Source organism: Candidatus Omnitrophota bacterium, from assembly GCA_003598025.1.
Taxonomy (GTDB): Bacteria; Omnitrophota; Gorgyraeia; order Gygaellales; family Profunditerraquicolaceae; genus Profunditerraquicola.
On record QZKH01000003.1, the window covers coordinates 1 to 115,343 of the forward strand.

At 41.2% G+C, this 115,343-nt stretch carries 113 protein-coding genes, 9 tRNA genes, 1 other RNA gene, 1 pseudogene and 1 riboswitch (1 of these 125 running past the window's edge); of the genes and pseudogenes, 121 read left to right on the top strand and 3 right to left on the bottom strand.

Features of this window, described 5'->3' with window-relative positions; all coding sequences use genetic code 11:
* Nucleotides 1-173 precede the first annotated feature (173 nt).
* The 24 genes from C4533_02295 (at nt 174) to C4533_02410 (ending at nt 19,700) form a co-directional block, all read left to right on the top strand.
* Nucleotides 174-245, top strand: a tRNA-Met gene (locus tag C4533_02295).
* A gap of 8 nt (nt 246-253) precedes the next feature.
* Nucleotides 254-327 (top strand) — tRNA-Val (locus tag C4533_02300).
* Nucleotides 328-393: 66 nt separating this feature from the next.
* Nucleotides 394-463 (top strand) — tRNA-Val (locus tag C4533_02305).
* A gap of 45 nt (nt 464-508) precedes the next feature.
* A complete protein-coding gene (locus tag C4533_02310) occupies nt 509-1,228 on the top strand; it encodes a hypothetical protein (protein RJP28648.1) in 720 nt (239 codons plus the stop codon).
* A gap of 12 nt (nt 1,229-1,240) precedes the next feature.
* Nucleotides 1,241-1,663 carry a reverse transcriptase-like protein gene (locus C4533_02315; protein RJP29208.1) on the top strand — a complete coding sequence of 141 codons (423 nt, stop codon included), beginning with the start codon at nt 1,241-1,243 and terminating at the stop codon, nt 1,661-1,663.
* A gap of 6 nt (nt 1,664-1,669) precedes the next feature.
* Nucleotides 1,670-2,051, top strand: an RNA gene (gene rnpB, locus C4533_02320) — RNase P RNA component class A.
* 62 nt (nt 2,052-2,113) lie between these two features.
* The gene (locus C4533_02325) at nt 2,114-2,863 is read left to right on the top strand and encodes a YebC/PmpR family DNA-binding transcriptional regulator (GenBank protein ID RJP28649.1); all 750 of its coding nucleotides are present in this window, start codon (nt 2,114-2,116) and stop codon (nt 2,861-2,863) included.
* A gap of 4 nt (nt 2,864-2,867) precedes the next feature.
* On the top strand, nt 2,868-3,350 hold the full coding sequence (ruvC, locus tag C4533_02330; protein RJP28650.1) for a crossover junction endodeoxyribonuclease RuvC: 483 nt from the start codon (nt 2,868-2,870) through the stop codon (nt 3,348-3,350).
* On the top strand, nt 3,347-3,982 hold the full coding sequence (locus tag C4533_02335; protein ID RJP28651.1) for a Holliday junction DNA helicase RuvA: 636 nt from the start codon (nt 3,347-3,349) through the stop codon (nt 3,980-3,982). Before ruvC ends, C4533_02335 begins: the two co-directional genes overlap by 4 nt.
* 5 nt (nt 3,983-3,987) lie before the next feature.
* On the top strand, nt 3,988-4,605 hold the full coding sequence (scpB, locus tag C4533_02340; GenBank protein ID RJP28652.1) for an SMC-Scp complex subunit ScpB: 618 nt from the start codon (nt 3,988-3,990) through the stop codon (nt 4,603-4,605).
* Nucleotides 4,574-5,635 carry a prephenate dehydratase gene (pheA, locus tag C4533_02345; GenBank protein RJP28653.1) on the top strand — a complete coding sequence of 354 codons (1,062 nt, stop codon included), beginning with the start codon at nt 4,574-4,576 and terminating at the stop codon, nt 5,633-5,635. Before scpB ends, pheA begins: the two co-directional genes overlap by 32 nt.
* Nucleotides 5,590-6,720, top strand: a complete 1,131-nt coding sequence (locus C4533_02350; GenBank protein RJP28654.1) for a histidinol-phosphate transaminase — start codon at nt 5,590-5,592, stop codon at nt 6,718-6,720. The genes pheA and C4533_02350 overlap by 46 nt, the downstream gene beginning before the upstream one ends.
* A 12-nt stretch (nt 6,721-6,732) precedes the next feature.
* The gene (aroF, locus tag C4533_02355; protein RJP28655.1) at nt 6,733-7,749 is read left to right on the top strand and encodes a 3-deoxy-7-phosphoheptulonate synthase; all 1,017 of its coding nucleotides are present in this window, start codon (nt 6,733-6,735) and stop codon (nt 7,747-7,749) included.
* Nucleotide 7,750: 1 nt separating this feature from the next.
* Complete coding sequence (locus tag C4533_02360; GenBank protein ID RJP28656.1) at nt 7,751-8,593, top strand: prephenate dehydrogenase; 843 nt, start codon at nt 7,751-7,753, stop codon at nt 8,591-8,593.
* Complete coding sequence (locus C4533_02365) at nt 8,590-9,255, top strand: (d)CMP kinase (GenBank protein ID RJP28657.1); 666 nt, start codon at nt 8,590-8,592, stop codon at nt 9,253-9,255. Before C4533_02360 ends, C4533_02365 begins: the two co-directional genes overlap by 4 nt.
* Complete coding sequence (gene lepA, locus C4533_02370; GenBank protein ID RJP28658.1) at nt 9,248-11,044, top strand: elongation factor 4; 1,797 nt, start codon at nt 9,248-9,250, stop codon at nt 11,042-11,044. The genes C4533_02365 and lepA overlap by 8 nt, the downstream gene beginning before the upstream one ends.
* Entirely contained in the window at nt 11,041-11,637 is a 597-nt protein-coding gene (lepB, locus tag C4533_02375) for a signal peptidase I (GenBank protein RJP28659.1), read from the top strand. The genes lepA and lepB overlap by 4 nt, the downstream gene beginning before the upstream one ends.
* On the top strand, nt 11,634-12,203 hold the full coding sequence (locus tag C4533_02380) for a CDP-alcohol phosphatidyltransferase family protein (protein ID RJP28660.1): 570 nt from the start codon (nt 11,634-11,636) through the stop codon (nt 12,201-12,203). The genes lepB and C4533_02380 overlap by 4 nt, the downstream gene beginning before the upstream one ends.
* Nucleotides 12,172-12,804, top strand: coding sequence for a glycerol-3-phosphate 1-O-acyltransferase (gene plsY / locus C4533_02385; protein ID RJP28661.1), 633 nt, complete (start codon nt 12,172-12,174; stop codon nt 12,802-12,804). Before C4533_02380 ends, plsY begins: the two co-directional genes overlap by 32 nt.
* A gap of 239 nt (nt 12,805-13,043) precedes the next feature.
* Nucleotides 13,044-13,394 (top strand): hypothetical protein, encoded by a 351-nt coding sequence (locus tag C4533_02390; GenBank protein RJP28662.1) that lies wholly within the window; start codon nt 13,044-13,046, stop codon nt 13,392-13,394.
* A 243-nt stretch (nt 13,395-13,637) separates the two neighbouring features.
* Entirely contained in the window at nt 13,638-15,038 is a 1,401-nt protein-coding gene (locus C4533_02395) for a hypothetical protein (protein ID RJP28663.1), read from the top strand.
* 14 nt (nt 15,039-15,052) lie between these two features.
* Nucleotides 15,053-15,796, top strand: coding sequence for a hypothetical protein (locus C4533_02400; GenBank protein ID RJP28664.1), 744 nt, complete (start codon nt 15,053-15,055; stop codon nt 15,794-15,796).
* A gap of 136 nt (nt 15,797-15,932) precedes the next feature.
* Complete coding sequence (locus tag C4533_02405; protein ID RJP28665.1) at nt 15,933-16,820, top strand: hypothetical protein; 888 nt, start codon at nt 15,933-15,935, stop codon at nt 16,818-16,820.
* A gap of 84 nt (nt 16,821-16,904) precedes the next feature.
* Nucleotides 16,905-19,700: a tetratricopeptide repeat protein gene (locus C4533_02410; protein ID RJP28666.1), complete on the top strand. Its 2,796-nt coding sequence runs from the start codon at nt 16,905-16,907 to the stop codon at nt 19,698-19,700.
* 8 nt (nt 19,701-19,708) lie between these two features.
* Here the strand turns inward: C4533_02410 and C4533_02415 are convergent, their stop codons facing one another.
* From C4533_02415 to C4533_02425, 3 genes are all read right to left on the bottom strand, one after another.
* Nucleotides 19,709-20,008: a hypothetical protein gene (locus C4533_02415; GenBank protein ID RJP28667.1), complete on the bottom strand. Its 300-nt coding sequence runs from the start codon at nt 20,006-20,008 to the stop codon at nt 19,709-19,711.
* Entirely contained in the window at nt 20,005-20,298 is a 294-nt protein-coding gene (locus C4533_02420; protein RJP28668.1) for a hypothetical protein, read from the bottom strand. Before C4533_02420 ends, C4533_02415 begins: the two co-directional genes overlap by 4 nt.
* Nucleotides 20,299-20,390: 92 nt before the next feature.
* Nucleotides 20,391-20,472: riboswitch (cyclic di-GMP riboswitch) on the bottom strand.
* Between the two features lie 101 nt (nt 20,473-20,573).
* Nucleotides 20,574-23,813: a cellobiose phosphorylase gene (locus C4533_02425; GenBank protein RJP28669.1), complete on the bottom strand. Its 3,240-nt coding sequence runs from the start codon at nt 23,811-23,813 to the stop codon at nt 20,574-20,576.
* Between the two features lie 198 nt (nt 23,814-24,011).
* Between C4533_02425 and gatC the strand changes: the two genes are divergently transcribed.
* From gatC to C4533_02910, 97 genes and pseudogenes are all read left to right on the top strand, one after another.
* Nucleotides 24,012-24,311 carry an Asp-tRNA(Asn)/Glu-tRNA(Gln) amidotransferase subunit GatC gene (gene gatC / locus C4533_02430; protein RJP28670.1) on the top strand — a complete coding sequence of 100 codons (300 nt, stop codon included), beginning with the start codon at nt 24,012-24,014 and terminating at the stop codon, nt 24,309-24,311.
* 8 nt (nt 24,312-24,319) lie between these two features.
* A complete protein-coding gene (gatA, locus tag C4533_02435; GenBank protein RJP28671.1) occupies nt 24,320-25,774 on the top strand; it encodes an Asp-tRNA(Asn)/Glu-tRNA(Gln) amidotransferase subunit GatA in 1,455 nt (484 codons plus the stop codon).
* 1 nt (nt 25,775) lies between these two features.
* Nucleotides 25,776-27,215, top strand: coding sequence for an Asp-tRNA(Asn)/Glu-tRNA(Gln) amidotransferase subunit GatB (gene gatB, locus C4533_02440; protein ID RJP28672.1), 1,440 nt, complete (start codon nt 25,776-25,778; stop codon nt 27,213-27,215).
* A complete protein-coding gene (locus C4533_02445) occupies nt 27,208-28,479 on the top strand; it encodes a S41 family peptidase (GenBank protein ID RJP28673.1) in 1,272 nt (423 codons plus the stop codon). The genes gatB and C4533_02445 overlap by 8 nt, the downstream gene beginning before the upstream one ends.
* Nucleotides 28,460-29,275 (top strand): divergent polysaccharide deacetylase family protein, encoded by an 816-nt coding sequence (locus C4533_02450; GenBank protein ID RJP28674.1) that lies wholly within the window; start codon nt 28,460-28,462, stop codon nt 29,273-29,275. The genes C4533_02445 and C4533_02450 overlap by 20 nt, the downstream gene beginning before the upstream one ends.
* The gene (gene tsaD / locus C4533_02455; protein RJP28675.1) at nt 29,256-30,233 is read left to right on the top strand and encodes a tRNA (adenosine(37)-N6)-threonylcarbamoyltransferase complex transferase subunit TsaD; all 978 of its coding nucleotides are present in this window, start codon (nt 29,256-29,258) and stop codon (nt 30,231-30,233) included. Before C4533_02450 ends, tsaD begins: the two co-directional genes overlap by 20 nt.
* Nucleotides 30,230-30,658, top strand: coding sequence for an MgtC/SapB family protein (locus tag C4533_02460; protein RJP28676.1), 429 nt, complete (start codon nt 30,230-30,232; stop codon nt 30,656-30,658). Before tsaD ends, C4533_02460 begins: the two co-directional genes overlap by 4 nt.
* A gap of 12 nt (nt 30,659-30,670) precedes the next feature.
* Entirely contained in the window at nt 30,671-31,180 is a 510-nt protein-coding gene (locus C4533_02465; protein ID RJP28677.1) for a helix-turn-helix domain-containing protein, read from the top strand.
* A gap of 35 nt (nt 31,181-31,215) precedes the next feature.
* Entirely contained in the window at nt 31,216-31,527 is a 312-nt protein-coding gene (locus C4533_02470; protein RJP28678.1) for a DNA-binding protein, read from the top strand.
* 5 nt (nt 31,528-31,532) lie between these two features.
* A pseudogene (gene larB, locus C4533_02475) lies at nt 31,533-32,220 on the top strand (nickel pincer cofactor biosynthesis protein LarB).
* 3 nt (nt 32,221-32,223) lie between these two features.
* A complete protein-coding gene (locus C4533_02480) occupies nt 32,224-32,634 on the top strand; it encodes a hypothetical protein (protein ID RJP28679.1) in 411 nt (136 codons plus the stop codon).
* 21 nt (nt 32,635-32,655) lie between these two features.
* The gene (locus C4533_02485; protein RJP28680.1) at nt 32,656-33,984 is read left to right on the top strand and encodes an acetyl-CoA decarbonylase/synthase complex subunit gamma; all 1,329 of its coding nucleotides are present in this window, start codon (nt 32,656-32,658) and stop codon (nt 33,982-33,984) included.
* 6 nt (nt 33,985-33,990) lie between these two features.
* Entirely contained in the window at nt 33,991-35,934 is a 1,944-nt protein-coding gene (locus tag C4533_02490) for a DUF4445 domain-containing protein (protein RJP28681.1), read from the top strand.
* Nucleotides 35,935-35,936: 2 nt separating this feature from the next.
* Complete coding sequence (locus C4533_02495; protein ID RJP28682.1) at nt 35,937-36,686, top strand: hypothetical protein; 750 nt, start codon at nt 35,937-35,939, stop codon at nt 36,684-36,686.
* On the top strand, nt 36,671-37,639 hold the full coding sequence (locus C4533_02500) for an acetyl-CoA decarbonylase/synthase complex subunit delta (protein ID RJP28683.1): 969 nt from the start codon (nt 36,671-36,673) through the stop codon (nt 37,637-37,639). The genes C4533_02495 and C4533_02500 overlap by 16 nt, the downstream gene beginning before the upstream one ends.
* Before the next feature lie 12 nt (nt 37,640-37,651).
* Nucleotides 37,652-38,440: a methyltetrahydrofolate--corrinoid methyltransferase gene (locus C4533_02505; protein ID RJP28684.1), complete on the top strand. Its 789-nt coding sequence runs from the start codon at nt 37,652-37,654 to the stop codon at nt 38,438-38,440.
* Between the two features lie 3 nt (nt 38,441-38,443).
* Entirely contained in the window at nt 38,444-38,830 is a 387-nt protein-coding gene (locus C4533_02510; protein RJP28685.1) for a diacylglycerol kinase family protein, read from the top strand.
* A gap of 4 nt (nt 38,831-38,834) precedes the next feature.
* Nucleotides 38,835-39,200, top strand: coding sequence for a response regulator (locus C4533_02515; protein ID RJP28686.1), 366 nt, complete (start codon nt 38,835-38,837; stop codon nt 39,198-39,200).
* Between the two features lie 63 nt (nt 39,201-39,263).
* Nucleotides 39,264-39,337: transfer RNA gene (locus tag C4533_02520), tRNA-Met, on the top strand.
* 394 nt (nt 39,338-39,731) lie between these two features.
* Entirely contained in the window at nt 39,732-40,550 is an 819-nt protein-coding gene (locus C4533_02525; protein RJP28687.1) for a 4Fe-4S ferredoxin, read from the top strand.
* A 14-nt stretch (nt 40,551-40,564) separates the two neighbouring features.
* Nucleotides 40,565-40,843 carry a DUF4190 domain-containing protein gene (locus C4533_02530; protein RJP28688.1) on the top strand — a complete coding sequence of 93 codons (279 nt, stop codon included), beginning with the start codon at nt 40,565-40,567 and terminating at the stop codon, nt 40,841-40,843.
* A gap of 66 nt (nt 40,844-40,909) precedes the next feature.
* Entirely contained in the window at nt 40,910-41,878 is a 969-nt protein-coding gene (gene tilS / locus C4533_02535) for a tRNA lysidine(34) synthetase TilS (GenBank protein RJP28689.1), read from the top strand.
* A gap of 176 nt (nt 41,879-42,054) precedes the next feature.
* Entirely contained in the window at nt 42,055-43,806 is a 1,752-nt protein-coding gene (gene hflB, locus C4533_02540; GenBank protein ID RJP29209.1) for an ATP-dependent zinc metalloprotease FtsH, read from the top strand.
* A gap of 6 nt (nt 43,807-43,812) precedes the next feature.
* Nucleotides 43,813-45,021: a dihydropteroate synthase gene (gene folP, locus C4533_02545; GenBank protein ID RJP28690.1), complete on the top strand. Its 1,209-nt coding sequence runs from the start codon at nt 43,813-43,815 to the stop codon at nt 45,019-45,021.
* 1 nt (nt 45,022) lies between these two features.
* Nucleotides 45,023-45,829 carry a TIGR00159 family protein gene (locus tag C4533_02550; protein RJP28691.1) on the top strand — a complete coding sequence of 269 codons (807 nt, stop codon included), beginning with the start codon at nt 45,023-45,025 and terminating at the stop codon, nt 45,827-45,829.
* A 111-nt stretch (nt 45,830-45,940) separates the two neighbouring features.
* Complete coding sequence (locus tag C4533_02555; GenBank protein ID RJP28692.1) at nt 45,941-46,657, top strand: pyridoxine 5'-phosphate synthase; 717 nt, start codon at nt 45,941-45,943, stop codon at nt 46,655-46,657.
* Nucleotides 46,657-47,010 carry a holo-[acyl-carrier-protein] synthase gene (acpS, locus tag C4533_02560; protein ID RJP28693.1) on the top strand — a complete coding sequence of 118 codons (354 nt, stop codon included), beginning with the start codon at nt 46,657-46,659 and terminating at the stop codon, nt 47,008-47,010. The genes C4533_02555 and acpS overlap by 1 nt, the downstream gene beginning before the upstream one ends.
* A complete protein-coding gene (locus tag C4533_02565; protein ID RJP28694.1) occupies nt 46,973-47,836 on the top strand; it encodes an NAD(P)H-hydrate dehydratase in 864 nt (287 codons plus the stop codon). Before acpS ends, C4533_02565 begins: the two co-directional genes overlap by 38 nt.
* 38 nt (nt 47,837-47,874) lie before the next feature.
* Nucleotides 47,875-47,947: transfer RNA gene (locus C4533_02570), tRNA-Thr, on the top strand.
* A gap of 459 nt (nt 47,948-48,406) precedes the next feature.
* Nucleotides 48,407-48,492, top strand: a tRNA-Tyr gene (locus C4533_02575).
* A 22-nt stretch (nt 48,493-48,514) separates the two neighbouring features.
* A tRNA-Gly gene (locus C4533_02580) sits at nt 48,515-48,585 on the top strand.
* An 82-nt stretch (nt 48,586-48,667) separates the two neighbouring features.
* Nucleotides 48,668-50,164: a PAS domain S-box protein gene (locus tag C4533_02585; GenBank protein RJP28695.1), complete on the top strand. Its 1,497-nt coding sequence runs from the start codon at nt 48,668-48,670 to the stop codon at nt 50,162-50,164.
* Between the two features lie 14 nt (nt 50,165-50,178).
* Nucleotides 50,179-50,571 carry a response regulator gene (locus C4533_02590; protein ID RJP28696.1) on the top strand — a complete coding sequence of 131 codons (393 nt, stop codon included), beginning with the start codon at nt 50,179-50,181 and terminating at the stop codon, nt 50,569-50,571.
* Between the two features lie 27 nt (nt 50,572-50,598).
* Nucleotides 50,599-51,333 carry a thymidylate synthase gene (locus tag C4533_02595; protein RJP29210.1) on the top strand — a complete coding sequence of 245 codons (735 nt, stop codon included), beginning with the start codon at nt 50,599-50,601 and terminating at the stop codon, nt 51,331-51,333.
* Between the two features lies 1 nt (nt 51,334).
* On the top strand, nt 51,335-51,754 hold the full coding sequence (locus tag C4533_02600; protein RJP28697.1) for a PilZ domain-containing protein: 420 nt from the start codon (nt 51,335-51,337) through the stop codon (nt 51,752-51,754).
* Nucleotides 51,747-52,742 (top strand): NAD(P)-dependent glycerol-3-phosphate dehydrogenase, encoded by a 996-nt coding sequence (locus C4533_02605; GenBank protein RJP28698.1) that lies wholly within the window; start codon nt 51,747-51,749, stop codon nt 52,740-52,742. The genes C4533_02600 and C4533_02605 overlap by 8 nt, the downstream gene beginning before the upstream one ends.
* 181 nt (nt 52,743-52,923) lie before the next feature.
* Nucleotides 52,924-53,001 (top strand) — tRNA-Pro (locus C4533_02610).
* A gap of 122 nt (nt 53,002-53,123) precedes the next feature.
* The gene (locus tag C4533_02615; protein RJP28699.1) at nt 53,124-53,477 is read left to right on the top strand and encodes a PilZ domain-containing protein; all 354 of its coding nucleotides are present in this window, start codon (nt 53,124-53,126) and stop codon (nt 53,475-53,477) included.
* Between the two features lie 2 nt (nt 53,478-53,479).
* Nucleotides 53,480-54,775, top strand: coding sequence for a homoserine dehydrogenase (locus tag C4533_02620; GenBank protein ID RJP28700.1), 1,296 nt, complete (start codon nt 53,480-53,482; stop codon nt 54,773-54,775).
* Nucleotides 54,772-55,866 (top strand): threonine synthase, encoded by a 1,095-nt coding sequence (locus tag C4533_02625; protein RJP28701.1) that lies wholly within the window; start codon nt 54,772-54,774, stop codon nt 55,864-55,866. The genes C4533_02620 and C4533_02625 overlap by 4 nt, the downstream gene beginning before the upstream one ends.
* Nucleotides 55,856-56,539 (top strand): hypothetical protein, encoded by a 684-nt coding sequence (locus C4533_02630; GenBank protein RJP28702.1) that lies wholly within the window; start codon nt 55,856-55,858, stop codon nt 56,537-56,539. The genes C4533_02625 and C4533_02630 overlap by 11 nt, the downstream gene beginning before the upstream one ends.
* On the top strand, nt 56,536-57,741 hold the full coding sequence (locus C4533_02635; GenBank protein ID RJP28703.1) for a cofactor-independent phosphoglycerate mutase: 1,206 nt from the start codon (nt 56,536-56,538) through the stop codon (nt 57,739-57,741). The genes C4533_02630 and C4533_02635 overlap by 4 nt, the downstream gene beginning before the upstream one ends.
* Nucleotides 57,738-59,327 carry a carbon starvation protein A gene (locus C4533_02640; protein ID RJP28704.1) on the top strand — a complete coding sequence of 530 codons (1,590 nt, stop codon included), beginning with the start codon at nt 57,738-57,740 and terminating at the stop codon, nt 59,325-59,327. The genes C4533_02635 and C4533_02640 overlap by 4 nt, the downstream gene beginning before the upstream one ends.
* Nucleotides 59,320-60,540, top strand: a complete 1,221-nt coding sequence (locus C4533_02645; protein RJP28705.1) for an aspartate kinase — start codon at nt 59,320-59,322, stop codon at nt 60,538-60,540. The genes C4533_02640 and C4533_02645 overlap by 8 nt, the downstream gene beginning before the upstream one ends.
* 7 nt (nt 60,541-60,547) lie before the next feature.
* Nucleotides 60,548-62,122 (top strand): citramalate synthase, encoded by a 1,575-nt coding sequence (locus C4533_02650; protein ID RJP28706.1) that lies wholly within the window; start codon nt 60,548-60,550, stop codon nt 62,120-62,122.
* 68 nt (nt 62,123-62,190) lie between these two features.
* On the top strand, nt 62,191-64,992 hold the full coding sequence (locus C4533_02655; GenBank protein RJP28707.1) for a valine--tRNA ligase: 2,802 nt from the start codon (nt 62,191-62,193) through the stop codon (nt 64,990-64,992).
* The gene (gene nadC, locus C4533_02660; GenBank protein RJP28708.1) at nt 64,979-65,860 is read left to right on the top strand and encodes a carboxylating nicotinate-nucleotide diphosphorylase; all 882 of its coding nucleotides are present in this window, start codon (nt 64,979-64,981) and stop codon (nt 65,858-65,860) included. The genes C4533_02655 and nadC overlap by 14 nt, the downstream gene beginning before the upstream one ends.
* Nucleotides 65,857-66,678: a DUF3108 domain-containing protein gene (locus tag C4533_02665; GenBank protein RJP28709.1), complete on the top strand. Its 822-nt coding sequence runs from the start codon at nt 65,857-65,859 to the stop codon at nt 66,676-66,678. The genes nadC and C4533_02665 overlap by 4 nt, the downstream gene beginning before the upstream one ends.
* On the top strand, nt 66,660-68,627 hold the full coding sequence (uvrB, locus tag C4533_02670; protein RJP28710.1) for an excinuclease ABC subunit UvrB: 1,968 nt from the start codon (nt 66,660-66,662) through the stop codon (nt 68,625-68,627). Before C4533_02665 ends, uvrB begins: the two co-directional genes overlap by 19 nt.
* Nucleotides 68,628-68,632: 5 nt before the next feature.
* The gene (locus C4533_02675; protein ID RJP28711.1) at nt 68,633-69,427 is read left to right on the top strand and encodes a type III pantothenate kinase; all 795 of its coding nucleotides are present in this window, start codon (nt 68,633-68,635) and stop codon (nt 69,425-69,427) included.
* Between the two features lie 199 nt (nt 69,428-69,626).
* Nucleotides 69,627-69,917 (top strand): co-chaperone GroES, encoded by a 291-nt coding sequence (locus C4533_02680; protein RJP28712.1) that lies wholly within the window; start codon nt 69,627-69,629, stop codon nt 69,915-69,917.
* Nucleotides 69,918-69,934: 17 nt separating this feature from the next.
* A complete protein-coding gene (gene groL, locus C4533_02685) occupies nt 69,935-71,572 on the top strand; it encodes a chaperonin GroEL (GenBank protein ID RJP28713.1) in 1,638 nt (545 codons plus the stop codon).
* 260 nt (nt 71,573-71,832) lie between these two features.
* Nucleotides 71,833-72,993 carry a GuaB3 family IMP dehydrogenase-related protein gene (locus C4533_02690; GenBank protein RJP28714.1) on the top strand — a complete coding sequence of 387 codons (1,161 nt, stop codon included), beginning with the start codon at nt 71,833-71,835 and terminating at the stop codon, nt 72,991-72,993.
* Entirely contained in the window at nt 72,990-74,531 is a 1,542-nt protein-coding gene (locus tag C4533_02695; protein RJP28715.1) for a glutamine-hydrolyzing GMP synthase, read from the top strand. The genes C4533_02690 and C4533_02695 overlap by 4 nt, the downstream gene beginning before the upstream one ends.
* Nucleotides 74,532-74,698: 167 nt before the next feature.
* Entirely contained in the window at nt 74,699-78,133 is a 3,435-nt protein-coding gene (locus C4533_02700) for a DNA polymerase III subunit alpha (protein RJP28716.1), read from the top strand.
* 422 nt (nt 78,134-78,555) lie between these two features.
* Complete coding sequence (locus C4533_02705; GenBank protein ID RJP28717.1) at nt 78,556-78,828, top strand: integration host factor subunit beta; 273 nt, start codon at nt 78,556-78,558, stop codon at nt 78,826-78,828.
* 21 nt (nt 78,829-78,849) lie between these two features.
* Complete coding sequence (locus C4533_02710; protein ID RJP28718.1) at nt 78,850-80,097, top strand: histidine--tRNA ligase; 1,248 nt, start codon at nt 78,850-78,852, stop codon at nt 80,095-80,097.
* A gap of 2 nt (nt 80,098-80,099) precedes the next feature.
* The gene (gene aspS / locus C4533_02715) at nt 80,100-81,500 is read left to right on the top strand and encodes an aspartate--tRNA ligase (protein RJP28719.1); all 1,401 of its coding nucleotides are present in this window, start codon (nt 80,100-80,102) and stop codon (nt 81,498-81,500) included.
* Nucleotides 81,493-82,020, top strand: a complete 528-nt coding sequence (locus C4533_02720) for a LysM peptidoglycan-binding domain-containing protein (GenBank protein RJP28720.1) — start codon at nt 81,493-81,495, stop codon at nt 82,018-82,020. Before aspS ends, C4533_02720 begins: the two co-directional genes overlap by 8 nt.
* 2 nt (nt 82,021-82,022) lie before the next feature.
* Nucleotides 82,023-82,979 (top strand): PhoH family protein, encoded by a 957-nt coding sequence (locus C4533_02725; protein ID RJP28721.1) that lies wholly within the window; start codon nt 82,023-82,025, stop codon nt 82,977-82,979.
* Nucleotides 82,954-84,348, top strand: coding sequence for an HDIG domain-containing protein (locus C4533_02730; protein RJP28722.1), 1,395 nt, complete (start codon nt 82,954-82,956; stop codon nt 84,346-84,348). The genes C4533_02725 and C4533_02730 overlap by 26 nt, the downstream gene beginning before the upstream one ends.
* Nucleotides 84,191-84,703 carry an rRNA maturation RNase YbeY gene (ybeY, locus tag C4533_02735; protein ID RJP28723.1) on the top strand — a complete coding sequence of 171 codons (513 nt, stop codon included), beginning with the start codon at nt 84,191-84,193 and terminating at the stop codon, nt 84,701-84,703. The genes C4533_02730 and ybeY overlap by 158 nt, the downstream gene beginning before the upstream one ends.
* Nucleotides 84,700-85,488, top strand: coding sequence for a DNA repair protein RecO (recO, locus tag C4533_02740; protein ID RJP28724.1), 789 nt, complete (start codon nt 84,700-84,702; stop codon nt 85,486-85,488). Before ybeY ends, recO begins: the two co-directional genes overlap by 4 nt.
* Nucleotides 85,489-85,513: 25 nt before the next feature.
* Nucleotides 85,514-86,455, top strand: coding sequence for a 2-dehydropantoate 2-reductase (locus C4533_02745; protein RJP28725.1), 942 nt, complete (start codon nt 85,514-85,516; stop codon nt 86,453-86,455).
* A gap of 24 nt (nt 86,456-86,479) precedes the next feature.
* Nucleotides 86,480-87,280 carry a hypothetical protein gene (locus C4533_02750; protein RJP28726.1) on the top strand — a complete coding sequence of 267 codons (801 nt, stop codon included), beginning with the start codon at nt 86,480-86,482 and terminating at the stop codon, nt 87,278-87,280.
* Nucleotides 87,281-87,312: 32 nt separating this feature from the next.
* Nucleotides 87,313-89,022, top strand: coding sequence for a DNA polymerase/3'-5' exonuclease PolX (polX, locus tag C4533_02755; protein RJP28727.1), 1,710 nt, complete (start codon nt 87,313-87,315; stop codon nt 89,020-89,022).
* A gap of 129 nt (nt 89,023-89,151) precedes the next feature.
* Nucleotides 89,152-90,204, top strand: coding sequence for an FAD:protein FMN transferase (locus C4533_02760; GenBank protein ID RJP28728.1), 1,053 nt, complete (start codon nt 89,152-89,154; stop codon nt 90,202-90,204).
* Nucleotides 90,197-91,021 (top strand): sulfide/dihydroorotate dehydrogenase-like FAD/NAD-binding protein, encoded by an 825-nt coding sequence (locus C4533_02765; GenBank protein RJP28729.1) that lies wholly within the window; start codon nt 90,197-90,199, stop codon nt 91,019-91,021. Before C4533_02760 ends, C4533_02765 begins: the two co-directional genes overlap by 8 nt.
* Entirely contained in the window at nt 91,011-92,417 is a 1,407-nt protein-coding gene (mgtE, locus tag C4533_02770) for a magnesium transporter (protein RJP28730.1), read from the top strand. Before C4533_02765 ends, mgtE begins: the two co-directional genes overlap by 11 nt.
* On the top strand, nt 92,418-93,785 hold the full coding sequence (gene gltA / locus C4533_02775; protein RJP28731.1) for an NADPH-dependent glutamate synthase: 1,368 nt from the start codon (nt 92,418-92,420) through the stop codon (nt 93,783-93,785). It begins immediately after the preceding gene.
* A 123-nt stretch (nt 93,786-93,908) separates the two neighbouring features.
* Entirely contained in the window at nt 93,909-94,736 is an 828-nt protein-coding gene (gene panB / locus C4533_02780; GenBank protein RJP28732.1) for a 3-methyl-2-oxobutanoate hydroxymethyltransferase, read from the top strand.
* On the top strand, nt 94,714-95,466 hold the full coding sequence (locus C4533_02785; GenBank protein ID RJP28733.1) for a hypothetical protein: 753 nt from the start codon (nt 94,714-94,716) through the stop codon (nt 95,464-95,466). Before panB ends, C4533_02785 begins: the two co-directional genes overlap by 23 nt.
* Nucleotides 95,467-95,635: 169 nt before the next feature.
* Nucleotides 95,636-96,943 carry a glycine--tRNA ligase gene (locus tag C4533_02790; protein RJP28734.1) on the top strand — a complete coding sequence of 436 codons (1,308 nt, stop codon included), beginning with the start codon at nt 95,636-95,638 and terminating at the stop codon, nt 96,941-96,943.
* A gap of 120 nt (nt 96,944-97,063) precedes the next feature.
* Nucleotides 97,064-99,820 carry a pyruvate, phosphate dikinase gene (locus C4533_02795; GenBank protein ID RJP28735.1) on the top strand — a complete coding sequence of 919 codons (2,757 nt, stop codon included), beginning with the start codon at nt 97,064-97,066 and terminating at the stop codon, nt 99,818-99,820.
* A gap of 84 nt (nt 99,821-99,904) precedes the next feature.
* A tRNA-Arg gene (locus C4533_02800) sits at nt 99,905-99,978 on the top strand.
* 99 nt (nt 99,979-100,077) lie between these two features.
* On the top strand, nt 100,078-100,896 hold the full coding sequence (locus C4533_02805) for an RNA polymerase sigma factor RpoD/SigA (GenBank protein RJP29211.1): 819 nt from the start codon (nt 100,078-100,080) through the stop codon (nt 100,894-100,896).
* Nucleotides 100,893-101,417, top strand: a complete 525-nt coding sequence (locus C4533_02810; GenBank protein RJP28736.1) for an adenine phosphoribosyltransferase — start codon at nt 100,893-100,895, stop codon at nt 101,415-101,417. Before C4533_02805 ends, C4533_02810 begins: the two co-directional genes overlap by 4 nt.
* A gap of 113 nt (nt 101,418-101,530) precedes the next feature.
* Entirely contained in the window at nt 101,531-102,187 is a 657-nt protein-coding gene (locus C4533_02815) for a histidinol phosphate phosphatase domain-containing protein (protein RJP28737.1), read from the top strand.
* The gene (locus C4533_02820; protein ID RJP28738.1) at nt 102,187-102,645 is read left to right on the top strand and encodes a hypothetical protein; all 459 of its coding nucleotides are present in this window, start codon (nt 102,187-102,189) and stop codon (nt 102,643-102,645) included. The genes C4533_02815 and C4533_02820 overlap by 1 nt, the downstream gene beginning before the upstream one ends.
* Before the next feature lie 219 nt (nt 102,646-102,864).
* Nucleotides 102,865-104,310 carry a hypothetical protein gene (locus tag C4533_02825; protein RJP28739.1) on the top strand — a complete coding sequence of 482 codons (1,446 nt, stop codon included), beginning with the start codon at nt 102,865-102,867 and terminating at the stop codon, nt 104,308-104,310.
* 94 nt (nt 104,311-104,404) lie between these two features.
* Nucleotides 104,405-104,758: a four helix bundle protein gene (locus C4533_02830; protein ID RJP28740.1), complete on the top strand. Its 354-nt coding sequence runs from the start codon at nt 104,405-104,407 to the stop codon at nt 104,756-104,758.
* Nucleotides 104,759-104,875: 117 nt separating this feature from the next.
* A complete protein-coding gene (locus C4533_02835) occupies nt 104,876-106,429 on the top strand; it encodes a hypothetical protein (GenBank protein ID RJP28741.1) in 1,554 nt (517 codons plus the stop codon).
* 128 nt (nt 106,430-106,557) lie between these two features.
* Complete coding sequence (locus tag C4533_02840; GenBank protein RJP28742.1) at nt 106,558-107,118, top strand: hypothetical protein; 561 nt, start codon at nt 106,558-106,560, stop codon at nt 107,116-107,118.
* A gap of 24 nt (nt 107,119-107,142) precedes the next feature.
* Nucleotides 107,143-108,225, top strand: coding sequence for a ParA family protein (locus C4533_02845; protein ID RJP28743.1), 1,083 nt, complete (start codon nt 107,143-107,145; stop codon nt 108,223-108,225).
* A gap of 1 nt (nt 108,226) precedes the next feature.
* On the top strand, nt 108,227-108,544 hold the full coding sequence (locus tag C4533_02850) for a hypothetical protein (GenBank protein ID RJP28744.1): 318 nt from the start codon (nt 108,227-108,229) through the stop codon (nt 108,542-108,544).
* Nucleotides 108,545-108,551: 7 nt separating this feature from the next.
* Nucleotides 108,552-109,046: a nitroreductase family protein gene (locus tag C4533_02855; protein RJP28745.1), complete on the top strand. Its 495-nt coding sequence runs from the start codon at nt 108,552-108,554 to the stop codon at nt 109,044-109,046.
* Between the two features lie 189 nt (nt 109,047-109,235).
* Nucleotides 109,236-109,472: a translation elongation factor-like protein gene (locus C4533_02860; protein ID RJP29212.1), complete on the top strand. Its 237-nt coding sequence runs from the start codon at nt 109,236-109,238 to the stop codon at nt 109,470-109,472.
* A gap of 17 nt (nt 109,473-109,489) precedes the next feature.
* Nucleotides 109,490-109,681 (top strand): SAP domain-containing protein, encoded by a 192-nt coding sequence (locus C4533_02865; GenBank protein RJP28746.1) that lies wholly within the window; start codon nt 109,490-109,492, stop codon nt 109,679-109,681.
* Nucleotides 109,682-109,697: 16 nt separating this feature from the next.
* Nucleotides 109,698-109,883, top strand: coding sequence for a hypothetical protein (locus tag C4533_02870; GenBank protein RJP28747.1), 186 nt, complete (start codon nt 109,698-109,700; stop codon nt 109,881-109,883).
* An 18-nt stretch (nt 109,884-109,901) separates the two neighbouring features.
* The gene (locus tag C4533_02875) at nt 109,902-110,186 is read left to right on the top strand and encodes a hypothetical protein (GenBank protein ID RJP28748.1); all 285 of its coding nucleotides are present in this window, start codon (nt 109,902-109,904) and stop codon (nt 110,184-110,186) included.
* Between the two features lie 416 nt (nt 110,187-110,602).
* Nucleotides 110,603-110,800: a MerR family transcriptional regulator gene (locus C4533_02880; protein ID RJP28749.1), complete on the top strand. Its 198-nt coding sequence runs from the start codon at nt 110,603-110,605 to the stop codon at nt 110,798-110,800.
* Nucleotides 110,718-111,578, top strand: a complete 861-nt coding sequence (locus tag C4533_02885; GenBank protein RJP28750.1) for a polysaccharide export protein — start codon at nt 110,718-110,720, stop codon at nt 111,576-111,578. Before C4533_02880 ends, C4533_02885 begins: the two co-directional genes overlap by 83 nt.
* 18 nt (nt 111,579-111,596) lie before the next feature.
* Nucleotides 111,597-112,910, top strand: a complete 1,314-nt coding sequence (locus C4533_02890; GenBank protein RJP28751.1) for a hypothetical protein — start codon at nt 111,597-111,599, stop codon at nt 112,908-112,910.
* Nucleotides 112,911-112,934: 24 nt separating this feature from the next.
* On the top strand, nt 112,935-113,744 hold the full coding sequence (locus C4533_02895) for an AAA family ATPase (GenBank protein ID RJP28752.1): 810 nt from the start codon (nt 112,935-112,937) through the stop codon (nt 113,742-113,744).
* Nucleotides 113,745-113,910: 166 nt separating this feature from the next.
* A complete protein-coding gene (locus C4533_02900) occupies nt 113,911-114,699 on the top strand; it encodes a polysaccharide biosynthesis tyrosine autokinase (GenBank protein ID RJP28753.1) in 789 nt (262 codons plus the stop codon).
* A gap of 66 nt (nt 114,700-114,765) precedes the next feature.
* Entirely contained in the window at nt 114,766-115,113 is a 348-nt protein-coding gene (locus C4533_02905) for a four helix bundle protein (protein ID RJP29213.1), read from the top strand.
* A 110-nt stretch (nt 115,114-115,223) separates the two neighbouring features.
* A protein-coding gene (locus C4533_02910) for an SDR family oxidoreductase (protein RJP28754.1) crosses the window boundary here: on the top strand, nt 115,224-115,343 show its start. It continues 870 nt past the right edge of the window; 120 of the gene's 990 nt are visible here — the first part of the coding sequence; it begins with the start codon at nt 115,224-115,226; its stop codon lies beyond the right edge, outside the window.

A 115,343-nucleotide genomic window follows, 5' to 3' on the forward strand; every position in this document is an offset into this window, starting at 1 on the left:
ATAGCTCAGCGGTAGAGCAGCTCCGACGCTCACTTCCGGTTCGGTCGGAGCCCCGACTTCTGACGTTCACTAAGATTCTGTCGGAACGTCGGGGGTGACTCATTAAAAGGGTATTTATGGGCAGGCATGCCGTCAAATTAAGATTACAATAACGTCAAAAATAATTCAGATTCGGGCCCATAGCTCAGCGGTAGAGCAGGTGACTCATAATCACTTGGTCGGAGGTTCGATCCCTTCTGGGCCCAGCGTTAGAGGGCATTTAGCTCAGTTGGTTAGAGCGCTACATTCACATTGTAGAGGCCAGAGGTTCAAGTCCTCTAATGCCCATTGATAAAAGCTCAGCCCCGACGCACTCATTACATTCGTAGTCGGGGTCCCGACCGAGCTAAAAGCGAGCGTCGGGATTGGTTAGAGCGCTACATTCACATTGTAGAGGTCATAGGTTCGAGCCCTATTACGCCCAGGTAGAGTTTTTATATTAAATAGATTTTCAATAAAAGGATAGTAATTGGAAAGTGTAGACTTAAAAACCCAGATAGAAGGATTAGTAAAACTTCAAGAAATAGACTCTGAAATACATGCTTTGATGCTGGAAAAAGAGCTTAAGCCTGCAAAGATAAGGGAGTTGGAGGCGGATTTTGAAGCAAAAAAGCAAGCCCTGGCTGTTTTAGATAAGAAAGTGCTGGATTTACAAAAGCAGAGAAAAGATTTTGAGCTTGAGCTCGGCTCGAAAGAGGAATCAGCAAAAAAACTGCAGACACAGATATTTTCCCTTAAGACCAATAAAGAATATCAGGCGATGCTTCAGCAGATACAGGATATTAAAGCAGATTCGTCTGTTGTTGAAGATAAAATTTTACAGACCCTAGAGCAGCAGGATAAAGTCTCTCAGGAAATATCCGCTGAAAAAATAAAGGTCAAAGAACAGGAAAATATATTCAACCAGGAGAAAAATAAGGTTGAGGCCCGTATCAAAGAAATTGATGGCAGCCTGGACCAGTTAAATAGCCGTCGTAAACAGGCAAGCGAGATCATTAAGCCTAAAATTTTAGCACAGTATGAAAAGATACTATCGAGCCGTGACGGATTGGCTATTGTAAGCGTAGAAAATAATTCCTGTAAAGGCTGCAATATGCATGTGCCTCCACAGGTAATAAATCTTATCAGAATGTACGAACGTATAATTACTTGCGAAGTCTGCAATAGAATACTTTATATTAAAGAGTAGCCATTGGTTACCGTGAAGAAGCTGGAAATATTTATAGATGGGGCATCAAAGGGCAATCCCGGTCCGAGCGGTATAGGCATTGTTGTCTGTGATGGTAGCAATGTTATAAGGAATATTTCTGTTTTTATAGGCGATTCCACTAATAATATTGCGGAATATACTGCTTTAATCTATGGCCTGCAGGAATGTTTGATAATCAGGGCCGATAGCGTTAAGATAAATTCCGACAGCCAGTTGCTTTGCCGGCAATTAAATGGCCAGTACAAAGTTAAGGATCCTGGTATAAAGAGGCTCTATGATCAGGCTATGCATTTATTCACCGGGTTTAAGGAAGTTGTCATTGTAAATATTCCGCGCACGGAAAACAAAGGTGCCGATAAATTGGCTAATGAGGCAGTGAAAAGCCAAGACAAAGTTGATCTTTTTAACTTATAGATATGCAGGCAGATAGGACGTGGCTGCTCCCACTGCTTCGTTTTACGAAGCAAAACAATGGGGGAGGAAAGTCCGGGCTCCTGAAGGTAGCGTAGTGGGTAATGCCCACCCTCTGGTTTATGCCGGAGAGGATCAGAGCTACAGAGACGAGTAGCCGTGCGGAGCACGGCAAGGTGCAACGAAGCAATCTCTACGCGGAGCAAGGCCAAATAGGAGACGAGGGAAACCTTCTCCCGTCATCAGTCTCGGGTAGGCTGCAAGATTCTGCTGGTAACAGCAGAACTTAGAGGAATTGCCACAGGCAAGCGCCTAGATTCTTTACCTGTTAATGACAGTTAAATTCCTAAGCGCTTACATACAGAACTCGGCTTATTCTATCTGCCTGCTTTAATCAAGTTTATTGGAGTTTAATTATTGAAACTTTATTAATAATGAATAGGGAGGATAATCATGTCAGGTCACTCAAAATGGAAGACTAACAAAGGCAAGAAAATGGCAGCTGATGCCAAAAAGGGGGCGGTGTACACAAAAGTAATAAAAGAGATCACTGTCGCTGCCCGTGAAGGCGGAGGAAATCCGGATACGAATACGCGTTTGCGTGCGGCTATGGCTAAGGCAAAAGAGGCAAATATGCCCTCTGATAACGTTAAGATGGCGATAAAGCGCGGCACCGGAGAGCTCCCGGGTGTAATCTATGAGAATGCAATATATGAGGCTTACGGCCCCGGTGGCGTAGCTATCCTGATAGATGCGCTTACTGATAATAAAAACCGTACCAGCGCGGAATTGCGTAATATTTTTTCCAAAAAAGGCGGGAGTTTTGCAGGTGCAGGTTCAGTTAGCTGGATGTTTTCAAAAAAAGGCTATTTTTTGATTGATAAATCCCAGGTAAAGGAAGATGAATTAATGAATATAGTCTTGGAATCAGGCGCAGAAGATATGAAATCTGACGATAAGAACTTTGAAATTACCACTGATCCTTCGAATTTTGAAAAGGTAAAAGAGGCTATTCAGGCAAAAGGTATAACTCCGCTTGATGCTGAAGTAACGATGGTACCTTCTTCCAGTGTAAAATTATCAGGTAACGAAGCTAAGCAAGTGTTGTCTTTAGTTGAGGCCCTTGAGGAACATGATGATGTGCAGCAGGTGTATGCAAATTTTGATATACCTGATGAGATATTAGAAGAAGCTTCTTCTTAAATAAATGGTAATACTTGGGATTGACCCGGCTTTGACAATAACAGGTTATGGTGCAGTCGATTACAGAAGAAATGGTTTATTATTAATTGAAGCCGGGATTATTAAGACTTCTTCCAAAGACAGTCTGGCATACAGGTTGTCTCGTTTGTATAAAGCGGTTTCCGGATTAATATCCGATATTAAACCGCAGGTCGTCGTTCTTGAGAAATTATACGTGCATTACCGGCATCCTGCTACTGCATATATTCTGGGGCAAGCAAGGGGTGTAATATGTCTTGCTTGCGCAGTGAAGAATGTAACCTTGGTTGAGTATGCTGCTACAAGAGTAAAAAAGGCAATAGTAGGTAAAGGCCTTGCTTCAAAGCAGCAGATACAAAAGATGATCATCAGCACGCTTAGGCTGTCAAAAGTCCCGAAGTATATGGATGTTACTGACGCCCTGGCTTTGGCTATTGCACACGGAAATATAATCAGGACTAAATTATGATCGTAAGCATAACCGGAAAGCTTATTGAAAAAGGCAGGAACCATGTAGTCGTGCAAGCCGAGAACAGCTTGTCTTATGAGGTGCTTCTGCCTGCTACAGTTATTGAGAGGCTTGATGAGCACGCTAAAGAAGGTGAATGCATTACTTTTATTACTTACCATTATCTCCAGGTGGAGCCTTCCAGAAGTTTGCCTGTGCTAATAGGTTTTCTTAATGAAATAGAAAAAGAGTTCTTTGAGGTTTTTATAACTGTTTCTGGCATAGGCCCAAGGGCAGCGTTGAGGGCATTGAATCAGCCAATTTCTTTGATAGCCAGGGCAATCGATGAAGGGGATATTGATTTCTTAAAGTCTCTGCCCGGCATAGGCCAGCAGAGGGCAAGGGAGATCATAGCTAAGCTTCAGAATAAAGTCGGTAAATTTGGTTTAATCCAGGATAAAACATCGAAAGATTCCGGTCCCCGGGGGGCAGTAGCTTCTAATATTGAAGATGACGCTTTAGCAGTTTTAATGCAGCTGCAATACAGGAGGCAGGAAGCTGTACAGATGATAAAAAGAGCCCTGCAGAATAACCCGGATATAAATAGTGCAGAAGGATTATTGAACGAGGTTTATCGCCAAACAAAGGGTTAGTTGTTATGACAGAGGATAATGCTAAATCGGTATTAGAGGCTTTGATTTTTTCAAGTGACAGGCCAGTGACTTTGGAGCAAATGAAAAAATGCCTGGAACACTTAAGTATTGAAGACATTCGTGCCAAGCTCAAAGACCTTGCCGCAGAATATGAGGCTTTGAGCAGGGGAATAAGGTTGGTTGAAGTTGCAGGCGGTTACCAGATGGTTACAGCTACTTCTTTTTCGCCTTTCCTGAAGAAATTATATAAAGAAAGAAGAGTGGAAAGATTATCTAAACCTGCTTTAGAGACTTTAGCCATAATCGCCTATAAACAGCCTTTGACTAAGCTCGAGATAGAATCTTTACGCAGCGTCAACGTTGACGGAGTTATGAAGAGCCTGCTGGATAAAGATTTGATTCGAATTTCGGGAAGAAAACAGGCTCCGGGAAGGCCGTTTGTTTTTGGCACTACTAAGCAGTTTTTGATTTATTTCGGTTTAAATTCATTAAATGATCTTCCTAAGATGGAAGATTTTTCTTCCATGGCTAAGGCCAAGGAAGATGAGCTGATTGCCGCAGGCGCTCAGCAGATAGTAACGGAGGAGAAAAATGGATCTGAAGGCCCTACGCAGACAAATTGATAAGATAGATTCAAGGATAGTCAGCTTATTGAATGAGCGGGCAAAAATGGCTTTGGGTATAGCAGATGTAAAGAAAAAGAATGGGTTGGGTATTTATTCCCCCCAAAGAGAAATCGAAGTATTCAGGAAAATATCCGGTTTAAATAAAGGGCCCCTGAAGACAGAATCACTTGAATCTATTTACAGGGAGATAATGTCATCGGGGCTGGCAATTGAAAAATCATTAAAGATAGCATATCTTGGCCCTGAAGCAAGTTTTTCTCATCTTGCTGCTTTGAAAAGATTCGGCTCTCAGGTATCTTTTACTCCTTGTAACAGTATCGGAGATGCATTTTTAGAAGTAGAGAGAGGCAATGCGGATTACGGAGTTATCCCCGTCGAGAACTCTATTGAAGGTGCTGTAAGCCACAGCCTGGATATGTTTGTTGATTCGGATTTGAAAATCTGCGCCCAGGTTATGCTTGATGTCTCCCATAACCTGCTGGCGAATTGCCCTAAAAATAAAATAAAGAGGATATATTCTAATCCTCAGGTCTTTGGCCAGTGCAGGCTATGGCTTAAGGAAAATCTTCCCGGAGCTGAAACTATTGAAGTCTCAAGTACAACCCGCGCAGCACAGATAGCGCGCAGGGAGATTGGCAGCGCCTGTATTGCTTCGCTTTTGGCATCCAAACTGTATAGGTTAAAGGTCCTGGCCAGAGATATAGAAGATTCTCCACATAATGTGACCAGGTTCTTAGTCATTGGTAAGGATGAAGTCCCGCCTACGGGTAACGACAGGACTTCAATTGTTTTTTCCATCAAAGATAAGGTAGGTGCGTTATATGAAATGTTGCTGCCTTTTAAGAAATACAATATAAATCTTACAAAAATAGAATCTCGTCCGTCTAAGAAAAAGGCGTGGGACTATTATTTCTTTGTTGATTTAAACGGGCATTGTAATACTCCCAAAGTAAAGAAAGCCCTTGGCGAACTAGAACGTAAATGCAGGTTCTTAAAGGTGCTTGGTTCTTACCCTGTAGGAAGATAAGCCAAATGAATTTAGCTAGGAAAAATATATTAAAAATTGAACCATATGAAGCTGGCAGGCCTATTGAAGAAGTAAAGAGGCAGTTAGGCTTAAAGAACATTATTAAACTTGCCTCTAACGAAAATCCTTTTGGCCCTTCCCCTAAAGCTGTTTCGGCGATCAAAGCCAGCCTTAATAAGCTTAATCGTTACCCCGACAGCGGATCGTTTTACTTAAAGAGAAAGCTGGCAAAGTCTTATAATCTTGATTCTGCCTGTTTTGCCGTCGGTAACGGTTCCGATGAGCTTATAGACATAATTATAAAGTCTTTTGTTGAGGACGACGAAAATATAATTACTGCGGATTTTACCTTTCTTGAATATAAGATTGTATCAGGTGTCAACGGAAGGATTGTTAAGACCGTTCCTCTGAAATATTTTAAATATGATCTCAATGCGATAAAGAAGAGGATCGACGCTAAGACTAAAGTAGTATTTGTCGCTAATCCCAACAATCCAACAGGTACTTATGTCAGCAGGCTGGAGATCGAGGAATTCTTAGGGGATTTACCTGACAACGTGATTCTGGTCCTGGATGAGGCTTACGATGCCTTTATTGACGTCGATGATTTCCCAAACAGCCTTAAATATATCCGTAATAAAAACGTTATAGTCTTAAAGACTCTGTCTAAAGCCTATGGATTGGCGGGTATAAGGATTGGTTATGCTATCGCTCAACCGGATATCATTAAGTACATGGAAACAGCCAGGCAGCCTTTTAATGTTAATTCTTTAGCCCAGGCAGCAGCCTTGGCTGCGCTTGATGATGAGGGTTTTATACGCAAGACCAGAAAAGCGATATTGGAAGGGAAAAACTATATTTACGATTCATTAAAGAAGCAGGGCGTGCCTTATGTTTCAAGCGTGGCAAATTTTATCCTTATAGATGTCGGCAGGGATGGAGTAGGAGTATTTAAAGAGATGCTGAAATTTGGGGTTATCGTCAGGGATATGAAGCAATACGGATTAAGAAATTTTATCAGGGTTACTATCGGTACAAAAAAAGAAAACGAAAGATTTATAAAAGTCTTAAAGAAAATATTATAAGAGGGGGATTAGATGATAATAGTGCTGAAACCAGAAGCAACACAGGCGCAGATTGACCATATTGTTGAAAAAGTGAAGAAATTAGGCTTGAGCCCGCATATTTCAAAAGGGACCGAAAGATCCATAATCGGAGTTATAGGCCCAGAGGATATTCTGCGCGTCACTCCTCTGGAAGCCTTCCCCGGAGTTGAGAAGGTTATGTCCGTGCTTGCCCCCTATAAATTGGTTTCGCGGGAATTTAAAAAAGAAGATTCAGTTATAGAGCTTGGTAAGGGCGTAAAGATCGGCGGTAAAAAGATTATTGTTATGGCAGGGCCGTGCGCCATAGAGAATTTTGAAGTATTGCATGATGTGGCCGTTGAAATAAAAAAATGCGGTGTATCTGTGCTTAGAGGCGGTGCTTTTAAGCCAAGGACATCCCCTTACAGTTTTCAGGGGCTAGGGGAGGAGGGTTTAAGGTTCTTAAAGCAAGTCGGTGATGAGCTGGGATTAGTTACCGTAAGCGAAGTAATGGATACCCGCGATGTTGAACTTGTTGCCAGGTACGTTGATGTTTTGCAAATCGGCGCAAGGAACATGCAGAATTTTAATTTATTAAAGGAAATCGGTCAGACAAAAAAACCTGTTTTGCTGAAGAGAGGCCTGTCTTCCACCGTTAAAGAGATGTTAATGTCTGCAGAATACATACTTTCAGGCGGAAATTTTAATGTCGTACTTTGCGAAAGAGGGATACGTACTTTTGAAGAGTCTACGCGTAATACCCTTGATATAAGCGCAGTGCCGGTATCAAAGCAACTTTCGCATCTACCGATCATTGTTGATCCTAGCCATGCTTCTGGAAAATGGGGTTTAGTAGCTCCGTTATCTAAGGCGGCTGTCGCCGCCGGTACGGACGGCCTGATTATAGAGGTTCACACTAAACCGGAAGAGGCTCTTTCGGATGGAGTGCAATCATTGCTGCCTGTTAACTTCAAACAGCTTATGGCAGAGCTCAAGAATATAAGCAAGGCAGTAGGAAGAGAAATTTAACATGCCGGCTAATAAAATTATGTTTGATAAAGTAGGGGTGATAGGCGTAGGTTTGATTGGCGGCTCGATTGCGCTGGCTATAAAGAAGCGTAGATTAGCCAGGGAGATCATTGGACTAAGCCGTCATAAAAACAGTGCTTTTGTTGCAAGAAGGCTAAAAATAATCGATTCTATAGCTAAAAATCTCGATGATTTTTCTGATTGCGATTTAGTAATATTAGCCACCCCGGTTGATTCTATTATAGATACCTCAATGTTATTATCTAAAAAAATAAAAGGGGATACGATAGTAATTGATGTAGGCAGCACAAAAGAAAAAATAGTAACCAGGCTTTCCGGTCTTTTCGCAAATTTTGTTGGGTGCCATCCTTTGGCCGGTTCTGAGGCCAGAGGCGCGGTGAATGCAAGGCCGGATATATTTTCTGATTCTATCTGTATATTGACGCCGGTTAAAAGCACCAGGCCTGCAGTATATAATAAGATAAAGAAGCTTTGGGAATGTGTAGGGGCCAGGGTTATAATTATGCCACCTGATAAGCATGATCAGATCCTGTCATTTATCAGCCATCTGCCGCATGTAGTTGCTTTTTCTTTGATAAGATGTGTCCCGGATGATTTCTTGAAGTTTGCGCCTACCAGCCTTAAAGATGTCACCAGGATCGCTGCTTCAGATCCGAAATTATGGCAGGAGATATTTCTCAGCAATAAGAGAAATATAAGAATTGCTATAAGCGGATTCAAGAAAGCAGTACTCGCCTTAGAGTCTGCAATAACCAATTCTGAGAGTAAAAAGATATTTGATTTCCTCAACAAAGCAAAAACAAAAAGAGAAAAAATGAAATGATTATAGCTATTGACGGTCCAGCTGGTGCAGGCAAGAGTACTGTTGCCAAGCTGTTGGCTAAGAAGCTCAACTTCGTCTATATAGATACGGGTGCGATGTACAGGGCGCTCACTCTGAAAGTTATTGATAATGGGATCGATGTAGGCGACACAGGTTCTATCATAGGCATTGCCCAGAATACGACGATTGACCTGGTAAACATGCATGATGGTTCGCTTAAGGTGTTACTTGATTCTAAAGATGTAAGCGTTCAAATAAGGCAGCCGCGAATAACTAAATTTGTTTCCGATATTGCTAAAATTAAGTCAGTAAGGCAGATAATGGTTTCCTTGCAAAGAAAGTTGGGCAAAGCCAAAGATTCAGTCCTTGATGGCAGAGATATAGGGACGGTCGTTTTCCCGGAAGCAGATAATAAATTTTATGTGGATGCTGATTTTAATGAAAGGGTAATGAGGAGGTTTAAGGAATTAAAGGCTGCCGGGACAGACGTAACCATTGGGCAGGTAGAAGATGATCTGCGCAACCGTGATAATATTGATTCTAGCAGGGAATTTGCGCCTTTGAAGAAGGCAGATGATGCCGTTTATATAGATACGACCAAATTAAGCATAGAAGAAGTAGTAGATAAATTATTTAGTTTTATTAAAAGTAAAAATGAATAAATCGTTAATCAGGAATTTCTCTATAATTGCCCATATTGACCATGGCAAATCCACTCTTTCTGACAGGATATTGGAATTAACCGGAGCCGTAGACAGGAAACATGCCGGCCAGCAGCTTCTTGATGATATGGACCTGGAAAAAGAAAGAGGCATTACTATAAAGGCTTCCATGGTTAGGCTCTCTTATAAGGCCAAAGATAATAAAGAATATGTTTTAAATTTGATCGATACCCCGGGCCATGTAGATTTTACTTATGAGGTTTCAAAATCTTTGGCTGCTTGCGAGGGGGCAGTTTTACTTATTGATGCCGGACAGGGGATAGAGGCCCAGACAGTAGCAAATTATTACTTGGCAAAAGATAATAAACTTGCGGTTATCCCGGTAATAAATAAGATCGACCTTAATACCGTTGATATCCCACGTGTAAAAAGACAGATAGTAGATATATTGGGTTTTAAGGAAGATGAAATAATATTGGCCTCTGCCAAAGAAGGTATCGGAATTAATGATATTTTAGAAAGGGTTGTATCTGTCGTACCTTATCCATCCGGCGATGTCCATCATCCCTTGAAGGCTCTTGTTTTTGATTGCAGGTTCGATTCTTTTAAAGGGGTCGTAGTTTACGTAAGGGTGGTAGACGGTAAAATCACAAAAGACACGCAATTAAGACTTATGCATTCAGGTAAAACATATAAAATAGAAGAATTGGGCACCCTCAAGAACCTGAAATACGAGAAAGTCGATACTCTCTCCTGCGGAGAAGTAGGTTATTTGATGGCTAATATACGCAACCCGAAAGAGATAATAATCGGGGATACTATAACTGATGAACGCAATCCTTGCGCTATGCCCTTGCCTGGATACAAGACAATAAAACCTTTGGTTTTTTGCGGTATCTATCCGGTTAATCCAGCGGATTTTCCTTATTTGCGTGACGCAATGGACAAGCTGAAGCTCTCTGATGCCTCTTTTGTTTTCGAACCGGAGACCTCACAGTCGTTTGGCTCCGGGTTTCGTTGCGGATTTTTAGGGCTGCTTCATATGGAGATAGTGCAGGAGCGCCTTGAAAGAGAATACAACCTGAATTTAATTCTGACCGTGCCTAATGTTGTTTATAGGATCAGGACTAAAGAGGGCGCACTTATCGAAGTGGATACGCCTCTTAAGTTGCCTGAACCGCAGGATATACAGGAGATGTTCGAGCCGTATGCGCTTCTTCTGATGATAGTACCGGTTGATGCAATTGATTCTGTCTGTGAACTTGCTAAGTCAAGGCGCGGAATTTTTCAGGCAACTGATTATCTGGGAGAAGACAGGGTAAAAATTATTTTTGAGATGCCTCTTTCTGAGATTATTGTCGATTTTTATGATAAAATAAAGTCATTAACGAAAGGTTACGGCTCACTCGATTATGAGTTTAGCACTTATAAACCCACTAAAATTGTTAAACTTGAGATAATGCTTAATGGGGTTATATGTGATGCATTTTCTTCTTTAGTCTATAAAGATAAGGCAATATTTAAGGCAAGGGCTTTGGTTTCAAAGCTTAAAGAACTGATACCCAGGCATCTGTTTGAGGTGAGCATACAGGCTAGTATCGGAAGCCAGATAATCGCTTCTGAGAAAATAAAGTCCGTGGGTAAGAATGTGACCAGTAAATGTTATGGCGGTGATATTACGCGCAAGCGTAAATTATGGGAGGGCCAGAAAAAAGGCAAAAAACGGCTTAAGCAATTCGGGAAGGTTGAAATCCCTCAGGAGGCTTTTTTGCAGGCATTAAAGATATGAAAAAAGAAAGTAAATCCCAGCTTAGGGAATGGACAGAAGCGTTGGTGTTCGCGGCTATTATTGCCTTTGCTCTAATAAGGCCTTTTATAATACAGGCTTTTAAGATACCTACGGGTTCGATGCGCCCAACTCTTGTTGAAGGGGATATTATTCTTGTAAATAAGTTTATTTACGGGGCGAAGGTCCCTTTTACAAAGCTTAATTTACCAAAGTTAACCGATCCTAAGAGGGGCGATATAATTGTTTTTATTTATCCTGAAAATCCTAAAAAGGATTTCATAAAAAGGCTCATAGCTTTTGAAGGAGAGACAGTTGAAATAAAAGACGGTACGATATATATTGATGGTAAGCCTCTGCTTGATAAACTGTTTACCAGAAATATCGACGGCACTATTAGGTATTATTACAACCGCGGTGATTTTGAAGAAGATGGTTTTAAAATCATTGTGCCTAAAGGAAGTTATTTTGTGCTCGGGGATAACTCTGCAGCATCTCTTGACAGCCGGTTCTGGGGTTTTGTCCCCCGGTCCAATCTTTTAGGCAAAGCCATGCTTATTTATTGGCCTTTTAACCGCACAAGAATGTTGAAATGAATTTTGCCAACAAGATTTCTACTTTCAGGATACTTACCGTACCATTTTTCATCGCCAGCCTAATCTATTATACTCCTAGCCGGGACTATCTAAGATTAATAGCTTTATTTATTTTTATTCTGGCAGTGGTTTCTGATGCAGTAGACGGTTATATTGCCCGTAAAGCAAAACAACAATCGAAGGCAGGTTTGGTTTTAGACCCCTTAGGTGATAAGATACTTTTAATCAGTTCGTTTGTCTGTTTACACATGATCGACAGCTTCCCCGGGGGCATCAATTTCCCTTTATGGGTTACTCTAATTGTGATAAGCAGGGATGTATTGATCTTATTGGGAGCAGTTGTTATTTATATGGTCAAGCAGGGTATTTATGTTTACCCAACCAGATGGGGAAAGTTGACAACCACATTTCAAATGGCAGCAGTAATTTCTGTGATATTACAATTTTGGTTTTCTTTCATGATATGGTGGCTTGCTGTCGTATTTACAATTATTTCGGGAGCAGATTATATAAAGAGAGGATTTAAGGTATTGTATGTTTTGGATAATAACAGGAATAACGGTTAGTTATTTAATCGGCTGTATCCCTACAGCTTTTATTTTTGGTAAGATCAAAGGCATAGATATCAGAAGGTCAGGGTCCGGGAATATCGGGGCAACCAATGCATTAAGGGTATTAGGCAAGGGGGCCGGGATTTCCGTGTTGGTTATAGATATCCTTAAAGGGTTCATCGCGGTCGCTTTTATCGGGGATATTTTTATAACTAGATCCGGCTTCGCGCCAGGTTTTATAAGAATTATATTTGCTTTGGCAGTTATAGCCGGGCACAATTGGACTGTTTTTCTTAATTTTAAAGGCGGTAAAGGAGTGGCTACAACTTTAGGAGCTTTGTTTGGGCTGGCCAGTGGTTTGCCGGGCTTAAATCTTGTATTAATTCTTGCAATAGCTACATGGGTTATCGTATTTTTGATTTCCAGAATTGTGTCATTAGCTTCGATTATATCTGGTCTAAGCCTGCCTGTTTATATGGCAATATTTATTCAGGATAAAGCCATTATTATTTTGGGCGGGGTATTATCCTTCCTTGTTATTAGTAGGCATAAATCGAATATTAAGAGGATTTTCCAAGGTACAGAAAAACGCATCAATTTCCGCAAGCATTCCTAACTTTCTAGGGTATATTCTTTCACCAAAAAATAAGTATCTATAATTTGAAAGCGCTTTCCTGATAACAGCTTTATCATATTGATTCTTCAGGAGTTATGATGTTATACTTTCTTTGCAAAAGTATTTATCAGGTTTGTGGGTGTTTAAGGAATCCCCACCAGCCACGAAATTATTTTTGTGGGGATAACCGCCGGGTTGCTCAAATATTGTGCAGCCCGGCAACCTAAACAGAGGGATAGATGAGAGATCTTCTTTATAAAAATCTGACTTCAAACGACAGAAAAAGAAGGATAATAGCAAGTTCAGAAATTGTTGATAAACAAGGTGTGCATAGCGTTATCCGCAGGCATTTTATTTGCCTTTTAAGGGAAGTAGAAGGAAGCCCAGTTGATAGACCGAAGCCGTATTTATATGTATTAAAGGAGAGGAATACTAACAATAGAAGAGAGAAATTTTTTTGCAAGATCAAGGGGAGCATATATGCTGTTTCTGGCGGCAAGCTATATCTGATCCTTTTTATGCATACTCTTTGTATCAGCCTTAATTCAATAAGCAAGACGGCAGTTATGGGAGATAGCGATAAGTGTTGATTAATGAACGATAAAAGCTTGACTTTGGAATAGAAGTAGTGTATACTTATTAAAAAGTTTATAAAAGTAGTTATTATCCGGTTCTTCTCGATTACTGGAGATAATTGAGAAAGCCACGGAATAGATTCAAGCCGGATTGACTAAGGGTCAATCCGGCTTTTTCTTTTATATGGTCATGGCCATATTTCGATTGACATTTGCTATTATCAGCGATATACTACCCTAAAAAAGGGGGGGTGTGATTTGGAAAACACGGTAAGCAAAAAAGCATTATCCATATTTATTCTGTGTATTCTTTTATCCATATTTACCCTGCCGGTTTTTTTATTAGCTGATACTTTTGATTTAAGCCTTTCGTTGGTTGAAGGCGGCACAAGATTAGAGCTTAATCAGGCAAATCAGTATAAAGGTGTTAAGCTCCAGGTAAATTCCGATGTCTCTACCAGGTATGAAATAATCCAGAGGATACAACAGCAATTTGTCAATAGGGATAACCCCGGTGTTATTTTACGCGATAATCTGGTAGTCAGAGGATTACGCGGAACAAACAGGTTCGGCACGTTTCGTATTCCTACCAATGATATAGCAGTCAGGGATAATGAATTAATATATACCTCCAGTTCTAGCGGCCAGGCAGATACCTTGACGCTGGTATATGGCTTAAAGGACTTAGACAGTATACAGCCCGGTTTTTACCAGGGGCAGATCAGTTTTACTTTAAGGCCAATCGGGTCAACCCGGCAGGAAGTCACAAAATATTTGTATATTTACATAAGTATTAGTGAAACAGGCACCGTTAGCCAGAAAATAGAGATAATTACACCTACCGGTTCAAAAAGAATAAATCTGAATCCTTCCAAAGACCAGATGATAGCGGTAGATATTTTGGTTAAAATTGACAGCGATTTTAACGAACCTTTCAGCATTGTCCAGTATTTAGCGCGGCCTTTAGAATCTAAAACCGGTGATAGAATAGACAGCAATATCATAAATTTCAGGGTGGCTGAAGCTAAAAAAGGCGTCGGAGCCGCAAAGACCGATCTTTCAAATAATCCTCAGATAATTTATACGTCTTCGCCTACAGGGCAAGCTGACAGGGAATTTATAATCAGTTATTATATAAAGGATTTATCTGACGAGAAATCTGGGACCTATAATTCAAGGCTGCAGTTTTATTTAAGAAAAAAGGGCATTGATAAGAAAATAGATGATTTGGACCTGGCAGTAGAGAATGAAAAGATATTTGAGCTTAGCCTTGAACCTCAGGATCCAAAAGGGAGGATTGAATTTTCAAATTTGAAGCCAAAATCTTTGCCGCAACAGAGCGAGGTAATTGTTGACATCAAAAGTAATACCGGAAAGAAATACCAGGTAAGCCAGAAGGTCTTTTCTGACTTGACCAATAAGGAGGGTAATGTTATCAGCCCTGAGTATTTTACTTTAAAGACGGAGAATATTGATCTTGAAGGAGACCTGAAGTTTCTCAGTAAGGCAAATGTGCAGAAAGGCGAAACGGTGCTTTACGTATCAGATGCTAAAGGCTCTGCCGGAAGTTTTAAGGTAATATATGAACTTACCTGCCCTGCGGATATCGTTGCCGGTGATTATTCTACGCGGATTACTTATTCTTTAGTCGAACTTTGAAAAGGAGGATTCTTATGGTAATTGATTTGAATAAAAATAAATTTAAGAAAGGAGGTGTTAAAATGAGAAAAACGATTGGTATTTTGTTAATTCTGGCGATAGCAATAGTTCTTCCTCAACTTGCTTATGCTGATATATCTTTGACTGCCAGCGCAACTGTAACCAGCGGTACTGCTTTAGGCGCGCATGCTTTGTTAAGATGTGTTGGTTATAGCTACAACCCTTCGGGGGATCCGTTTGCCCAGTGCACTAGCTTAGGTACCAGCACCAGCTTGAATTTCGGGACATTGAGCACTAGGTTACGTAATTCCAGCGGCCAAGATATCGGCGGTGCGGGTTGCTTCTACGGTGAGAATTTCTATATTGTTTACCTGTATCCTGATGCTTGGGGTGGAAAAGGTTATGAGCTTAAGCAGAGCGCAGCCACATTCTCTCCTGCTATTCAGAATTCAGTTGTCCGCACTCCGGTCTATTCTGAAAGTGATATGTATTCTGGACAAACAACCGGACAGGGTGCTTTGACTGCAACTGAAGAAAGCAATAATCCGCAGCTTACTCCCAGCGTTTCAGCATTGGCAAAGAATGCGGGTTTGATCCTGAAGGCTAAGAGAGCAAGGATAATACGCGCTGAATATGGGATACCGCCTTTCCCGGGAACTGGTGATTCGCGTCCAACTGGATGGGAAGCTGTATCTTTAGAGACTGCTGCAGGAACGTATTCAGGCACTGTAACTCTTACTATGACTGAGTGGCTATAATAAGCACTCTACGTTTTTTTAGTTGAGTAGGAAGTATTGTTAAGGTTCTATAGGTTACATATTTGGGGTGGTAAGGGGAAGGGTCTACCATTGTCATCCCAAAGGCTTTATCTTATAAATTAGGAAGGAGTTTTTATTGCCTAGATTCTTAATATTCGTTGTATCTATATCTTTACTGTTATGTAGTAATATAAATGTATCTTTGGCAGCAGACCTGTCTTTCAGGTTGGAACAGTCCAAGATCAAATTAAGTATTCCCGATGGCGCATCAAAATCCGGAGAGATAAAGATCTATAGCCAGTCAGGCAGCCCGATAAGCCTTAAAGTTTATTTGGAAGATTGGGTATATACCGATATTAATGACGGCTCAAAAGATTTCTATCCTCCCGGAAGCACCCCTTTTTCTTGCGCGAAATGGATCAATTACAGCCCATCAGAGCTGTTAATCCCTCCTTACGGTATAGGTAAGGTGAATTACACCGTAAATGTCCCTAAGGATGCTGAGGGCGGCCATTATGCAGTCATGTTTTTTGAGAGCGCTCCCATTCCTCCTGAATTCGGAGGCCCGGAGCAGGGCATTAAATCCGGGGTCGGCCTTGCAATAAGATTAGGTTCCCTGATCTATATCGAGGTAAAAGATAAATTCAAACGGTCTGTTGAATTTAATAATTTCCAAGTTTCTAATGATATCAAGAATAATTACCTTTTGATTTCTGCTGATTTAAAAAACACCGGGAACACCGATATCACCACCGCTTCTTCTTACCATATAATTGATTTTAAAGGGGTAGTGCATGCCAGAGGAGAATTTAATAATGTTTTTATGTTCCCCGGTGATACCGGTATGATAGAAGCTTCCTGGAAGAAGCCTCTTAGTGAAGGTAAATATGATTTAGTCATCACTACCGATTTAGGTAAATCTCAGGAAGAGGGCGGGGTAAGCAGGGGGCCTGTTATAGTTAAGGAGACCGAGCTTTATTTAGGACAGGGAGGAGAGGTATTAAAAGTTGGCCAGCTGCGATAATATTCTTTCGCTGTCATCTTTCTAGGATTAAATAAACATAAAAGGGATTGAAGGCTGATCCCTTTTATTGTTATATAAGGTATTATGAAAAATCACCTGACTAAGAAAATAATTATATTTTACATTATTCTTTTCTCGGCATTCTTAATGCCCGTAGCCTCTTTTGCATATTCGCAGATGCCTGAGTTTCTTTGCGAATTAGGAGTTAATTTTTATAACCAGGGAAGGTATTCCGAGGCTATGCATGAATTCAAGAAGGCCCTGATCATCGACCCTACTTATGAGCCCGCCTTAAGATATATCCAGATGATCGAGCAGATGAATATCAAGGATGTAGAATATATCCCGCCAAGCTATGAAAGCCTTGCTACTTCTCATTCCGGTTCTATAAGAGAGATCCTTGATTTGGTAGAGCTGCAGAGAGATATGATAGAATCTATTGAGTCGGTCAGCAAAAAGACAGAGCCGCTAAGTCCTCAAACCTTAGATAGCGTTTTAGAGGAAAGGGTGCTTCCTCCTAAAGTAATTTATCTTGATAATGATTTCAGCAATATCCGCCAGCCTGTTGAGATTATACAGGGCAATAAAGTTATTATATACGGAAATAATATACAAAGGTTCCTGGTTACCGAACCTGAAATAATTGATGTAGAAAGGGTCAATGCTGACCAGATCATTGTGACAGGAAAAGGTATCGGGCATACTTATCTGCATATTTGGGATAGTAATGGCAGGTGGACCACGGAGTTCATCGGAGGTTTTCCTCAGCCAAAAGGCGCTTCTTATGAAGAGATGTTACGCAAAGAAGAAGAAAGCGCAAGAAATTTTAAGCTGCGTTATACTTTAGACTGGTCATCATTTGAATCAGGCAGAAGATTAGATAATTTAAACCGTGGTTCTTATTCTTGGGTACATGGCCTTGGTTTTTACGGACCCACGCCATATGGTGATTTTGATTCTTCTGCGGATGTTCGCAGCCTTAAAAAGAATAGCGATTTAAGCTATGCCACAATCGGTTTAACTAATGGGCAATTCGGCCAATTTAAGGGCTTTAGCATCAGGTTGCTTGATTATATGCCATATTTTTCTAATTTAGCGTTTTCAGGGTCTACCCTCAGAGGAGGCTTCTTCAGCTCTCCTGCATTTAACAATAAGTTGAGTTATAGTATTTTCTGGGGCAGGGAAGGCGGAGGCAGGTACGGTAATCTCTCTCCCTCTTTAACCAAGACAAAGCACTCGTTTATAGACGGCGTTTATGTTGATTATTCTCCGAGCAAAAGGCAGAATTATAAAGTTACTGCCGTGCACGGCTGGGGTAGGGACAGGGAAGATTATCTTAACAGATATAATTATGATTTATCCAGCACCTGGAATTTTGATAAGTGGAATCTTAACTATGAAATAGCCAATGATACAGAAAGATTTGCGCATTTATTAAAATGGAGATTCAGCCAGCAGAAGATAAGCGTTTCGGCAGAAGCAAGGAATGTCGATGAACGGTATAATAGCATAACCGAAACCGGATGGCACCAGGGTGAGATCGGAGGCCTATTAAATTTAAGCTATTCGCCGACCGATAAGCTTTCAATGTCATCTTCCCTTGATGTTTACCGGGACAGGCTTTTCCCCTCAGAGGACAATAACAACAGATGGAATGAAGACTTCAGCTGGGGCGCAAACTATCAGCTTGATGACGATTCTGCGCTTAATTTAAATTATGATTTGCAAAATCAGCTTGGCCGGCTTTCGCAATACCGCTATCAAAGTTCGGGAGTGGGCTATACTAACAAAATCCATTTTATAAAAGATATATCTACATATATGAATTATTATCATCAGGATAATAAGAATTATTCTGCGCCCAGCTCGGATTATATCAACGACAGGTTCTTCGCAGGCATGAGATTCAATGTGGTTGGTGAGCTTTATTATTATTTGAATAAGGAAATAAATTTATTACAGGAAAAGTATTATGGTACCGAAGCCCATCCTCATGCGCTTGAAATGGGGCTGGACTGGTCTAAGCAGATAGGAGCCACTCCTTTTTATGGAATTTTCCGTTTTACTTATAGGGATGAAGAGGATACTGTATCGAACTTAGGGTTTTTATCAGGAGAGGATTATATAGAAGGCTATAGCGAGTTGAGTTTCAGGCCCGGTGACGGCGGTAAGGAGCTTTATGGTTCATGCCGCGTACGTAACGTTTGGGCTGATAAGGATGGTATCGAGAAACGTATAGAAGCTGATTTTAATGCCGGCATGCGTTATTTGTGGGATACTGGCAGGCGCTGGGATTCTGTGGGCAGTGTCGATGGCTATGTGTTCAAGGATTATAATTCCGATGGCCTGAGGCAGAGGGATGAGCCTCCTGTTGAGGGGGTAAAAGTATGGGTGGGTAAAGACCGTACGGAAACAACGGATATATTCGGTTATTTTAAGTTTACCGGCGTCAAAGGCAGAAAAGTATTCATCAATTTGGATACGACTACAATACAGCCGGGTTTTGTAATAACTGTTCCCGTTACTCAGGACGTCCCGGTAATCCATCATGGAGTAAGCCGTGTGTATTTCGGGATAGTTTCCAGGTCAGAAATCAGCGGGATTGTATTTGAAGATTCTAATGGCAATGGCCTTTTTGATGTAAAAGAGAAAGGAGTAGAAGGGGTTGTCATAACGCTGGAAGATGGCAAGAAATCTGTTACCGATAATATCGGAAGGTATTCTTTCCCTAATGCTTCAGCAGGAGAGCATATAGTGGAACTCCATTTGGATAGCCTTCCGGTCCAATATTTGCCTAAAACATCATTATCTCAGAAGCTATACCTTTTTGAAGGGGTAACTTATCATTATGATATACCGCTGGATAGAATAGAAGGATAGCCGAATGTTTATCTGTTGTATACTGTTTTTAAGCTCACCATAGCAGCATTATCTGCCATAATAAGCCTCTCGGATACTTGTTGTATAATCTCAGGCTTCAATTCAGCTTTAACTTCTTTTACATCCGTTTTTACATCCGCATGCTGACTGGGTGTTTGGTTGTTTGTTGAGGTGTTGTCAGCCGGCGCATTAACGCCCGGGATTGCCGGTATGGTGCAAGAAACTGAAAATGATATTGCCTCGGCAGATGCTTGAGCAATAAAAAAAGCAAGTAATAATATGGCAGTTAAGAGTGTTATTTTTTTCATTTCGCGCCTCCTTGATTTGTTCTCCCGTGGCAGGTGAGGACTGACCCCTCTTGCTTCTTGAAAGCATTCAAAATTCTATTTTCAAAATCTTTTTCAGATTTTATCCCCTGGCCGCTTATGTCCAGATGCTCTACTAAGTCTACCAGCCAGGAAATAAGCCTGGCCCTGGACAGCTTAGCACCCGTAGAGAAGAGAGCATCTTTGCCGACTTTATCAAGGAAATCTACTTCCTGACGGTTCAAGAATGTTACGACTCTCTGAATTTTTTCTTCCTGGCTCATCGTTTTCATTATCCACCTCAAAAAAATAACCCTGGTTTCTGTTACAGGCAAACCAGGGTTAAAAAAAAGCCCTAAAGGCCATCTTTAGGGTTTCTACGCCTTTTGGTAACCCCGCTATCCCGAGTTATATCAGGACCGGAAGCTTTGCGTCCCAGCATTACTGCTAGTTTGCCTTTATCACTAGGTACTCCTAATTGTCAATTAAAGTATAACATAAAATTAGCAAATTTCAAGGGGGTAAATTTACATTTTTATAAATTTACCATTTTGTGAAATGGGGATATTTATGTTAAAAATGCTTCTATTTTGTCAATTTTATTGGAGCGGATTTGAGAAGCAAAAGGAGAGGTTATAATATTCGAGCGGATTTCAACGATTTTTTTCCCGTTAGAGTAAAGGATGATACTTTTTACTTGCGCGCCTCCTTTACCAAAAGTATCTTTTTTATTTTTATTATAGTAAGTGATATTTGTTTTGCTTAGGAAATTGAAAACATAATAACCGTTCTTATCAAAAAGCCAGCCAGGTAGTATGGGCTCAAGGCGCAGGTTTAAATTCTTATTATTGTCTAAGAAGAAAGGCTCCTTACCGATACTCATTATTAACCAAATATTGATAAGCTCAACTGTGGAACCTGAAAGCCTGGCGACAAAGCCATTCCCATGCAATCTTTTATCCGGAAAGGCGCTGCTTACGATGAATGAAGAGTTTTCCAGTACGCTTCTGCCATATCGTTCCGGGTCCTGAAAGGGTATAAATACATTCTTAAAATCCCGGTAGAATTCATCATAAAAACCATTTTTCATCATTTCAAGCAGATATTTATATTCCATATGCAGCCAAATAGACTCATTTTCAAGCCAACCGGGATTAAAAACCCTGCATCTGCCGATTTCTTCAGGCATAGATTCAAGGGATGCAGTTACTTTATACATCTTTAGTTTTTTGTCAAACAACCCGCTTTTTTTAACTGACTCGATAAGAGCTAAAGCATCGTTTCTATTCTCGGCTAATCTTAGTGCGTGCATCTGGCCTTCAAGAAACAAAGGTAACGGCTTCTGTGTGAATTTTATTGGTTTAAAGCCGTTATCTTTTAAAGGGGTAAAATTAACAACTTCGTTTATAAAGTAGGAATTTATTAATTTTGATTTCTTATCTTTTGCTTTTAAACAAGCATCATTGATTTTCTTCAGGAAGTTTTCGATTATCTCCAGGATCTTTTGTCTCTCGATCTCCACTTCTTTCCCGCTGAATCCGAGCTTAGTAAGCTCTCTGTAACTTTCTTTGGCAGTAGTTGCCATATCCCAATAGCTATAATCCTTGTCAGCTGAGTTATCTTGGAAGTAAGCAGATATGAGGCCGTTTATCGTTGAAATAAATTCCCAGATTTCTTGAGTCAGGGCCAGTCTGTCTACAGAGCTCTTATTAAGTACGGTTATTATAAATAAAGCCAATCTTTTTACTTCAAAAGTTTCGCATGAAGATGAGCCAAACAGCGCAGGCAGGCCGTTCAGCGAGTCGAACCAATTCGGTTTATCAGCTTCCATTTCGATGCCTACGCCGAAAGGATCAAGAGAGGATGTTTTGTTCACTAAGAGGCATAATAATTTATTTATGAGTGTAGTCTTGTGGATCTCTCCTTTACCATAGTTGTTTCTTGCTAGATTCGGAAATTCGCCCCTTTTACGTATGAGTTCCTTTTTGTATGTATCTGCAGCTATAGAATGCAGCTGTTTGCAAAGCCCGTTTCTTAATATGTATTTTTCGGACCTGGGCTTGACGACTTCAGTATTATCAAAATATGTAAATATTCTTTTCTTAAAAATCAACTCTTCGAGGTTTTCAGGGAACACGCCGAGATAGTTTTCTAAAAGGTCAAGATTATAATGCCAATGGTCTATCCAGAAACCTTCTCCGTGTTCGGCTTCCTGGAGTTTAGTACAGTAAGATAATAAATTAGCCAAGAATTCGTCGTAAGAGACTCTTAATTTGATATTATTCTCATGTAAATACAAAATTATATCTCCGGGAGAAAAATTTGAGCTTAATAATTGAAGTATCTGGCTGGTTTTATTGCTTTCGGTTATGTTTTGTAAATAAGATTTTAATCCGTCTTTAGAGTCAAGGCAGAAAACAGAGCCTTTTACTACCAGGGGATTGAAGCCGTCTGTTTGGATCAAATTCAAGAAAGTAGTAATATTTTCTTCTCCGATACCCGGATAAAGCCAGCTGTCACACCTGCGGTTTTGATTTACATCTCTGTAATTACCGTTTCCTTGGGAAAAATATGTAGGATGCAAATGAAACCTGTTATAGTCCCTTTCAAGGTCGCCGTGCTTTCTTGAGTAGATATAAAAAAGCGAGTCAGTTTTCTTGGATTTAAATAACGCAGGGTACCCGCCGCGGAGGATATTATCAAGATATGTTTGTTTCACGTAGAGATTAAATTCCCTGGATGAACTTTTAGTGTTAACGTTGTCTTGCAGTTCATTTATTATCTTCTGGTTTTCTTCCTTTTTTGCCTCGAGATATCCGGGTTTTGTCATTCTGGATATGTTTGCGTTTAGGATATCCTTGCTGCGCATGTATCCAAAGACGCTATAGAAAGATTTTTCCTTGCCCCCGGCTAATTCGATTTTGGCCGTAAATAATGCTGAAGGAGTTTTACTGTATACTTCGTTATTATTTATTTTTTCTGGCTTATCATTTTTCAGGAATCCGGCAGGATAAGAAAAGTCGGTATTATCGTTGAAAATAACAGCCGGGTCTACGATTGTGTCTAAAAGAGTTGCTTTAGTTTTACTATTTTCATAATGGAATGAAACGCAGAAATTACCTTCTTTTATATGAATTACCTCAGGCCTGTCTGTCGGATCTACTGTCAGCCTGTAAAAAGGAGCTTTGTTTTCAGTGTTTTCAGCCCTCATCCAGGCTTCAATCGTGCGGCCCAGCTTTTTCAGGAAAAAATTGTTCGTGCCATAAGGTATGATTTGGGGAAGGCCGTCTGCGATGTGTAGCGATTGTTTTTTTCCGGTGGTGTTTCTGACTGTAATAATCCTGGCCAGTCCTGCAAAGCTATCTTGCGGAATGGTAAAATAATCGATCATTATATGCAACCCAAGTGTTTTGTTGACTTCTTCGAGCCTTAAGCCGGAGCTTGATATAAGCATTTTATTTGAAAGATCAAAGCCTATATTTGCCGCACCGTTATGGAAAGGTTCATAGAATACTGTTTTGCCGGACTTGCTGGTTTTTAAAAAAGTGCGAAACCCGCAGGATGAGACAAACTGCCAGCTTTTGTTGGCAGGGAAGAATTCAAGGATTGCGTTATCTTTGTCTTTAGTGCCGAAACTGCTTATGCATTGGCCCCTGTTTACATAAAAAACCCACATCGGGATGCCATACTTTCCGGCAATTCCGGGGAAGAAATTGGCAAAAGGACGCGAAAAGTTATAGTTCTCTATGACGAATTCGCCATTTTCGGTAAGTTGGTATTTTGGTTTTCTTGCGGTGTTTTTCTTCATTTCCGGCTCCGGGATACTGTTTTATTATTTTACAGTTTTTTGCCGAATTGTCCATAGAAAAATATATTGGTTCATGGTTCATAGTTCATAGTTCATAGAAGTATTCATATGTCTCTGAACCGTCAACCATGAACAATGAACCAATGCCCCTTTTTGTTTGACTTTTCCGATAAAGGATGTTATTATTAATCTCTATTTATGGCAAAATCAAACCAGATTACAAAAGATACAGTCGCTTATTTAGCCCATCTTGCCCGAATCGAGCTGAAAAATGATGAATTAGATAAGCTGTCCGGACAGTTGGAAGATATCCTTGAATTTATCAATAAGCTGAAGAATTTAAATACAAGGGATGTCAGCCCGACCAGCCATATCTTGCCTATCAGCAATGTATTACGCAAAGATACAGTAGTTCCTTCTTTGCCGGCCAAAAAAGCATTAACAAATGCTCCGGCAGAGCAAGAGGGTTTCTTCTCTGTTCCTAAAATTATCGAATAAATCTATATATGGGATTAAGCCAGCATACCGCAAATTCATTATTAAATCAGATAAAAAGCAGTAAAATTAGCTCTGAGGATATTATCTCAGATCTAATTAATAAGATTGCAGATACCGATGGCAAGGTCAAAGCTTATGTCAGGACGCATGATTTAAAGGCAGTTGATTTAGCTGGTTGTGTTAGTGAAACTGTAATTAAGGGAGTCCCTGTTTCTATCAAGGATAATATTTGTACCGAAGGCCAGCTTACTGAATGTTGTTCAGCAATACTAAAAAATTTCAAGCCTCCGTATGATGCCACGGTAGTTAAGAAACTGAAAGCCGCAGGTGTCCCTGTATTGAACTTTAAGACAAACATGGATGAATTTGCTTTTGGTTCCTCTACAGAGAATTCGTGTTTCGGCCCAACATCAAACCCGTGGGATTTGAAGTCTGTTCCTGGAGGTTCCTCCGGGGGGTCAGCTGCTGCTGTAGCCGCTGATGAGGCTATATGGGCTTTAGGGTCTGATACAGGAGGTTCTATCAGACAGCCGGCTTCTTTCTGCGGAGTAGTAGGCCTTAAACCTACCTATGGGAGGGTTTCTCGATACGGCCTGATTGCTTTTGCTTCCAGCCTTGACCAGATCGGGCCGATTACCAAGGATGTTACTGACTCGGCTATCCTGGCCAATATAATATCCGGTTATGATCCCAATGATTCAACTTCTGTTGATGCCCCTGTGCCTGATTTTACCAAAGCACTTGTAAAAGACGTAAAAGGCATGAAGGTAGGGATACCTAAAGAATATTTTGTCGAGGGCCTTGATATTGAAGTCAAGAAAGCAGTTGAAGAAGCAATTAAAAAGCTGGATTCTCTTGGAGTGGAATGCAGCCAGGTCTCCTTACCGCACACAGAATATGCTGTTCCCGTATATTATATAATTGCTACCGCAGAGGCCAGTTCAAATTTAGCGCGTTTTGACGGAGTGCAGTATGGGCTTCGGGCAAGGGCCGAAGATATCAAAGAATCAGGCATTATCAGCATGTATAAGAATACCAGGGGTCTTGGATTTGGACAGGAGGCTAAACGCAGGGTTATCCTCGGGACATTTGTTTTATCTCACGGTTACTATGATGCTTATTATCTCGGGGCATTAAAAGTAAGGACGCTTATAAAACTTGACTTTGACAAGGTTTTCAAAGATTTTGATTGTATAGTTACTCCGACATCGCCGACAACAGCTTTTAAAATAGGAGAAAAAATAGAGGATCCTTTAAAAATGTATCTTAGCGATATATATACAATATCGGCTAACCTGGCCGGCATACCCGCCATATCAGTTCCTTGTGGTTTTAGTAAAAGCGGTATGCCTATTGGCATGCAAATATTGAGCAGGCATTTTAACGAAGAAGCTTTATTCAGGCTGGCATTTGCTTATGAACAGAGCAGTCAATGGCACACGATGAAGCCAAAAATAAAATAATATGGAATATGAAACAGTAATAGGGTTAGAAGTTCACCTGCATTTAAACACCAGGACAAAGGCTTTTTGCGGGTGCAGCACAGAGTTTGGTAAAGAGCCGAATTCTCAGACATGTCCTGTATGTTTGGGGCTGCCCGGTTCCTTGCCCGTATTTAATGAAACAGTCCTGGATTATGCTATCAAGGTGGCTTTAGCTTTGAATTGCAGTATACAGGAGTATACCAAGTTCGACCGTAAAAACTATTTTTATCCCGATCTGCCTAAGAATTACCAGATTTCACAATATGATTTGCCTTTAGCAAAAGAGGGGTATTTGGAAGTTGACGTAGATGGGAAGGTAAAGAAAATACGGATAATAAGGGTGCATATGGAAGAGGATGCCGGTAAACTTGTCCATCGCCAAGAAACAAGCCTTGTTGATTATAACAGGGGCGGAGTCCCTTTGCTTGAGATTGTAAGCTATCCGGATATCTCAAGCCCTGACGAAGCTTATGAATATTTGAGTTCGCTAAAAAGCACGATAGAATATTTGAATGTTTCTGATTGCGATATGGAGAAAGGTTCTCTGCGTTGCGATGCCAATATTTCCATCAGGAAAAAAGGCCAGGAGAAATTAGGGGTTAAGGCAGAATTAAAAAACATGAATTCTTTTAAAGCGGTAAGAGAAGCTCTCGCATATGAAATTCAGCGGCAGGCAGGCTGCCTCGATAGCGGCAAATCCGTAATACAAGAAACAAGGCTTTGGGATGCCAAGTTATCAAAAACCATATCTATGAGGACTAAGGAGGAAGCCCAGGATTACAGGTATTTTCCTGAGCCTGATTTACCTCCTTTTATAATATCTTCATCCAAAATAAAAGAGGTTGCAAAATCAATACCCGAACTTCCGCCTCAGAGGATGGTTAGGATGATGCATGAGTATGGTTTATCTGAATATGATGCCAGGATAATCGTTTCTTCAAAAGAATTCGCTGACCTGTCCGAGGATATGATTAAGGAATATCCCGGCAAAGATAAAAAACCTATTGTCAACTGGATAACAGGGCCTATTCTGGCTGGAGCAAATAGTTTGGGTATCCAGCCGCATAGATTGGATATCCCCGGAGGTATCCCGGAATTAATAGGTCTTGTTAAATCGGTGGAAGAAGCCAAAATATCAAATCTTACCGCAAAAGCAGTTTTCAACGAATCTTTAAGCAATGGAAAGGCTTGTTCTAGGATAATCGCTGAAAAGAATTTATTCCAGATCTCTGATTCTTCTGTTCTTGATAAGGCAATTGATGAAGTCATTGTTTCAAATGAGAAATCCGTTAGTGATTATAAAAACGGTAAATCTAATGCTGTAATGTTCCTGGTCGGGCAAGTCATGAGAAAGACCCAGGGTAAAGCTAATCCTAAAGTCGTTCAGGAGATGCTTAAGCGGAGGTTAGAAAATGCATAAAAAGATAGTTGTATTTATATTCCTGGTGGCCGCAGTCCTTACGGCTGTAAGTTTGGTTTGCTCCGGGACCGTTAGAAATAAGAAACCGGATTTATTTAAACAGGTTCAGCTTTTTTCGGATGCACTGGTGCTAGTCCAGACCGATTATGTGGATGAAACAAACCCCAAGGACATTATTTACGGAGCAATTTCAGGGATGATCTCTTCTCTTGATACGCACAGCCAATTTCTCGACCCGGATACTTATAATGAACTGAAAGTTGAAACAGAGGGGAAGTTCGGCGGCCTTGGCATTGAGCTGACTATAAAAGACGGATTACTGACAATAGTAACCCCCATTGAAGATACTCCTGCCTGGAAAGCGGGGATTAAGCCTCAGGATAAAATAGTCAAGATTAACGATGAAATAACCAGGGATATGAATTTGACAGATGCCGTTAAGAAATTACGGGGCAACCCGGGAGAAGCGGTTAAAATATCAGTATTGAGGGAATCAGAGAAAAAGATATTAGATTTCAATATCGTAAGGGGGATAATAAAAATCAAGGATATAAAGGATGCCAAAATAATAGATAACGGTATCGGCTATATCAGGGTGGTAGAATTCAGGGAAAATACTGCCAGGGATTTTAAATCGGCGCTGGACAAGTTATCTAAAGAGGGGATGAATGCGCTTATACTTGATTTAAGAAACAATCCCGGCGGGCTTTTGGACGTGGCCGTAGACGTAGCTGATAATTTTCTAGAGAAGGGCAAGATGATTGTATATACTAAAGGCCGTAAGCCTTCCCAAAATCTTGAATTTACTTCCCAGAATGCAAATGCGTTAAAAGATCTTCCGATTGTGGTCATAATAAATGAAGGCTCTGCCTCCGGAAGCGAAATAGTTGCTGCGGCGTTTCAGGATAATAAAAGAGCAATAATTCTGGGTACTAAGTCTTTCGGGAAAGGCTCGGTCCAGACTGTCATACCTTTAGGCGAAAACTGCGCCTTAAGGTTAACCACCAGCCGTTATTTTACGCCTTCAGGCAAACAGATACACGGTGAAGGTGTAATACCGGATATTATAGTAGAGAACGGCCGTAAGGTGGATGTGCAAGAGCCCGGAGTAGAAGGCGTAAAAGCCGAGGAAATATTTGAGAAGATAGAAAAGAAAGAAGGCGTTAAAAAAGATCCCGCAGGAGAATATAAAGACGATACTCAACTTATGCGTGCCATAGATATTCTTAAGGCACTTAAAATTTATGAGAAGAAGCAGCTCTAGAGCCGATTCAAGATACAGAGTTATAATAATTATTTTGGTTTTGATTATTTTAGGCCAGTTTTTCGCCTTCTGGATATTGCCAAAGGCTAAGAAGGAGAAACCCAAAGTAAAATTAGCCAAAAAAGGCGAGATTGCCATTGTGCTGGATGATTGGGGTTATAATACCAGCAACCTTGAATTACTCCGCTCGATAGATATGCCGATTACTCTGGCTGTGCTGCCAAACCTTCCTTATTCAAAGCAAGTTGCAAGTTTCGCTAATGAGCATGGTCTTGAAGTCATACTGCACCTGCCTTTAGAACCTAAGGAAAAATTCAGGTTGGAGGATAATACACTGATGGTTTCTATGAGCCAGAAGCAGGCTATTGATATATTGGATTCCGGCCTTAAAGATCTTGTTTATGCTAAAGGTGTTTCAAATCATATGGGTTCCAGGGCTACTGAAGATAGGAGATTGGTAAAAATAATATTCAGCCATTTAAAAGAAAATAATCTTTATTTCTTTGACAGTTTTGTTTCCTCTGAATCTGTTTGTGCAGAGTTAGCCGGCCAGCTTAATTTGCGTTTTGCAAAAAGGGATATATTCCTTGATAATTCAAGCAATCCGGCATATATAAGAGGCCAGATAAACAAGCTTAAGGCAATAGCAAATAAAAGAGGCTATGCAATAGGTATTGGCCATGATAGGAAAAATACTTTGATGGTACTGAAGGAGATCATGCCTGTTATCGAAAAAGAAGGCTTTAAATTTGTTTTACTTTCACAACTGATAAGAAATGAACGTTCTCGGTATTGAAACTTCTTGTGATGAAACCGCTGCTTCTGTAGTCAGGGATGGCGCTAAGATATTATCTAATGTAGTCAGTTCGAGCTTAGAGTTCCATAAGAAATACGGCGGGATAATCCCTGAAATAGCTTTTCGTAAACAGCTTGAGACGATCCAACAGGTCTCTGATACCGCTGTTAATAAAGCAAAGATGAAGCTGCGGGATATTGGACTAATAAGCGTTACTTCCTGCCCTGGCTTATTCGGATCTTTGATAGTCGGGAACATGTTTGCTAAAACATTAAGCTATAGTTTAAATATTCCGTTGATAGAGGTCGATCATTTATATGGCCATGTTTATGCAAGTTTTTTGAATGAACCTGCGCCTAAATTCCCATTAGTCGCCCTGGTGGTTTCGGGAGGGCATACAAGCCTGTTCTTAGCCAAAGATTTCGATAATTTTAAACTTTTAGGTGCGACTTTAGATGATGCTTCAGGGGAAGCTTTTGACAAAGTAGCCAAGATACTTGGCTTGGGATATCCGGGCGGGCCGGTCATTGAAAAAATTGCTCACGGGGGTAATGGTTCAAAGATAAGGTTCAAATGTTGTGATACAAAGCGTCCATTAGATTTTAGTTTCAGCGGGATAAAAACAGCTGTTTTGTATTATGTCAGGAAAAATAAAAAATTAAGCCGTAATGACGTAAAAGACATCGCTGCTTCTTTTCAGGAATCGGTTGTTAATGCGCTGGCTCAAAAAGCTTTTTTATGCTGTAATATAAACAGGGTAAAGAACCTTGTAGTGGCTGGCGGGGTCGCTGCTAATGGTAAACTCAGGGAAACTTTTTTACGTTCAGCCAAAGTAAATAATATTAATATTTATTTTCCTCCTAAGTCGCTTTGTACCGATAATGCTTCCATGATTGCAGGTTTAGGCTATCAGCTTTACAGAAAAAGAAAGAATAGAAAGAAAGGGGATGTTTTATGATCTCGGATAATGAAGTCATGGTCCGTTTGTTTTTATCTATGCTTTTAGGCGGCCTCATAGGGTTAGAGCGGCAGGCGCATCGCCGTTCAGCAGGGTTACGTACTCATATAATGGTCTCCCTGGGGTCATGCCTTATAATGTTGACATCTATCTATGTTTTTGATATATATATGACTAAAGCAAATGTTGACCCCGGCCGGATTGCCGCGGGAGTAATCACCGGTATAGGATTCTTAGGCGCAGGAGCTATTTTACGGGAAAGAGAAGGAGTAAAGGGGCTTACTACTGCTGCCAGCCTTTGGGTGGTTGCGGCCATAGGCTTGGCCACGGGATGCGGATTTTTGGTTGCCAGCCTTTTCACAACGGCGTTAAGTTTGATAGTTTTGCTGATTCTGAGATATTTAGAACAAAAGATAATCGATTAAAAGGAGGTACAAATGGCATTTAGTAATAAGAAGAAAATTGAAGAAAAAATATTAGATGTCGATGCCTCTATGCAAGGCAGCCTCACTTTTAAGGACCCGGTTAATTTGCGTATCAATGGCAGGTTTGAGGGCAACCTCGATGTAAGGGGAAGCTTAACTATCGGTCAGACAGCCGGCATAATCGGCGATATAATCGGGGATAATATTATCGTCGGAGGCAAAATTAAAGGCAGGATTACCGCCAGGGAAAGGCTTACGCTTTTGCCGACTGCAATGGTTGAAGGCGATGTTTTTCCGGCAAAATTAAATATTGCTGAAGGTGCGATACTTGAAGGCCGGTGCGCGATGCTGCATGATTTTCTTAATGCCGAAGAGCTGGCTAGGTATCTTGAGGTGGATTTAAACTCTATTATGGAATGGGCAAATTCCGGCAAGGTCCCGGCGCTTAAAGAAGGCGAAGGGTGGAAGTTTGAAAGAAAAGAAATTGATTCCTGGATAGCTTCCGGTAAGGTTGGCAGGTAACCGCATTTTTAATAGAAAGGTATTCTAATAAATCAATGGCTCAGGAAAAACTATTAACAGTCAGGGATGTTTCGCAGCTTCTAGGCATATCAGAAAAAGAGGTTATTGATTTGGCAGAATCAGGCAGTATCCCTGCCTATAAAGTGGCCGGCGTGTACCTGCGTTTTAAAAAAGAGCAGGTAGACGATTTTAGGAAAAATTTTAAATATAGCAACACGATTAAAAAGAGCGAGGAAGCCAGGTATTCTTTAAAAGACAGGCTGGCTGATTTCTTTTATTTCAATGATTTTTATATATTTTCCTTCTTGGCGATTGTCTTGATTCTATTCTTTATTTTCTCGACATAGGCCAGATGAGTTACTCCCAGTTAACCCTGAATGAGATCAAAAGGTTTTTGCGAATTAGGCTTTGCCAAAATTGATTTAGACAGAGAATGCAGGAGAGGTTTCTCTGAAGCAGTTTACTGCGCCGGCAAAACAAAAGAACAGATCCTCCAGATATCTAGAAAGCTCCTCCAAAACAAACAAGACGTAATTCTCACAAAATTAGGAAAGAATAAATTTGATTATCTGAAGAAAAGGCTGCCGCGTTTAAAATATAATGCTGATGCCGGGTTGGCTTTTTTTGTAAGTAAACCCAAGGCTTTAAAAGGATACGTAGCTGTTCTTACTGCCGGCACTTCCGATATCCCTGTAGCTGAAGAAGCTGTTGCCGTTCTTGAGGCGATGGGCAATGCCGTAGATAAGATTTATGATGTTGGCGTCGCCGGGGTGCACAGGTTATCAAGTTTTATTTCCCGCATCAGAAAGGCCAATGTTATTGTGGTAGTTGCCGGCATGGAAGGGGCTTTAGCCAGCTTAGTAAGCGGATTAGTAAACAGGCCTGTTATAGCTGTGCCTACAAGCTGCGGTTACGGTGCAAGTTTTAAAGGTTTGGCTGCGCTTTTAGGGATGCTCAATAGCTGTTCTGCGGGAGTAGTAGTAGTAAATATTGATAACGGGTTTGGCGCAGGATATTTTGCCAGCTTAATTAACAGGTAATCAATGGATAAAAAAGAGCTGTTAAAAGCAGGAATAAGATTTCACGGCCATCTCGGGCCTTATTTGGTATTGGGGCTTTTAGCAGGCGGTATTGCACTTAAGAAATTAAACTGCAAGAAGCATTTCGGGGTAAAGGTAAAAGTATATGGGGCTACTGAGAAACCGAAATCCTGCCTGATAGACGGCTTACAATTATCTACGGGCGCGACTTTCGGCAAAGGCAATATTCTAAAAGTACCTGCAAAAAAGATAAAGATAGCAGTTTCAAATACCATGAATAATAAGAAATTAGAAGTAAGTTTGAAGGCCGGCCTTGTAGAAAGGTTATCTGCGGCTAAAACCCATAGAGATTCGGAAGAGCTCGCTTTGGATTTATATAAAAGCGAACCTTCTGTATTGTTTAAATTAACATAAACCCAACATAGGAGTTTTGCGATGGCTCTTTCAGGACTGGATATATACAAATTATTACCGAAGACTAACTGCAAAGAATGCGGTTTTGCAACTTGCCTGGCTTTTGCTATGCAGCTTGCTAAAAAAGCCGTCACTATTGATAAATGCCCTTTTATCAGCAGTGAATCGAAAAAGATACTTGAAGAATCAGGCCAGCCGCCGATTAAGCTCGTATCTATAGGATCCGGAGAAAATAAGCTGGATATAGGCAATGAAACGGTGTTATTCCGCCATGAGGAGAAATTCCATCATCCGGCCGGATTAGGTTTTATAATTGAAGACAGCCTTAAGAATGAAGAGATACTTAAAAAACTAAAAAAAGTCAACTCGTTGACTTTTGAACGTGTAGGCCAGGTTTTATGCCCTAATCTGGTAGCGATAAAACAAAAAGGTGATGCAGCCAGATTTTCTGATGTTGTTAAACTGGTTTCAGGTAATACGAAGCTTGCTTTGGTATTGATATGCAACGATCTCGGATCGCTTAAATCTGCTTTAGAAGTTTCTTCCGGAAATAAGCCTTTGGTCTATTACACCGGTAGCACAGGATTAGATGAGGTATGTCCTTTAATTAAGAATTCTGATGCATCTATTGTCGCCAGCGCGCCGGATCTGGAAAGGTTGTCTGATCTTACAAAAAAAATAAGCTCTTACGACATCCAGCAAATTGTTTTGGATACCGGTAAGAAAGATATAAACGATAAGATCTGGGATTTAACGCAGATACGAAGGCTCGCGCTTAAAAAATCAGACAGGAGCCTGGGTTATCCTGTTTTATGCGTTGTTGATGAGGCTGACCCGTATGAGGAAATCCAGCAGGCATCCACATTTATTGCTAAATATGCAGCTATAGTTTTGATTAAAGGCATAGAGCAGTGGCAGGCGCTGGCTATGCTGACTTTAAGGCAGAATATATATACCGACCCTCAAAAACCTTTACAGATAGAGCCAAAGGTTTATCCGATAGGAAATGTAAATAATAAATCGCCGGTTTTGCTTACCACCAATTTTTCCCTCTCTTATTATACTGTGCTTGGCGAAGTTGAAGCAAGTAAGGTCCCTTCTTACATAGTAAGCATAGATACAGAAGGCATGTCCGTATTGACTGCATGGGCTGCGGAAAAATTCACCCCCGATAAGATAACGGATTCTATTTCCAAGCTCGGGGTTAAGGGTTTAGTCTCGCATAATAATCTTGTCATCCCAGGTTATGTTGCAGTAATGAGCGGGGAACTGGAAGATAAATCAGGCTGGAAGGTCATTGTCGGGCCCAAAGAGGCAGCCGGGATTCCGTCTTTCCTGAAGAACATATAATCATTAATGGAAAAATTTAAAATAAAATTTTATCCTGCTGGCAAAGCAATTGAAGTACCCAAGGATGCTAATTTGCTTTCTTCGGCTATATCCGCAGGCGTTTATATTAATGCCAGTTGTGGAGGCGACGGGGTATGCGGGAAATGCAGGGTTATTGTCAGAAAGGGGAAAGTCAATACACAGCCGACAGGAATGATAAGCTCAGAGGAGATGAATAAAAATATATATCTGGCTTGTTTGACTACCGTGCAAAGCGACCTGGAGGTTGAGGTTCCCAGAGAATCAACTATAGGCCTGGAAGGATTGACTCCCGAAGATATACATAGCAGGTTCAAAGGATTCTACTCAGCTTCGGAGAAAATAGACTCTTCATTATCTGAGTTGGCCAAAAGAAAATTTGTTTTTAAGCCGCAGGTGATCAAGAAATATCTGGAGCTTGAGGAGCCTACAATCACAAACCCATCCAGCGATTTGGAAAGATTAACTAAGCACCTAAGGTCAATTCCGGATTTTTACCCGGATAAGAAGGGGCCGATAATACCTTCGGGGCTGGTTAACATCAGGCAGTTAAGCGGCTTATTGCGTTCTTCTGGCTGGAAGATAACAGTAGTTATCGGAGAAAAGGATGATACATGGGAATTACTTTTTGTTGAGCCCGGAGATACAGCCATAAAAAACTATGGTTTTTGTTTTGATATCGGGACAACCACTATCAGTGGGCAGCTGGTTGACCTTAACAGCGAAAAGATCCTTGGTACCAAGATAACCTATAATAAACAGGTTGTTTTTGGCAGCGATGTCATTACCAGGATAATATATGCCGGCAAGAAGGAAGGGTTGGAAAAATTGCATCTTGCTGTGATAGATTGCATTGACCAGATTATTAAGGAGCTTTGCCAGGAGCATAATATAAGCATTAATGATGTCACCTGTATTACTTGCGCCGGCAATACGACAATGATCCATTTATTGTTGTGCATAGACCCGACTTTTATAAGGAAAGAGCCGTATGTTGCCACTTCTAATTTTATGCCTGCTATCCGCGCATCAGAAGTTGGCATTAGGATAAACCACAGGGGATATTTAAATTGCATCCCCGGTGTCTCTTCTTATGTCGGCGGGGATATTACGGCGGGAGTCTTAGCCTGCGGCTTAAATTTACTTGAAAAACCGTCTCTGCTTATTGATATTGGCACAAACGGAGAAATTGTTTTGGGTAATAGAGAATTCCTTATTTCATGTTCTGCTTCCGCAGGCCCGGCTTTTGAAGGCAGCGGCCTAAAATGCGGGATGCGGGCAAGCAGAGGCGCTATACAGAAAGTAGGCATCAGCAAAGACGGTATAGTTTCGTTTGAAACGATAGATTCTGACGCTCCAAGAGGTATATGTGGTTCAGGGTATATTGACGCTATCGCCCAGATGCTTAAAGCTGGTTTGCTTGACAAAGACGGCAAAATCAAAGACGCCAAGTATGAGCGTGTACGTAATTCAGAATTCGGCAAGGAATTTGTGCTTGTTTTTAAGGAGGATTCAGGGATAAAGAAAGATATAGTTATTACCGAAGTAGACATAGATAATATTAAACGCTCAAAGGCAGCTATTTATTCTGCGGCGGAAACTTTACTCAAGCATGTGGATCTTAGTTTTGATCAAATTTCAAGGATATTTATTGCCGGGGGTTTTGGCACAAACATCAATATCGAAAGCGCTATAAGAATAGGATTATTACCCGATCTTGAAACCAAAAAATTTATTTTCGTCGGTAATACGTCGCTGGCCGGTGCGCGTTACGCTATTTTTTCTAGAGAGGCAAGGGATGAAGCAGGAGAGATAGCAAGGAAAATGGCATATTTTGAATTATCCGTCGACCCAAAATACATGGATGAATATATGGCTGCTCTGTTTTTCCCTCACACCGATCTTAATAAATTCCCGAGCGCAAAGGATTAAATATGTCTTATGTAATTGCTGTTGCAGGGAAGGGTGGTACAGGAAAAACTACTTTAGCCGGGTTAATTATAAGGATTTTATCTGAGAAGAAATCCGGATCTATACTGGCTGTGGATGCTGACCCTAATAACAATTTAGGTGAGGCTCTCGGAGTAAGCATTGATGAGACCATTGGTTCGATTTTAGATGAAATAGCAGCGCATCCCGAGAAGATACCGGCAGGTTTTACAAAAGACAGGTATGTAGAATATAGGGTAGAACAGGCGATAAAAGAGGATGACCGTTTTGACATAATATCCATGGGAAGGCCTGAGGGGCCCGGCTGCTACTGTTTTGTTAATAATGTATTAAGGAACGTTATAAGCAAGCTGATCTCAAGCTATGATTTTGTAGTTATTGATAATGAGGCCGGCCTAGAACACTTTTCAAGGCGCACGACCCGTAAAGCAGATTGCCTGCTTGTAGTTTCTGACCCGACAAGAGTAGGATTGCTTTCTGCAAAAAGGATAAGAGCGCTTTCAGAAGAATTAGGCATAAAGCTTGAAAAGAAATTATTGGTGGTAAACCGTTCCAGGGGAGAAATCAGCGATGCTGTTAATGATGCAGGGTTAGATTTTATTGGCAGCCTTCCTTATGATAATGAAATTGAAAAGGCGGCTGTAAAAGGAGATTCGCTTTTTAATATTGACAAAAACTCGAATATTCTTGATAATTTAGGTAAAATTGGAGACAAGATATGGCAAAGGAAATGATGATTGAAAAATGGCAGGGCCAGGTTTGTACCGTTTCTATAGGAGCAACTAAACAAGATGGCGGAAGCCGTTCACATGTTATAAAAGTCGGGGGACAGAACACATTGCCTTTTTTGTTTAAAGAAGGCGATAACCCGAATAAGCCTGTAGTAGCTATGGAAGTATGGGATACTGCCCCCTCTGATTGGCCGGAAGAATTGCTAAAATATTATAAGGATGTTGCAGGAGATCCGGTTAGCTGGGCGCAGAAATGCATAAAAGAATACCACGCCAATTTATTATGCTTAAAACTGCAGGGAGCGCATCCCGATTTTGGCAATAAATCTCCTGATCAGGAAGCTAAGCTTGTAGGCAAGCTCCTTAGGGAAGTGCCTGTTCCGTTGATAATTCTAGGATGCGGGGATGATGCTAAAGATAATATTATGCTTCCTTTATGTTGTGAGGCATCAAAGGGAGAGCGATGTTTAATCGGCGATGCGGTGCAGGATAATTATAAGACCCTTGCTGCAGCTGTTTTGGCCGACGGCCATAATATAATAGCCGAGTCTCCTATTGACATTAATATAGCAAAACAGCTTAACATACTGATTTCAGATATGGGTTTGCCTTTAGATAGGATAGTGATAAATCCTACTATAGGGGCTTTGGGCTATGGCCTGGAATACGCTTATTCTATTATGGAAAGGTCAAGGCTTGCAGCTTTGGCCGGGGATAAAACAGTTGCTTCTCCTTTTATCTGCCTGGTTGGCCAGGAGTCCTGGAAAGCCAAGGAGGTAAAAGCGCAAGAAGCTGAATTCCCGAATTGGGGAGGGGCTTCTGAAAGAGGCATAGCCTGGGAGATGGTTACGGCTACTGCATTGTTGCAGGCCGGAGCTGATATACTGGTCATGCGCCATCCCAAGGCAGTTGAGAAAATAGAAAAATACATAAGTAAATTGGTCAAAACAGCGTAAAAGAGGTAGATAATGTTTATTATAGGCGAATTAATAAATGGAATGTATAAAAATGTAGCTAATGCTATACGGCAAAGGGATGAAAAGGCTATTATAGAAATTGCGCTGCGCCAGATTGATTCCGGAGCAGATGCTTTGGACGTAAATTGCGGCCCGGCATCTAAAGAGCCTGTTTCTGATATACAATGGCTGGTTAAAACAATACAGGGGGTCACTGATAAGCCTCTTTGCCTGGATTCTAGCAAGCCTAAAGTCATAGAGTCAGGGTTGAAAATATTAAAAAATAAGGCTATAATTAATTCTACTACCGCTGATAATGATAAGCTGGAAGCATTGATCCCGCTTGCCATCAATTATGATGCAAAATTAATCGGTTTGACTATAAGCTCAAAAGGAATACCGCAAAACAAGGATCAGCGCCTTGAATTAGCGGCAATAATTGTCTCAACTTGCGTTGAAAAAGGCTTTAATGTAGAGAATTTATATCTTGATCCGATTGTTATGCCGGTCAACGTTGCGCAGTCACAAATGTGTGATATCCTTGAGTCCTTAAAAGAATTCAAAATAATCTCAGAGCCTGCGCCTAAGACAATAGTTGGTTTAAGCAATGTTTCGCAGGGAGCTTCAGGTAGGAGCCTGATAAACAGGACATTTCTTGTAATGGCTGCGGCAAACGGCCTGGATGCCGCCATACTGGATCCTTGCGATACCGAATTAATGGACGCTGCTATAACTTCGGACCTTATACTTAGCAAGCAGATATATTGCGATTCGTACCTTCAGGCTTACAGAAAGAAATAAGAAATGAGCCCAAGAAAGATGTTGAGGCATATATTCAGGTTTCATGGCTTCAGGGAGAGCATGTTCCTTGCTTCTAAGGGCGTAGTTTACCTGTTCCTGTACCATAGGAACATGCGTATTATTTTTTTGCTGGGCATATTTGGTTTTTGCATGGGTATATTATTCCGGCTGCGGGGTATTGAGCTTGCCATACTTTGCCTGACAATCACTTTTGTTTTTGTTGCCGAGATATTCAACACCGCTGTCGAGATGATGATGGATATATTTACAAGCAGGTACCATACATTGGTAAAATTAATAAAGGACATTGCAGCTGCCGTGGTTTTAATTGCTTCTTTGAATGCCATAGCAATAGGATATATCCTATTCGCTAGAAAATTAATGAGGTGAGGTTATGAAGACTATTTTGGTTGTAGATGACGAGAAGGAAATCAGGGAATTAATAACAAGAAAACTTTCTAAGGATTTTACGGTTCTTTCTACAGGGTCATCGGAAGAGGCTCTAAGGATCTGCAGGATGAACGCCCCGGACCTTGTGCTTCTGGATATTGCTATGCCCGTAATTGATGGTTATGCTATGGGGGAAAAATTAAGGTCTGATAAAAATACGGAGAATACTCCTATTGTGTTTCTTACCGGCAAAGGCCTGGACATTGAACACATCGAACAGCATTGTAAGGATCTCGGGTTCTGTGATTACATACTTAAATCAGCTTCTTTAAGCGAACTTGTTGCCAAGATAAAAGAATTTCTTGCCTGATTTTTGAGCTCGGAATAATATAGACAGATTAGCCTTGGCATGTTATATTGAATTCCTTCTTTCGGCGGCGTAACTCAGCCTGATAGAGTAGTCGGCTCATACCCGATTTGTCACTGGTTTAAATCCAGTCGCCGCCATTAATTTTGCCATAGTTAAACGAAGCAGGCAAAATTACAGTTGCGACGCAGTCCTGCCGAGCCTCTCAATATTAGGCCATATCAGGTGAGGCACGGGCCAGTCGCCGCCACTTATTTACTAAATGCGGCTCAAAAATACAGAGTAACTGGTTTCCCCGAATCCGCCTTTGGCGGATCCGGGACTGCGCTGCAAATGTGAAAAAACTGCAGCTTGAAATCCAGTCGCCGCCATTAATTTTGCCTGTATTTTGGCTATTGCAAAATTGTATATGCGACGCAGTCCTGCGGAGCTCAATGATAATCAGAAAGCGACGCACGGGCCAGTCGCCGCCACAAGATTTACACTATTAACCAAAGAATGTAAATCGTATCCCGAGCAACACAATTCCAAATTATGTTGCGAGGGATAAAACTTCATTTCATCAAAATGTCCACAACCATATTCTATTTCACAGGAACAGGTAATTGCCTTTATGTTGCCCGTAACCTTGCCAATGAGCTTGGGGATGCAAGATTAGTAAATATCGCATCAGTAATCGATAAAAATATAGATTTATCTGGCCAGCGCATTGGCTTAGTTTATCCTGTTTATATGTTCGGTATGCCTTTAATCGTTAGCAAGTTTATTAAAAAACTTAAGGCAGGTAAAGATAAATACTTTTTTGCAGTTGCTACCTATGGCGGTAAGGCATGTAATACTTTAAAACAGAATGCGCGTGAATTTGCTGCTTTTGGGCTGAAGCTTTCTGCGGGTTTTTTGATAAAGATGCCCGGTAACTATACCCCTCTATACGGGGCTATAAACGAAAAAAGCCAAAACAGGCTTTTTGAAGAGTCTCACGATAAAATTAAAAATATTGCCAGAATTGTGAGTTCCGAGCAAACCGCCAGAATTGAAACAGATTCTTTTCTTGTTGCGGGGCTATTTTCACTTATTTATAAATTAGGCTCAGGGAAAATACCTGCAATGGATAAGGGCTTCTGGCCGGATGAGAAATGTAATAGTTGCGGCATTTGTGTTAAAGTCTGCCCTGTGAATAATGTGGAATTGGCCAGCGGCAAGCCAAAGTGGCTTGGTAGGTGCCAGCAATGCATGGCCTGCCTTCAGTGGTGCCCTCAGGAAGCTATACAATATGGGAAAAATACTGCGTATAGGAAACGGTATCATCACCCGGAAATAAAATTAGAAGATTTAATGCATAACAACATATAAAAAGGGGTCAAGATATGGACGGAGAGAAGAAATTAACTAGTGAATTTGCTATCGCAAGCCTTGTGCTGGGCATAGTCTCATTCTTTACGTTAATGGGGTTAGAGAAGGCGATCCTTGCGATTGTTTTTGGAATATTGGGTTTTAGAAGAATAAGCAGGAATGCCGCATTTAAAGGGAAAATGCTGGTAGCTATCGGAACCGTCCTTGCTGTTATTTATATTATCCTGGCTGTTTTTTATTTGATCAAGTATTTTCCGCAAATCCAGCAGCAATTAATGCAACAGCCTAAATAGTCACCTTTATTTGACAGGATTTAGTTATAATCAAGATGGCCGTTTAGCTTTTTTACAATATTACGAATGTTACAAGATAAAGTCATAAGCACTATAAATAAATATAAGCTGATTAAAAAAGGGGATTATATCCTGCTTGGTGTATCGGGCGGCCCTGATTCTGTCGCCCTCGCTTATATTTTAAATAGCCTTAAGAAGAGATTGGGCATTAAGCTGTGTATCGGGCATCTTGACCACGCGATGAGAGAATATTCGCATAAAGATGCTTATTTTGTAAGGTCTCTTGCACAAAAACTTGGTATCCCATTTTTTTTCTCCAGGGTCAGGGTTAACCAGGCCTACAAAGAGGCCTCTGAAGAACAAAATGCCCGCAGCGCAAGATTCAGCTTCTTCCTATCGGTTGCCAAAAAAGAAAATATTAATAAGATTGCGCTTGGACATAATTTTGACGATCAGGCCGAAACCGTATTAATGAGGATTTTAAGGGGTGCCGGGCTTTATGGCATGCTTGGGATAATGCCCAAAAGAGAAATCTCCGGCCATGTGTTTATAAGGCCGCTTATTGATTTAAAACGTAAAGAGATCATTGCTTATTTGAAGAAAAAAAAGATAAGGTTTTGTATCGACCCTTCTAACGCTAAAAACATATATTTCAGGAATTCAGTCAGGAACGAATTGTTGCCTCTGTTGGAATCAAAATATAATAAGAATATAAAGGAGCGGCTTAATGATATGGCTGATAGCATTGCTTATGATTACGATTATCTTATGCGGTCTGCCAGCAGGTTCCTTAAGAGGCAGGGCCAATCATTGCAGGTAGGATCACTTATCAGGCTGCATCCATCCATCAGGAGGCTCGCCTTAAGGTTAAGCATCCATGCAAAACAAGGGGATATAAGAAGGATTACTTTTAACCACATTCAAGAACTTGATGACTTGATCATAAACCGCCCGGATAATTCAATCGTAGACCTGCCTAAAGGTTTATATGCCTTAAAGAAGAGGGGAAAACTCTACTTCCGCAACAAATATTAACAAATACTTGATTAAAAGAATATTTACAGATATAATAATAACTCTAAAAAGGCAGAATTATGAAAAAAGAAAATCTACGTAACTCTAAGAAAAACAAGGCATTTCGTCGTTTCCCGTTTGGCTGGATATTCGCTATAATTGTTTTTTATTTGTTCATAAGCTCAATAAATACCTCTATGACCGGAGGGGTGCCGCAGGAGATAACTTATAGCGAGTTTTATAGGATCTTAAAGGACAATCCTGATAAGATAAAAACCCTGGCTAAAACAGATACTGAATTGCAAGGTGTATTTGCCGATGACAGCAAATTCAAATTAACCATACCTGATAATGACCAGGAATTGCTTAGCCTTATAAGGACTAATGTTAAGCATTTTGAAGTAAAACCGCTAAGGACTTTTTGGGCGGCATTGATATTTAATTTAGGCCCAATATTAATATTGATTCTATTTTGGTGGCTTATGGCTTCACGAGGCGAGCAGCTTGGCAACAGGGTCATGTCTTTTGGTAAGGTGCGGCCGAGGATGCATAATGAAAATGATTCGGGCAAAGCCACATTTAATGATGTTGCAGGTGTTGACGAAGCAAAAGAAGAATTGGCAGAAGTAATTGAATTCCTCAAGGACCCGAAGAAATTCCAGAGATTGGGAGGCAAGATCCCCAAAGGCGTTCTATTGGTAGGGCCGCCTGGATGCGGGAAAACTCTCATTGCCAGGGCTGTCGCCGGAGAGGCAGGAGTACCTTTTTTCAGTATTTCAGGCTCGGATTTTGTTGAGATGTTTGTCGGTGTTGGAGCAAGCCGGGTAAGGGATTTATTCGAGCAGGGGAGGCGCGCGGCCAAATCTTCTTCCAAGGGCGCAATTATATTTATAGATGAAATAGATGCGGTGGGCAGGCTGCGTTTTTCCGGAATTGGCGGCGGTCATGATGAGAGAGAACAGACACTTAACGCCCTGTTAGTAGAGATGGATGGATTTGATCCTACCCAGGGGTTGATACTTATTGCGGCAACGAACAGGCCGGATACGCTTGATCCGGCTTTACTCCGTCCGGGCAGATTTGACCGGCATGTGATTGTGCATCTGCCGGATATAAAAGGCAGGGAGGAAATCCTTAAGGTGCACACCCGTAAGATCAAGGTTTCTACGAACGTAAATTTTAAGGTATTGGCAGCATCTACTCCCGGGTTTTCGGGAGCTGACCTGGCAAACCTTTGTAATGAGGCAGCTTTGCTTGCTGCTAGATTTAACAGGGAGTCCGTGGAGATGGTTGATTTTGAAAAGTCAATTGAAAGGCTGCTTATGGGCCCGGAAAAGAAAAGCAGGATTATGTCTAAAAAAGAAAAAGAGATTACCGCAGTCCATGAATCAGGGCACGCGTTACTGTCATTGCTTATACCGGAAGTAAATCCGCTTAGGAAAGTTTCCATAATTCCACGGGGTATGGCTGGCGGATATACTTTCACTCCGCCGCTGGAAGATAAACATTATTGGCTAAGGAGTGAATTGATGGGTGAAATAGCCTTGATGCTCGGAGGCAGGGCTTCTGAAGAGTTGACGTTTAATGAAGTTACAACAGGCGCGCAGAATGACCTGGAGGTTGCAACGCAGATGGCCAGAAAAATGGTATGCCAGTATGGTATGTCAAAGAGATTGGGCAATGTTACTTTAGGCAAAAGGGAAGGAATGATTTTTCTTGGAAGGGATATTGTTGAAGAGAGGAATTATAGCGAGGAAACGGCAAGAGTAATAGATGAAGAAGTAAAAAACATTGTTGATGATGGTTATAAGAGGGCAAAAGAGTTATTGCAGCAGGAAGGCGATAAATTGAAGGTATTGGCTAGCGCACTTATTGAGAAGGAAGTGCTTGACGCCGAAGAAGTAAAGAAGCTCTTGGGGATTGAGAAGAAAGATAAAGACGTAGCTTGAATTGATATGCGCATCATCGATATAGCCAAGCCGGGAGATTTAAAGAATTTGATGGAGAGGCTGAAAGTTGATCCATACGGGATCAAGATAATGCTTCCAAAGGGATTGTCTTTTGCCGTAAAGATAGATTCTTTGGATTCGATAGCAGCAAATATTTTGAAACAGCAGATGCTTTCTTTGGGGGGTGATGTAGCGCTTCCAAGAGGGATTTTGACCGGCAAGCTAAAGAACACCGACTGCCTGCTTTTAGGTAACCTTTATCAACTGAGCCAATTAATCAAGAAGCTTAAATTGCAGCCCTTCGGGTTAAAGGAATTATCTTTTAGGCTAGATTCTCTGCTTGATAGTTATCAAAAGGTAAACTTTGAGCTGGATCTACCTTCCGGCAGGATGCGTTTAGGCTCTAAGCCCCGCATCATGGGTATAATTAATATTACTCCTGATTCTTTCAGCGGTGACGGCGTACTTAAAACATCTCTGATTTCAAAGAGTATTTGTTTGGCTGATATAGTTGATAAAGCGCATAGAATGATAAAGGATGGCGCTGATATTATTGATGTCGGAGGAGAATCTTCCAGACCCGGGTCTTTACCGGTATCATATAAAGAAGAACTGAATAGGGTTATCCCTGTTATAAAGGTTCTTACAAAAAAGACAAAGGCGCCAATCTCAGTGGATACTTATAAGCCGGAAGTTGCCAGGCAAGCGTTGGATAACGGTGCCGCAATCGTAAACGATATCAGCGGATTGCGGAACAGAAATATGGCTAAGATTATCGCAAAATATAAGGGGGCAGTTGTGATAATGCATATGAAAGGCCGGCCCCGTTCGATGCAGAGAAATCCCGTTTATGATTCAGTGGTTGATGATATTAGCGGATTTCTTAAAGGGCAGATAGATTATGCCGTTGCCAGCGGTATTCCTGCCAACAGGATTGTTATTGATCCTGGCATTGGTTTTGGAAAGACCACTGAACATAATCTTGAAATTCTGCGCAGGCTAAGGGAATTCAGGTCTTTAGGAGAGCCTGTGCTTATTGGGCCGTCAAGGAAGGCATTTATAGGCAAAATATTAAAGGCTGATTGCTTTGACAGGGTTGCCGGTACAACCGCTGCTTGCGTATTGGCAGCAAAGAACGGAGCAAATATTGTGAGGGTGCATGATGTCAGGCAAATAGCCCAGGCTTTGAAGGTAAGCCATAGTATATTAAACTAAAATGTGGAGACCGATAATTGAAATATTTGTACTTTGGTTTGTGATTTATCATATTATCCTGTTTTTTGAGGGTACGCGCGCTGTCCAGGTATTAAGAGGGATTATCACGCTTTTGATAGCCTTCTTTTTGTTCCAGATACTCGGTTTTGAGGTTTTGGATTGGCTGTTAACCAAGCTTTTTGGTATATCAATCATAGCAATATTAATAATATTCCATCCTGAGATAAGGCAGGGTTTGGCCAGGATTGGGCAAAGGCATTTATTTGCTACTACATTAAAGGAAGAAGAAATTGACTTTATGTTGAAGCAGATACTTGAGGCGGCTATTAATCTTTCCAAGGGCAGAATAGGCGCGCTAATAGTGATTGAAAAGAATGACCCTTTAAACGCATATATGCAAAGCGGCGTCAGTATTGATGCAAAAGTTTCCCAGGAATTAATCCAGGCAATATTTACTCCCTATAATCCATTGCATGACGGAGGCATAATTATACAGCACGGAAGGATTTCGGCAGCGGGATGCATCTTTCCATTTACTCAGAATCAAGACTTAAGCAGGATATTCGGCACAAGACATAGGGCCGCGCTTGGCTTAAGCGAGGAAACGGATGCGCTTGTAGTTATTGTCTCTGAAGAGCGGCAGGATATTTCTTTGGTTTACAGAGGCAGGCTCCACCGCGGGCTTACCCAGGATGAGATGCTTTCTAAAATAAAAGAAACACTGAAATTAAAGAAAGAAGACAACAAAGTTAAAGAGGCGCCAGATAATGGAAATGAAGGAACTCCCGAAAATAAAAATCAGCCGTAGAGTTATGCATTGGCTTGTGAGCCATCCTTGGCTTAAGCTTATTGCCTTGATTTTGGCAATAATAGTGTGGTTCTATGTCAGAGGGGAAATAACCCGGTTCAATTATTAAATATGCTTAAGCTGGGAGTTAATGTTGATCATGTAGCGACAATCAGGCAGGCAAGAGGCGGTTGTTATCCTGACCCGGTTAATGCAGGGCTCATATGCGAGTCATCCGGGGCAGATAGCATAGTCGCGCATTTAAGAGAAGACAGAAGACACATTCAGGAGAGAGACCTGTTCCTTTTAAGGAAGTTGTTACGCACCAGGCTTAATCTTGAGATGTCTTGCTCTGATGAAATTGTGCGGGTGGCTCTTAAGGTTTTGCCTGACCAGGCGACTTTAGTCCCGGAAAAGAGGCAGGAGTTAACCACTGAAGGCGGGCTTGATGTGCTGGCTAATATGCCGCAGGTCATAAAAGCCTGTAGAGCGCTTAAGAATAAGAATATTGATGTAAGCATCTTTCTTGACCCCGATAAAAAACAAATTGATGCTTCTAAAAAGATCGGGGTTAAGATGATTGAATTGCATACGGGCAGGTTTGCCAATAGCCGCAATAAACAGCAGTACAATAAAAATTTTTTAGAATTGAAAAAGGCTGCGCGTTATGCCGCAAAATGCGGCTTGCGGGTTTTTGCAGGGCATGGTTTGAATTATGATAACGTCCCGGATATAGTTAAGATAAAAGAGATCGAAGAGTTAAACATAGGCCATGCTATTATTTCCCGGGCTCTGTTCGTCGGGCTTCGGTACGCGGTAACAGAGATGAAAAATTTGATAAAGAGATGATGGTAGGCACCGGAGTAGATATTACGGAAGTAAGAAGGCTGCGTCAGGCAGTAGATAAATGGGGCGACAGTTTCTTAAGCAGGGTATTTACGAAAGAAGAATTAAAAAATGCCCGGGGAAGGGTAAGCCTATATCAACATCTTGCCGGCAGATTTGCGGCCAAAGAAGCGGTATTTAAAGCTTTAGGCGATCCGGACTTGACCTGGCAGGATGTAGAGATTATTAATGACAGGCAGGGTAAACCTCATTGTAAGCTGCTTAATTATAAGAAAAAGGATGTCGATATTTTGATATCGATCTCTCATGTAAAAAGCTATGCGGTTGCCAGCGCGATTATTACAGAGAAGACCTGATGCTCATAAAGGAGATTTCGGACATATATTCATTTTGGCCGGTTCGTTGCGATTTTCCGGAGCAGCAGTTCTATGCGCAGAGGCAGCGATGCGCTGCGGGGCAGGGCTGGTAACCCTGGGGGTGCCAGAAAATGTAGCCCGTCCGATAATAAAGTTTAAGCCCAGGGAAATAATGCTCCTTCCTTTGCATGAGACAAAAGAAGGCACGTTAAGTCCGTCTGGATATAAAAAGATAAAAAATTTCGCAATTACCGCTGATATATTGGCTTTAGGGCCTGGTCTTTCTCAAAATAAATCAACCCAAACTTTAATCCGTAAGATTGTGGCCACGGTAAATAAACCTATGGTTATCGATGCTGACGGTCTAAATGCCTTAATAGGCAACTTAGGGATTTTATCCGCTAAACCATATACGCTAAACCCTAAAATATTGACCCCTCATCCTGGAGAAATGGCAAAGCTTTTGGGCACAAGCATTAAAAAGATTCAGAAACAAAGAAAAGATGCAGCAGTAAACTTTGCTAAGAAATACAAAGTAACCGTAGTCTTAAAAGGACATAATACGATAGTCGCTGATTATAAAAATAATTTATATGTAAATAAGACCGGTAACCCCGGTATGGCTACTGCTGGAAGCGGGGATGTTTTGACTGGTATCGTGTCAGCTTTCTTAGCGCAAGGTTTGGATAGTTTTAGCGCAGCTAAATTTGGGGTGTATATTCACGGATTAGCAGGTGATCTGGCAGCAAAAGAGAAAACGGAAATTAGCTTGATTGCTTCGGATTTAATTGGTAAAATTCCCGATGCAATAAAGATCAGTTCTTAGATATATTCTGAAAAAGTTTATCTTAGTACTAATGTATTGCCGGCGTAGCTCAGTCGGTAGAGCAGCTGTTTTGTAAACAGCGGGTCGGGGGTTCGATTCCTCTCGCCGGCTTAAATGAGGCCACAACTTATGGAGCAAATGAAATGAGCGAACATAAGTTGTTTGGCCGAATTTATCCCGAGTGTACGAAGCAGATTTATTGAAATCTGCGAGTGCTTACACGAGGGATGTAAAATGATAGTTCATAGTTGATAGTTCATTGTTCATGGATATTGGTATATTTCTATGAACCTTGAACCATGAACTAATATGATATGAACACCCGAACCGAAAGGGGTGTGGGGAATTTCCCCACGTTGTCGGGGTGACAGCGAACATAGTGAGCGCCATAGGGGCAGAGCCCCTATGGAGAGCGAGCGGTGATTGAAGACTTGGCGAGCGAGGGTCGGGGGTTCGATTCCTCTCGCCGGCTTTACAAAGTCACCAAGTCACAAGGACACACGTCACAAGTTTATGTGACGTTGTGACTTTGTGTCATTGTGACAAACACTATTTTTGTTATATTGTTTCGGGCAGGTACCCAAGTGGCCAAAGGGGGCAGACTGTAAATCTGCTGCACCTGTGCTTCGGGGGTTCGAATCCCTCCCTGCCCACCAGTTTGCCTTATTTTCACTCATTGCGGGTGTAGTTCAATGGCAGAACAATAGCCTTCCAAGCTATATATGTCGGTCCGATTCCGATCACCCGCTTTAATTTCAGCTGGGTGGCGGGATAAGCACGCTTGTATGTTGCCCGCTGTTAGAGTTTAAATATTTACAAATGAGGAAATAAATGTTTCCATTCAGCCAAAGAAGAGAAATAAGGGGTATCGATAACCTTTTACCTAAGCTTATCGACCATGCCAATGTTTTAGTACTTTATTTGGATAATCATGGTTTTATAACCATGACGAATAAGAAAGTCGAAGAGATAACTGGTAAGCGCAGGGAAGATATTATCGGACGCGGCTGGATGGATGTGCTGTTTTCAAAAAAGAACCCGACAATTAAAAAACAGATGTTTAAGGCTGTAGTTGATGATTCTATTCTCTATAAACGCTTAAACGGATTTGAAGGAATAATAGTTGACGCAAATGGCAACGAGCGCCTGATATCCTGGAGTATAAACCCCATACTATCCGAATCTAAGGATCTTGGAGGTGTTTCTTTGTTGGAAGGAGTTCTGTTTATCGGCAACGATATTACAGAGCTTAGAGAGAAGGGCGCTTCGCTTAAGAAAATCGATGATGCGCTTAAGGATTTGTTTGTCAACATAAAAGAATACGCTTTATATGTTACAAATTTAGACGGTAATATTACGTATTATGGGATAGGCGCCGAAAAGATGTTCGGGTGGCTTAAAAACGAAATCATTTTTAAGCACGTTAGTGTTTTGCACCAGCCTGCGACAGCTAAAGAAGTACTTGATAATATTTTCGATAGGGTGAAAAATGCCGGCCAATATGAATCAGAAATTAATCTGGTAAAAAAGGATAATCAGGAATTTCCGGTTATTCTTACGGTCAGCCAGTTTCTTGATAACGAAGGGAAGTTGATAGGTTTTACCTTTATAGCTAAAGATATTACAGAAAGAAAGAAGATGGAGTTTCAGATACTTCAGTCTGAAAAACTGGCAGCTATAGGCCAGCTTGCTGCTGGTATGGCTCACGAAATCAATAATCCGCTCTTTGTTATTTCCGGACGGCTGGAAATGCTCTTTGATCAGGGTGGATTGGATGAAAAAGTTGCTGAAGATTTGAAGATTATCAACTCACAGGCAGACAGGATCAGAAAGCTAGTTGACCGGTTACTGAAGTTTGCTAGGCAAAGCCAATTGAAGCTCGAACCTTTGAATATAAACGATGTTATAGAGGGAGTTATCCCGTTTTTGTCGTATCAGAAATTGCCTGTTTCTCAGATTAAACTGGTCAAGGAGTTTGATAAAAGCCTGCCAATGGTTAAAGGCGAATTAAATCAGCTGCAGGAAGTTTTTATTAACCTTCTCATCAATGGGTATCAGGCTATGTCTGTTAATGGCGGCCAATTGACAGTCAAGACCAGCCTGTACCTTGGAAGTTTTGTAGAAGTCAGTATTACTGATACCGGCGGAGGCATAAAACCCGAAAACCTTAAAAATATATTTATGCCGTTTTTTTCAACTAAAAAAGACGGTACCGGCTTGGGGCTTTCAATCTGCCATAATATTATTCAAAATCACGGCGGGACAATCTCGGTTGAGAATGCACCCGGAAAGGGCACTACTTTTATAGTAAGGTTGCCAATTATTTAAAACAGGAGGAAGTTATGTCTTATAAAGTGCTGGTAGTTGATGACGAAGCTCCGGTAAGAGAATTGTTTCATGATTTGTTGGTAAAAGAAGGTTGCAATGTAAAAGTTTGTGCATCAGGCGAAGAGGCGTTGGAGCTGGTTAATGGCGAAGATTTTGACGTTATACTCCTGGATATCAAGTTATCCGGCATGAATGGGCTTGAGGCTTTAAAAAAGATAAAGGATATAAAGCCAAAAGCCATAGTTATAATGATAACCGGATTTGGCTATGATGAGGAGCTTATTAATAAATCAAAACAACTTGGCTGCTCAGGATACATAGGAAAAAATATGCCTATTTCGCAGATAATCAGCAATTTCAAGTTGTTTACAAAGTCTGCAACAGAGAAATTAAAAAAAGATAATTAACCGGAAGATAAAATGACTGATCAATTATTGAGGCCAGTTTATATTGACGCATTTGATTTAGATGATGCCTGGTTCCAGTGCTTAAGCGCAATCCTGGAAAAAGGGCATGTTTATACGATAACCCGAGGCAGTTATGAAGGCCAGAAAAGGCTTGAATTTGATTTTGCCGTTGTAAGGGTAAAGAAACCCTCTCATCAGATTATACCGGTTATACCTGAAGGCATGAGTATACCGGCGCCTACAGATATGGATTACATCCAGGGTTATTTAAGCTATCTGTTGACCGGGGCTAAAACAGAGACTGAGGATTACACTTATGGAGAACGGCTGGTTGACCCGAAGGTCAAGGTAAAAACCGCAGGAGCCGGCAACAATATCTATAATGAAATACCATTGGATGTCAATCAGGTGGATGAAGTGATAAAAATTTATAAGGAAAAAGGACATGGTACTAATCAGGCAATCATGGAAATAGGGATGCCATCTGATATAAAATTGGTCGATCCGCCTTGTCTTAGGTTGATTGATACTCGTATCAGGTATGGTAAGCTGCATTTTATTTTATATTTCCGTTCCTGGGATTTATGGGGAGGGTTTCCTTCCAACCTTGGCGGCTTGCAGTTGGTCAAGCAATATATGGCTGATGAAATAGGTGTCGGCGATGGTGAGATTATTGCTGCGAGTAAAGGCCTGCATCTATATGATTACTCGTGGGATTTAGCTAAAATTAGGACTAATAAAAATAATTTACAGATAGCTTAATATGGATAAACATCAGGGTCCGCACAACAAAACAGAGCGCAGGGAATTTTCCAGGCTTGATTATCTTAAGCCGCTTGCTTTCAAGGTATGTAAGCCGGAGATCATAGATAAATTATTGGAGGGCTACACCAGCAATATAAGCCAGTCAGGCATATTATGCAACATAAGAGACAATGTGGTTTCGGGAGATATCGTCTGGCTTTCTTTCGACAGGTCGACTTTAAGTATCTGCGAAGATATAGAGAGGCGGTGTTTTATCTATCAGAACGGCATAATAGGAAAAGTGGTCAGGATCGAACATAAAGAGGACGGTTCATTTAACGTGGGTTTGAAGTTTGTAACGCGTGAAGAAAGAAATGATACAAACATACATCCAAAGATTTACTTTCTTCAAATGGGTTTGAATAAAAACAATGAATAAGAATATTGCTGTTATTGGTGACGGCGGCTGGGGTACGACTCTGGCTATTATTTTGGCAGGGAAAGGATACTCAGTTACTTTATGGGGGGCTTTCCCAAAGTATGTTAGCCAGGTCAAAGAAACCAGGATCAATGAGAAATTCCTTCCGGATATCAAGATACCCAGGCAAGTTGTCTTAACTCACGATCTAGAGGAGGCTTTATATCAAAAGGATATAGTGGTGTTGACCGTGCCTTCCCAATACATCCGTGGTGTGCTAGAAAAGATAAAGAAAAATGATTACCCAAGGAGAGCAATTTATTTAAGCGGTACGAAAGGTATTGAAATAGGAACTTTATGCAGGATTTCACAGATAATTGAAGAGGAGCTTGGTAAGGTTAAGATAGCTGTCCTTTCTGGGCCGACCATAGCACATGAAGTTGCCCTGGGTGTGCCAACAGCAGCTGTTATTGCTGCGAATAATAGAGAAATAAGCAAATCCTTGCAGGAAGTATTCATGACAGACGCTTTCAGGATATATACGAACAGTGATGTTATCGGTGTTGAATTGGGCGGAAGCTTAAAAAATATAATTGCTATTGCTTGTGGTATATCCGATGGTCTGGGGTTTGGAACTAATACTAAAGCCGCGCTGCTTGCAAGAGGGCTGGCGGAGATTTCGCGGTTAGGCAAAGCCATGGGTGCAAGGCAAAATACGTTTAGTGGTATAAGCGGTTTGGGCGATTTAGTGACTACATGCATAAGCCAATACAGCAGGAATAGGTTTGTCGGTGAACAAATCGGCAAAGGGATAAGCCTGAAGGATATAAACTCAAAAATGCAAATGGTAGCAGAAGGTTTACCGACCACCAAGTCAGTTTATGAGTTGAGCATAAAATACCGCGTTGATATGCCGATAACCAGCCAGGTTTATTCGGTTATTTACAAAAACAAGCCAGCATACAAAGCGGTAAGAGATTTAATGACAAGACAGGGTAAATCTGAATAAGCGCGGTAATTTACGGGGAGTAGCGCAGCTCCGACGCACTCATTTCATTCGCAGTCGGAGTCCCGACCGAGTGTAAACGAGCGTCGGGATTTGGCTTTATCGTCCGTCATTAATAAAGAAGTTACGGACGATGCCCATTTTGCGCTAACATTTGGCTGAACATATTTGTTAGTTGATATAACGGGGAGTAGCGCAGTTTGGCTAGCGCGTTTGAATGGGGTTCAAAAGGTCGTGGGTTCAAGTCCCACCTCCCCGACCAAAGTTCTCTTGTGATGTTTGAGATGTGAGCTTTGGCCATGAGTAGCCATATTTGTTGACGATTAGTACAAGAGATTTGAGAAAAAATTTTAATTCGAAATATTATCACGAAAGGAGAAATCTATGGAATTCAAGGGGCCGGAAAAAAGAAAGACGCCTAGGATAGCCGGAAGATTTATTGTCTCTTACAGGATTTTAGAGGAAAATAATAATGTCGATATCTCGCAAACTAAGAATTTGAGTATGGGCGGCATGCTTCTGACTACTAACAGGCACTTCGATGTTGGCACTAATATCGCTCTGGAAATCCGTCTTCCATTTGATCCCAACCCGATTATGCTTATCGCCAAGGTCATGGAATCCAGGGAGATTACCAAAGATTTGATATATGATACCAGGCTTGCCTTTCTGGCCGTGGATGAAAGACACAGAAAAATAATAAATGAAACAGTGGATTACTATATAAAGAAAGGTTAGTTATGAAGAAGATAAATGTTGGCCTGATAGGTTTCGGCAATGTCGGCTCGGGAGTAGTAAAGATCCTTAAAGACAGAAGAAGCCTGCTGAGCGAGAAAATCGGCATAGAGATTAACATTAAGAAAATATGCGATAAGGATATTTCTTCAAAGAGAAATATAAAAGTAGATAAATCTCTTTTGACTTCTAATGTCAAGGAGGTCATCAGTGATCCCCAGGTTGATATTATCGTTGAGCTTGTTGGAGGAATCCATCCGGCTAAGGAATTTGTCATTGAGGCTTTAAAGAATGGCAAGAATATCGTTACTGCCAATAAAGCATTATTGGCTGAAAACGGGTTAGAGCTATTTACTCTCGCTAAAGATAAGGGAAAAAATATTTATTTTGAAGCTTCAGTCGGAGCAGGTATCCCGATTATTAAATCTTTGCGTGAAGGCCTGGTAGCAAACAGGTTCAGCAGGATATTTGGTATAGTAAACGGTACATCCAACTTCATTCTTTCGCAGATGTCTGATAGCAGCTGTAGTTTTGGCGCTGCTTTAGCCGAGGCCAAGAAGAGAGGCTTTGCCGAGAGTGATCCTACTCTTGACATAGAGGGGATTGATTCTGCCCATAAGCTTGTATTGCTTACATATTTGTCTTTCGGCAAATTTGTTGATATGGGTAATGTTTTTATAGAAGGGATATCCAGGATATCTTCTTGGGATGTTAAATATGCTAAGGAACTTGGGTTTGAAATCAAATTACTTGCTATTGCAAAAAAAGAAGGCTCGCAGTTGGAGACCAGGGTGCATCCTACGTTTATACCCAGAGAACATCTTTTATCGTCAGTAAGAAGTGTTTTTAATGCTATATATGTCTCTTCTGACCTTGCCGGAGACCTTCTTTTCTACGGCCCCGGCGCAGGGCAGTTCTCGGCGGCGTCTGCGGTTGTTTCTGATTTAGTGGATTTAACCCAGGATATTAAAGCCGGAATGTTCAGGCCTATACTAAATACTGTAGTCGATAAGAGCATAAGTTCATTAAGGAGTATAGACGATATTGAGAGCCGTTATTACATACGTTTTATGGCTATGGATAAGCCCGGGGTGCTGGCAAAGATTTCCGGAATTCTGGCCAGGTTCGGCATAAGTATTGCATCTGTCAGCCAGAAGGCTGAAGCAAAAGCTCAAATTGTTCCGGTAGTAATAATTGTCCATAATGCAAAAGAGAAAAATCTTAAGGCCGCATTAAAGGCTATAGATAAACTTGATTCTGTAAAACCTGAGTCAGTAGCGATAAGGATTGAAGATTTATGAATAGACCAACAAAATGTTGCCAGTACAAGGGGATAATTGAAAGGTATTCAGAATTTCTGCCGGTTACAAAAAATACGCCGGTAGTGAGTTTATTGGAGGGCGATACACCGTTAATTTATGCGCATCATATAAGCGGTTTGTTTGGAAGCCGAGTCAGGGTGTTTTTAAAATATGAAGGCTTAAATCCCACAGGTTCTTTTAAGGACAGGGGTATGACTCTAGCTATCTCTAAGGCTATTGAAAATAAGGCAAAAGCAGTAATTTGCGCTTCTACCGGTAATACCTCGGCTTCTGCCGCAGCTTATTCAGCCAGGGCAAAGATTAAATGTATTGTCTTGATACCTAAGGGTTCAATAGCGTTAGGCAAATTAAGCCAGGCGCTGATCCATGGAGCCAGTGTATTGGCGGTAGATGGCAATTTCGACGATGCCTTGGATATAGTCAAGCAGGTCAGTAATAACTATCCTGTTACGCTGGTTAATTCATTGAATCCATTTAGGATAGAAGGGCAGAAGACCGGTAGTTTTGAGATTTGTGATTTTCTGGGATTCGCGCCTGATTTTCAGGTTATGCCTGTGGGTAATGCCGGCAACATAACAGCTTACTGGAAAGGTTATAAGGAGTATCGAAATGAAGGTTTTATTAACTCTTTACCAAAAATGCTGGGTTTCCAGGCTGCAGGTTCTGCACCCATTGTAAAGAGGCACATTATAAAGCATCCGAAAACAATCGCTACTGCTATAAAAATAGGCAATCCTGCAAGCTGGAAGTCTGCTGAAGAGGCGCGTGATGAGTCTGGTGGTTTGATTGATTGTGTAAGCGATGTCCAAATAATCAAAGCTTATAAACTGCTTGCGGAAAAAGAAGGGGTATTTGTTGAGCCTGCGTCAGCAGCTTCAATAGCCGGTTTGCTTAAATTACAGGAGAGAGGATATTTCAGGAAATTTAGCAAAAATAGAGGCAACATTAATATAGTATGTATCCTCACCGGGCACGGCCTAAAGGACCCCGATAGAGCCATTAGTAGCGTGCCAAAACCCAAAATAGTCAAGGCTAATTTAAAGGCAGTGTTGAAAGAAATTGGCTACTAAATTAAAGCGGGATTATCATAGGAAAAGCAAACGCCGTAAAATCAGGGTTTTAATTACCGCTGGCCCTACTTGGATTCAGCTTGACCCTGTTAGAATTATAAGTAATATTTCTACCGGTAAGACCGGACAGATGCTGGCTGAGAAGATTGCGCGGGCAGGGAATCAGGTAAAATTATTGCTCGGCCCTTCACCCTTTGGCTATAAACATAACTTTAAAGGTGTGGAAGTCCTGCGCTATATCTTTTTTAACGAACTGCGGGATAAAATAAGGAAAATCCTGCGCAAATCAAGATTTGATGTCGTAATACACTCTGCAGCTGTTTGTGATTTCTGGCCATTACAGGTTGTCCGCCATAAATTCAAATCGAGCAATAAGAAATGGGATGTTAAATTGGTGAGGACGCCCAAGATAATAAATGAAATCAAGCGTATAAGCCCGGGCCTGATGTTAGTAGGTTTTAAATTTGAACCACAAGCTTCTAAAGGCTATTTAATCAAAGAGGCTGGCATGCTCATGCGGCAGTCTGGTTCTGATATTGTAGTTGCAAATACGGTGAAAAATAATTCTTATAAAGCCTATATTCTTGATTCAGATTCTGTACGAGGACCTTTTATTAATAAATCTGCTATGTCAGATACATTAATCAAATTAATACAGGATAAAATAAAATGAAATATATTGTATTAGTCGGAGATGGCATGGCGGATTATCAGATTGAAGAGTTAGGTAACCGCACCCCTCTGGAAGCAGCCAAGACTCCAAATATGGATTATATCTGCAAGTATGGCAAGATCGGGCTGGCTAGGACTATCCCTGAAAATATGACCCCTGCTTCTGATGTAGCCAATATCTCTATATTAGGATATAACCCTAAAGAATACTATTCAGGCAGGGGGCCTCTTGAAGCCGCTAACTTAGGTATAGAGCTTGAAAGCGATGATGTTGCTTTCCGTTGTAATTTAGTTACAGTCCTTGATGATACGATGGTTGATTATAGCGCCGGTCATATAAGCTCAAGGGAAGCCGCGTTAATAATAAAATTTATTGATGATAACCTCGGCAGCAATAAGATTAAATTTTATCCGGGTGTTGGTTACAGGCATCTGATGGTTGTAAAACGCGGCGCAGAATCTCATTGGCATGAATTAGAATGTAGGGCTCCCCACGATATTACCGGGCAGAAGATTACGAAAAATTTTCCAAGAGGCGAGGGTTCAGACAAGCTTATAAAAATAATGCAGGACTCGCGTCCCCTCCTTGAAAACCATGAGATTAATATTGTCAGGGTTGACCTTAAAGAGAACCCGGCTAATATGATCTGGTTATGGGGGCAGGGCAGGAAGCCGGCTATGCCAAAGTTCTACGATAAATACGGGATAAATGGAAGCGTTATTTCGGCAGTCGATTTAATAAAAGGATTGGGCAGGATATTGGGCCTGGAAGTTATCAATGTGAAAGGCGCAACAGGCTATTATGATACAGATTATTTAGGAAAGGCAAAAGCCGCTCTGGCATCTCTTAAGGATAATGATTTTGTATTTGTGCATGTGGAGGCACCCGATGAAGCGGGGCACAATGGGGACTTAAGAGAGAAGCTTACAGCCATAGAGAGATTTGATCAGCTTATCGTTGGGACGATACTCGAAGCTTTTAAGAATAGAAAGGATTTTAGGATCATGGTATTGCCGGACCATCCTACTCCCATAGCTTTAAAGACACATTCAAGTGATATGGTCCCATTTGCTGTTTTTGGAAAAGACATTGTGCCTTCAGGCGCAGGATCGTTCAGCGAGAAAGAAGCAGCTGCATCAGGTTTTTCTTTTGAAAGAGCGCATGAGCTTATGGATTATCTTATAAAAGGCCAGTATAAATGAGTTCGTTTCTTATACTTCTTTTATCATTTGCTGTCTTTGCCTGGGCATATTTTTTTTATGCTAAACGCTTTGAGGCTATTTTAGGCGCAGATCCTAAGAAGCCTACACCGGCTTTTTCTAAATTCGATAGCGTTGATTATATCCCTGCAAAAAATGTTTTAGTGCTTTTTGGCCATCATTTTTCTTCTATCGCGGGAGCCGGGCCGATAATCGGGCCTGTTATTGCGGTGATGCTCTGGGGTTGGTTGCCGGCGTTGTTATGGGTCATAATCGGTACAGTTTTTATAGGCGGGATACACGATTTTGGCTCTTTAGTAGTCTCTATTAAGCAGGGGGGTTCTTCTGTCGCAGATGTTTCACAGCATGTAATAAGCAAGAGGGTCAAAATTATTTTTTCGCTTTTTGTCTGGCTTGCCCTTATTTTAGTTATCGCTGTTTTTGCCTGGTTTTGCGCCGATACGTTTGTTAAAGAGCCAAAAATAGTCCTTCCTTCGCTTGGGCTTATACCGGTAGCAATCCTTTGCGGTTACCTTTTATATGTAAGGCAGCGCAATCTGGCTTCGGTTACCGCATTAGGGTTACTGCTTTTAGTTGGGTTAATTTTTGTTGGTAATATATTGCCGATTAAAGCAGGCCTGAATATCTGGCTTTTTATACTTCTTTTTTATTGTTACTTGGCATCAATTCTTCCGGTTAATATTCTTCTTCAGCCCCGGGATTACCTGAGCAGCTACCTATTGTTCTTTGGGCTCGGTATGGGGTACATTTGTTTGTTATTTACCAGACCGCCGATTGAGATGCCTTTTTATCATAATTGGGTATCCAGTGAAGGTTATTTATGGCCCGCGTTATTTGTGACTGTTGCCTGCGGAGCGGTTTCCGGATTTCATTCTTTGATTGCCAGCGGTACGACTTCAAAACAGATATCCAATGAAGCTCAGGCAAGAAAAATAGGCTATGGGGCAATGGTCGTGGAGGCCATGCTTGCAATATTAGCGGTTTTATCAGTAGCAGTACTTTTTAATTCTAGAATGAATTTTGCCGCTATTCTTAAATCAAGAGGCCCCTCTGCGCTGTTTGGTGACGGATATGGTTATATCACTAAGCCTATGCTTGGCAGTTATGGGTTGTTTGTAGCCATTACTATCTTGAATGCTTTTATCCTTACGACGTTGGATACCGCAACTAGGATTACCAGGTATATAAGCGAAGAGCTTTTTAAAATAAAAAACAAACACATATCTACTGCTTTTGTTATTTTTTTGGCAGGCATGCTTGCTTTCAGCGGCAAATGGAGTAGGATTTGGCCGGTTTTTGGAGCATCAAATCAACTGGTAGCAGCTTTATCTTTATTTGTTTTGGCATCATGGTTGATAGCAAAACATAAGACAATACGTTTTGTTTTGGCCCCAGCCATATTTATGCTCATTACCACTTTAGTTTCACTTTTAGCGCAGGCCAGGAGATATTTTATTTCTAGGGACATAATGCTTTTAATTATTGTGATTCTTTTAATGGGTTTAGCTTTTTTTATGATACTGGAGGTCGTTCCTTTAATTTCTAAGAGGAGAAGAGTTAATGTCTAAAGGTCTGATAGTCCAGAAATTCGGAGGTTCTTCTGTAGCCAATGTTGAATGTATACAGAACGTAGCAAGAAAAGTAACTGCTTATAAAAAACAGGGATATGATTTGGTAGTCGTGGTTTCTGCTTTAGGGGATACAACCGATGAATTGATTGAGCTGGCGAATAAAATTAATGTAGAGCCTTCTGAGCGGGAAATGGATATGTTGCTTTCTACCGGAGAGCAGATATCGGTCGCGTTACTGGCAATGGCTATCCATAAATTGGGATTTGAAGCCATATCTTTTACCGGAGCCCAGGTTGGTATTATCACTGATACCAGCCATACAAAGGCACGAATAGTAAAAATTGAAGCAAAGAGGATAATAGAGAAAGTGAATGAAGGAAAGATCGTTATTGTTGCCGGGTTCCAGGGAATAACTCCGGATTATGATATAACTACTTTGGGCAGGGGAGGGTCTGATCTTACTGCTGTAGCTTTAGCTAAAGAGCTTAAGGCTGATCATTGCGAAATATATACCGACGTTAAGGGTATATACACAACCGATCCTAGGATCGACTCGAGAGCCAGGAAGATAGAGAGTATAACATATGATGAGATGCTGGAAATGGCATCATTAGGCGCTCAGGTAATGCAGGCGCGTTCAATCGAAGTAGCAAAAAAATACGACGTACCTATACATGTACGTTCTTCTTTTTCTGATGAACCGGGTACTATGATTATTAAGGAGGTTAAAAACATGGAAGAAGTTTTGGTAAGCGGTGTTACCTTGAATAAGAATGAAACGAAAATAACTGTTTGTAATGTTCCCGATAAACCGGGAGTCGCGGCTAAAATATTCAAGGAGATGTCGGGTGCCGGCATAAGTGTCGATATGATCGTCCAGAACGTCAGCCATTTAAGGCAGACCGATATTTCGTTTACTGTAGATAAAGCATCTTCTCCTAAAGCGATGAAGATTGCAAAAAGCGTAGCAAGGAAGATAAAAGCCGGCGATGTCCTGGAAGGGCCAGATATAGCAAGAGTTTCTATAGTAGGCGTAGGCATGAAGTCGCATCCGGGCGTTGCTGCAACCATGTTTGACATACTTGCAAAAATCAAGGCTAATATTGAAATGATCTCAACTTCAGAAATAAGCATATCGTGTATTATTGAAAAGAAGTTTGCAGAGAAGGCAGTTCGTGCCTTGCACGAGAAATTTAATCTCGGAAAGTAGGTTTAATATGCCTAAGGTAAAATTATACGATACTACATTAAGGGACGGTTCTCAGGGAGAGGGCATCTCTTATTCTGTACTGGATAAATCCCGCATAGCAAGAGAGCTCGATTCTCTCGGTATTCATTACATTGAAGGAGGTTGGCCAGGGTCAAACCCTAAAGATATGGAGTTCTTCGTTCAGATGGCCAAGAAGCCTCTTAAAAACTCAACACTTGTTGCTTTTAGTATGACTCGCAGGCCAAATATAAAAGCCAGCGATGACCAGAATATCAAGGCAATACTGAAATCCAAAGCAAAATCAGTTGCTATTGTAGGTAAGACCTGGGATTTGCATGTCAGTGATGTCTTAAAAGTAGAGCTTGATGAAAATATCAGAATGATCGAAGATACAGTCTCTTTCCTTGTTTCCAAGGGCCTTGAGGTATTTTATGATGCCGAACATTTTTTTGATGCATATAAACATAACAAGGAATACACTTTCAAATGCCTTGCAGCTGCAGAGTTGGCAGGTGCTAAAGCGATTTGTCTCTGTGACACAAACGGAGGTATGCTGACTTCAGAGTTGGCTCGAATAGTCAGGGAAATCAGGCCTCTTGTTAAAGTTGGACTTGGCATACATTGTCATAATGATTGCGGTGTTGCCGTAGCTAATTCGTTAACTGCTGTTGAGGCGGGCTGCGATATAGTACAGGGGACCATAAACGGCTACGGAGAACGGTGCGGTAATGCTGATTTGATACCCATTATTGCTAATCTGATGCTTAAGATGAAGATCAGTTGTTTAGGTGAAGATAAACTTAAGGAGCTCACAAAGGTATCGCATTTTGTAAGTGAAATGGCAAATATGAAGCAAAGGTCGGATCAGCCTTTTGTCGGTGATTCGTCTTTTGCCCACAAAGGCGGTATGCATATAAATGCAGTAGTAAAGAATCCAAAGTCCTATGAGCATATTGATCCATCCTTAGTCGGCAACCACCGCAGGATACTTGTTTCTGAGCTTGGCGGTAAAACAGGGATAATGCTGCGTGCCAAGAACCTGGAGTTTGACCTGGCCAAAGAAGATGCCAAGACAAAGAAGATATTAAAGCTTATTCAAGACCTTGAACATAAGGGTTATCATTTTGAGGCGGCAGAAGCTTCGTTTGAATTGTTGATGAAAAAGGCTTTGAAGAAATATAATAAATTCTTTGAGCTGGAAGGTTTCCGTGTTGTGATAGAGAAGGTATCTAATAAAAAGATCACTTCCGAGGCTATAATTAGAGTTAAGGTAAAAGGGGTGAAGGAGCATACTGCTGCTGATGGTGATGGCCCGGTGAATGCCCTTGATAATGCGCTTAGAAAAGCCTTGAAGGATTTTTATCCTTCGCTTTCTAAAATGCATTTGTCTGATTTTAAGGTAAGGGTATTAGATGAAAAAGACGGCACTGCCGCAAAAGTAAGAGTGCTTATACAATCACAGGATGAAACTGATTCCTGGAGTACGGTAGGGGTGTCTGAGAATATTATTGAAGCCAGCTGGCAAGCTCTTGTAGATAGTGTAGAGTATAAACTATTAAAAGATACAAAAAAGCAGCCCTGAGCAAGGTCGAAGGACAGGCGCTGGTGTGGGCAACGTAGAGTAAAATTACTTAAGGATACAAAGCAATAATGGCTATAGAGCTTTCAAAGCAGTATAATCCTCACGAAGTTGAGGACAAATGGTATTTTGACTGGGAAAAAAACGGGTATTTTAAAACCTCCCCGTCTAAGAACAGAATCCCTTTTTGTATAGTTATCCCTCCGCCTAATGTGACGGGTATTTTGCACATGGGGCATGCTTTAAATAATACGATACAAGATATTCTTATCCGGTACCACCGCATGAATGGCGAGGCTGCTCTATGGATGCCGGGCACAGATCATGCCGGCATTGCTACTCAGAACGTCGTTGAAAAAAGTTTGGCAAGGGAGAATATTAAACGCCAGGATTTAGGCAGGGAAAAGTTTATTGAAAAAGTGTTATTATGGAAAGACAAATACGGCTCTACGATAATTCATCAGCTTAAGAAACTGGGTGCTTCCTGTGATTGGTCAAGGGAGCGTTTTACTATGGATGAAGCGTATTCCAGGGCGGTAAAACATGTATTTGTGCGTTTGTGGGACAAGGGGCTTATTTATCAAGGGGATAAGATAATTAACTGGTGTCCTCGCTGCCAGACAGCTTTATCTGATGAAGAAGCACCGCATCATGAACTTGATGGTCATCTTTATTATTTGAAATATCCTTTGAAGGCCGATCCTGATACTTTCATTATTGTGGCTACTACCAGGCCGGAAACAATGCTTGGAGATACAGCCGTCGCAGTTAACCCCAGGGATAAAAGATATAAAAAATTCTTGAATAAAATCCTGTTATTGCCTTTGGTTGGCAGGGAGATAAAAGTAATCGGCGATAGTTCAGTGGATATGAAATTCGGAACCGGTGCTGTAAAAGTTACACCTGCCCATGATCCGAATGACTATATAATGGGCAATAGGCATAAACTGAAATTTGTAAATGTTATGTATCCGGATGGCCGGATGAATGAGAATGCCGGAGAGTATAAGGGTATGGATAGGTTTGAGGCACGGGAAGTGATTATAGAAGACCTCAGAGAAAAAGGATTACTGGATAAAATAGAGCCACATGCGCTTTCTGCCGGGCATTGTTATCGTTGCCACACTATAATTGAACCGTATCTTTCAAGGCAATGGTTCGTTAAGATGTCCCCTTTGGCAAAACCGGCAATAGAAGCTGTGAAAAAAGGTAAAATCAAATTCCATCCTAAAAGATGGACTAAGGTATATCTTAACTGGATGGAAAATATACAGGATTGGTGTATTTCACGGCAGATATGGTGGGGGCATCGCCTGCCGGTATATTATTGTAAGGAATGTATAAAGAATGCCGGCGAGTTCACGGTTCATAGTTCACAGTTCACAGGTAAGAATAAAGCCGGTATTATAGTTTCTGAAACTAAGCTGGATAAATGTCCTAAGTGCGGTTCATCGGATATACATCAGGAAGAAGATGTTTTAGATACATGGTTTTCTTCCTGGCTATGGCCTTTTGCTACTTTTTATTGGCCGGATTTTCAAAAGCAATCAGCCATCAGCCATCAGCCATCAGCTTTCAGCTCTCAGCTGGATAGTCTACAGTCTACCGTGCACAGTCCACCGTCCACAGACAAAGATATTTCTGCCAGGCTCAAGGCGGATTTGGATTATTTTTATCCTACATCCACTCTTGTAACTGCACCTGAGATTATCTTCTTTTGGGTAGCCAGAATGATTATGGCGGGCATGGAGTTTATGCATAATGTCCCCTTTAAGGATGTTTACATCCATGGCACAGTGCGCGATATAGAAGGCAAGAAAATGTCTAAATCCCTGGGTAATATTATAGACCCGCTTGAGATTATAAGCCAGTACGGTGCTGATGCCCTTCGCTTTAGCCTCATATCGATTACTTCTCAGGGGCAGGATGTATATCTTTCTAAGGACAGGTTCGAGCAGGGCAGGAATTTCGCGAATAAGCTTTGGAATGCATCGCGTTTTATACTGATGAATATGGAAGAGGCAGACTCAGGCAAAGTTAACCAAATACGTCAAAACAGCACTAATATCGTAAATAAATGGATATTAAGCAGGTACAATTCCACAATAAAACAGGTTTCATCTTATCTTAATGCATATAAATTTAATGAAGCGGCAAATGCTATTTACGGTTTCTTCTGGCACGAGTTTTGTGATTGGTATCTTGAGATTATAAAGCCGAATATAAAAGATGATGAAAGCCGGGTAATTACGCGTATTATCCTTGAGGGTACCCTTAAAATGCTGCATCCTTTCATGCCTTTTATAAGCGAAGAAATATGGCGGATGATCCCCGGTAATACTTCTACTATAATGTTTAGCAGCTGGCCGGTTCATTCTGAGAAAGCAATAGACAAAAAGATAGAGGCCCGGGTTAATATGGTCTTTGATGTGATTAGCAGCATAAGGAATATGCGTTCCGAGCTTGAAATAGCAGTAACTGATAAAATAAATGTTAAACTTTTTACCGGCAGCAAGCCGAATTTGGAAACGCTTAATTTTATGAGCGGAGACATCAAATTAATGTCAAAGCTGGATAATCTCGAGATCTCTAAAGATTATAAGCCTCAGATTAACCAATATGCAAGCGTCCTAAAGGATATCCATATAATAATCCCATTGTCCGGAGTTATTGATGTAGAGAAATACCTGCTTAAACTGGGTAAGCGTATCCAGGAAGTTTCATCCCAGATTGAAGCAAAGGGCAGGACATTGGAAAATAAGGATTTTATCGCACGGGCACCAGCAGAAGTCATAAAGAAAGAACAGGATAAATTAGAAGAACTTAAAGAAACCCTGAACAAACTAAAGGTGGTGAAAGATGGTATTAAATGAAAGTTTTCCTTCGGAGAAAAAGGCAGAGTTGGATTGGCAGAAGATTGACAGTATTTTAAGGCATGCTTTGATAGAAGATATCGGTAAGGGTGATATCACCACTCAATTGACTATCCCAAAAGATAAAGAAACCGAAGCAGTTTTATTAGCAAAAGAGGATTGTGTTGTTTGCGGCCTGGATATCGCAGGGAGAGTATTTAAAATAGTGGATTCGCAGCTAGATTTCAAAACTACTGTCAAAGAAGGCAGGTTTGTAAAGAACGGAAAGGTTTTGGCTAAAATAACCGGGAAAGCCAGCAGTATCTTGTCTGCAGAAAGGGTAGCCTTAAATCTATTATCTATGCTTTCCGGCATTGCTACAAAAACCCGAGAGTATGCAAAGGAAGTGGAGCCTTATAAGGTAAAAATCACCGATACCCGTAAGACAATACCCGGTTTAAGGGACTTACAGAAATATGCGGTAAGGATAGGCGGCGGTTTTAACCATAGAGCCGGCCTGGATGAAATGATACTTATAAAAGATAATCATATTAAGGTAACCGAAGGCTATAGCAAATTGCCAAGTGTGCCAAAAGGGTTTAAAATCGAGATTGAAGTCCAGGATTTGGAGGAGTTCAAGCATGCTTTGAGGTTTAAGCCTGATGTGATAATGCTGGATAATATGGAGTTGGAAGATATGAAGAGCGCTGTCCAGATCAGGAATAATACGCTTTTTAACAGCCATCATCCTAGGACAAAGCTTGAAGCATCGGGTAATATAAATCTGAAAAACGTAAAGAAAGTCGCCTCTTGCGGAGTGGATATAATTTCTATCGGCGAGTTGACGCATTCTATAGAGGCAGCAGACATCTCGCTGGAGATTAAGTGATAGCAAGGTTTGCTAAGTTTATTTTGCTGCCATGTTTACTGGTTGTTTTGTTTTGCCCCAGGATTTACCCGCAGAATTTTGCCAATAATAATAAGCAGATCAAGATCGATAAGCCGGAAAAAGAACTTAAGGTCGGAGAGAAGCTTAAATTTAGCCTCCAGTGGCTGGGTGTACCCATAGGCTGGATTGAGCTTGAAACAAAGGGAATTGTTTCAATTGAAGGCAATAACTGCTATCAAATAGTTGCCAGGGCTTTTCCGAACAGTTTTTTCAGAAAGATATACAATGTAGAATACGCGGTCAATTCATTTATAGACAAGAAAGGGCTTTTTACAAGGCGTTTTACCAAGCGTAAGCTCTACAATGGTAAAGTAACTGATGTTATTATTGATTTTGATTTACAGAATAAACAGGCTAAATACAGGAATCTTACTACTAATCAGGATTTTACTGTTAAAGCATTATCTTTTGCCCAGGATCTATTATCCAGCCTTTATTATCTTCGTCTCCAAGATCTGAAGTTAGGCTCAAAATATAAGGTAGACATAGTTTATGGGGATAAGTTTTGGAATATTAATGCTGAGGTTGACGATGTCAAGGCTTTGGATTTGCGTAAATTAGGGACTTTTAATGTGGTAAAGGTAGACCTGAATGCCGAATTAAGCCAGATGGTACTTGGTAAAAAAGATATGCGGCTTTTCCTGACTTCTGATTCAAGAAGGATACCTGTGCTGTTTACCTTGCATACTTCTATGGGGCCGGTTAGGGGCATAATCCAGGAAATTAAACCCGGTTCACAATGGAAAAATTCATCCTAAAATCAAAATTTAAACCCTGCGGAGACCAGCCGCAAGCTATAAAAGAACTTGTCAACGGGTTTAATAACGGAGAAAAAAAACAGACGCTTCTTGGCGTCACCGGCTCCGGCAAGACATTTACCCTTGCCAATGTCATTGCCCAGCTAAATTTACCCACCTTAGTAATTTCTCATAATAAGACTTTAGCCGCCCAGCTTTATTCTGAATTCAAGGATTTCTTTCCTGAGAATGCTGTAGAGTATTTTGTAAGTTATTATGATTACTATCAGCCTGAAGCATATATTCCGTCTACAGATACTTACATTGAGAAGGACGCTTCAATAAATGACAGGCTTGATCGTTTAAGGCTTTCCACAACAACATCACTTATGAGCAGGAAAGATGTTTTAGTTATAGCTTCGGTATCGTGCATATATAACCTTGGCGACCCTTTGGATTATAAAGACTTGCTTGTTTTTGTGGAAAAAGGGATGCAGTTATCAAGAGAAGACTTGATATTAAGGTTTATTCATATGCAGTACGAAAGGAATGATTATGAGTTTATCAGGGGTAAGCTGCGTGTGCGCGGTGATTGCCTTGAGATATTCCCTTCATATCAAGAAAAAGCAATAAGGATAGAGTTCTTCCAGGATAAGATAGAAAATATTTCGTTAATAAATCCGGTCAGCGGACAGGTAATCAGTAACCTGAAGAAAACCGCTATTTATCCGGCAAAGCATTTTATTGTTTCTCAGGACCGGATAGATTCTGCCATTAAGTCAATAGAAGATGAATTAACCGTAAGACTTGAGTTTTTGCGCAAGAATAATAAGCTGCTGGAGGCAGAGCGCCTTGAATCCAGGACTAAGTATGATATGGATATGTTAAAAGAAGTGGGGTATTGCCATGGGATAGAAAATTATTCGAGGCATTTATCACAGAGGCCTGAAGGCTCACGGCCTTATTCATTGATTGATTATTTCCAGGGTGACTTTTTGGTAGTTATTGATGAGTCTCACGCTACTATCCCGCAAATCAGAGGGATGTATGAGGGCGACCGCGCGAGGAAAGAGATATTAGTGGATTACGGGTTCAGGCTTCCGTCTTGCCTTGATAACCGTCCGTTGAAATTTGACGAGTTCCAGGGTTTGATAGATAATTTTATTTTTGTTTCTGCTACCCCGGGAGATTTTGAGATAAAACAGTGTAATAACAAGGTTGTCCAGCAGTTAATCAGGCCTACCGGCTTGGTTGACCCTGAGATCGAAATAAGGCCGCAGGACGGCCAAATCGAGGACCTCATAAAAGAAGTTAAATCGCGCGCTGCAAAGAATGAAAGGTCTCTTGTTACTACTCTCACCAAGAGAATGGCCGAAGACCTAGCGACCCATTTGCAGGAAAACGGGATAAAGGTAAAATATCTGCATTCAGAAATACACACAATCGAACGTTCCAGGCTATTGAGAAGTTTAAGGCTTAAGGAATTTGATTGTTTGGTAGGCATTAACCTTTTGCGGGAAGGTCTTGATTTGCCTGAGGTATCTCTTGTGGCCATACTTGATGCTGATAAGGAAGGGTTTCTGCGTTCTGAAACTTCGCTTATACAGGTAAGCGGCAGGGCTGCAAGGAATGTAAACGGCAGGGTCATTATGTACGCAGATAATCTTACCGGTTCGATGAGAAGGGCGATATCCGAGAGTAACCGTAGAAGGGTAATCCAATTGGAATATAATGTAAGGAGAGGCATAAAACCACGCTCAATACAAAAAGCGATAAGGGATGGGATTGAAGATCTCCAGGAAGCAGAACAGCTGGTTGAGGAGCTTACCGGGCTTGAAAAAGATAAGTATGAATTGAATAAATATATTTCAGAGTTAGAATATGAGATGGAGCTGGCAGCAAGGAACCTTCATTTTGAAGAAGCAGCTAAAATCAGGGATGAAATCAAGGAACTGAAGAAACTTAGGTAAAGTGAATGGAAAGAAATAGATTAAGATATTCTAATAATAAAACTCGGATTTTCATTGCCGTTGATGTTGGAAATACCAATATCAATTTTGGTATTTTTAAGAGGAATGCTCTTGTCAGGGAGTTTATCATACCGACTTGCGCGTATTCTTTGGCTAAGCTTAGAAAGCATTTTGGACAGGGATCATATCCTGGTAGCGCTTTTGTTTGTAGCGTTGTCCCAGATATTAATAAGCGTTTAAAAAGAGATTTAACAGTTTTAGGATTTAAGGCATATATTATAGGTAAGGATATCAAAGTACCTATAAGGAATAATTATCGTTATCCTTCCCAGGTTGGGCAGGATAGGCTTGTTAATGCCTACGCCTCGCTAAAAATATACGGCAAGCCGTTAATAATCATAGATTTTGGAACGGCAATTACGTTTGATATTGTTTCTGGTAAAGGCGTTTATTTGGGCGGGATGATCTTGCCTGGTTTTTCGATCTCGCTGGATGCCTTATGTGAAAAGACAGCTCTTCTTCCGAAGGTAAAATTAGGCCTGCCTCCGGAATTTATTGGCCGTGATACCAGAAACAGTATTCTAAGCGGCCTGGTTTATGGATTTGCAGGTCTTACTGATGGGTTTTGCAGAAAAATAAGATTTAAACTGGGTAAGCGTACAAAAGTGATCGCAACCGGAGGCAGCCTGCCTTTAATCAGGAAATTTGTTAAGCAGATAAATTTCTTTGATAAAAATCTTATCTTGAAGGGCCTTTATATGCTTTATGAGAGCAAGGCTCAAAAGAAGGATTCATGTTGACCGCAGGTCCGTTTCTATCACTCCTCATAGAAGTGCCCCCATTGGGGGCACTTCTATGGTCAGTCAGAGAAACGGACCTAGAATTTTTTTAAAAAAACTCTTGACAATAAAATTTTTTTTCTTATAATTAGCACTCTAAGAAATAGAGTGCTAAGTAAATAACAATATTAAACTACTTAACAATTAAGGAGGTGTTTTTATGAACATCCAGCCATTAGGTGACCGCGTAGTTGTTAAGCCGCTTGAGGCCGAATCGAAAACTAAAGGTGGGATACTTCTTCCGGACACAGCTAAAGAAAAACCGCAAGAAGGCAAAATCGTTGCTGTTGGCAAGGGCAAAGTCTTAGATAGCGGCAGTATACAGCCGTTGGAAGTAAAAGTAGGGGATAAAATATTATACGGGAAATATTCTGGTAATGAAATCACTACCAGCGAAGGCGATGAGCTTTTGATAATGAGGGAAGAGGATATTTTAGCTATTATAAAGTAAGATAAAGGAGGAGTTACATGGCAAAACAATTGTTGTTCAAGGATGAGGGCCGCAGAAAGATACTCAGCGGTGTTGAGCAGCTAGCCGCAGCGGTAAAGGTTACCCTCGGGCCTAAGGGCCGTAATGTGGTAATCGATAAGAAGTTCGGTTCACCTACAATAACTAAAGACGGTGTAACCGTTGCTAAAGAAATAGAACTCGAAGATCCGTATGAAAATATGGGTGCTCAAATGGTCAAGGAAGTTGCCGAAAAAACTTCTGATGTTGCAGGCGATGGCACTACTACTGCAACTGTCCTGACCGAGGCCATTTTTAGAGAAGGCTTAAAGAATGTTACGGCCGGAGCTAATCCCATGGCTTTAAAAAGGGGCATTGAAAAAACGGTAGTAAAAATAGTAGAAGAATTAAGAAAACTTTCAACTCCTGTAAAAGACAAGAAAGAAATAGCCCAGGTTGCCTACATCGCCGCAAACTGTGACAAGACTATAGGCGACCAGATCGCCGAAGCGATGGATAAAGTCGGCAAAGACGGTGTAATTACAGTTGAAGAGGCAAAATCAACGGCAACTACGCTTGAAGTAGTTGAAGGTATGCAGTTTGACCAGGGATATCTTTCTCCCTATTTTGTCACAGATACAGAAAGAATGGAGTGCCTTTTAGAAGACCCATATATACTGATTCATGAAAAGAAAATAGCTTCTCTAAAAGACCTATTGCCTTTGTTGGAGAAGATAGCACGCAGCGGTAAACCTCTGTTAATAGTTGCTGAAGAGGTTGAAGGCGAGGCTTTAGCTACCTTAGTCGTCAACAAGATCAGAGGTACTTTTACGGCTTGTGCTGTTAAAGCTCCAGGCTATGGTGATAGAAGAAAAGCGATGCTTGAAGATATCGCTATATTGACCAATGGTAAGGCTATTACCGAAGACCTTGGTATCAAACTTGAGAATGTTGATATAAACGACCTCGGGCGCGCCAAGAGGGTAAAGATAGACAAAGAGAATACTACCATTGTTGAAGGCGCTGGTAAGACAACAGGAATAAACGCAAGGATTAACCAGATACGTAAGCAGATCGAAGATACTGATTCTGATTACGATAAGGAAAAACTGCAGGAGCGCCTTGCTAAATTGGCAGGTGGCGTTGCAGTCATCAATGTCGGTGCTGCCACAGAAACAGAAATGAAAGAGAAAAAAGCCAGGGTTGAGGATGCGCTTCATGCAACTCGCGCAGCAGTTGAGGAAGGTATTATCCCCGGCGGCGGCGTTGCGCTTATCAGGACAATCCCGGCTTTAGAAAAATTGAAGCTTGAAAACGATGAGAAGATAGGTGCCGATATAGTAAGGCGCGCGCTTGAAGAGCCTTTAAGACAGCTTTCTCATAATGCAGGCCTTGAAGGTTCTGTTGTAGTGCAGGAAGTGAAAAAGAGAAAGACAAATGAAGGCTTGGATGTGTCAGAAGGCAATTATGTAGACATGATTGAAGCAGGGATAATTGATCCTACAAAGGTTACCCGTTCTGCTTTAGAGAATGCCGCAAGCATTGCCGCTTTGATGCTGACAACCGAGGCTTTAATAGTAGATAAGCCTGAAAAGGAAGATAAGATGCCTCCTATGCCACCTGGTGGTATGGGTGGAGGTATGGGTGGTATGTATTGATAAGCCAGAATATGGCTTGAATAAAAAGGGGCAAGGAGAAATCCTTGCCCCTTTTTATTAGAGAAATTAATAAGCGGGGGCACTTCTCTGGTTAGCAGGAGAAACGGTCTATGGAGAGCAGGAGAAACGGTCCTAAAATAATATGTTGACAAAACTTGAATAATATTATAAAATTTTACATTCCAGCCTAAAAAAAATAGCGCAAAGGAAGGTCTTTAACTCATTGTTAATAAATAATTTATATAAAGCGAGGTAATGATATGGCAGAATGGATAGGTATAGGCAGGCGGGCAAGAAGATGTTATGGTTTTGATGAGGTAGCACTCGTACCAGGTGACAGGACTATAAACCCTACTGATGTGGATACTACTTTTGAGATCGGAGGGAAAAAATTCAAAATACCTATACTTGCAGCAGCCATGGATGGGGTAGTTGATGCTAAGTTTGCCGTAGAAATGTCTAAACTAGGCGGTATTGCAGTATTAAATTTGGATGGTGTTCAGAGCAGGTATGATAATGCCGATGAAGTCTTAAAAAAGATAGCCGCTGCTTCTTCGGAAGAAGCAACACAGTTAATACAGTCTATTTATAATACGCCGATTAAAGAAAAGCTGATCTCTAGGATTATCAAGCAGATAAAGAATAAAAATGGCACTGCTGCCGTAAGCTGCATACCCGCCCATGCAGAGAAATTCGGTAAAATTGCGGTCTCATCCGGAGCTGACCTTTTATTCATACAGTCTACCGTAACCAGCACGAAACATTTGTCTAAAGAATATAAAAGCCTTAATCTGGCTAAGTTCTGTAAAACATTTAAGATACCAGTAATAATCGGTAATTGCGTGACTTACGAAATGACTTTGGCCCTTATGGAAACCGGCGCATCTGGCTTGTTGATAGGAGTTGGCCCGGGTGCGGCATGTACTACAAGGGGAGTATTGGGTATAGGCGTACCTCAGGTTACAGCTACTGTTGATGCAGCTGCTGCAAGAGATTTTTACTTGAAGAGTACAGGCAGGTATGTCCCGATTATAACCGATGGAGGCATGAATAGAGGCGGGGATGTTTGTAAAGCCTTTGCTGCCGGAGCTGATGCCGTTATGATCGGCTCGAGCTTTGCCAGGGCGATTGAAGCACCCGGCAGGGGATATCATTGGGGAATGGCGACTTCAAATGTCAATCTTCCCAGAGGCACGCGTATTTATGTAGGCACAACCGGTAAATTAAAAGAAATTTTATTTGGCCCGGCAAAAGTTGATGATGGTTCACAGAATTTAATCGGGGCATTAAAGACCTCCATGGGGTCTTTGGGCGCGTCAAATATTAAAGAGATGCATAATGTTGAAATTATAATAGCGCCTTCGATACAGACGGAAGGCAAGATATTTCAAGCCAGCCAAAGAGTGGGGATGGGCAAATGACAAGACAGACGATACTTATACTTGATTTTGGGTCGCAGTATACACAGTTGATTGCAAGGCGGGTAAGGGAGAATAAGGTTTATTCCAAAATAGTCCCGTACAATATTTCAGCTAAAGAGATAATAAGCATGGCTCCCAGAGGGATAATTTTATCCGGAGGCCCGGCCTCTGTCACCAGTAAAAAGAGCCCGTATCCTGATAAAAAAATATTCAAGCTGAAGATCCCTATTCTGGGTATTTGTTACGGTATGCAGGTTATAACCGAAATGAACGCAGGCAAGGTTAAGCAATGCCGGCATCGTGAATTTGGCAGGGCCGAGCTTTTTATTGATGATAACCGTGACCTCTTCAGCCAGATGCCAGGCAATATTACATGTTGGGCAAGCCACGGAGACCTTGTTAAAAAATTACCTTCCGGGTTTCATGCGATTGCGCATACTCTAAATGCCCCGATAGCTGCAATCTCAAATAAAAAAACAAAGATCTATGGCGTCCAGTTCCATCCGGAGGTTACTCATACCGAAAAGGGAAGCCAGATTATAAGCAATTTCTTATTCAGGGTCTGCGGATGTTCCGGGCGCTGGACTATGCAGTCGTTTATAAAAGAAAGCATAGAAAATATTAAAAAAACAGTGGGCAAGGATAAAGTTGTTTTAGGCCTAAGCGGGGGCGTTGATTCATCCGTGGCAGCATTATTGATACATAGGGCTATAGGTAAAAATTTAAGGTGTATTTTTATTGATAACGGTGTATTAAGAAAAGATGAGCCGCAGCAGATTAAAAGCGTATTTAAGGAGATGTTCCATTTGAACCTTGATTACGTTGACAGGAGCAAGCGTTTCTTAGAGCGGCTTAAAGGGATAACTGACCCTGAAGAAAAAAGAAAGATAATCGGCAATGAATTTGTTAAAGTTTTTGAAGAGGAGGCTCTGAAAGTAAAAGGAGTAAAATATTTAGCGCAGGGAACACTTTACCCTGATGTTATTGAATCAGTTTCAGCTTTTGGCGGCCCTTCAAGCAGGATAAAAACACATCATAATGTCGGCGGCTTGCCTGCACATATGAAGCTTAAATTACTGGAGCCTTTGCGTGAATTATTCAAGGACGAGGTCCGCCAGATCGGCAGGAACATGAATTTACCCGATGTCATAATTAACCGTCAGCCTTTTCCCGGGCCCGGGCTTGCAATTAGGATAATTGGAGAGGTTACTATTGAAAGGCTTAATTTGCTCAGGGAAGTTGACCGCAGGGTGCTGGATGAAGTAAGGAAAGCTGGGCTCTATGAACAAATCTGGCAGTCTTTTGCGGTTTTATTGCCTATTAAAAGCGTGGGGGTAATGGGTGACGAGCGTACTTATGAGAACGTTGTGGCTCTTCGTTGTGTAACCAGCTCAGATGGAATGACCGCAGATTGGGCCAAGTTGCCGTACGAATTACTCGGCAAAATATCCAATCGTATAATAAATGAAGTAAAAGGTGTTAACCGCGTAGTCTACGATATAAGCTCAAAGCCTCCTGCGACGATAGAGTGGGAGTAAGATTAGCTCAAGATTCATAGTTGATTATTCATAGCTGAAGTCACAAAGACACCAGTCACAAAGACACAAAATTATTGATTTTTATTTTAGTTTTGTACGTTTATTTGTGACCTTGTGACATTGTGGCGTGTGTCCCATATAAACGTATTTTAGCTACTATTAAATATATGCCACGAAGCGAATTTATCCACCTACATCTGCATACCCAATACAGCCTTCTTGACGGCGCATGCCGTATATCAGATCTACTGGGTTTGGCTAAGCAGTATAAAATGGATTCCCTTACAATAACCGACCACGGAAATATGTTCGGTGCAGTTGATTTCTACATGGAGGCCCAGAGGGCCGGCATCAAGCCGATAATCGGATGCGAAACTTATGTTGCCCCCGGCAGCCGCAAAGACAAGGGTTCCAGTGGTATCGATGAGGCTTCTTATCATTTAATCATGCTTGCCAAAGATGAAATCGGCTATCATAATCTTATGAAGCTGGTTTCAGTCGGTTACCTGGAAGGCTTTTATTACCGCCCCAGAATCGATAAAGAAATTTTATCACAACACTCCAAAGGCCTGATTTGTTTAACCGCTTGCCTTAAAGGCGAAATCCCCCAGTTGATCCAGCAAAGGCGCTTTAATGATGCGCTTAAAGCCGCAGATGAATATTCTCATATTTTAGGCAAAGATAATTTCTACCTTGAATTACAGGCCAATTCTATACCTGAGCAAAAGACCGTAAACGAGGGGCTGATTAAAATAGCAAAAGAGCTTAACCTTCCTTTAGTTGCGACAAATGACGTGCATTACCTTACGAAAAATCACGCCAGGAGCCATGAGGCATTGCTTTGTATTCAGACGCAATCCACCCTTGATGACCCTAACAGGATGAAGTTCCAGACAAACGAATTCTATTTCAGGTCCCCCCAGGAGATGATAGAGGTATTTAAGGATGTTCCGGAGGCGATCCAAAATACGCTGGAGATAGCTTCGCGTTGCAACCTTGAACTTGACTTTTCTAAGATACATCTGCCCAGGTATGAAACCCCCGGTAATGAGGATAAAGAAGAATTCTTGCGTAATCTTTGCGCTGATGGGTTAAAGAGAAGGTTCAACCGGCTAACCCCGGAAATCAATGAGCGCCTTGAGCATGAACTCAAAATAATAAAAGATGCAGGATTTATAAGTTATTTTCTTATAGTATGGGATTTCATTAACTATGCCAAAAAGAACAATATTCCCACTGGCCCTGGAAGGGGCAGCGCAGCAGGCAGCCTTATAAGCTATCTTCTCGGGATCACTGATATCAATCCGTTAAAATACGGGCTGCTATTTGAGAGGTTTCTTAATCCTGAGCGCAAAGGTCTACCCGATATTGATATTGATTTCTGCTATGAGAGAAGGCAGGAAGTCATAGAGTACGTGACTAAGAAGTATGGCCAGGAAAATGTCGCCCAGATCATAACATTTGGGACGATGCAGGCAAGGGCTGTGGTAAGGGATGTGGGAAGGGTAATGGGGATCAGTTATGCCGACGTAGACCGTATTGCAAAAATGATACCTCCGGACCCGGGGATCAGTTTAAAGCAGGCATTAGATTCGGAAGCAGAACTTAAGAATATGTATGACAACGACCCGCAGATAAAAGAATTGATGACTATAGCCCTGCAGCTTGAGGGCCTGAACCGCCATGCATCTGTCCATGCCGCCGGTGTTGTTATTGCCGATAAGCCTTTAGATAATTATATGCCTCTTTTTAAAACCCAGGAAGACCAGATAACCAGCGGTTATAGCATGAGTATTCTGGAAAAAGTTGGCCTGCTTAAGGTAGATTTCTTAGGGCTTCGTACCCTTACCGTAATTCAGCATACAGTTGATTTGATTAAGAGAGTAAAACATATAGATGTCCACATTGATGACATACCATTAGATGACAAAAAGACATTTCATTTATTATCCAGTGCCCAGACTGAAGGAGTCTTCCAGGTTGAAAGCTCGGGCATGAGGGATTTGCTTAGAAAGCTGCAACCTGAAAGGTTTGAAGATTTAATCGCCCTGCTGGCATTATACAGGCCTGGCCCGATAGGCTCTGGTATGCTCGATGATTTCATTCAGCGTAAACATAACAGGGTGGAAATAAAATATCCCCACAAGAAGTTAGAGCCTATATTAAAAGAAACATACGGGATTATGGTTTATCAGGAACAGATAATGCAGACCGCTTCTGTATTGGCCGGTTTTACTCTCACCCAGGCAGATTTATTACGCAGGGCAATGAGTAAGAAAATCCCCGAAATTATGGAACAGCAGCGTAAAATATTCATATCCGGATGCCTAAATAACGGAATAAGCGAGAGTATCGCAAGCAAGATATTTGACCTTATCGAATATTTCTCAGGTTATGGTTTTAATAAATCGCATAGCGCAGCATATGCTATGATCTCATACCGGACAGCCTATCTAAAAGCAAATTATCCCGTTGAATTTATGACTGCGCTATTGACATCTGAGCGTGACAATACGGATAAAATCGTAGAATATATTAATGAGTGCGCAAGGATGAACCTTAAGGTCCTTCCTCCGGATATTAATGAGAGCGATGCCCTATTTAGCGTAGTAGATGATAAAACGATACGCTTCGGGCTTTTAGCAGTTAAGAATGTCGGCCTGGGCGCGATAGAATCCATAATCAATGCCAGGGCTGATTCACGCTTTAAGAGCCTGCATGACCTTTGCCAGAGAATTGATCTAAGGCTGTCTAACAGGAAGGTTTTAGAAAGCCTCATAAAATGCGGTGCCATGGATGAATTTGAAACTCCGAGGGCGCAGATGGTCGCGAATTTAGATAGATTGATTGAGTTTTCTTCAAAGATGCAAAAAGAGAAACTTACCGGGCAGCTTTCTTTCTTTGATGTAAAACTGACCAAGGACATTTTTGATAACAACATGATAAACCTTCCGCAGGTGCATGAATGGCCTGAGCCGCAGTTATTGTCTTTTGAAAAAGAGATGCTTGGTTTTTATGTAAGCGGCCATCCTTTAGCCCGTTATGCCGGCCAACTCAAGCATTTTGTTTCTTCGTCTACGTCCACATTAGCTACCCATGAGGATGGCCAGGACGTTAAGATAGTCGGCCTTATCGCAAAGGTAAAGCAGACTCTTACCCGCGCAAAACAGGAGAAGATGGCAATAGTAAAACTCGAGGACTTAGAAGGGGTTGTGGAATTGCTGATATTCCCTCAGGCATACCAGAAAATATCCCGTTTTATCCTGCCTAATACCGTCGTTTTGGTGAAAGGAAGGCTTAATCTTAAAGAGGATATGCCAAAGATAGTTGTTAATGATATGCTGTCTTTTGAGCAAATATATAAATCAATTACAGCGGTAAATATTAACCTTACCGGCATGAAAGACACTCTTTTTGAAAGCTTGAAGGAGCTATTAACAAACTCAAGAGGCAATATTCCGATATATCTTCATATTGATACTCCGTCAAAATCAAAAGTCAAATTGGTCGTTGGCGAGGGCTTTTTTGTAGAGCCTAAGGAAGAGCTGATCAGGGGCATTGAAGATCTTATTGGCCAGGACCGCCTGACACTTACCATATAAACATTAATGGCATAAGTAGATTAGTTCATGGTTCATAGTTCACGGTTCACAGAATAGCGTTTACCAGTTGAATAGTTGGTTCGTTGAACCGAAGAAGCCTGGATTAACGAATAAACTATTAAACGAATCAACGATTTAACTATGCTTTTCTTGTGATTTTGCGACCTTAGGCCTTCGACACTGCTCAGGCCGAGGGAGTCCTGAGCGTTTTATGGTGAGTGAAGTCGAACCAAGCCGAAGGATGTCTTTGTGACTAGATACTCTTCATGTCTATGAACTATGCTCTATGAACTGTGAACCAGCCTACTTTACCTACTAACTAATCCATTTTTTTGTTGACATCGTAACTTTCTGTTGGTATTATACTTATAAACATAACGGGCTAATTTAAAGGCTGCGTTCTTGTTTAAAAGGGGGAACAGATGACAAAAAAAGATATTATTTTAAGAATATCCGATGAGACCAACATCAAACAGATTGCGGTAAAAAAGGTCGTCCAAAAGACCTTTGACTATATTATTGAAGCTCTGATAAGAGGAGAAAAGATAGAGCTGCGTAACTTCGGTGTTTTTAAGATAAAACAAAGAAAAAGCCGTACCGGAAGGAACCCTCGTACAGGCCAGGTAGTCCCCGTCCCTCCAAGAAAAGTGGTCATTTTTAAACCAGGCCTTGAAATGAAAAAGAAGGTTATTTAAATTTTCCCCCTCTCCTAAGATATGCTAAAAAGAGTCCCCGGAACAAAAGATATATTACCTCAGGAAGCAGGTTTGTGGCTTCACATAGAAGAACAAAGCAGAAATATATTCAATTTGTATAATTATCATGAGATCCGCCTGCCTTTATTAGAAGACGCAGCCCTTTTTAACAGGACCTTAGGTGCCTCTGCTGATATTGTGCAGAAGCAGATGTTTGTGATTAAAAAGGAAGATGCCTCTTACGCTATGCGTCCTGAAGGCACAGCCTCCGTAGTAAGGGCCTATATCGAGAATAACCTTGATAAAACAAACGGGTTTATTAAGTTATTTTATATCGGCCCGATGTTCAGGTATGAAAGGCCGCAGCGCGGAAGGTTAAGGCAATTCCATCATATAGGCTGTGAGACAATAGGCTCTTATGACCCCTTTCTTGATGCCGAAGTCATCTCCCTCGGAGATAAATTGTTAAAATCTGCCGGTGTAACCGGTTATAAGATACATATAAACAGTTTAGGATGTGCCAATGACCGTAAGAAATTAGCTGATTATTTACGCAAAGAAATCAAGGGTAAGCTTGATAAATTATGCGCAGACTGCAGGAAAAGATTTGATGTAAATATATTAAGGATACTGGATTGCAAGAATGAAGAATGTAAAAGCGTCCTGAAGGGTCTGTCTTTAGGCGGCAGTCATATTTGCCCTGATTGCGATACACATTTTAAGAAACTGAAAGGTTCCCTTAGCGTCCTTGGTATTAAATTTGAAGTAAACCCTTTCTTGGTGCGCGGGCTTGATTATTATACACGTACAGTTTTTGAATTCAGGCACGATGCTTTAGGCGCGCAGGATGCCTTGGGCGCAGGCGGAAGATATGACGACCTTGTAAAGAACTTAGGCGGGCCGGACGTTGGTTCTGTTGGATTAGCCTTGGGCGTGGAAAGGATGATACTGGCCCTTGGCCGGCAAGAGGAGCAGATTACTAATAAACTTGTTTATATCATCGCTTTAGGGGAAAAGGCGCGAGATAAAGCGGTTGAAATACTGGGTTTTTTACGTGCTAATAATATTGCCTGCGATACAGATTACGAAAACAAGACTTTAAAGGCGGCTATGCGCGTTGCCAATAATCTTAATGCAAAATTTGCCTTGATAATCGGCGAAGACGAGCTAAAAGCAGGAGTTTTAACCTTGAAAGATATGGCTAATAGCCAGCAGATAAGTATAAAAGAAAGCCAGTTATTGAACGAGTTTAAAGCCAGGATGAATTGAGTATGTTAAGGACGAATACTTGCGGTGAGCTGAACCTGAATGATTCCGGTAAGACAGTAGCCCTTTGCGGCTGGGTAGCGAACAGGCGCGACCACGGTAAACTTATATTTATTGACATAAGAGACAGGTATGGCATAACCCAGATTGTATTTATACCCAAAGAATCCGGCCAGGCTTATGAAAAAGCAAAAGGTCTCGGTAATGAATTTGTAATAAGGGTAACCGGCATAGTTAACAACCGGCCTAAGAACAACCTGAATCCTAAAATCAGTACCGGAGAAATCGAAATTTTAGTAAAAGATATGGAAGTGCTGAATCCCAGCTTGAATCCGCCATTTGAAATAAGCGATAATTCGGAGATCACTGAAGAGCTCCGCTTTAAATACCGCTATCTTGATCTAAGGAGAGAAACGGTTTTAAATAATTTTGTAATGAGGCATAATTTATTTAAAATTATACATTCTTTCCTGGATGCCAAGGGTTTTCTGGAATTCGAGACACCCGTATTAACAAAATCCACACCGGAAGGGGCCAGGGATTACCTGGTACCTTCGCGTGTAAATCCGGGAAATTTCTTTGCCCTTCCGCAGTCACCGCAGTTATTTAAACAGATATTAATGGTTTCCCAGGCAGACAAATATTACCAGATTGCTAAGTGTTTCAGGGATGAAGACCTGCGTGCTGACCGCCAGCCGGAATTCACCCAGCTGGATATTGAGATGTCGTTTGTCGAAGAAGATGATATATATTTGCTCATAGAAGAATTGATGAAGGTTATTTTTAAAGAATTAAAGGGGGTAGATATAAAGACGCCTTTTACCCGTTTAAGTTATAAAGAAGCACAGGAAAAGTATGCAACTGATAAACCAGACTTAAGAAAGGTATTGAACTCTGAGTTTGCTTTTGCATGGGTTAATGAATTCCCTTTGTTCAAGTTTAATGAGGAGGAGAAGAGATGGGAGAGCGAGCATCATCCGTTTACCGCCCCAAGCAAAGATTCTTTGGATCTGCTTAAAACTGACCCAGCGGCAGTTAAATCAAGGTCGTATGATCTCGTTTTAAACGGGATGGAGCTCGGTTCCGGATCGATAAGGATACATAACCAGGCGCTGCAGGAGAAAATTTTTGATATAATCGGTATTGATAAAGAACAGGCTTACAGAAGGTTTGGTTTTCTTCTGGAGGCATTCCAGTATGGAGCCCCTCCTCATGCGGGTGTGGCTTTTGGTTTAGATAGGCTGGCTGCAATTCTTGCCGGGCAGGAGAGTATTAAAGAGGTTATCGCTTTTCCTAAGACTTCTCAGGCAATATGCCCGTTAACAGGCGCGCCTTCTGAAGTCGATGAAAAACAATTAAAGGAGCTGGCCATTGAGGTCAGAAAAAAAGGAGGAAAAAATGGATAAGAAGCTGAGCGGAACAATATTGCTTGCATCTGTTTTTATTATTTCGGGATGTGTGGTCAGGACTTACCCTCTTACAAAAGACAGAGTGGATCAAGACCTGTCAGCAGGAAACAGGGGATATCTTAAGGGCGAGGCTCCTTATGAGGAGACAAAAGTGCGTAAGACAGAAAGGACGACCAGGGTAGTCGAGATTGAACTGGGTTTTCCGGCAAAAGCCAAGAAAGGTGGTAAGGCCGCACAAACGCCAGTAACTATGGAAGAGGCGGCTGTTGATTATACTGAAGGGGAAAGTATGCCTGTTCAGGAAACCGCTGAAGCCTTAAATTATGAAGAGTATGTAGTGCAGAAGAATGATACTTTACAAAAGATATCCCAGAAATTCTATGGGACGACTAAGAAATGGAATAAGATATTTGAAGCAAATAAAGAAGCTTTAAAAAGCCCGGATCGGATATATCCCGGCCAGACAATAATGGTCCCTGTTGAAAATATGAAGGAGCCGGCGGTTAAGATCAAATAAAAATGGAAAAAAATATAAGGCTTTGTACTCATGATGAAGCTAAGCTATTATTCGGGCCCAATGATCAGAATACGAAGTCTATAGAGAAGCAATTTAAAGTAAAGATAACTGTTCGTAATGAGCATCTTAAAATAAAAGGTGCTGCAAATAATATAAAAAAGTCTGCTAGCCTGATAGAAAGCATACTTGGCGGCTTACGAAATGGAAATATTTTAGGGCCGGAAGAGGTAAAAGATCTGATATCCGGGTATAAGAACGGATCAAAAGGCTATGTATCGGATCTGTTGAGCATGCCATCACTTACTTGTTCTTCCGCGGGTAAGCGTATCGGGCCAAGGACAAAAGGCCAGCAGGAGTATGTTCAGGCCATCAGAGCATATGATATTGTTTTTGGCATCGGGCCGGCGGGGACAGGCAAGACGTATCTTGCCATGGCTGCCGCGGTTGAGGCGCTCAAGAAGCATGAGGTGCGCAGGATAATACTCACGCGCCCTGCTATTGAAGCCGGGGAGTCCCTGGGTTTTCTGCCCGGGGATATGGTAGAGAAGATATCCCCTTATCTGCGCCCTTTGTATGATGCGATGTATGATATGATGGATGCCGAGGTCATTGAAAAATACCTTGAAACGGGGATTGTCGAAGTTGCGCCTTTGGCTTATATGCGCGGGAGGACTTTAAATGAAGCATTTATCATCCTGGATGAAGCGCAGAATTGCACAGCCGAACAGATGAAGATGTTTCTGACCCGCCTGGGTTTTGATTCAAAGGCCGTGATTACCGGGGATATAACGCAAAGCGATCTTCCTGAAGGTAGGCCCGTAGGTTTATTGCAGGCCCAGGATATACTTTCCGGAATAGAAGGGATAAAGTTCATCAGATTCAGCGGCCTGGATGTTGTAAGGCATGCTTTAGTGCAAAGGATAATCGAAGCTTATGATAAAACAAGCCGTAATAAATAAAGCTAAGTTTTTCTTTATCTCTATTTTGATTTTGATAGTCGGCTATATCGTCGGCATAAATCTTATAGTGCCGGTTTTTATACTTACCCTGGCCACGTATTTTAAATACCGTAAGACAATATACCAAAAAGAAAGCTTGCTGGAGTTAAGCCTGCTCTATCTGATAGGTTTTGCCACCAGCTATTTTATTTTGAATAACAGGCTTTCTGTTTTCCTGATCCCTTTCTGCGTGATACCCATGCTGGCAGCCATATTATATAATAATCTTGAAGTATCTTTTCTTTTAAGCTTGTCTTATGCTTTCTCCGTGGCTTCTCTTTATGGCAATAACCTTAACCTCGGGCTGCTATTCTTGATCAGCGGTGTAGCTTCAGGTATCTTTGTTTTCGGTTTGCGCAGGCGTATGGTGATAATCAGGACCGGCATAATAATAGGGGTACTACAGGTTGCGCTCTTGCTGATCATTGACAGGTTTAGTATTGGTGACCCGAGTAGGTATACGGTGCTGTTTATCAATGGTATTATCTCAAGCGTGGTTGTATTGGGAGTCTTGCCGATATTTGAATATCTTTTTGGCACAATTACAAATATCAGCCTACTTGAATTAGCCGATTTCAATCACCCTCTTATGCAGAGGATGATAATGGAAGCACCAGGCACTTACCATCATAGCTTGATCGTGGGCAATCTTGCTGAGGCCGCGTGTTCTGCCGTAGGGGCAAACGCTTTATTATCCCGGGTCGGGGCATATTATCATGATATCGGCAAGCTCGATAAGCCTGAATATTTCAGCGAGAACCAGCAGTTGGATAGGAGTAAACACGAAGATTTGTCCCCATCCATGAGTAAGCTGGTTATAATGAACCATGTAAAAGAAGGCGTAGACCTGGCAAAAAAATATAAGATTAATAGGAGGCTTATAGATTTTATACAGCAGCATCATGGTGACAGCCTTGTATATTATTTTTACCGCAGGGCGCTTGAGAATGTTGACGGAGGCGAAGAAGTCAACGAAGAAGGTTTTCGTTATCCCGGGCCCAAGCCCGCTACCAAGGAGACAGCCATAGTATTATTGGCTGATTCTGTCGAGGCAGCTACGCGCTCATTAAAGGATTTTTCACCCAATAAGATTGAAGAGGAAGTGCATAAAATTATCAATAATAAGTTTATAGACGGCCAGCTTGATGAATGCGAACTCACCCTAAAAGACCTTGAGAATATTTCCAAGGTGTTTATTAGAATACTCAGCGGCATATATCACGTTCGGGTGTCCTATCCGGAGAAAAATTCAAATAGTGAAGATAGCTATAAAAAACCTTCAGAAGAAAGTCTGCGTCAGTCCAGCAAAGGTAAGAAAAGTAGTGCTTAAGACTCTTTCTCTGGAAAGGGCGCGCTACCCGTTGGAACTGTCGGTTACTTTTGTCAGCGACAATAAAATCAAAAGGCTTAATAAACTATATTTGGGGAAAAATGAGGCGACTGATGTCTTGGCGTTTGATTTATCAGGTTCAGGCGCTCGTTCTGCCGTTGCCGATATTATAATATCTACAGATACAGCCAGCCGCCAGGCAAGGCAATATGCTACGAGCGCACTCTTTGAAGTTTACTTATATCTTGTACACGGGCTTTTGCATATTCTCGGATATAGCGATGATACAGAAAGCGGATATTTAAAGATGCAGAAGCGCTGCGAATATATACTTAACAAACTTAATCTGAGTTGATAGAAAGGCCCAAGATGCCGATTTTAAAAGCGGAAGCAATAGTGCTGAACAAATGGGATTTCAGGGAGACCTCGCTTATAGTGAATTTTCTGACTAAAGAGTTTGGTAAGGTATCAGGCCTGCTTAAGGGCATCAGAAAAGAGCCGAAGAAATTCGCAAGCACATTAGAGATATTTTCACACAATGATATATTGTTTTATCAGAAAAGGGAAAGCACCCTGCACTTGGTAAGCCAGTGCGATATAAGAGACAACTTCAATAATACAAGGAGTCAGATCCCCGGGATAGCAGCTTCCAGCCTGATGATGGAGTTATTGGATGCTATAATGCCCATAGAGGACCCCAATGAAGATGTTTTTAACCTTGCCCTGGATTGTCTGAAGGAAATAAACAACGGGAGCAGCCCGGAAAAGATAACAACGATATTTAAAATAAAGACTCTTTCCCTTTCGGGTTTTAGGCCGAATTTCGACTCTTGTGTTTCCTGCCAGGGAAAGATACTGGGTGATTCAAAATTCAGTCTGGTATTAGGCGGCTTATTATGCAGCAGGTGTTTTACCAAAGATACGAGTTCCCGTTCGGTGTTCAGAGGCACGGTAGCCTCTATCTTGCACATAGAGCGCAACGATTTAAAGAGCAACCTTAACCTCGGGATGAACCCGCAGATTAAGCGTGAATTAGAACTTATTCTAAACACATTCCTTAATTTCCATTTAGGGCGAAGTTTAAAATCGCAGAAGGTAGCCAATAAGCTTAACGATTCAAGAGTTCCTTTGGCAGTTTAAGAAGAATTATGTTTGGAGGCAATATATGAAAATAGTTATAGTTGGCGCAGGGGCCATAGGCAGTCTTTTGGCAGCTATGTTATCTAAAACCAAAGAAGAGGTATGGGTCCTGGAAAAAGATAAAGAACGATCTGCTATTATCAATAAGCACGGTATCAGTATTGAAGGTGTTTCGGGCAGCTGGAACGCAAAAGTAAAAGCAACAGTGGATGTTTCCGAAGTAGATAAGGCTGACCTGGTGCTTATCTGTGTAAAATCTTATGATACCAAGAAAGCCGTGCTCTCAGCCAAGCCTTTACTCCATAAAAATACTGTCGTCCTGACATTGCAAAATGGCATCGGTAATATTGAAGTCATCAGCGAAATTATCGGTGAGAATATGGTTATGGGAGGCGCTACCAGCCAGGGAGCTACGCTTATTAAACCTGCCCATGTCCGCCATGCAGGTAAGGGTGAAACAGTAATCGGGTTCATCGACGGCAGGACCACGGTAGAAATACGCTCCATAAGGGAGTTATTTAATAAGGCGGGCCTGGAGATTAAAATATCAAGAGATATAAAATCAGTTTTATGGTCTAAGCTGATAGTAAATGTCGGCATAAATGCAATATCTGCCCTTACCAGGATGAAGAATGGAAAATTGATCGAGTTTGAAGGGACCCGTAAGATATTAAGGGCAGCTGTTTCGGAGGCTGTGCGCATTGCAAAAAGGAAAAGAGTCAAACTTATTTATGATGACCCGCTTGCAAAAGTAGAAGCTGTCTGCGAGTCTACTGCACAGAACATCTCTTCGATGCTGCAGGACGTGCTGAATAAAAAGAAGACAGAAATAGATTATATAAATGGGGTAGTTGTGAGATTAGGGCAGGAACTCTCAATTCCAACGCCTGTTAATTCTCTTTTAGTTGATTTAGTTAAAACGATCGAATCCGGTTACGAATCAGTAGTAGAAAACAGCCGTAGCTGATAAAGCCCCGGCAGGTGTTTTGTTATGATAAAAAAAAGCATTATTTTTTTTATGATTCTTGCTGGGTTCGGTTTGCTGCTGCGCTTTTTTTTAATTAATCCTACCGTAGGTTTCCTTAGCAAAAGCCGCGATTTTGAATCAGCAGAGAAACAGATATTAACCGACCTCAAAAACAGGGAAGATAAGACCGCCTTTAACAGGGCGCAGAGAATATTGAGAACTGACCCTGAGAATAATTTTGCCATCTGGGCAAAGGCGGAAGTTTTACGCAGAAGGTATGATTTTAAAGAATCGCAAGAATTGCTTGAACAGGTATTAGCAAAGGACCCTGATCATACCTTAAGCCAGATTTCTTTAGCTTATATATATTATAATGATTCTAAATTAGATGAAGCAACACGCTTATTAAAACAATGTTTGGGGCAAAAGGATCTAAGCAGCCAGAACCGTGCAATGGTGTATATTTTGATCGGTTCTATAAATGCAAAAAGGATCAACAGTTCGGCAATGATTGATAAATTATTTTTTGCAGTGAATATAAAAAAATATTTTATCCAAGCGCTCGAAATCTCTCCTGAATTGCCTGAGGTCCATCTTGGGTTAGGCACGTATTTTTTATTGGCTCCTCAGATCATGGGCGGCAACGTTGATAAGTCAATTGAGCATCTTGAGATCGCCATTAAACTCTCGCCTCAATTTTCAACCCCCTATATGAGGCTGTCGCAGGCTTATAAGAAGAAAGGCGATATGGAAAAGGCGGAGTTTTACAGGCAGAAGGCCGTCAAGATAGAGCCGGGTATAGATAAATTAAAAAACCTTCAATAATAAAACCATAAAAACACCCAACCCTTTGTAATATGGAAAGCACCTTAATTGCAAATATATTCAGGGATATCGCTAATATTCTTGAGATAAAGGGAGAAAATATCTTTCGTATACGGGCATATACACGGGCCGCAGAGGTGATAGAGGGTTTTAGCGGAAACCTTGAAGAATATGTTAATGAGGATAAGCTTCAAGAGATACCCGGTATCGGCAAGGACCTTTCTGCAAAGATAATAGAAATATTTTCTACGGGTAAACTTAAGTTTTATGAAGATTTAAAACGAAGTATACCCGAAGGGTTGCTGGAAATTCTTAATATCCCTTCAATCGGGCCCAAGACTGCCAGGCTTTTGTACGACAAACTGGGCATAAAAGGTATAGCCGACCTGGAAAATGCCATATCTGAAGGCAGGCTCCTGAAATTGCCCGGCATAAAAGGCAAAACCGTAGAGAATATTAAAAAAGGAATAGCTCTTTTTAAGGAAGGCCGTCAAAGAATGCTTTTGCCGGAAGCCTATAACGTGTCTGATGGCTTTATAAAATATCTTAGTGCCATACCGGCAGTAGATAAAATCTCAGTCGCCGGCAGCCTAAGGAGAAAAAAAGAGACCATAAGGGATATAGATATTTTAGTTACTTCGAAAAACCCGGGGAAGGTTATGCAGGCATTTTTGAAAGCTCCTTCGGTTAACCGGGTTTTAGCCAAAGGAGAAACGAAAAGCTCGGTAATAACAAAAGGCGGTGTGCAGGTTGACTGTAGGGTAGTAAAAAATGAATCCTATGGCGCTGCGCTTATATATTTTACAGGATCAAAAGATTTCAATATAAAACTCCGGCAGCTAGCGATAAAAAAGAAGCTGAAGATTAATGAATACGGAATATACAGGGGCAATAAATTAATTTACGGTAAAGATGAAAAAGGTGTTTTTAAGGTATTAGGCCTCGATTATGTAGAACCTGAGTTGCGCGAAAACACAGGGGAAGTAGAACTGGCAATTAAATCTGGATTGCCAATTTTGATCCAGGATAAGGATATAAAAGGCGACCTGCATGTTCATTCTAAATGGTCTGATGGCATTAACAGCATAGAAGAGATGGCTTATGCGGCAAAAGGAGCGGGGTATTCATATATAGCTGTAACCGATCATTCCCAGAGTTTAAAAGTTGCCGGAGGATTATCAATAGGTGATTTGCGTAAAAAGAAAAAAGAGATCGATAAGATAAATTCTAAATTGAATAATTTCAGAGTGCTTTACGGCACGGAGGTTGATATTGATTCTGAAGGCAATATTGATTATGATGATGATATATTGAAAGAGTTTGATATTGTAGTAGCTGCTATCCATACCGGGTTCAAACAGGCACGGATTCAAATAACCAGCAGATTAGTAAGGGCATGCAATAATAAATATGTGAATATCATCGCGCATCCTACTGGGAGATTATGGGGTGTGCGACCTTCTTACGATGTAGATTGGGAGAAAGTGTTAAGCGTGGCCAGAGATACTAACACCACACTTGAAATCAATAGCTTTGCCCAAAGGCTTGACCTGGATTCCCATGATGCAAGGCGTGCGGCTGAATCCGGAGTAAAGCTGGCCATAAATACTGATTCGCATGATATAGGGCATTTGAAATCAATAAAGTTCGGAGTCGGCGTTGCCAGAAGGGCGTGGCTTAAAAAGGAAGATGTCATAAATACGCTCACTTTAGATGAGTTACTTAAGAAGATAAGGAAATGAAAGCAGCTCATAACTAATATCGAGCATCGAGAATCTCTTAGTCTACAGTTAACGGGCCACACAGTATGGCTGATAGCTGAGAGCGGATAGCTGAAAGCTGCATTTGTTCACAGTTCATGGTTCATAGAAATGACTAGAGTAGTTAGTCACAAAGACACACGACACAAGGACACAAAAATCTTGAGTTCACTATTCACATTTCACGGATTGAGACTTATTTTGCGTTATTTTCTTGTTTCTGCGCTCCGTCCACTTTGCTCCGCGCACAAGGCTACTTTACCAATTATTGTTTTATTGTCTGCTCTATTTCTCTCCGGATGCCAGGAGAGTGAATTATACAGAGAAAAGATGGTTTTGATGGGGACTTTTGTTGAAGTTATTTCTCCTGACACTCGGGCGCCGGCAATTGTTTTTAATGAAATAAAGAGGGTAGAATCCATTTTTAGCAAATATAAAGCGGATAGCCAGGTGGCATTGCTAAATCATAATGGCAGGATTGCTCCTTCAAAAGAGCTGTTTTTTGTTGCAGAAAAGGCAAGAAAATTCTGGGAGGATTCCGGGGGTGCTTTTGATGTAACTATCGGCCCGTTAATGGATGCCTGGGGTTTTACAGAAAAAGAATACATCAGGCCCCCTGATGCCAAAATCAGCGAGGCCCTTCTTAAGGTAGGCCTTGACAAAGTTGATATTAAGAGTAATCTAATATATTTTAAGGTTGCAGGCATGAAGGTGGATTTCGGGGCGATTGCAAAAGGATATGCTGTTGATCGCGCGGTCAAAGAATTAAAGAATGCAGGCATAAATAGCTGTTTGATTAATGCAGGGGGCGATATTTATTGCCTGGGGAAAAAGTTCGGCCGTCCCTGGAGGGTAGCTGTAAATAACCCCCGCAGAAGCGGGTATATTGAATACCTTAACATAGAAGATAAAGCTGTTGTTACCAGCGGAGATTACGAGAATTTCTTTATAAACAACGGAAAGCGTTTTTCTCATATATTCAATCCTAAGACAGGATATCCGGCTGATTCAGGGGTTGTTTCGGTGACTGTAGTAGCTGATGATTGCCTTACAGCGGATGCGCTGGCAACAAGTATTTTTGTTTTAGGCAGAAAAGAAGGCTTGGAGCTTGCTAAGAAATATAATTCAGGCCGGGTGATAATAATATCCAAAGACGATGTTTAAGATCATAGATAAAGAAAACTTAAATAAAGAAATTGTGCGAATCGAAATCGAGGCGCCTCAAATTGCGGCTAAAGCCAACGCCGGGCAATTTGTAGCTGTTGTCATTGACGAAAAAGGAGAGCGCGTGCCTTTAACAATCGCTGACTGGGATGCAGAAAAAGGCACAATAACTTTGATTTTTCAAAAAGTCGGCTTCACAACAAGAAAATTTGGAGAAATGGGTGTAGGCCAGATCCTGTTTAATGTCTTAGGCCCTTTAGGCCATGCTACCAGGCCAATTCAGTCAAAAACAATCATTTGTGTAGCCGGAGGGGTAGGAATAGCCGAGATTTATCCGGTTATCAGGCTTTTTAAATCTGAAGGGAATAATGTAACAACTGTAATCGGCGCCAGGAATAAAGGCCTGTTAATCTTAGAGGAGAGAATAAGTAAAATTTCAGATAAGCTTTTTATAACCACAGACGACGGTTCATATGGCGATAAAGGCTTCGTCACAGACGTCTTAGAAAAGATTATCAACGGCCAAGAAAATGCTGGACGTAATATTAAACCTGATTTAGTATATTGTGTCGGTCCTGTCATGATGATGAAGGCAGTGTCAGAATTGACCAGAAAATCCGGCATAAAGACAATTGTAAGCCTCAATCCGATCATGGTCGATGCTACAGGTATGTGCGGCTCCTGCCGTTGTAAAGTAGAAGGCAGGACGGTATTCGGATGTGTTGACGGCCCTGATTTTGACGGCCATCAGGTTGATTTTGATGATTTAAGTAACAGGTTGGGGCAATTTAAAGAAGAAGAAAAAAATGCAGACTAAAGTTACCCAAAACAGAAATATCAAGGTTTATGCGTTATTCCTGCCTGAAATAAAAGAATTACTTCAGGCCAAGGATTTTAACAGCCTGAAAGAGTTTTTAAAGACAGTACATTCATTGGACCTGCCCGAGATTTTAAAGTCTCTTGAGCCCGCGGAAAAAATACTGGTTTTCAGGCTGTTGGGAACAAAAAAAGCCGTTGAGGTTTTTGAGAACCTAAGGTTTGACGACCAGAATTATATATTAAATAATCTGGAGAGCCAGGAAGTTTCCCAGATCATAAATGAAATGGCCCCAGATGAACGGGCTGACCTTTTTAAAGAATTGCCAAGCAAGGTATTCAGAAAGTTTTTTGCATTGATAAATAAGGAAGAGGCCCAGGATTTGAAGAACCTTATGGTTTATGAAGAGGGCACAGCAGGCAGCCTTATGACTACAGATTTTGTTTCTTTAAAAAAGGATATGACTGCAAAGAATGCAATAATCTCAATACAGCAGAACCTGCGTGCTGATTACCGGGAGAATATTTATTCTGTTTTTGTTACTGATGATAACCGCAAGCTTCTTGGCCATATTTCTCTCCAGGATCTTTTGAAGGCGCCTCCGGATATACTTGTTAAAGATATAATGGGCACAAACGGTTTTATTAAGATCTATCCAAATACCACCAAAGAAGATGTAGCAGCATGGTTTAAGCAGTATGATTTATTGGATGCGGCAGTGATTGATGATAACGGAATACTGGTAGGGATAATAACTGTTGATGATATTGTCGCAGAAATGGAGAAACAGACCACTAAAGATATATATGAAATAGGTAAGATGGATGCCAGGGGCGGTGAAATAATCAGCTATGCTTCTGCAACTACCTTTGAATTAGTCAGAAGAAGGGCAGGCTGGCTGGTCCTTCTGTTGATTTTTGATTTTTTGACAGGCACAGTATTGAAGAATTTTGAGCATACTTTAAGCGCGGTTGTAGCGCTGACATTCTTCATACCAATGCTGCTTGATACAGGAGGAAATGCCGGAGCGCAGACATCCATTACCATTATAAGAGGCTTGGCAACAGGGGATGTAAATTTTAAGAATGTTTTTAAAGTAATAAGGCTGGAATTCTCTTCTGCTTTCCTTATGGGTATTATTATAGGCTCGGTTGCTTTTGCAAGAGCCCTGCTTCTACAGAAAGATTTTCATATAGCCCTTGTAGTAGGCTTAAGCATGGTGGCAATAGCGATACTTGCTATCTGCACAGGGGTATTTCTGCCGCTTTTCTCCAAGAAGATCGGCCTTGATCCTGCATCTTTGGCAGGCCCGATAACTACCAGCGTTGTTGATGTTGTTGGATTGATTATTTATTTTAAAATTGCTCAAGCGTTTATTCCGGCGCTGAATTTCTAAATGCGTAATAAAGTCCCACAGCAGCCACCAAAAAAGCGTATCAGTAACTTTTTTGAAGTGGCCTTAGGTTATTCTAAAGAGCAGGCTGAAGCTGAAGCTAAGCGATGCCTTCAGTGTAAACAGCCCGCATGTGTAAAAGGCTGTCCCGTCCAGATTAATATCCCTGCTTTTATTAAGTTGATTAAAGAAGGAAAACGTAAGGAGGCGCTTAGTAAGATTAAGGAGAGAAATAATCTTCCTGCTGTCTGCGGCCGGGTTTGTCCGCAGGAGGACCAATGTGAAGCCGCCTGTATATTGAACAAAAAGAAAATCCCGATTAATATCGGTGCGCTTGAAAGATATGCTTCGGATTACGAGTTAGAAAATAAGCAACATCTTGAAGGCTCGGCAACCGGCGCAGGCACAAAGGTTGCTGTTGTCGGAAGCGGGCCCGCAGGATTGACTTGCGCTGCGGATTTGGCAAAACTTGGATTCAAGGTAACAGTCTTTGAGTCACTGCATTTTGCCGGCGGGGTTTTGACTTACGGGATACCTGAATTCAGGCTGCCAAAACAAATAGTTGCCAATGAACTTGATTATATCCGTAGTTTGGGTGTGGAAATAAAGCCCGGTATTTTAATAGGCAACACTTTCAGTATTAAAGACCTTTTTCAAGAGGGTTACAAAGCTGTATTTATAGCCACTGGAGCAGGCCTGCCACAGTTCCTTGATATTCCCGGAGAAAGCGCAAAGAGAGTTTACTCTGCGAATGAATTTCTTACCAGGGTAAATTTAATGAAGGCTTATAAATTTCCGGAATACGCAACACCGATAGCTATCGGAAAGAAGGTAGCGGTAATCGGCGCAGGCAATGTTGCAATGGATTCAGCCAGGGTTGCACTTCGCTTAGGGGCAAGTGTTTCTCTGGTTTACCGCAGGACCGAAGTTGAGATGCCGGCCAGGGTCGAAGAGGTCCAGAATGCAAAAGAAGAGGGCGTCAAATTTTTCTTGCTATCGCAGCCTAAGGAAATCCTGATGGACAAAAACGGTTTCGCAATCGGATTAAAATGCATAAAGATGAAACTAGGTGAGCCCGATGCTTCGGGAAGGAAGCGGCCTTTACCTGTAGAAGATTCGGATTTTATTATTGAGGCAGATACTGTAATAGTCGCCATAGGCCAGAGCCCAAATCCTCTGTTGCCTAAAACGGTTCCCGGGATTAAAATGAATGCTGACGGCACCATACAGGTTAATGATAATATGATGACTTCTATCCCAGGTGTTTTTGCCGGAGGTGATATTGTTACCGGCGCCGATACTGTAATTTCAGCGATGGGGGCAGGTAAGAAAGCGGCTGTAGAGATAGAGAAGTATATTAATAAAATATAAGTTCACTGTATTGGTTCATAGTTCATTGTTCATAGTTCATAGAGCTGTCCTTACGTCCATGAACTCTGAACTAATCTATGAACTTTGAACCATCAACCATGAACTAATAATGAGGCAATAGTTATGGAAAAAATAACAGTAAAGAATATCTTGGCGCTTAAAAGTCAGCGCAAAATCACTATGCTTACCGCGTATGATTATCCTTTCGGCCAATTTGTAGATAAAGCAGGCATAGATATGATTTTAGTCGGGGATTCTTTGGCCAATGTTGTCTTAGGGCTGGATTCTACTACCAAAGTCGGTATGCCTGAAATGCTTCATCATGCTAAAGCAGTTGCCAGGGCAGTAAAGCGGGCGTTAATAATCGGTGATATGCCTTTCGAATCATATCAGATTAATACAGAAGAGTCGGTTGTAAATGCGCGAAGATTTATAGAAGAAGCAAACTGCGATGCCGTTAAGCTTGAATGGTTTGACAAGTGTCTTGAAGTCACCGAGAGCATAGTTAAATCAGGTATAGACGTAATGGGCCATATCGGGCTCACTCCTCAGACAGCCGAAAAGCAGGGCGGATTCAAAGTCCAGGGTAAGGATGCCGAGGCGGCTCAGAAGATAATCCAGCAGGCGCTTGCTTTAGAAAAATGCGGGTGTTTTGCTTTAGTGCTTGAATGTGTACCTGACAGAATAGCGGAGATGATAACCCAAAAATTAAAGATACCGACTATCGGTATCGGCGCAGGCCCTTATTGTGACGGGCAGGTATTGGTTATTCATGACATGCTTGGTTTGTTTGAAAGATACACGCCAAAGTTCGTAAAGAAATATGTTGATCTCTCCGGATTAATAACCGAGGCGATCACAAATTATAAAAATGACGTACTTGAAGGTAAGTTTCCTTCCAAGGAGCACACTTTTACTATAAAAGAAGATGAAGTCAAGAAAATCCGGTAATTTCGTTAATTTTCTTAAATTAGTATGGATAATTATTGCTTGGCTCTTGATAATAGCTTCGCTGGGAGTCTTTATAGTAAAATACGCAGGGCCGCCGATATTAAAGTCATATGTGAGAATGGGTGTAGGGGATTGCCGAAGGCTGCCTGTACTATGCGTAAGTTTTGATAAAGGCGTATATCACTCAAATATTGATGAAGAATTTATCTCTTTGCTTGCAGTCTATAGTTTCCCGGGCATGGAGATCAGACTGCCTAAGAATTTCCTCGCCGTGAAAGAGAAGATAAATAAAGTCTATTATAAACGCAGGAAAGTAGAATTAAATTCCAAGCCGACTGCTTACCTGCTTAGCCAGCCGCCGGGTTTCTTCGTCAATCTCTTCCCTGAGGTCAAGCGTTTTGGTGTTGAGAGTGATTATCAGTTTTATGAGAACCTCCTTGCTTCAAGATACGATAATTTAACGAGTATCAAAGATGCTTTTTTTATAATCATGAAATCAATATTTACTCCTGACCTTGGGCCCCAGGAAGATGTTAAGATGATAAAAGCAGAATGGCAGGCAATGACCGGTTTTATATCTTATAATCTGTCTGGAGAGACAAATTACTTTGATTGTAATTTATTTGACAAGGCAGGAAATTATTCCAAAGTGTATATAAAGGATAAAAATAAAGAACTGACCCTGCAAAAGGTATATAGCATAATAAGTACGCTGAAAACAGGGAATTAGTTCATACATTAGTTCATTGTTCATAGTTAATAGTTTATAGAAATATGCCATCTATCCATGAACTTTGAACTATGATCTATGAACCAATAAATCCATGAACTTTGAACCTTCAACCGTGAACTAATATCTCCTTGACTTTTAACTTAAATTGAGATAAAAATAAAAAGCTATGGCCGATAATTTAATGGAAAATATAGTATCTTTATGCAAACGGCGCGGCTTTATCTTCCAATCCTCAGATATCTACGGCGGTTTGGCTAATACCTGGGATTACGGCCCTTATGGGGTAGAGTTGAAGAATAACCTTAAACGTGCCTGGTGGAAGTCGGTAGTCTATGATAGGGATGATATCCTTGGGCTGGATGCCTCGATTTTAATGCACCCAAGGGTCTGGGAGGCTTCTGGCCATGTGCAGAACTTTTTTGATTTAAAAAGTGATTGCAAGAAGTGCAAAAAGCGCTTTAAATCCGAAGACCTGAAAGGAAATAAAACTTGCCCGGAATGCGGCGGAGAATTGACAGAAGGCAGGCCGTTTAACCTGATGTTTAAGACTTACCAGGGCCCGGTTGAAGATGCGACTAATCTTATTTATCTCAGGCCTGAGACCGCGCAAGGCATGTTCGTAAATTTCTCAAATATAATTGATTCAAAGCACCCTAAGCTTCCTTTTGGTTTGGCTCAAGTAGGCAAGTCATTCCGTAACGAGATAACCCCCGGTAATTTTACTTTCAGGACAAGAGAATTCGAGCAGATGGAGATCGAGTATTTTGTGAACCCTAAAGATGCGGATAAGAAATTGGAAGAGTGGATTGAGTACCGCTTTGAATGGTATTTGAACCTGGGTTTAAAAAAAGACAGTTTAAGGAAACGCAAACATGCCGAAAACGAATTGGCGCATTATGCTAAGGCATGTACCGATATCGAATATAATTTCCCATTTGGCTGGTCAGAACTCGAAGGCGTTGCAAACCGGACGGATTTTGATCTCAGGCAGCACTCAGAGGCAAGCGGCAAGGATTTAAGGTTCTTTGACGATTCAAGCAAGGAAAGGTTTTTCCCGTATATAATTGAGCCTTCCGGCGGAGTTGACAGGAGCGTATTGGCATTCTTGGTAGATGCATTTGCGCAGGAAAAGGTCAAGGATGATACAAGGGTTGTCTTAAAGCTGCATAAGGATCTGGCGCCGGTAAAGGTAGCTGTGCTGCCTTTGCTTAGGAATAAACCGGAGATTGTGGAGTTAGCAAAGAGAATCTCCCGGGAACTTAAGAAAGCATTTGTTACTGTTTATGACGACACAGGCGCAATCGGCAAGCTCTACAGAAGGCAGGATGAAGTCGGCACGCTCTATTGTGTCACAATAGACGTCCAGTCCCTTGATGATAAACAAGCTACAGTCAGGGACAGAGATACCATGAAGCAGGATAGGGTAGAAATTAATAATTTAAAAAAATATATTTTAGACAAAATATGTTCATGATTATTAGATGGGTCACAAGGACACAAGACACAAGGACACAAAAAACTGTGACTTTGTGACGTGTGACTTTGTGACTGCTGATGATTTTGAGCTAAACAAAAAGGGAGGGTTTTAAAAGCAATGGCAAAGTATGTTTACTTCTTTGGAGGGGGTAAGGCTGACGGCAATGAATCTATGAAGAATCTTTTGGGCGGCAAGGGCGCTAACCTTGCTGAAATGGCTGGAAGCAAAGATTTGAAGCTCCCTGTTCCCCCGGGATTTACTATTACTACAGATGTTTGCACATATTACTACGAACATAAAAGGGCTTATCCAAAAGGCTTAAACGAACAGGTAAAAGAAGCCCTTAAGAAAGTGGAGAAATTGATGGGCAGGGAATTCGGCGACTCCGAAAACCCGCTTTTGGTTTCCGTGCGTTCAGGCGCAAGGAGATCTATGCCAGGGATGATGGAAACAGTCCTTAATGTCGGCTTAACTGAAAAAACAATACCCGGACTCATAAAGCAGAGCGGCGGTAACAGCCGGTTTGTATATGATGCATACCGTCGTTTGATAATGATGTATTCTGATGTTGTCATGGAGAAGGCAGGCGGCATTGAGCCGAAAGATTCAGAATCCGGAATACGCAAACAGCTGGAAAAGATAATGTCGGAGTTAAAGAATGTCTTGGGGTATAAAACCGATACAGAGCTTACTTGTGATGACTTAAAGAAGCTTTGCAGGTTATTTAAGGAGAAGGTCAAAGAAGTGCTCAAAAAAGAGTTTCCTGATGATCCATATGATCAGTTATGGGGAGGCATAGGAGCTGTGTTTGCATCGTGGAACGGTAAAAGAGCTATCAGCTATAGAAGGATAGAAAATATTCCTGATGAATGGGGTACAGCAGTAAATGTCCAGACAATGGTTTTTGGAAATATGGGCAATGATTCAGCAACAGGCGTAGCTTTTACAAGAAATCCCGGTAATGGAGAGGGGCAATTTTACGGTGAGTACCTTATTAATGCGCAGGGTGAAGATGTCGTCGCCGGTATAAGGACACCAGCGCCGATTAATAGCTATTCTACTTCAGAGCATAATAAAGAGATGCTTACTTTGGAAAAAGCCATGCCAAAAATATACAGGCAGCTATTTGATATCCAGCTAAAGCTTGAGAAACATTACCATGATATGCAGGATATTGAGTTTACGATTGAAAAAGGCAGGCTATTTATGTTGCAGTGCAGGGTCGGCAAACGCAACGGCCCGGCAGCTGTGCGTATGGCTGTTGATATGGTCAAAGAAAAACTTATCAATAAAGAAACAGCCGCTTTAAGAGTGACTCCTGCCCAACTTGATGAGCTCTTGCATCCTGTAATAGACCCGAAGGCCGAAATAAAAAGCAAGCCGATAGCCAAGGGGTTGCCTGCAGGTCCGGGCGGTGCTACAGGGCAGATAGTTTTCTCTGCAAATGATGCGGTTGAATGGGCAAAAAAAGGCAAAAAAGTAATATTGGTAAGAGAAGAGACTAATCCTGAGGATGTTGAAGGTATGCGTGCTGCTCAGGCTATACTTACTGCAAGAGGCGGCATGACATCGCATGCTGCGTTGGTTGCGCGCGGCTGGGGCAAATGCTGCATTGTAGGCTGCGGAGGTATCCATATTGAATATAACGAGAAGGAATTACATGCCGATGGCAAAGTATTAAAGGAAGGCGATTGGATTACTCTTAACGGCACAAAAGGCAATGTTTATGAAGGCCAGCTTCCTATGATGGATGCCGGGGAAGAGAACAAACTGTTAAGCAGTTTCTTGAGACTGTGCAGTTCTATCAAGAAATTAGGAGTGCGCACTAACGCAGATACCCCTGAAGATGCAAAGAGGGCAAGGCAATTCGGGGCAGAGGGTATTGGATTGTTCAGGACAGAGCATATGTTTTACGGAAAAGGCTCTGACCAACCGCTATTTCTTTTGCGTAAAATGATTGTTTCTAAGACTGAGGCTGAGAGGAAGAAGGCGCTTGGCGAATTGTTCCCTTATGTAAAAAAAGATATTAAAGGGACCCTTGAAGCTATGGACGGTTTTCCTGTGGTCTTCAGGCTGCTTGATCCTCCGTTGCATGAATTTGTCCCGCGCGAAGAGTCAAAGTTGAATGAGTTAGCAAAAGAATTGAATATCAGCCTTGATGAACTGCGTTCCCGCGCCGAGGCTTTACATGAGTCTAATCCGATGATGGGGCACCGCGGAGTCCGTTTAGGCGTTACTTATCCTGAAATAAGCTCTATGCAGATAGAAGCTATATTTGAAGCTGCAGCTGAACTTATCCAGGAAGGCAAAAAACCCTATCCGGAGATAATGATACCGGTTGTCTGCGATGTAAAAGAATTGCAGGACCAGCTTGTAATTGCAAAGACAGTTTACCAGAGTGTGCTTAAGAAATATAATTTAAAAAATATAAAACATATGTTTGGGACAATGATAGAAGTCCCCCGCGCAACATTGGTTGCTGATAAGCTTGCAAGCGTTGCCCAATTCTTCTCTTTCGGGACCAACGACCTTACACAGATGGGTTTTGGTTTCTCAAGAGACGATATCGGCGGATTCTTGCCGCATTACCTTAATAAGGGCATACTCCCTGAAGACCCGTTTCAGAGTATTGACCAGGAAGGTATTGGCGAGTTGATTAAGATAGGAATTAATAAAGGCCGCTCTGCCTCACCGAAGCTTGAAGTCGGTATCTGCGGAGAGCATGGAGGAGAGCCTAAATCAGTTGAGTTCTGCCATAAAGTAGGCATGGATTATGTAAGCTGTTCTCCTTTTAGGGTGCCTATCGCCATACTTGCCGCATCCCAGGCAGAGTTGAAGGATAAGGCTAAGGAGAAGGGGAAGAAGAAAAAGTAACCTAGTTCATTGTTCGTAGTTCATAGGGTCGTCCTTAGTCCATGAACCATGAACTAATCTATGGATTATGAACCGATTGATTGCGCCCCTGTAGCTCATAAGGATAGAGCAACGGTTTCCTAAACCGTGTGCGGCAGGTTCGATTCCTGCCAGGGGCAGTTTACTTAGTTCATAGAGCTGTCCATACGTCCATGAACTATCAACCATGAACCTTGAACTAATCTATAAACCTTGAACCATCAACCATGAACTAATCTATGGAAGCCTTAAAATCATACCTCAAAGATATAAGAAGCATACGGCTTTTGACTGCCGAAGATGAAGTCCGCCTTAGCAAAAGGGTTAAAAAAGGCGATGAGATGGCGCGTAAAGAGATGATCAGGGCCAACCTGCGCCTTGTAATAAACATAGCTAAGAGATATATGTATTTAGGTATACCTTTGCTCGACCTGATAGAAGAAGGCAATCTTGGCTTAATGAAGGCCGTGGATAAATTTGACCATAAAAAAGGTTTCAGGTTTTCTACTTATGCTGCCTGGTGGATAAAACAGGCTATAACCCGCTCAATATCTGAGCAGGGTAAGACTATCAGGGTCCCTGTGTATATGAGTGAAATAATAAGCAAGTGGAAGAAGGCAAAGGAGCATCTTTCGCAGAAACTTAAGCGTATACCGAACGACGAAGAGATCGCAAAGAATATAAAACTGCCTAAGGATAAGATTGAACAGGTTAATTTCTGGCTCACCAGTTCTACTTCCTCCCTTGAGGCTCCGGTGGGTGATGATAATGATAATCAGGTAATGGACCTGGTTGAAGATAAGACAGCCATATCCCCAGATTCTACTATAGAGCGTTTACTGGATAAGGAGAGGGTGGATAATTTGCTGGAGATTATGACTGACAGGGAGAGGAACATACTGGACATGCGTTTCGGGCTTGCGCAAGGCAAACCGCATACGCTTGCAGAAGTGGCTGGCAAACTAAAGATTTCAAGGGAAAGGGTCCGTCAGATAGAAGAAGCAGCGCTTAGAAAATTAAGAAGGTTTGTTGAACAGCAGGAAAAGGAGTTAAAATGAGCGGGGAATTTGATTTTAAGAAATATATCCGAGACATTCCCGATTTTCCCAAAAAAGGGATAATCTTTAAAGATATAACCACGCTTTTAAAAGATAAGAAAGCCTTTAAGGCGGCCGTAGAAATTATCGCCGATAAATTTAAGGGTAAAAAAATAGATATTGTTATGGCTGTTGAATCAAGAGGTTTTATCTTAGGGGCAGCTGTTGCCAACCGGCTTAATGCCGGCTTTGTCCCTGTCCGCAAAAAAGGCAAGCTTCCGTGGCAGACGATATCTGCAAGTTATGAGCTTGAATACGGCACGGATACGCTTGAGGTGCACAAAGATGCCTTAAAGAAGGGCGACAGAGTCTTATTAGTCGATGATTTAATAGCTACAGGCGGGACTGCCGGAGCGGTTATAGATTTAATTAAGCAGCTTGAAGGCAAGATCTGCGGTATTGCTTTTTTGATTGAGTTGGCTTTTCTTAACGGAAAAGAAAAACTTAAAGGGTATCCGGTTTATTCTTTGATTAAATATTGAGTGTTCATAGTTCATTGTTCATAGTTCATAGAGCTGTCCTTACGTCCATGAACCTTGAACCATCAATTATGAACTAATCTATGAACCTTGAACTACCAACCATGAACTAATCCATGTACAACCTCCATTCCCACACACTACTAAGCGACGGGGTGCTTCTTCCGTCAGAACTGGCAATGAGGCATTTTTCTCTCGGATATAAAGCCTTAGCCATAACAGACCATGTTGATTACAGCAATATTGAGCATGTAACGGATTCCATTATCAGGTTTGTTAAGGCCTGGCCCAAAAACCTGGGTATAAAAGTATTATCGGGCATAGAATTGACACATCTGCCTTTAGAACAGGTAGGTTTATTAACTAAATACGCCAGAAAGAAAGGCATCCAGGTTATAGTGGCGCACGGCCAAACCCCGGCGGAGCCGGTTTTAAAAGGATTCAACCGCGCGGCAATAGAGGCTGGTATAGACATTCTGGCTCATCCCGGCCAAATCACGGAAGAAGAAGTTCTGCTTGCCAAAAAATTTGGTGTTTTCCTGGAAATAACCACCAGAAAAGGGCACAAGATAACAAACAGCCACGTGTTAAAAACGGCATTAAATGTCGGCGCAAAAATAATCGTTAATACTGATTGCCATGCCCCCGAGGATATATTAGGCCGTGATGCGATGAATGTATTCTATGCTGAAACCGGTATTTCTGAAAATGAAATTAATAAAATAAACTCTGATGTAGAAGAACATTTTTTCAATCAAAGGAGGAGGTGCTGATGTTTCTCAGGCTGGGCTTAGCTGTTTTGATTTTGTTTTTATCCTTTACATTACCCGCTTGTTCAACAATGTCTAAAAGCAGCAATTTAAACGCCGATGGTATGCTGGAATCAGCAGCAACTTTTAAATTTGCCGATATTCCCGTGCCGGCAGGTTTCAAAATAGTACCGCAAGATTCCTATTCATTTGAATCTGGCGGTATCAGGGTGGGTGTTCTTAGGTATCAGGGTAAGGCTGACCCGGATGTAGTGATGGGTTTTTATAAAACTCAGATGCCTGCTTTAAACTGGAACCTGTTAAACGTGGTAGAGTTTGGGGATAGGATACTGAACTTTGACCGTCAAAATGAGACTTGTATAGTTGAGGTCAGGGCAAGGGGAAATAGCATAAAAATTACTGTTTCGCTGGGGCCAAAATCACAGCCTTTGGCGAAGAAATCAAAGCCTCCCTTAAAATAGGCAGAAAATTCAAAAAACACTTGACAAATAAGGGGTTGTGTGTTAAAAAAAATGAAATGGTTATACCACTGGAGATGACTTTAATCCAGGGCGAAACGGAGGTGAGAAAAAATAGCCTGAAGTCAGATCAAATTCCGGTGATATACTATAGAAGAAATTATCTAGGAACAACCTAATACCCTAGTTGATATATTTATTTTTTATTAAAGGAGGAACAAAATGAGTAAACGCTTAGTACTGGTTCTTGCGCTTGCATTTGTTTTCGGCGTTACTTTTTGTGCATACGCAGAAGTTCAGAATGTCAAAGTCAGCGGTGACCTTACCGTAATGGGTATATCCCGTAATGACCTGGACTTAACGAAAACAACTGGTGGCGGCGCAACAAGCAATGATGAACAGAACAATTTTTCATCGATTGCAAGAGTAAGAATTGATGCCGACCTCACAGACAATGTAATGGCGACAATAAGGTTGATCAATGAGAGAGATTGGGACGGTGAAGATACTACAACAACCGAAGCCAATAATATTGAAATTGATTTAGCCTATGCTACGATGAAGGAATTCTTGTATTCACCTTTATCGCTTACAATAGGCCGCCAGGAATTAAGGTATGGTAACGCATTAGTAGTTGGCGATCCTGATACCAACAACCTTGCCGCTGCATCAACATTGACCGCAGGCGATTTAAGTTTAAGAAAATCGTTCGATGCAATTAAGGCAGTGTTGAATTATGATCCATTAACCGTTGATTTAGTTTATGCAAAGATTGACGAGAACACGATTAGAGGCGCAAATTCAAACGATGATATTGACCTCTATGGTATTAATGCAAATTACGCATTAAACAAAGATACCACATTGGAAGGTTATATATTCTCCAAGCAAACCGGAAGCAATGCCACAAAATTCACTGCAGCTCAGAGAACTACAGGCGTCGCACTTGCTGATCCCGGCACAAAAGAAAATGATATCCATACCGTTGGTGTCAGGGTTGCTAATACATCTGTGAAGAATTTGATGGCACAATTAGAAGCAGCATTCCAGTTTGGTAAATACAACCCAGGTTATGACATCAATTCACAGAATGCAGCAGTTGAAGGCGACAGAAGAGCATATGCATTACAGGCTATAGCACACTATAACCTTATGGATATTGTCCCTTCAAGCTTAAGCAAGTATAAGCCGCAAGTAATGGGAACCTATACATATTTGTCCGGTGAAAAGAACACAAGGACATCCGGAACTTATCATGGATGGGATCCAATGTTCGAAGACCAGACACCAGGCAGCCTTATTAATGCCATATTTGGTTATTCTAACAGCCATACATTGGCTTTGACCGGTAAGGTAAATCCAATGGAAGATGTCGGCTTTAGAGTTGATTATGCAGCAGTCTGGTTAGATAAAAAATTCCCTGATACAGGCACTGCTACAGCCGGTTTCAACACCGTAAATATGAGAGGTGTTGCAGGCGCAAGCACATATACAATGACAGGAAAGAGATTTTTAGGCCAGGAATTAGATGCAACCTTGACCTATGATTATACCGAAGATGTCCAGTTTGGGCTTCGCAGCGGTATTTTCTTCCCTGGCGATGCACTTCAGGGCAACAATGACAGGAACGCAACAGAGTTAATCGGTACAATGAAAGTTACTTTCTAAGTATCGTTATGTAGTCATAAACCCTCGGGAGAGCATATCTCCCGGGGGTTTTTTATTACCACGTCACAAAGTCACACGTCACAAAGTCACAATTATGGATAAAGGATACAAAAAACTTTTAGTTTGGCAGAAGGCAGATGAATTAGCTTTACAAATTTATCTTGAGACAAAGCGATTCCCTAAAGATGAAATATATGGTGTTACTTCCCAATTAAGAAGAGCGGCTATCTCTGTCCCCACCAATATCGCTGAAGGCTCAGGTAGGCAAAACAAATCAGAATCTAAACAATTCATAAATATTTCTTTAGGCTCTTTAGCCGAAACCGAGTATTTATTAGAATTCTGTTTCCGTCTTAAATACTTAGATGAAGAAAATTTTAATAGGTTAGAAGAATTACGGAATGATGTTGGCGCCTTACTTTGGAATCTTTATAAAAGCTTTACGTAAAAGTAAAATAAGTTGTTTCTTTTTGCTTTTGTGACCAGCTGCTTTTGAATAGTCAATCGTTTTCTTAACTTTTGTGTCCTTGTGACCTTGTGTCCTTGTGACCCATTACTTTATAGTATGCTATATCTCTCTTTTATCTTCCACATGCACCAGCCTTATTACAAGGACATCCTGACACAGGAAAGCCCGGTTCCCTGGGTGCGGCTGCATGGCACCAAGGATTACCTGGATATGGTGGCAATATTAAAGAATTACCCTAAAATCCACCAAACATTTAATGTAGTTCCGTCGCTGCTTGAGCAAATAGATGATTATCTTAACCGCAATGTAAAAGACAAATACCTGCACTTATCATATAAAGAAGCAGCTGCGCTAACAAGCGAAGAGAAAAAATTCATCATTAATAATTTCTTCAGTATAAACAAAGAGAAGGTGATTTTATTTCATCCCCGATATTATGACCTATACCTTAAAAGGCAGAAGAACCAGGCTTTTAATACACAGGATTACCTTGATCTTCAGGTATGGTTTAATTTAGCATGGATAGACCCCACAACCCGTAATAGCTTTGAAGACTTAAAAAGAATACTTGTCAAAGAAAGGTTCTTCACTGAAGAAGAAAAGCATCTTGTCCTGGATAAGCATCTTGAGATACTTGAAGAGATAATCCCGACTTACAAGAAATTTCTCGAATCCGGGCAGATTGAACTTACTACAAATCCGTATTATCATCCGATATTGCCTCTGCTTTGCAACACCAGGACAGCCAGGCAGGCCAACAGGAGGACATTGCTGCCGGAATTAAACTTTCAATATCCCCAGGATGCAAAGTCCCAGGTTGATGAAGCAGTGAAATTCCATAAAGAGAAATTTGGAGTATTGCCTTTAGGTATGTGGCCTTCGGAAGAATCGGTTAGCGAGCGGATTGTCCCGGGCCTCATTGAATCCGGGATTAAATGGATAGTTACTGACGAAGCGATACTTTTTAAATCATTAAAGCTTAAGAATAGGGATACAACGTTATTATACCAGCCGCATTTACTTAAAAGGAAATGCGGTAATCTCACAGTAATCTTTAGAGACAGGAATCTTTCTGACCTGATAGGATTTAACTACAGTAATATGGATTCATCGGAGGCTGCCGAAGATTTCATGGCACACCTTAAGAACATTTCAACTGCTTTTAAGGATAAAGATATACTTGTGACCATCGCCATGGATGGAGAGAATGCCTGGGAATATTTTAGGTATGACGGCCATGAATTTTTAAACGAGCTTTATTCCAGGTTATCGGAGGCCGATTACATAAAAGTCGTTACAGTCAGCGAATATCTTAAAATGTTTGAACCAAGTAACAATATAAAACGCCTATGCGCAGGTTCCTGGATATTTGGCAACTTTGATAAGTGGATGAATAACCGCCACAAGGTAAAAGCATGGGAGTACCTTGCTCTGGCAAGGGCAAAGCTGGAGGAAGCAAGGGGAAGTTTAGATAAGGAAAAATTAGAGTTGGCTGCCAAACAAATTCACATAGCAGAAGGCTCTGACTGGTTCTGGTGGTATGGAGAGGATCCTACCGGAGACTTTGATAAAATGTTCCGCATGCATCTCTCAAATTTCTACCGCATCATAGGAAAAGACATCCCGGGGTATTTGGAGAGGGAAATATAAATTAGTTCATTGTTCATAGATCATAGTTCATAGATTTTGGCAGTTTCCATGAACCATGAACCTTCAACCATGAACTAATTGCATAACCTCTTGACATTAAACGAGTTTTTTGCTATAAAAGCATAAACATGGACAAGAAAGATATATACGAACATCTGGCTAAAATATATCTGGATGCCTCCTCGAAACGCAAGAAAAAGGACACCAGGTATATAAGGTTTAAGGCGCTATTTTTTGTAAGTTTGTGCTTCGTTTTTATCCTGGGTACAACATTAATTGTGGGTGTCCTTAAGGAAAAACCGAATAAATCGGAACTGGCGCTTCTGCTGTCCGTTGACGCCGCAAAAATAAATTTCAATTTCAATCCCGCCAAAAAAGAAACTTTTACAATTAATTTAAATAAGCTAAATTTGGGCAGGTACAAGGCTGTCGCTTTTTCAGTTAAAAAAGCCACTTATGATAATAAGATATCCTTAAGAGTGGATCTCGGCAACAATTTTAATGAACGTTCGGAAGTATACCTGCGGGATATACCTCATAAATGGAAAGAGTATGTTCTAAATTTTTCTGAATTTAAAAGTATCAGTGATTGGTCGGAAATGAAGGACATCGCTTTTTCAGTTGAACAGTGGAACGCCGAAAAAGATTCAGGTGTTATATATATAGATAATATCAGGTTCTTACGCTAATAGCGCTTAAGAAAGGAGCAATTGATGCGTATAATTTCCGTTACAAACCAGAAGGGCGGATGCGGCAAAACGACTTCATCAATTAATCTGGCAGCAAGCCTTGCGGCTAACAATAAGAAAGTATTGCTTATAGATTTAGACCCTCAGGCTCATGCGACATTCGGCTTAAGCGTTAAGGCTGATCTTAATATTTATAACGTCCTTTCTAAGATGACGCATAGAAAAGCAAAGCTTGGCGATATAATCAATAAAATAGATGATAATTTTGACCTTGCGCCTTCAAGCATAGTTTTAAGCACGCTTGAGCAGGAGTTAGCCAGCGAAATCGGCAGGGAGTCGCGTCTTTTAGACACCTTAAATAATTTCCGCGCTGATTATGATTACGTGTTAATCGATTGCCCTCCCAACCTCGGGATTTTGACGATAAATGCCATGCGTGCGGCAAATGAGGTGATCATACCGGTAGAGGCTTCAAGGTTTGCCTTAGAAGGCGTAAGCCAGCTTGTTGAAATAATAAACCTTATCAGAGACAGGCTTGGGCACTCCATAGACTATCATGTATTGGTCACTAATTTTGACTCAAGGCTCAGGCATTCTTTTATGCTTCTTGATAAAATAAGGATAACTTTTAAAGACAAATTATTCAGCACCATGATACATGTTAATGTAAAGTTAAAGGAAGCCCAGAACAGCGGCGCGCATATTCTAAAATATGATAAATATTGCCGTGGAGCCAAAGATTATTACAGTCTTTCCCGCGAAGTTATCCTGCAGGAAAGGACTCCCGGGACGTTTACCCCCGTGCTTGAGAAGCGCATGAAAGAGATACTTAAGAAAGAATTACCTAAGCTTACGGAGGTTGTATTTGCTTTTAGCGCACCTGAGGCTAAAAACGTCTATATCGCCGGAGACTTTAATGGCTGGGCAACCGATGAGAAGGCGCGTATGCAGCTTAACGATGGCAAATGGACCAAGAGGGTAAGCCTTAAGCCAGGCTCTTACCATTACCGTTTTGTAGTTGACGGAAAATGGGTAGAAGATTTTAATAATCCATTAAGAGAAGAGAATCCTTATGGTGAAATGGATTCTATAGTAAAGATCGCGTAATATGACAGAAGATAGAGAGATCAGAGAAGGCAAGATATACGCAATGGTTGGCTATTGGTTATTTCTTTGCATTTTGCCTCTTTTGCTTAAAAAAGATAATAAATTTGCCGTGCACCACGGTAAGCAGGGGCTGGTTTTATTTATTTTTATTGTTGCTGCATTTATTTTTTACGTAATACCAATTTTAGGCCCGCTACTTTATCGTTTGGCTTCAGTTGTATATTTTATCTGTTTTCTCTGGGGCAGCATAGAGGCATTAAGAGGCAGATATTGCCGCATCCCTATAATAGCTGATATTGCTGATAAGATAATACTTTAAAGTAGCTATGCAGACCTTAGAGGCATTAAAGACCAGGCGCAGTGTCAGGGTATTTAAGCCAAAACCGATTGATGCCGGCTCTATTGAAGCAATACTGGAGGCAGGAGGCAATGCCCCCACAGCCAGGAATGTGCAACCCTGGGAATTCATAGTTGTGACAAAGAAGGAAGTCCTGCATGATATAGCTTCTTTGGCTGAAAATGGCCGTTTTATCAAAGATTCTGCCTGTTGTATAGCGGTGTTCTGTGATAATACTAAATATTACCTGGAAGATGGTTGTTCTGCTACGGTCAACATTTTAAATGCCGCCCATGAGTTAGGTATAGGCAGCTGCTGGGTCGCAGGGGATAAGAAACCGTATTGTGAGAGCATAAGGCAGATGCTTGGGTGCCCGGCGCACCTGAAACTGGTAAGCTTAATCGCTTTGGGCTATCCGCAAGAGGTTCCCGTTCCGCCTGGCAAGAGGCCCTTGAATGAAATTATTCATAAGGATAAATTCTAAGACAGGAGGTGGCTGGATATGGTATTAAAAAAGAAGAAAAAAAATACCCCAAGAAAGCTATCTAAGAAGAAGGTCGTTAAAAAGAAGCCGGTCAGGAAAAAGATAACAAAAAAGAAAGCATCAGCTAAAAAGCCGGTTAAGAGAACTGCCAAGGTAAAGAAACCTGTTACAAAGGTTGCTAAAGAAGAAATACTCGGAGTAGTAACGCACTATTTTCCTAAAGTAAGAGCGGCTGTAATCAAGCTTAAGGGCCTGCTTTCCGTAGGCGACAAAATTAGGATTAAAGGCCATACAACAGATTTTACTCAAGTAGTCAATTCTATTCAGATTGACCACGTTGTAGTTAACCAGGCTAAAAAAGGCGCAGAAATAGGCCTTTTGGTGAATTCTCGGGTCAGGCAGCATGACGCTGTAACTAAAGCTTAAAACAGGAGGATTTTAAAATGAGGCTTTCAGAAATTGAGAAAAAAGCACGAGATCTGGGCATGAAGGAGACATGGAGGTTTTCAAAGAAAGAGTTAATTAAGAATATTCAGAAAAGAGAAGGTAATTTTGATTGCTTCGGCACTGCTAAGGGGTTTTGTGACCAGTTAGGGTGTGTATGGAGAAGCGACTGCGTAAAGCAAGCCATATAAGAAAGGTTAAATTTGAATGAAATACAATTGCCAGATCTGCAACAGGGAAATAGATGATTTTGTAAGCGTCACGCACATAAAAGCAGAGGAATATCTCTTAGAACTTATACGTAAAGACCACCCTGAATGGAAAGAGAAAGATAAGACTTGCCATAAGTGCGTTGAGTATTACCGCAGGCTCGTAAAGGATGCGGAAATCTAATCAAAACTGGGGGTTTATATGCTTAGCCAATTAGTAAGTTTACCTTTATTCCTCATGGCCTTGGGCGTAGGTTATATAGTCCTATATTTTGCCAAGAGGGAAGAAGGCAGGTCTAGAATCTTAGGATACTTTGTATCTGTTTTTATCATAGTATTAAGTGCTATGATAATAATCATTAATACGTTTCTGGGCATAAAAGCCAATTGTGCAATGAGCTCATATATGGCCAGGCATAAGTTAATGATGAAGACAGGGCCTATGCATCAGCAGCAAATGCCCATTGTAGCGCCAGCCAAGAAATAAAACACGTAAGCTCATCCAAATAGCCTCAAAAAGCTGATATTTTTAGCAACACTGTTTATTTAAGTAAACAGTGTTGCAAACCTTTTATTATCAATATAATACAGCTAGGGTTTATAATTTATCAATATTACTAAGCTATTATGTATATTAATAGATCAAATCGTATGCATAAGTAAAGCAGGCTAGTTATGAACCTCATGTTTAACCCCTTATAACTCTTTTAACTTCAATAAGTTAAAAATTAATAAAAAATAACACAATTATGACAAATTTGGCATGATTAATGCTGTTATATTATTATCATGACAAAATTGAATATACATAGACATACTAGGACATACATAGACAATATAGGTAAGATTTCCACAGGTTTAATTTAATTAAAGACAGGGAGGTTTAAGTTGGGAAACGGCAGAATGACAATAACGGATGTAGCTGACAGGATAGGAGTAACCCCTAAAACCATCATGCGCTGGGAAAGAGCAGGCAAAGTAAGCCGCTCAAAGCGGGACTGGCGAGGCTGGAGAGTCTATGATAAAGACGGGCTTAGGGAACTTAAAAAATTCAAGGACACGCTTTATATCGAGGAGGATGGAAATGGTAAAACTGAATAAGTTTATTCTATTGGTTTTGTTAGTGACTTTTGTTTCAAATGTGCAGGTCATGGCGGAAGATGAGGTCAAGGTTATTGAAAGCCAGCCTGCTGTAAGCTCAGCCGTAACTAGCCAGGTTGCAAACGTTTCTAAACAGCCTGCCTTAGTAATGGCTGAACCTGTTAGGCCCGGAGTCAGCTTTGACCCGGTTAAATACACTCTTGGCCCGGATGATGTTATTGAGATTACGGTAATGCGCCATCCGGAGTTCAGCGGTATCTATCCGGTCAATCTTGAAGGAAAAATCCAGTATAAATTTGTCGGGGATTTGGATGTCAAAGGCATGACTAAAGACGAGCTCGCCGCAAAGATTAAAGACGCAATTACTGCATATGTTATAAGCCCGGAAGTAAGCGTAACAATCCTGGAATTTAAGAGCAAGGTAATATATGTAGTAGGCGAAGTGGGACGGCCCGGAAAATATTTTATGAGGTCTGAGTCTATACCGGTAAGAGAAGCAGTAGTTGAAGCTGGCCTTCCTACATTAGCAGCTGCTATGCGCAGATGCAGGCTCATTACTCCTGATGCAAAAGGGAGGGTTAAAACAAAGTCTGTGGATTTATATTCCATACTTTACGGCGGCAACCTTAAATACAATTATGACATGCGCCCGGGTGATGTGTTATACGTTCCGGCAACTGTTATGGCTAAAATAGTCAGGGTAATAAACCCTGTAACAGCGCCTATATCTTCACTTAACTCCGGAGATAGTGCTGCAACTTCTTTGGCCACAAGATGAAGATAAGGAGAAATATACATGGATAATCAGGAAATAGCTAATTACCGTAACCCGGTTGAATACCTTAAGGTATTCTTTAGAAGAAGATGGTTGTTTGTAACCCCGGTATTTATCGGCCTTGTGCTGGGCATAGTCGCTTCTTTTATGATCCGGCCGACATATGAGTCTTCTACTGTAATACTTGTGGAAGAGGAGAAAATAATCAATCCTCTTATTCAGGGGCTGGCTGTATCAACCTCGGTTGCCCAGAGGATGCGCACCATAAAAGAGCAGATATTAAGCTGGAGCAGCCTGGTCTCTCTTACGAACAAGCTAAATTTAGCTAAGAACGTTGATTCCCAGGCAGGGTTTGAGGGCCTTATTATGAATTTAAGAAAAAACATTGTCGTCACGATGCGCGGGCCTAACCTCATAAAAATATCTTATTATAATTCTAACCCTCAGAAAACCTTGGCAATCGCCAAAACCCTCACGGATGTTTTTATTGAAGAAAACATGCGTTCACAGAGCAAGGAAACGGATGTCGCTATTGATTTTATAAAAGACCAGCTTGAGGTTTATAAAAGGAAGATAAAAGAATCTGAAATAGGAAAATTAGAAGATGATTTGCGAAGCCTGCTGGTTGATTCTACTGAAGCGCATCCTATGGTAAAAGAATTAAGGCAAAGGATCGCAATAGCAAAAAAAGAGCTTGAGGCAGGAGATTATAAAGTCTCTGATAAGGACCTGCCTATAGCAACCCCGGCTTACGAAGCGCTTAAACAGGAACTTGATAAGATGACCGGTTCTGATATAGCTACCGCAGTTGCGCCTTTAGCATATTCTCCCGTGCAACAGACAAACCAGGTTTCTCCGGATTCGGTTTACAAGCTGTTAGTTATGGATAAGCTTGATTCAGCTTTGGGCAGGGACATGCGTGTTAATGAAAATATATATAATATGTTATTGCAGAAATTAGAGACAGCAAAGATTACTAAACGCCTTGAAGCCTCCAAAGAAGGCACTCGTTATACAATAGTTGACCCTCCCAGGCTTCCGCTTAAACCTTCAAAGCCTAACAAATTGCTTGTTATATTCATAGGTATATTTTTGGGTGGTTTTCTAGGCACCGGCCTTGTATTTGGGAAAGAATTCTTAGACCAGTCTTTCCTTGATATTGATGATGCAAAAAATAATTTGGAATTGCCGGTCTTGGGGGCGATATCCAGGCTTACTACACAGGAAGAAATTGAGAAGGAGAAGCTAAAGCAGAAGAAATTTGTCACCATTGGCCTATCGGCAAGCGGAATATTGATTTTGATAGTTATGCTTATATCATTCTTCAGGAAATAAGCATAGGAAAGGAAGTATATTAAGATGTACGAGAAGTTTTATGGATTTAACGAAAAGCCGTTTAACACTACACCTGATTCAAGGTATTTCTTCCCCAGCCCGAAACACACTGAGGCGCTTAACAGCCTTATCTACGCTATAAATGAGCGCAGGGGTTTTGTGGTCGTAACCGGAGAGATAGGCGTAGGAAAGACTACTGTCTGGCGCACTGTCTTAAGCAAGCTTGATGCTAATACTAAAGTAGCTACTATTACCAATACCCATCTTACCTGTAAAGAGCTTATTGCCCAGATACTTGATGAGCTTGAGGTTGATTATACTCCGGGCACGAAACAAAAGCTGCTTGCGCAGTTAAATCATTATCTTATACAGCAGCTGGAAAACGATATTAATGTTGTTTTGCTGATAGATGAAGCGCAGAATTTAAGCTTTACGGCTCTTGAGGAAGTAAGGATGCTTTCAAACTTAGAGACTGAAAGGGAAAAACTAATCCAGATAATACTTATAGGACAGCCTCAGTTAAAAGAAAAATTGAATAATCCAAAATTAGAGCAATTTAAGCAGAGGATCGCCGTTTATTACCATATGTCAGGATTAAGCAAGCAGGAAACTGAAGATTATATCCTGCACAGGCTTAAAATAGCAAGCTCAAACGGCGCAGGTTTCTTTAGCCCTGAGGCATTAAATTCGATATATACCCATTCAAGAGGCATCCCGCGAATTATTAACCTTATGTGTGACAGCGCGCTGCTTTCAGGGTATGTTTATGACACAAAGCAGATTACGGATAAGATTGTTAGTGAAGTGGTTAAGGAGAGGGAACTAGTTATTTAATCGTGAGCTATCAGCTGTCAGCTCTCAGCTCTCAGCAAGCTGTGGTCTGTTGTCCGTCGACTGTGGACTAGCGAGCTATTAGCAGTTACGCAATACTCTATACGCTAAACGCTATACGCAATACGCCGTACGCATAACGCAATACGAAAACAAGGAGACCAAAGAAATGGGCAAAATCACCGAAGCATTAAAAAAAGCAGCGCAGGAACGCCTTGCCAGGATTGAAAAATTAGATAACCGGGAAGAGGTAAAATTTGAATTTATCGCAAAGAAACAGGTAGATTCCAAGATTGACCCCCGTATTGTTACTTTCCATGACCCAAAATCATCGGTTTCAGAGCAATATAAAATGCTAAGGACAAACTTAGCTGCTTTAGGGACTAAAAAGCCGGTAAAGGTCATGACTATTACGAGTTCCACTCATAGTGAAGGTAAGACCATAACAGCTATTAACCTTGCCATATCAATGGCGCACGATTTAAACAATAAGAATATCCTTCTTGTCGATGCAGATATGCGCAGGGCGCGTATTACGAGATATTTGGGTGTCGCTTCTGAGAGCGGGTTATCCGATATACTAAATGATGGCGCTAATATTGACCAGGCCTTGCTTAATATAGGTATAAATAACCTTACAATTTTACCTTCCGGTAAAATCCCCCATAACCCTGCTGAGCTTTTAGGCTCAGGGAAATTCAAGAATCTTGTTGCAGCGCTTAAGAATAAATATGACTATGTGATTTTCGATACCCCGCCAATAATCTCTGTTACAGACGCAGGCATACTTGGAGCCCAGACTGATGGCGTTATTATGGTTATTCAGGCAAACAGGACTCAAAAGGGCGTAGTCAAGCATGCCGAAACCCTCCTGAGGCAGGCAGAGGCAAAGCTCCTTGGTTACATTCTTACTAATATCCAGTACCACATCCCGGCGTACATATATAGATACCTATGATGATTCGGACAGCGTATAGGGTATAGCGTATAGCGGATAGGGTATAGGTTAATTATGAATGATAAAATAAGGACATTTAGAGATTTAAAGGTTTGGCAAAAAGGTATAGATCTAGTAAAGGAGATATATAGTATTTCTAATAGTTTTCCTAAGGAGGAGCAATTTGGATTAACTAACCAGATGAGAAGGGCTGCTGTTTCTATACCGGCAAATATTGCTGAAGGATTCAGGAGGGCGCACGCAAAAGAGCATAAGCAATTCTTGAACATAGCGCTAGGTTCATGCGCTGAATTAGAGACACATGTAATTATTGCTAGAGAATTAGGTTATATTGAAGAAGAGATACATAATTATTTGCTTGAGATTTTGGATCATATTTGTGCAATGACAGTTAATCTTAGCAAGCGCATTTAACGCGTCTCAATACGCCGTACTCAATACGCAATACTCTATACGCTAAACGCTATACGCCGTACGCTATACGCCGTACGCACAACGCAATACGAAAACAAGGAGATTAGACCATGAATTTTTTAGTTACTGGGGGAGCGGGTTTCATTGGATCGCATATAGTAGCAAAATTGCTTAAAGATGGGCATTTTGTGAGAGTATTAGATAACTTTTTCTCAGGAAAGAGGGAAAAT

What these genes read in the sequence shown, in the direction of transcription:
- C4533_02890 (RJP28751.1), top strand. Translation starts at nt 111,597, where the DNA reads ATGGATAATCAGGAAATAGCTAATTACCGTAACCCGGTTGAATACCTT.
- C4533_02650 (RJP28706.1), top strand. Translation starts at nt 60,548, where the DNA reads ATGCCTAAGGTAAAATTATACGATACTACATTAAGGGACGGTTCTCAG.
- C4533_02645 (RJP28705.1), top strand. Translation starts at nt 59,320, where the DNA reads ATGTCTAAAGGTCTGATAGTCCAGAAATTCGGAGGTTCTTCTGTAGCC.
- tilS (RJP28689.1), top strand. Translation starts at nt 40,910, where the DNA reads ATGTTACAAGATAAAGTCATAAGCACTATAAATAAATATAAGCTGATT.
- C4533_02605 (RJP28698.1), top strand. Translation starts at nt 51,747, where the DNA reads ATGAATAAGAATATTGCTGTTATTGGTGACGGCGGCTGGGGTACGACT.
- gatA (RJP28671.1), top strand. Translation starts at nt 24,320, where the DNA reads ATGGGATTAAGCCAGCATACCGCAAATTCATTATTAAATCAGATAAAA.
- C4533_02880 (RJP28749.1), top strand. Translation starts at nt 110,603, where the DNA reads ATGACAATAACGGATGTAGCTGACAGGATAGGAGTAACCCCTAAAACC.
- C4533_02505 (RJP28684.1), top strand. Translation starts at nt 37,652, where the DNA reads ATGTTTATTATAGGCGAATTAATAAATGGAATGTATAAAAATGTAGCT.
- C4533_02635 (RJP28703.1), top strand. Translation starts at nt 56,536, where the DNA reads ATGAAATATATTGTATTAGTCGGAGATGGCATGGCGGATTATCAGATT.
- C4533_02325 (RJP28649.1), top strand. Translation starts at nt 2,114, where the DNA reads ATGTCAGGTCACTCAAAATGGAAGACTAACAAAGGCAAGAAAATGGCA.
- C4533_02490 (RJP28681.1), top strand. Translation starts at nt 33,991, where the DNA reads ATGGAAAAATTTAAAATAAAATTTTATCCTGCTGGCAAAGCAATTGAA.
- C4533_02885 (RJP28750.1), top strand. Translation starts at nt 110,718, where the DNA reads ATGATAAAGACGGGCTTAGGGAACTTAAAAAATTCAAGGACACGCTTT.
- C4533_02350 (RJP28654.1), top strand. Translation starts at nt 5,590, where the DNA reads ATGCAGGTTCTTAAAGGTGCTTGGTTCTTACCCTGTAGGAAGATAAGC.
- C4533_02365 (RJP28657.1), top strand. Translation starts at nt 8,590, where the DNA reads ATGATTATAGCTATTGACGGTCCAGCTGGTGCAGGCAAGAGTACTGTT.
- aspS (RJP28719.1), top strand. Translation starts at nt 80,100, where the DNA reads ATGTTAAGGACGAATACTTGCGGTGAGCTGAACCTGAATGATTCCGGT.
- C4533_02875 (RJP28748.1), top strand. Translation starts at nt 109,902, where the DNA reads ATGCTTAGCCAATTAGTAAGTTTACCTTTATTCCTCATGGCCTTGGGC.
- C4533_02400 (RJP28664.1), top strand. Translation starts at nt 15,053, where the DNA reads ATGGTAATTGATTTGAATAAAAATAAATTTAAGAAAGGAGGTGTTAAA.
- C4533_02835 (RJP28741.1), top strand. Translation starts at nt 104,876, where the DNA reads ATGCTATATCTCTCTTTTATCTTCCACATGCACCAGCCTTATTACAAG.
- ruvC (RJP28650.1), top strand. Translation starts at nt 2,868, where the DNA reads ATGGTAATACTTGGGATTGACCCGGCTTTGACAATAACAGGTTATGGT.
- C4533_02810 (RJP28736.1), top strand. Translation starts at nt 100,893, where the DNA reads ATGAGCGGGGAATTTGATTTTAAGAAATATATCCGAGACATTCCCGAT.
- C4533_02550 (RJP28691.1), top strand. Translation starts at nt 45,023, where the DNA reads ATGTGGAGACCGATAATTGAAATATTTGTACTTTGGTTTGTGATTTAT.
- C4533_02615 (RJP28699.1), top strand. Translation starts at nt 53,124, where the DNA reads ATGGAATTCAAGGGGCCGGAAAAAAGAAAGACGCCTAGGATAGCCGGA.
- C4533_02870 (RJP28747.1), top strand. Translation starts at nt 109,698, where the DNA reads ATGAAATACAATTGCCAGATCTGCAACAGGGAAATAGATGATTTTGTA.
- C4533_02700 (RJP28716.1), top strand. Translation starts at nt 74,699, where the DNA reads ATGCCACGAAGCGAATTTATCCACCTACATCTGCATACCCAATACAGC.
- C4533_02640 (RJP28704.1), top strand. Translation starts at nt 57,738, where the DNA reads ATGAGTTCGTTTCTTATACTTCTTTTATCATTTGCTGTCTTTGCCTGG.
- C4533_02785 (RJP28733.1), top strand. Translation starts at nt 94,714, where the DNA reads ATGAAGTCAAGAAAATCCGGTAATTTCGTTAATTTTCTTAAATTAGTA.
- C4533_02555 (RJP28692.1), top strand. Translation starts at nt 45,941, where the DNA reads ATGCTTAAGCTGGGAGTTAATGTTGATCATGTAGCGACAATCAGGCAG.
- lepA (RJP28658.1), top strand. Translation starts at nt 9,248, where the DNA reads ATGAATAAATCGTTAATCAGGAATTTCTCTATAATTGCCCATATTGAC.
- C4533_02705 (RJP28717.1), top strand. Translation starts at nt 78,556, where the DNA reads ATGACAAAAAAAGATATTATTTTAAGAATATCCGATGAGACCAACATC.
- C4533_02450 (RJP28674.1), top strand. Translation starts at nt 28,460, where the DNA reads ATGAGAAGAAGCAGCTCTAGAGCCGATTCAAGATACAGAGTTATAATA.
- C4533_02850 (RJP28744.1), top strand. Translation starts at nt 108,227, where the DNA reads ATGACAGAAGATAGAGAGATCAGAGAAGGCAAGATATACGCAATGGTT.
- C4533_02720 (RJP28720.1), top strand. Translation starts at nt 81,493, where the DNA reads ATGGATAAGAAGCTGAGCGGAACAATATTGCTTGCATCTGTTTTTATT.
- hflB (RJP29209.1), top strand. Translation starts at nt 42,055, where the DNA reads ATGACCGGAGGGGTGCCGCAGGAGATAACTTATAGCGAGTTTTATAGG.
- C4533_02805 (RJP29211.1), top strand. Translation starts at nt 100,078, where the DNA reads ATGGAAGCCTTAAAATCATACCTCAAAGATATAAGAAGCATACGGCTT.
- tsaD (RJP28675.1), top strand. Translation starts at nt 29,256, where the DNA reads ATGAACGTTCTCGGTATTGAAACTTCTTGTGATGAAACCGCTGCTTCT.
- C4533_02745 (RJP28725.1), top strand. Translation starts at nt 85,514, where the DNA reads ATGAAAATAGTTATAGTTGGCGCAGGGGCCATAGGCAGTCTTTTGGCA.
- C4533_02625 (RJP28701.1), top strand. Translation starts at nt 54,772, where the DNA reads ATGAATAGACCAACAAAATGTTGCCAGTACAAGGGGATAATTGAAAGG.
- C4533_02695 (RJP28715.1), top strand. Translation starts at nt 72,990, where the DNA reads ATGACAAGACAGACGATACTTATACTTGATTTTGGGTCGCAGTATACA.
- panB (RJP28732.1), top strand. Translation starts at nt 93,909, where the DNA reads ATGGAAAAAATAACAGTAAAGAATATCTTGGCGCTTAAAAGTCAGCGC.
- folP (RJP28690.1), top strand. Translation starts at nt 43,813, where the DNA reads ATGCGCATCATCGATATAGCCAAGCCGGGAGATTTAAAGAATTTGATG.
- C4533_02680 (RJP28712.1), top strand. Translation starts at nt 69,627, where the DNA reads ATGAACATCCAGCCATTAGGTGACCGCGTAGTTGTTAAGCCGCTTGAG.
- gltA (RJP28731.1), top strand. Translation starts at nt 92,418, where the DNA reads ATGCGTAATAAAGTCCCACAGCAGCCACCAAAAAAGCGTATCAGTAAC.
- C4533_02710 (RJP28718.1), top strand. Translation starts at nt 78,850, where the DNA reads ATGCTAAAAAGAGTCCCCGGAACAAAAGATATATTACCTCAGGAAGCA.
- C4533_02865 (RJP28746.1), top strand. Translation starts at nt 109,490, where the DNA reads ATGAGGCTTTCAGAAATTGAGAAAAAAGCACGAGATCTGGGCATGAAG.
- groL (RJP28713.1), top strand. Translation starts at nt 69,935, where the DNA reads ATGGCAAAACAATTGTTGTTCAAGGATGAGGGCCGCAGAAAGATACTC.
- C4533_02380 (RJP28660.1), top strand. Translation starts at nt 11,634, where the DNA reads ATGAATTTTGCCAACAAGATTTCTACTTTCAGGATACTTACCGTACCA.
- C4533_02830 (RJP28740.1), top strand. Translation starts at nt 104,405, where the DNA reads ATGGATAAAGGATACAAAAAACTTTTAGTTTGGCAGAAGGCAGATGAA.
- plsY (RJP28661.1), top strand. Translation starts at nt 12,172, where the DNA reads ATGTTTTGGATAATAACAGGAATAACGGTTAGTTATTTAATCGGCTGT.
- C4533_02730 (RJP28722.1), top strand. Translation starts at nt 82,954, where the DNA reads ATGATAAAACAAGCCGTAATAAATAAAGCTAAGTTTTTCTTTATCTCT.
- C4533_02795 (RJP28735.1), top strand. Translation starts at nt 97,064, where the DNA reads ATGGCAAAGTATGTTTACTTCTTTGGAGGGGGTAAGGCTGACGGCAAT.
- C4533_02750 (RJP28726.1), top strand. Translation starts at nt 86,480, where the DNA reads ATGATAAAAAAAAGCATTATTTTTTTTATGATTCTTGCTGGGTTCGGT.
- C4533_02690 (RJP28714.1), top strand. Translation starts at nt 71,833, where the DNA reads ATGGCAGAATGGATAGGTATAGGCAGGCGGGCAAGAAGATGTTATGGT.
- C4533_02500 (RJP28683.1), top strand. Translation starts at nt 36,671, where the DNA reads ATGGCAAAGGAAATGATGATTGAAAAATGGCAGGGCCAGGTTTGTACC.
- C4533_02765 (RJP28729.1), top strand. Translation starts at nt 90,197, where the DNA reads ATGTTTAAGATCATAGATAAAGAAAACTTAAATAAAGAAATTGTGCGA.
- C4533_02845 (RJP28743.1), top strand. Translation starts at nt 107,143, where the DNA reads ATGCGTATAATTTCCGTTACAAACCAGAAGGGCGGATGCGGCAAAACG.
- scpB (RJP28652.1), top strand. Translation starts at nt 3,988, where the DNA reads ATGACAGAGGATAATGCTAAATCGGTATTAGAGGCTTTGATTTTTTCA.
- C4533_02525 (RJP28687.1), top strand. Translation starts at nt 39,732, where the DNA reads ATGTTGCGAGGGATAAAACTTCATTTCATCAAAATGTCCACAACCATA.
- polX (RJP28727.1), top strand. Translation starts at nt 87,313, where the DNA reads ATGGAAAGCACCTTAATTGCAAATATATTCAGGGATATCGCTAATATT.
- C4533_02590 (RJP28696.1), top strand. Translation starts at nt 50,179, where the DNA reads ATGTCTTATAAAGTGCTGGTAGTTGATGACGAAGCTCCGGTAAGAGAA.
- C4533_02675 (RJP28711.1), top strand. Translation starts at nt 68,633, where the DNA reads ATGGAAAGAAATAGATTAAGATATTCTAATAATAAAACTCGGATTTTC.
- C4533_02565 (RJP28694.1), top strand. Translation starts at nt 46,973, where the DNA reads ATGCGGTTGCCAGCGCGATTATTACAGAGAAGACCTGATGCTCATAAA.
- C4533_02790 (RJP28734.1), top strand. Translation starts at nt 95,636, where the DNA reads ATGGCCGATAATTTAATGGAAAATATAGTATCTTTATGCAAACGGCGC.
- gatC (RJP28670.1), top strand. Translation starts at nt 24,012, where the DNA reads ATGGCAAAATCAAACCAGATTACAAAAGATACAGTCGCTTATTTAGCC.
- C4533_02425 (RJP28669.1), bottom strand. Translation starts at nt 23,813, where the DNA reads ATGAAGAAAAACACCGCAAGAAAACCAAAATACCAACTTACCGAAAAT.
- C4533_02470 (RJP28678.1), top strand. Translation starts at nt 31,216, where the DNA reads ATGGCTCAGGAAAAACTATTAACAGTCAGGGATGTTTCGCAGCTTCTA.
- C4533_02360 (RJP28656.1), top strand. Translation starts at nt 7,751, where the DNA reads ATGCCGGCTAATAAAATTATGTTTGATAAAGTAGGGGTGATAGGCGTA.
- C4533_02600 (RJP28697.1), top strand. Translation starts at nt 51,335, where the DNA reads ATGGATAAACATCAGGGTCCGCACAACAAAACAGAGCGCAGGGAATTT.
- C4533_02410 (RJP28666.1), top strand. Translation starts at nt 16,905, where the DNA reads ATGAAAAATCACCTGACTAAGAAAATAATTATATTTTACATTATTCTT.
- mgtE (RJP28730.1), top strand. Translation starts at nt 91,011, where the DNA reads ATGCAGACTAAAGTTACCCAAAACAGAAATATCAAGGTTTATGCGTTA.
- nadC (RJP28708.1), top strand. Translation starts at nt 64,979, where the DNA reads ATGGTATTAAATGAAAGTTTTCCTTCGGAGAAAAAGGCAGAGTTGGAT.
- C4533_02510 (RJP28685.1), top strand. Translation starts at nt 38,444, where the DNA reads ATGAGCCCAAGAAAGATGTTGAGGCATATATTCAGGTTTCATGGCTTC.
- C4533_02335 (RJP28651.1), top strand. Translation starts at nt 3,347, where the DNA reads ATGATCGTAAGCATAACCGGAAAGCTTATTGAAAAAGGCAGGAACCAT.
- C4533_02655 (RJP28707.1), top strand. Translation starts at nt 62,191, where the DNA reads ATGGCTATAGAGCTTTCAAAGCAGTATAATCCTCACGAAGTTGAGGAC.
- acpS (RJP28693.1), top strand. Translation starts at nt 46,657, where the DNA reads ATGGTAGGCACCGGAGTAGATATTACGGAAGTAAGAAGGCTGCGTCAG.
- C4533_02390 (RJP28662.1), top strand. Translation starts at nt 13,044, where the DNA reads ATGAGAGATCTTCTTTATAAAAATCTGACTTCAAACGACAGAAAAAGA.
- C4533_02480 (RJP28679.1), top strand. Translation starts at nt 32,224, where the DNA reads ATGGATAAAAAAGAGCTGTTAAAAGCAGGAATAAGATTTCACGGCCAT.
- C4533_02460 (RJP28676.1), top strand. Translation starts at nt 30,230, where the DNA reads ATGATCTCGGATAATGAAGTCATGGTCCGTTTGTTTTTATCTATGCTT.
- C4533_02445 (RJP28673.1), top strand. Translation starts at nt 27,208, where the DNA reads ATGCATAAAAAGATAGTTGTATTTATATTCCTGGTGGCCGCAGTCCTT.
- C4533_02415 (RJP28667.1), bottom strand. Translation starts at nt 20,008, where the DNA reads ATGAAAAAAATAACACTCTTAACTGCCATATTATTACTTGCTTTTTTT.
- C4533_02840 (RJP28742.1), top strand. Translation starts at nt 106,558, where the DNA reads ATGGACAAGAAAGATATATACGAACATCTGGCTAAAATATATCTGGAT.
- C4533_02895 (RJP28752.1), top strand. Translation starts at nt 112,935, where the DNA reads ATGTACGAGAAGTTTTATGGATTTAACGAAAAGCCGTTTAACACTACA.
- aroF (RJP28655.1), top strand. Translation starts at nt 6,733, where the DNA reads ATGATAATAGTGCTGAAACCAGAAGCAACACAGGCGCAGATTGACCAT.
- lepB (RJP28659.1), top strand. Translation starts at nt 11,041, where the DNA reads ATGAAAAAAGAAAGTAAATCCCAGCTTAGGGAATGGACAGAAGCGTTG.
- C4533_02855 (RJP28745.1), top strand. Translation starts at nt 108,552, where the DNA reads ATGCAGACCTTAGAGGCATTAAAGACCAGGCGCAGTGTCAGGGTATTT.
- C4533_02820 (RJP28738.1), top strand. Translation starts at nt 102,187, where the DNA reads ATGTTTCTCAGGCTGGGCTTAGCTGTTTTGATTTTGTTTTTATCCTTT.
- pheA (RJP28653.1), top strand. Translation starts at nt 4,574, where the DNA reads ATGGATCTGAAGGCCCTACGCAGACAAATTGATAAGATAGATTCAAGG.
- C4533_02620 (RJP28700.1), top strand. Translation starts at nt 53,480, where the DNA reads ATGAAGAAGATAAATGTTGGCCTGATAGGTTTCGGCAATGTCGGCTCG.
- C4533_02815 (RJP28737.1), top strand. Translation starts at nt 101,531, where the DNA reads ATGTACAACCTCCATTCCCACACACTACTAAGCGACGGGGTGCTTCTT.
- gatB (RJP28672.1), top strand. Translation starts at nt 25,776, where the DNA reads ATGGAATATGAAACAGTAATAGGGTTAGAAGTTCACCTGCATTTAAAC.
- C4533_02725 (RJP28721.1), top strand. Translation starts at nt 82,023, where the DNA reads ATGGAAAAAAATATAAGGCTTTGTACTCATGATGAAGCTAAGCTATTA.
- C4533_02825 (RJP28739.1), top strand. Translation starts at nt 102,865, where the DNA reads ATGAGTAAACGCTTAGTACTGGTTCTTGCGCTTGCATTTGTTTTCGGC.
- C4533_02530 (RJP28688.1), top strand. Translation starts at nt 40,565, where the DNA reads ATGGACGGAGAGAAGAAATTAACTAGTGAATTTGCTATCGCAAGCCTT.
- C4533_02585 (RJP28695.1), top strand. Translation starts at nt 48,668, where the DNA reads ATGTTTCCATTCAGCCAAAGAAGAGAAATAAGGGGTATCGATAACCTT.
- C4533_02900 (RJP28753.1), top strand. Translation starts at nt 113,911, where the DNA reads ATGGGCAAAATCACCGAAGCATTAAAAAAAGCAGCGCAGGAACGCCTT.
- C4533_02465 (RJP28677.1), top strand. Translation starts at nt 30,671, where the DNA reads ATGGCATTTAGTAATAAGAAGAAAATTGAAGAAAAAATATTAGATGTC.
- C4533_02495 (RJP28682.1), top strand. Translation starts at nt 35,937, where the DNA reads ATGTCTTATGTAATTGCTGTTGCAGGGAAGGGTGGTACAGGAAAAACT.
- C4533_02760 (RJP28728.1), top strand. Translation starts at nt 89,152, where the DNA reads ATGACTAGAGTAGTTAGTCACAAAGACACACGACACAAGGACACAAAA.
- C4533_02420 (RJP28668.1), bottom strand. Translation starts at nt 20,298, where the DNA reads ATGAAAACGATGAGCCAGGAAGAAAAAATTCAGAGAGTCGTAACATTC.
- uvrB (RJP28710.1), top strand. Translation starts at nt 66,660, where the DNA reads ATGGAAAAATTCATCCTAAAATCAAAATTTAAACCCTGCGGAGACCAG.
- C4533_02515 (RJP28686.1), top strand. Translation starts at nt 38,835, where the DNA reads ATGAAGACTATTTTGGTTGTAGATGACGAGAAGGAAATCAGGGAATTA.
- C4533_02485 (RJP28680.1), top strand. Translation starts at nt 32,656, where the DNA reads ATGGCTCTTTCAGGACTGGATATATACAAATTATTACCGAAGACTAAC.